This is a genomic window from Betaproteobacteria bacterium, assembly GCA_016194905.1.
In the GTDB taxonomy this organism is placed as follows: Bacteria; Pseudomonadota; Gammaproteobacteria; order Burkholderiales; family JACQAP01; genus JACQAP01.
Genome location: JACQAP010000036.1, coordinates 1 through 97,146, shown reverse-complemented (window position 1 = coordinate 97,146; position 97,146 = coordinate 1). Strand labels below are relative to the sequence as shown.

Sequence of the window (97,146 nt, the reverse complement as noted above, 5' to 3'; positions counted from 1 at the left end):
TGCAATCATTGCCAGGCTTCGATTCGTCCGACTGCGCTCATCGGTAATTCGATTTAGCGCGTCCACCAGTTCGGCAACCTGGGCCACCGAGTAGTGCGCTGTCATCCCTGGGCGAACATGCCAAAGGATGTCGGCAATCGTCTCTTCCCGAACTTCAGCCTCGCGTAACCGCATTCCCACGGTATGGCGTAGATCGTGGATGTGCAGATCGGGAATGCCTATATTCCTGCGCACCCGTTGCCATGCCCTATTGTTTTAAACATGGCGACACAAATAACGCCGCATAAAAGGATTATTCCCCCCAGCGCCGTGACGAGTATGCGGCGTTATTTAAGACGCTGTGTTTAGAACCAAGGGGTCGTGGGTTCGAGACCAACTGCTATGACTGAACGAGCCGCCGTAAGGCGATGCTATAAGTTTTGTCTCGCGGCAAATCAAGAATGTTCTTGTTATCACTTGGCTGTATTGGAGGCGCGAACCAGAATCGACGTACAAGGATTTGCAATCCTCTGCATGACCACGCTGCCATCGCGCCAACTTGTTTCGATGCAGCGTAGTTTTGCAGACCTCCGGATATCGTTCCTGATCAAATCATTACCCGACATTGCCACTCGTTTTGCCACTCGGAAGTGCGTGGCCGTTGTGTACCCACTCCTGCCACGCAAATTTTGACAGCCTCCCTCCCCGCGTCAGACCGGCGGCGGGCGCGCCGTGTGGGTCGCCGGCTTGACCTTCACCTTCACTTCGACGCGCGAGCCAAGGCGATTAATGATTCCCATCAGGCGGTCGAGCGTGAAACGGCCGGGATCCACATTGCGGATACGGGAGAAGTCCGCCGCCGCAATGCTGGCGCGGGTCTGGGTCCGACGCACCGATAGACGTTCGCGATCGAGGGTCTTGATGATCTCGGCGGCGAGCAGCGCCTTGAACTGGCGTTATCCTGACCTAGGTCGCGATAGACGTTGTCGGAGGACGTCGAGTCGCCGAACTTTCGTTGCAACATCCCCGAGGTGGAGACCGTAGTCCTGGTGCAGGCGATCAAGCGCAATCTGGAGCGCTTCCCGTAGGATTTCTTGCCCCAGCTTGCCGCCGAGGAGGTGGAGGCTTTGAGATCACAATTTGTGTCCTCAAAGTATCCGGGCCGCGGTGGCCGGCGCTATGCGCCCTACGCGTTCACCGAGCAAGGCGTGGCCATGCTCTCCTCGGTGCTCAACGCCCGGCGCGCCATCGCGGTTAACGTGAGGATCATGCGTGCCTTCGTGCGCCTCTGGGAGCTGATCGCCTCCAACAAAGAACTCGCCGCCAAGCGCGACCATATCGAGAAGAAGCGCGTACGGATGTCTTCGATTACATCGAACCTATGACCTAATACGATCGGGTGATGTAGTGGTAAGCGATTCGAAGCAAAATCTAGTTGATATGAGATATGTATGAGATATGTAAGTGTCGAAGGCGTACGGTATGAATGAGTAATGGCAATTTATTATTTCGGTGGGCATGGTCAAGTTCAGCGGGAAATGCTGGGTTGAGTGGGACCGAAGTGGATAACGATATCCCTAAAATCCGTCCCAGGGGTTGCAAAGCTTGCCGAGATACGTGTGTTGCGATCTTCTCTCGGTCGAGAGTCGGAAATAGTTCGGCCCGTATTGCCAACTTAATAATGCCGTTTCGTCTCCTTACATCTAATAAAGGAGTTACAAAATGCCTTCTCAACAAAGGTCCATATCGACCCAAATTCCTGTGTCTTCCCTTGTGAAACCAGGCGACTTCACGCCTAATCCTGAAGGCCCGGAACTACCCCCAGGCATCGGGCAACTGCCCTGGCCCTGGCCCTTACCGGGCGGCATTCCGCTTCCGGGCGGCGGCCTCCCGCCCTTCCATCTCTGCCACCTGAGCCTCCCGGAAGGCTGCTATCAGCTGAACATCACGAGCACACCCGCGGTGACACCGCGCCGGTGGTTCGGCAGCAAATATCGGCTCGGTACGCTGCGAGTGGAGAAGAACGGCACGAGCTACGCCGTCAGCGGTGACACGTATCGCTACTCGTGGTTCGATGTGCTGCTCGGCGGCGGAATACCGTCGTTCGGTCCCACGACCATTCCGATCTATGCGCGCAATCGCTACAACTCCTATCTCAAGGTCACCGCCGTGAACATTCCGTTCATCTCAAAGGGTGCCTGCAAGATCCATCTCACGGTCGAGGAGTACGACTACACGCAACCGGCCGCGGGCAGTTTCGACGGCACCTTCCCGGCGAGCGCGAGTCGGGTCATGGACATCTACCTCATGTCCATCGCGCCGCCAGCGGGCTTTGCCGGACCCTATTTCACAGGACAGGTCTACATCGGTGGCGTCCTGCAGGGCAATCTGTCGGTCACGCTGGCGTGGGTTAGCGCGATGTTCCGTAGGGCAACGGTCGAAGTCCACACAATGGCGGGCTCGGTGGCGCCCGCGCCCGTTCCGAGCGGCGGCGGCAGCGAGTACTTCAATACGATCTACGCTAAAGCGCATTGGGATCTGACGGTTCTGACCGATCCCAATCCGGTGCCGGTTCCGACCACCATGCCGCCAACGGTCCCAACCGCCTGCTGGCCGAGCAACGCCCTGCACGCTGTCATGACGTCACTTTCGGACTTTTCCGCCGTCAACCTCGATGCCACTTGGCACATGCATGTTCTGGTCGTGCAGGCGCAACTCGGCTGCGGACGCGGCGTAATGTTCGACACCATCAATGTTCCGCGCGAGGGTGTCGCAAGCTTCTGCGAAGACGGCTATCCGTCCTCGGACAGTGCGTGGTTCGGGTCCGCCGCCAATCAGCAGCAGAAGAACGTGCCGCGCGCCTTCCTGCGCAGTTGCACCCATGAGATCACCCATGGGTTCAACCAGATTCACCAGGAACAGGAGGGCGGCGCCGACAACTCGATCATGACAACGACGCCCAGCGTCGCCAACACCATCCACGCTGCGAGCGGCACGTTCCCGGACGACATCAATCTCGATTTCAACAGCCACGTGCGCCACCATCTCCGGCACCTGCCCGATCCGATCATCAGGCCCGGAGGCATGACGTTCACAGCGGGGCACAACGGCATTCCGGTTCCTTCCGAGGACGAGGCCGATCACACGACCGACGAAGTCGTCCAGCATCCTTCGCTCGAGCTGAGCCTGGAGGCCACGAAGCACCGCGTGAAAATCGGCGAGCCTCTCCATTTGACCTGGACGATGACCAACTCCGGGAGCGACACAATCCAGGCGCCGAACTTCGTCGGGATCGAACACGATTTCGCCGAGCTCAGGGTCGTGAAGTCTGACGGCAGCGCGCTGGACGTGGCGCCGTTCGTGATCGTCTGCGATGCGTCCCAACTGTCGGACCTCAAGCCGGGAGAGACACGCACGGCCGAGCACCACCTGTTCTGGAGTACCCAGGGCTTTTCCTTTGATGCACCGGGCAAGCACACGGTGGAACTCACGGTGTCGTGGAATGCGGGCGACATCAAGGTGGGCGCGACCGACTCATTGGAAGTCCTCGTTGACTACCCGGTGACGGAGCGCGACAACGACGTCATCGCGCACATGATGAACCCCGAAGTAGGCAAATTCATCGCCCTGGGTGGACACGCTTATCACCTCAAAGAGGCTGTATCGCGCGTGGGCAAGGTCGTTCGCGACCACCCGACGCACGACGTGGGCAAGTGCATGGCCGCCTTTTACGACGACAAGCTGGCGACCGCCAAACGCAAGTAAGCGTCCACCGCATGCGCTACGGAGCCTGGCCCCGCGCCTGGCTCTGCGGCGTGTCTCGGGACCTTCACTTCGACATGCGCGTTCGCAGCGCAGCGCCGAGGTCCAGGTCGTTTCTTCGACTCCCCACCCAGGAGGCCGATCATGGCGTCCGACAACCTGCAGTATGCGCCGCAGCCCAAGCTCGTCGACGGCCTGTTCGGCGTGCCCATGGATATCCAGACCATCGACGCGCATGTCGTCTTCGACGGCAGCACCTCGACGGCCACGGGGGACGCGACACTCACCTACCTGATGGGCGGCCAGGATGGCTGCCCGATCTTCGACCTGCGCCAGACCATCACCAGTGCATGGCTCGACGGCGTGCCGATCGCGCCCACGCTGCTCGCGCACCATGACTTCGGCGGCGGGCCGAATGCCGACCTGCGCATCGTCGCGATGGTGCAGACCGCTCACTCCGCGCACACGCTGCGGGTGCAGTATGCAGTTGGCGTGCCGCAAACCGACGTCGCGGGCAACTACACACCCCACGTGGTGTGGGATGCTGGGCCGCGACTGCGCTTCAACTTCGGATTCACGGACCTGCGTCCTTCGCGCTACCTCGAGGCATTCATTCCCGCGAACCTGATCTACGACCAGTTCCAGCTCACGATCGAGATCGACATCCAGAACACCGCAATCGCTCACTCGGTGATCACCAACGGCGCGGTCACGAGCCTCGGCGCCAACCACTGGTCGATCAGTTTTCCCGACCGATTCAGCGCATTGTCCACCCTGCTCGACGTGCGGGCCACCGACACGGTGACGCTGTGGACCGACTTGCTGACCCTGCCCGTCTCCGGCAATGTCGTGACCATAGAAGGGTGGAAGCTGAACACCGACATGGCGACCGACCTGGTCAACTCGGTCAACAACATCAAAGCCTACCTGTCGACCAACGAGAACGACGTGGGTCCATACCTGCACGGTAGTCGGTACGTGGCGTTCCTGTCCGCCGGCGGCATGGAATACGAAGGAGGGACCACATCGGTCCCCGCATCCTTGCGCCACGAGACGTACCACAGCTGGTGGGCGCGGGGCGTCAAGCCCGCCCGCCAGCAAGATGGCTGGTGGGACGAGGGCTGGGACGTCTATCACGATAACGGATCGATGGGGGCCACGCCATTCAACTTCGCAAACCCGCCTATCGAGCTGTGTTCGCAGAACGAATGGCAGCGCGTCACGGCCAGCAACGCCTATGGCGACGGTGAAGCGTTCTGGGAAGGCGTGGCGGCCTTGCTTGGTGTCGCCACGTTGAAGTCACTCATGCGCGAATTCTATAGCCAGTTCAAGGGCCGGGTCGCCGCCACGTACGATTTCGAGGCCTTCCTACTCTGCAAGACGGGCAACGCCCAACTGGTGAATGCGTTCCATCGCTTCGCTTACGGATTCACGACCCCTGTACCGGTGCCGGACCTGTGGCTACGCGACGAGATCGGCGACCCAGGCAACAACGCCTGGGCCGGGCGCTTCTGGGATTCGCCCGACCTGTGGGTGCGCAATGCGGATGACGGCAGCAGCGTTCACCAGAACCCGGAATACGGGCAGGACAATTGGATCTATGCGCGGGTTCGAAATAGGAGCCCCTCGGCCACGGCGCAACATTTTGCGGTTGCCTTCCAGGTCAAGACTTTCGCTGGCACCCAATTTTCCTATCCGGCCGATTTTCTTCCCTGCGCTGCGGCCGTCGTCGGATTCAACCTATCCGCCGGGCAGTCGACTGTTTTGAAGGCGCGATGGCCGACGAGTCTCGTGCCACCGGCGGGAACGCATGCCTGCCTACTCGCGTCGGTCCTGACACCAGGGGACTTCCCCGCCATTGCAGCCCATGCCTGGGAACATAACAATCTGGCTCAGAAGAACCTAACCATCATCGATCTTCGGCCGAACGAATTCATAGTGATCCCATTCGTAGTGCCAAATCTATTTCGCAGGGTCATCGGGGAGTTCGCTCTTCAGCTCATACCGCACCAGAAGTTCATTCCGGAATCGGTCAGCCTTATACGCAGCGACGGAAAACTCGCGGAAAAGCGCAGACGTAGTCGACTTGCGCAAAATGCGAAGAATATGGCCGCCGGACAGCTGAGCGATTGCGGACAGCAACCGCAGTTACCTCTGAAGGACTGGGGGTGGATCACCGCGGATGACAGCCCGCGATTCGCCGAGCTCTTTGCCGATCGAGTCGAAATGCCGTTCACGAAGAATAGTGGTTTCAAGATGCCTATCGACGTCCAACCGACCGAGCAGCACGTCTACGGTTTGAAAGTCATTGTCCCTCCTAACGCCGTCATAGGCGAGGTCATGAAATTTGACCTGGCCCAAGTAGACCGCCGCTCAGGAAAAATTCTAGGCGGAATCGCGGCGGAGATTCGCGTCAGATAGGCTTTGGTGCACAAATATGCACAGGGTGCACTACGACTGCGTTTTTCGTTTCCGCGGCAATTGGCCGGATTTTTATGCCGCGCGGCTTGGCGCGCAATTTTTTGCGGCATTCCCCGGTGTTACTGCACAAAATCACGAAGCGAAGGATAAAGTAGTGAAGGTGATATTTGGGCTTCCCCCATTCTCACGGACACTTTGCTAGCCTGCGAAGCGTCTTTCGAATTCAACCGGGCTGATCTGACCTAGGGTCGAGTGACGGCGCCTGCGGTTGTAGAAGCGCTCGATGTAGTCGAAGATATCCGCACGCACTTCTTCGCACGTTGCATACCACTTGCGGTGGATCCGCTCGAAGGACTTGGCCTATGGGTTCATGGAGAGAGGGTTGGGCGTCATGTGGCCGAAGCGCGACTACTTTCTGGGCAAATTGATAACCTGCGCAGATGCTGGCTCCGAACTCCCAGAGGGCTCGGCCTTTCGCAGCAAAACAGGCGCGACGTTCCATTGCTGCCCGTTCTCGGTGATGACGGTGACGGTCTTGCGGTTGTACTTCGAAATGATGCCGGTAAGCACCGGGTGACCCTCGGGCTGAAAGGACACGCGTTCACCGATGCTGAAATCGAGCATATGCGCGTGCGCGCGCATCTGATGCAGGAACTTCAAACGCGCGACGACGCGATTGTTGAGATCGATGAGTTCGGCCTCGGTCAGTTTATCGATGTCGATCGTCACTGCGATGGACTCCGTTAAGCGATGACGGCGGGTATGCTGCGGGACCGAGCTAAGACGCCCAACGGCACCTTCACCGGCGCGCCGATTTTGCCCGTCCGGTGGAAGGTATAGTTGGACCGGTGGTCACCGGTACATTGCGTCGTTTCGAGAGCATTATCGTTCAACACTTCGCTGAGGCCCAATCGATTCGCAAGCTTTGTTGCGGCCGCGCGAACGGAAGCCCAAGAACGCGGAGAATCTCCCGGTCCGCCGGGTATTCCGCTGGGTTGCCCACGCCCAATGCGCGCGGCAGAACGTCCGGGCGGTAGACGAAAGTGCCAAAAAGGATGTCCCACAACGGCACCACGGCGCTGTAGTTCATCGCTTCCGCCACATCGGCGCTGTGGTGGTAGCGGTGCAACTCGGTACCGACCAGCACGTAATTCAGCCAGCCGACCCGGATATCCACGTTGAAGTGCGACACCAAGCCCTGCAGCCCCAGTATCAGGCTCGCCACGAACATCGCCTCGGTCGAGAATCCGAGGAAGAACAGCGGCGCGGTGAGGATGAGTCGGACGGCGATCGTATTAAGCGGGTGTGCGACGACATGCATCATGACATAGACCTGTTGCGGCAGATGATGCGGGGCGTGTACCCACCACAGCCACCGGCCAAGCCGGCCCTTGCCTTCGTGGCTCAAGCGGTGCAGCCAATACCACAGAAAATCCGGAATGATCAGTGCAAGGATCACCGCCGGCACCAGGAGCAGCGCGGCGTGCGAGTCGCCACGCGCGAGCCTGTAGTGCAGGATCGCCCAACCCCCCGCGTAATTGGCAAGCCCGAGCGTCGTGCTGCCGATAAGTAGGAACGGCAGATCGCGCCGGAAGAAACTGGCCGTGGTCATCTTCCAGTCCCTGCGCAGCGGATGCAGCGCCTCGACGAGCACCATGAGGCCGACCAGCCCGGACAGGTAGTAGCCGTAATATCTCCCCAATTGGCCCGCGGGTTGATTCAGTTCGACCCACGCGTACCAGAGCGTCGTGCCGAGCAATAGCGGATACAGCCCGAACCTGAGGACCGTTTCGATCCATTTCCTCCAATCGATTCTCATCTCTCCACCCTTCTGGGCGGGCGCCCGTGTCCAGTCAGGCTAAGAGGGTGAACCCTGCCTTTAGGGGGGAGAGTCAAGCGCGGTGCGTGCAGGGGATCATGCGAACCGGCGGTTCATCTCGCGTTGCATGGCAACGAGGCGCTTCTCGAGATCGCGGATGGCATCAATCTGCGCAGCCAGCGACGCGCGCTTCCGATCGAAGAGGGCGTTGGCAAGCTTCAGCGGGAATCGCTTATCGCTCACCCTGGCGGAAACCAATTCCTTCATCTCGGACAGCTTGAACCCGAACGACTGCGAGTACTTGAGAACGTGCACCAGAAACACGTCGCGCTCGGAGTACACACGGTACTTCCCGCGCCGTGCGGGCGCCGGCATCAGCCCCATTGCCTCGTAAAGGCGTATGGCTTTGCGCGAGGCACCGGTAATTTGCGCGACCTTGCCGATATATAAGTAAGGGTCTTCCCGGTGGGTCCGGGCAGTGAAGATAGGGTGCATGCTTTCATCCATCGCGATCTGAGGTTCCCTCTGTTTTTCGTCTCCCAAGGGGTCGTGGGTTCAAATCCTGCCAGGCGCGCCATCTTCTCAAGGGCTTGCAGAAATGCAGGCCCTTTTCATTTACATCCTGCCAGCAGCGCGAACCCTTCATGCTGGCTGCTCGACTAGAAAGATCGAGTCGCCTTGAAGGTGCGCATATCCCGCGTGTGGTCCGCAATCACCGACCACTGAATCGATTGCGAAGGCTGCTGAATTCATCAGCCTCCCGATTCTATTCTGATGTGAGAAAAATACGACCGCAGTTGTCTGAATAGGAGATCGTCGATCTGCCTTGCTCTGGGCTGATAAAGGAAAGGACGCCGGGGATAAATGCGATCGTTGATCCAGTGCTCGGACCAGCCGGTTGTCGTGGCGAGGCACGGCTGCGAAAACTCCGCTTCCCATGCCTGATATCTTGATCGCAGCCGAGGACGTCTCGCACGGTAAACCGGAGCCGGACTGTCATCAGCGCGCGGCGCAGCGGCTCGGCGTCGACCCTCGGGCCTGTCTGGTCGTCGAAGATGCGGCCGCTGGTATCGCGGCGGCGGAGGCCGCAGGGGCGACTATCGTGGTGATCAGCGCCACTCACGCCCACGCCATCGAAACGGCGCACACTACTCGCCAGCTATCACCGAGCTACAGTCGTCGCGGATGACCAGGGCTTGGCGCTGATGCAGGCTTGAGCCTTCTTCGGCATGATTGATCAGCCCGGAGCCGTTCCGAGCCCATCGACCACGCCCCTAAATTTTCGAACAACCACCTCCTCTGCGACTTGTCCGATTCCGGTAACAGCCGCCAACCGCGAATCAATTGGCAAGCGGCGACAACCCGTAACCTCGACAGAAAGCGTGCGGCAAGTGACGATTTCGTCCGGGGGCGCCATACTGATCTCCACCGCTGAGGCTAAGGTCTTACGGCCTTGGCTCCGAGTGACGAATCAGAGGCTTGCGTCATGAAATCATCTGATGAATTGCCCTTCCACATACCGCAGTGTAGTTCGCGTGCGTCGCGTTGCGTATTCGTGTGGCGGGGCGCAGGCCAGCACCTCATGCTGTACGCGGCAGTGCTCGCGTCCATGTTGACTACTGCCTGCGGAGGGGGTTCGGGCGGCGCGGCGGCGCCCTCGAATCCGGTAACGATTGCAATCGCGCCCAGTTCGGCGAGCGCCGTCGTCGGCGGCGCTACGGTACCGTTCACAGCGACCGTCAGGAACGCCACCAACACGGTCGTTGCATGGCAGGTGAGCGGCGTAGACGGTGGCAGTTCCACCACCGGGACGATATCGGCGGGCGGCCTCTATACCTCACCCGCGACGCTACCGAGTTCCGCCACCGTCACGATAACCGCCGTGTCCCAGGCTGACGCCACGAAATCCGCATCCGCGCGGGTCACGCTCACGACACCACCCGCGGTCGCCGTCACCGTGACTCCTTCCACGGCGTCGGTCACGGTCTCGACAACGCAGCCACTCTCGGCCACCGTCACCAACGATCCCAGCAGTGCTGGCGTGACCTGGAGTGTCTCCGGAACTGGATGTACAGGATCTGAGTGCGGCACGTTGAGCGCAACGTCTGGCGCTACCATTACCTACACGGCGCCCACCACAGTTCCGGCGCCACCTGGCATCACCGTCGTCGCGACGTCGAAGGCCGACGCGACCGCAAAGGGCGCGGCGGCCCTCACCATCACCGCTGCAGCGCTGCCGGTAACGGTGGCGGTCAATCCGCAGATCGTTGCCGTTACGACGTCCCAGCGCTCAGTGTTCGCGGCGACTGTCTCGGGCACGGGCAACACGGCCGTCAGCTGGAGCGTCGACGGCGTCGACGGCGGCAACGCAACAGCCGGCACGATCGACGGCAGCGGGCACTACACACCCCCTTCGGCCGGCGGTACACACACGATCACCGCCACGAGTCAGGCCGATCCGACCAAGAACGGAACGGCGGTCGTCGCCGTCACGGATCTGACCGGCATCGTTACTCATCACGTGGACGTGGCCCGGACCGGCCACAACCCGAAGGAGTACGCGCTGACGCCGGCCCGCCTCGCGACTCCGGGCGCCTTCGGCAAGATCTTCTCGTGCGCGGTCGATGGGCAGATCTACGCACAGCCGCTCTACGTGGCGAACGTCGCCATCGCCGGTGCCACGCACAATGTCCTGATCGTCGCGACAGAACATGACAGCGTGTACGCATTTGATGCCGATAGCTCAGGTTGCACGCAGTACTGGAAGACGAGCTTCCTCGGTGCGGGCATCACGCCCGTCTCGCCGGCCGACACCGGCGAGACGGGCGACCTCGTGCCGGAGATTGGCGTCACCGGCACGCCGGTCATCGACGTAGGCCGAGGCACCATCTACGTCGTGGCGAAGACGCAGGAGAGCGGGGGCTATTTCCAGCGCCTGCACGCCCTCGATCTCGGCACCGGGTCCGAGAAGTTTGGTGGACCAACGGTCATCCAGGCCACCTCCACGGGCAGCGGTGTTGGCGGCAACACGTTCGATGCCCTGAGGGAGAACCAGCGCTCGGCATTGCTGATGCTCAACAATGTCGTCTACATTGCCTGGGCGTCACACGGCGACAAGCCTCCGTACCACGGCTGGATCGTCGGCTACGATGCCGATACCCTGCAGCGCACGACGATGTTCAATGTAACGCCCAACGGGGAGCAGGGTGGGATCTGGATGGCAGGCGGAGGCCCGGCTGCAGACGCCAGCGGCAACGTCTACGTGATGACCGGGAACGGCACCTTCGACACCAGCGCGACGGTTCCGCCGGTCGCCCCGAACGACGACTTCGGCGAGTCGTTCCTGCGACTCGCCACCGCGGGCGGCCTGCTCGTCGCCGATTTCTTCACACCGGGAAACCAAAGCACGTTGAATATCAACGACTGGGACCTGGGCTCCGGTGCGCCTGTCGTGCTGCCGGACACCATGGGCTCGACCGCTCATCCGCACCTGCTGGTGGGTGGCGACAAGCAGGGCTACCTTTACCTGGTCGATCGCGACAACATGGGTCGGTACGCTGGTTCGGGTGCCGACGCCAATGTCCAGACCGTGCAAGTGCTGGCATCGACGCCGTGCGTCTTGTGCGGATTCTTCGACACGCCGGCGGTATTGGGCGACCGGATCTACGTGGCCGCGATCACGGACACGTTGCGCGCCTACCAGATCACGAACGCGACCATGACGGCAGCCGGGAGCGCCACGGACCTGACGCTCGAAGTGCCGGGTGCGGTTCCTGTGGTGTCTTCGCAGGCCGGTACGAACGGTGTCGTCTGGGTGGTCGACGCCTCGATGAACGGGACGAACGGTGCCGCCCTCGGTCCGGCCGTGCTGCGCGCATATGACGCGTCCAGCCTGGGGACCGCCGTGTACCGCAGCGATGCCAAGTTGGCCGACCAGGCCGGCGACGCCGTGAAGTTCGTGCCGCCGGTAGTCGCGAACGGCAAGGTCTATGTGGCGGGCCGCTCAAGCGTCACGGTGTACGGTTTCGCGCCCTAGCCGGCCCGCGAATGTGGAGACCTGCTAGCGGCGCCACTTCCTCCGGGGATATTCGCCGCGCGCCTCCATTCGATCGAGGGTGATCTTGTGCTTGAAGTTTCCTCTCCCGCCCAGAATTCCTCGTGACGGCGGGAAGCCCGGGCCTTCTCTCGATCAAACGGCTGAACGGCAGCCGATCAGGGCAATATGACCACATCAATCCAGTGCCCAGATTCATCCTGTCCAGTGCGCCAGTACATCAAACGGTTAGATGCGAAAGCGTCTAGCCGTTTTTCATTGGACAGGGCTTGTGATTTCAATCCACCGCGCAAGCCGACACAAGAGGTCGCGACTCCTCCCACTTCCCGGCCTCGTCGCTGCATGATCTCCTCCAAGTGTTAGACTGACTGCGCAAAAAATATCGGACGGGATCCAAGCCAGTTTCATTGTCGCCAACTCCGGCGATCCCGTTCTTTCTCTTTATTCTCGGAGACGGATAATGAAAGTTTTGAAAGGCATCACGGCGCTGGCCCTGTTGACCGGCGCGGCCGTGGCGTTCGCGGGCGGCACCATCGATCAACTGCAGAATGCCACGCAATCCGAGTTTCGACTGCTCTCGGAAGACCTCGGTGCGGCGTTGAGCTACAAGCCACTATCGCCCGCCGAACCGCTCGGCATTACCGGGTTCGATATCGGAGTCTCGGCAAACGCCACCTCGCTGGAACACGGTGCAGTACTGGAAAAAGTCACGTCATCCAGCGCGCCATCCACGGTAGTCGTTCCCAGGATCCAGGCGATCAAGGGCTTGCCGCTCAATATCGATATCGGCGCTTCGTACGCAGCCGTCCCGGGTTCCAACATCAAGCTCATCGGCATCGAGGCGAAGTACGCGATCCTCGCCGGCAGCGTGGCGACACCGGCGCTGGCAATACGCGGCAGCTACACCAGACTTTCGGGTGTGGACCAGCTTGACTTCGATACCCGGGGCATCGACGTCTCGCTGTCCAAGGGATTTACCGTGGTGACGCCCTACGTTGGCGTTGGCACAGTGTGGGTGACCAGCACGCCGAAGAACATACCCTCGTTGACCAAAGAGACCTTCCGCGAGAACAAGATTTTCGGAGGCGTCAATTTGCATTTCGCCCTGTTCAACATGGCTTTCGAAGCTGACAAGACGGGAGACGCGACCTCCTACGGCGCAAAAGTCGGGCTGCGGTTCTGACGAGTCTTAAGCGATCTTGTCCAGCGGCAGCCTGACCTTTCGAGATCGTCCACAAAGCCCTCAAGTGTTGCACTTGGAGGTTGAATCCATCATCGATGCCTACGCGAGAAACGGCCGAACAAAGTTCTGGTAGAGAAGTCCCGTCGCGCCACAGACGAGGATGGTAGGTATGACCCCGGCGCGGAGGCGGAACAGCGCAACGCCGGCGGAAACACCGATCACGAGTAGTGGCCACTCGAATCCACCGCTCAAGCCCGCGGGCCAAAGCACGTGATACGCAAAAAACACCGCCAGGTTGACGATGACACCGACTACGGCAGCTGTGATTGCCGTTAGAGGTGCCGTGATGCGCGGCTGCCGATGGGTGGTCTCGATGATGGGTCCGCCTGCAAGAATAAAGATGAACGAGGGCAGAAACGTAAAGTAGGTCACCACTGTTGCTGCCATCGCACCAGCAAGAAAGTGGCGGTCCGCGCCGAATAGCTCGGCGCCCCATCCGCCCACGAAACCCACAAAAGCCACCACCATGATCAGCGGACCGGGTGTGGTCTCGCCGAGCGCAAGGCCGTCAATCATCTGGGCCGTCGTCAACCAGCCGTGCCCTTCCACCGCGCCCTGGAATACATAGGGCAGCACGGCGTAGGCACCGCCAAAAGTCAGCAACGCAGCCTTGGTGAAGAACCATCCCATCTGGGTAAGAACACCGTCCATGCCGAACGGCGCAATCAGTATTGCTATCAACAAAGCCCATAGTCCAACGCCAATCAGCAGCACGCGCAACAGTCGTGACCAGGTAAAGCGCGCGTGCTCCGGTGTCGGTGTGTGGTCGTCGATGATCGCCGGTCCGAATTCTCCCTTTGCACCCTGATGGCCACCGGAGACGAACAATGTCGGCCACAAGCGACCGCCGACGGCGCCGGCGATCCCGGCGCCGACAACAATCCACGGGAACGGTATCTCGAAAAGAAAGATCGCAACGAATGCGGCCACCGCGATGGCCCACAGCAGTGCGTTTTTCAGCGCACGCGAACCGATGCGGTATGCGGCAAACAACACGATGGCAGTCACAGCAGGCTTGATGCCGTACAGAATGCCGGCCACCAGCGGCAAATTGCCGAACGCTACATAGATCCACGACAGCACGATGAGAATCAGCAGCGATGGCAGCACGAACAGCCCGCCAGCGACGATTCCGCCTGGCGTGCGATGCATCAACCATCCAATGTAAGTGGCAAGTTGCTGCGCCTCGGGGCCTGGGAGCACCATGCAGTAGTTCAGCGCATGCAGAAACCGACGCTCGGAAATCCAGCGCCGCCTTTCCACCAGTTCTTGATGCATGATCGCAATCTGACCAGCCGGCCCACCGAAGCTGATGAAGCCGAGCTTGAGCCAGAAGCGGAACGCCTCGGAGAAGGAGACCGGGGCGGGAGGCGGCGGCGTGGAATCGGCGCCTATCGCTTCAGGTGCTTGCGGTGTAGTGGACATAGAGGAATTCAGCTTTTCGTAGTCTGGCATGCGGTCGAACAACTGCCGGAATTCCATCTCCTGCAACTTGTCTCGCGCCTCAACCTCAAGGATCTGCGCGCTGCCGCCCGAGGTAGTGACCTCCTCGCACTGTGCCTGCAGCGGCTCGAGAAACTCGTCCCAGTTGGGAAGCACATAAACCCCGTCGCGCAATACCGCCGTGCCGAGCGCCTTGAGCGCCCGCCACACGCGCATACGCACGGCGGGCTGCTGGCCTTGGAGTGTCAGGATAAAGAACAGCCAAGCCTGCTTGCCCAATTTGGGTTCAGAGGCCAAAGGAACTTGGTTATTAATCCCATCCGTCGCATCGATCATGCATAACCAACGGACCTTATTCAACTTTTAATCGGACATTACTGATTCAACCTACTGACTCACAATGGAAATGCGTCTTGGAGAGGAAGGAACTTCGGCCTAGGGTAGGGTCAAGGACTGGCGCGCCAATCAACAGCCAGGGTCTCATGGATCCACGTCCGGTCGCAGGGCCCGGATAAACGTCACGATATCGCGGATCTGATCGTCGGTGAACGCGACACCGAAGGCTGCCATGCGACCGGGCTTGCCGTTTTTGATGCGGTTGAAGATCTGATCGTCGGTGAGTTCGGTCCCCATCAGCTGAGGCCCCTTGGCCCCCTTGCGGCCGTAGTTTTCATGACAGAAGCCGCAGATGTTGCGAAACGTGTTCTTGACACTGAAATCCTGCTTTGGTGGTCCGCTGCCGGTTGCCTGTGACGTCGAGCTTTGCGGCTGTGTCGGCGCGGCTGTTTCCGCCGCCTGCGCCCCCACACCATATGGCATGACCAGTGCTGTGCACACGATGAGTAGAAAGGCTCGACCCATCGGCTTCCAGAGGCTCGGGCGGAACTTTCGGGGAAAACACTCGGCGCGGAAACGGTGCGACTCCCCGATGCCGGCAGAGTAGCTCATGCCAGTGTAATGTCCCATGCAGTTCGCTTCGACAGCGTCGGCTTGGGTCCCCGTTTCCGGCTGAACATGAAACTGCCCCTTTCGAATGCGATCAACGAGCTCGATCCCTACGATGGGTCTCGCGGGGCTGACAATCGTTTCAAAACCCAGCATCGCACCCGTTCGCGCATTCAGCGCTCGATGATGCTGTTCGATGAGGTTGTTCAGATACTGACAGGTTCGGACGTTCACGCGATGCCAGATTCGGCTCTCGCGGAACAGCTTGAACAACGCCCGGTGACCTGGACGATGCCTGTCCTGCGTCACCCGCGTCCGCGCGCCAGCGGCATTTCTCGGCTTCATGTTTTCTCCTTTGAGCGCATGTCATACCGCGGTACCCCTACCATAAGGGAGGCGGCGCACTAATAGGTTAAGTGGTTCTGACCATGCATTCTCTTACGCGAGGAATTTGCGCCCCCCATCCACTGCGTAGCGCCCAGGCGATCAGACGTTCTAGTTTGCAGGGAGCCCCTTGATGTAGGTCGCCATGACGTTTACTTGTTCCTCGGTAAGCACTTTTTTGTAACCTGGCATCGCCCCGCCGGATTTTCCATTCAGGATGCGCTGACGTATTTGCTCTTCGGTCATTGTGGTGCTCGCAAGCTTTGGCCCTTTGCCGGCATCCATGCCGTAGCCGTCGTGGCACCAACTACAGTTGGTGGCGAACAGCTTTTTCACGTCTATTGCAGGCTTTGCTTGTTCAGTACCCGAATTCTCTTCGGCGAAGGTTGCCGACGCCGCGCCTGCCAAGTAGAAACTCAGTGCTAACACCGACGGCATCAAGTTCTGTTTGGTCAGCAAATATTTCTCCTGTCAGTCATGGGCAAGGTCGAACGCCGCCTTTACGCCGGTGGCAAGGTCACGACTTGTCCCGATTCCCCAGTAGTGCAAAAACAAAATTCGTGGCGACTCTCCGGTCATATGATTGTGGATCGCTACGACGTCGATGCGGTTCGCGCGAAGCGTTTTCAATACGGACTGCAGTTCGTCCTCGTGCATCGCGATGTCTCCCGCCACGACCGCACGGTCATCGCCACCGGCAAAAGCCGCCCACGAATTGACGCCCATGGACTTGCCCATGTCGTGGCCATTCATGCTCGTGGTTCGCCCTACCGTAACTTTGTAGACACCCTTGGCAAGATCACCCTTTACGCCGAGGATCTCGGCGATGGGGTCAGGATTCAGCGTAGTCTTCGCCGGATCAATCTGAGAGCGGAGCACCTCGCCGCGGCCACCTGCGGTCTCCTTGATCTTTGCGAATACCTTGCCCACCGCCCGTGCGAGGTCCTCTTCGGCCCCCATGCCGCCGATATGCATGAACATGACCCGTGGGGTTTCCCAGAAAAAGTGATTATGCAATGCGGTGACCTGGAGGCCCGACTCCAGCGCTACGCTCATGACCGGATTGACCTGGTCTTCGAGCATCACCATGTCTCCCATCACCGACACGTGGGAACCGGTGCGGGTAAATGCTGCCCAGGCGGTCAAGCCGAACGGAGCGGTGATATGGATACCGCCGGCGTTGACATCGAGGTCGTTGCGCGGATAGCGCACCGTGAACACGCCCTCCTTCGCGTCGTACGAACCCTTCAGGTCGGTGAGTTGCTCGATGCGGGCGGTGTCGAGACCGCCTTCTTCGGCGTAAGAGATTGCCGGGCACACCACGAGACTCGTCACAGAAAAAGAAAATGCGACGACGGAACGTCGCAGATAGGTTGTAAACAGATCGGTTTCGGGATTCATTTGTCCTCCATCGTTTAGTTCTGACAGCGAAGCTCAGTAGGTCCAGCCGTGACGATCGCCCTGAAGCTCGCGGCACCACGCGTAGAGCGCGTCGTAGACGACCATCCCGTGCTTAAGCATTTCGTGATCGTCGGAAAAGCGGCGGGACAGACCAAGCGAAATCGCCAATAACCCCGGTGCCTGCGGTGCGAGGTCCAGACGATCGGTGTCCGCGCCGCGAACAATCACGGCAAGTTTTGCCAGTGCGGGGTCAGATAGCCCGTACTTCTTTAAGAACGCGTCAAAGCTGCATAGCTCCCGCACGTGGCTAAGTTCCACTCCGGGAATGTCATACGGGATCGCACCGGTCTCCTTGGCAATGCCAATTACCTTGTCCGAAGGTACAAAGAGAAATTCCGCGGAGGGATCAATGAATCGGGTGATGAGCCACGGACAGGCAACGCGGTCGATCTTGGGCCTTTCACGGGTTACCCATTTCAATGTGCCTTTCTCCTTCATCAAATCAATCTGCAGCTTTCTTCCGAGAGTAGGCTGCGTGAAGATGGTCCAGGACGACTGAGACCTCGGAGAAAAATGCGTCGTCATCTTTGGAACCGGTGCGGATTCCCTGAAGAATGGTCTCGAAGCCTGCCGCCTCCGCCACTGGAACACCTCCCACGTCGAGGTAGTGCACCAGGTTGCCCAAGCGGTCCAACCCTGGATCGCCCTCGAGGCCAAAGCTCGCCATGAGCACTTGAAAGGTGACGCGTTCTTCCACATGCGTAAAAGCGGCGCCATCAAAGTCGAAGCCAAACGCGTTCTTTGGACAGTCCTGCGGATTCTTAATCCAGAGGAATCGAGCCTTGGGATCTATGAACCGGCGGATCAGCCAGGCACTCGCCACTCGGTCCACCCACAGGTGCTCCCGCGTGGCCCATCGCTTTCCACGATAGTCCTTGCTCTTCAGCCGAGGGATTGCGGCTGCTACCGCCTCTGGTTCTCCAGGCAAGAACTTGCGGTTATACGCGGCTTGCAACACCGCCATCGCACGCTCGGCCTCTGTTTTTGCCGAACCCGGAAAATAATCTATTGCGATTACGCTTTCCAGGCTCTTGCGGAGTTGTCGCAACCCCTTCCGCACATCACCCTCGTCTTCGCTCGACATTTGGTCCATCAGTGAGGCCGCTGTCGCAATAATTTCGGAGAAGTTCTCGCGGCGATCGAACAGTTGGACGAACTCAGCATCCCGATCGTTGCCTTGGCTCGACAGTGCCGTCACTAAAACAAGCGCCGATTCGGCGCCTGCCTCCAACATCTGTGTCTCCAGTGCTTCCTTAAGCTCAGGATGATCGGGAAGCAAGTACACCCCGTCGCGCAGCACGGCCGCGCCCAGAGCCTTCAAGATGCGCCAAACCCGCATGCGCAGCGTGGCCTGCTCGCCAGGGAGACTGATGACAGCGAGCAACCAGGAAATAGCTTGCGGTTCGTGCGCTTTCATCGTTGTGTTATATACACTACATCCTAGTAATTGACAATACATTATCAGAAACATATGCTACGTATTGTGATAACCGTTACGACACCTGAGAGCTTTAAGATCAGACATGTTTTGTCTCTCGCTCCGATGGGACGGTGCAACGACGCCCCATAAGAGCGGGAGGAACCCCCTCGATTCCTTCAACAAATTAATCAACACCCTTCCAGCTAACGGCGAAATCGAGCGCACTGTCGAGTGTTACGGCGTGCCGTTTTCCAGCCGTTCGTGTCTTAGAGAGGTTTTTTTCAGGGAGCACAACAATAAATTCTCAACAACGTATCTGTTTGTTCATCCTTTGAGGAGATTGAAAATGAGAAAGTTGAAAGCACTATTTATCGCCGCCGGAATCCTTGTCTGCGGAATCGCAGCAACGCAGGGAATCTTCGCCGCCGAGGAAGGCTATGCAGATGCCGATACGGCGAAGTTGCTCGCCGTCTTACCCAACGCGAAGCTGAGCCTAGCAGACGGTATCAAACAGGCGGCCAAAGACAAAGAGGTTCCGATCTCGGGCAAGTTCGAGTTGGACGACAACGGCAAGCTGTCGCTCTCGGTTTATACGGCCGAAAAGGGACTGTCGGTCCTACCTGAAAAGAATATCCTCAAGGAACTTGCGGGCAGCCCAGAGCAAGCCGCCTGGGTCCCCGAAAGCGAGGTCTTCAAGGATGTCGAACACGTCGCACGTTCTTCTCAACACCTCATCCTCAACGCCCTGTCGCACCTATCCCTGCTGGCAATCGTCGAAGATGCGTCCAAGCACGCGAGTGGCATCGTCTATTCCATCAATCCCACTTTGCATGGCCGCAAAGCTGCATTCGAGGTACTCGTCGCGAACAAGGACAAGGTTTCAAAACTCACGTACGACATTCCCAGCGGCAAGTTCCTTGGAAGTAAGTAGATGCCTCGTCGCCCCGATGCGTACTCCACAGTAAAGAGGATCCTCAGATGAAAAGAAGTAAAGATTGGCTGCCTACCCTGGTTCTTATCGCAATGTTGAGCGCGTTCGCTTGCCAGGCAGTCCGTGCCGAAGAAGAGGAGGAAAAAGAATACGAGCCTGCCGATCTGGCGGCCTTCCTTGCGCTCTTGCCCAGCAGCAAGCTTAGTTTGGCGGATGGTTTGAAACTGGCTCGCAAAGGCGCCGAGACTCCCATCTCCGCGAAATTCGAGCTGGATGACAGCAAGAAACTTTCGCTTTCGGTGTACACCGCCGAGAAGGGGCTAGTCCTGGAGCCGGAAGACAACGTGCTCAAGGAGTTGAGCGGCAGCCCGGAACAGAACGCGTGGAGCCCCGAGATCGAAGTGTTCAAGGACAAGCGCCACCTGACCCGCGCTTCGGGGCAGCTGGTCCTGGTATCGCTCTCGTCCCGATCCTTGCTTGAAATCGTAAACGATGCCTCCAAACGTCAAGCCGGAACGGTCTACTCCATCACACCGCGGCTGCAGGCGCGCAAGCCGGTTTTCGTTGTGTTGGTCGCAAAGGACGGCAAGGTGACCAGCTTGGCCTACGACGTACTCACCGGCAAACTGCTCTGGCAAAACGAACGGCAGTGACCAAGCGATCGAGTTGAGTACCAAGCTCGCCGGAGATGGAAGTGAGCGCAGAACCATCCAGTGAAATTGGTGGATCACCCGCCTATCGGCTCTCCGAACTGGTCGCCTATGCCGTAAAGCTGGGGGCGACCGGTTTTGGTGGGCCGGTAGCGCTGGTGGGCTACATGCACCGCGATCTGGTCGAGCAGCGCAAATGGATCTCCGAAGACCAATACCGCGAAGGCTTGGCCCTGGCGCAGCTCGCCCCAGGGCCGCTCGCGGCCCAGCTTGCCATTTACCTGGGCTACGTGCACTACCGCATTCTCGGCGCGACGCTGGCGGGGACGGCATTCGTTCTGCCCTCCTTTCTCATGGTCGTTGCGCTCGGTTGGGCGTACGTCCGCTATGGCGGCCTGCCTTGGATGCAAGCGGTCTTTTACGGCGTGGGGGCGGCGGTCATCGGCATCATCGCCAACAGCGCCTACAAACTCACCAAAAAGACGCTTGGCCGGGACAACCTGTTGTGGTTCATCTATCTGCTCAGTGCGGTCGTCACCGTCGTGACCGAGTCGGAAATCGCGTGGATCTTTTTCGGTGCCGGGATACTGACTTGGCTCGTCCGAGCGCCGCCGAAGAACTGGTTTGGCAAGAACATCAGCCTCGCTGTGGGTGGGCTGCCGGTGGACCCCCACACCGCAGTCGCGGTGTTCTCCGTGGTCGATTGGAACCAGCTTTGGCAAATAGGCGTCTTTTTCGCAGAGGCGGGGGCCTTCGTGTTCGGGAGCGGGCTCGCTATCGTTCCTTTTCTCTACGGCGGTGTTGTCAATGAATATCACTGGCTGACCGATAGGCAATTTCTGGATGCCGTCGCCGTCGCTCTGATCACGCCCGGTCCAGTTGTGATCACGGTGGGTTTCATCGGCTACTTGGTAGCGGGTTTGCCGGGCGCCGTCGTGGCGGCGCTCGGTACTTTTCTTCCGTGCTACCTCTTTACCGTTATTCCGGCCCCGTATTTTTCTAAGTACGGAAAGCTCGCGGGGGTAAAGGCCTTTGTCGATGGGGTCACCGCTGCGGCGATCGGCACGATCGCCGGTGCGGTGGTCGTGCTGGGTGAGCGTTCGATTGTCGATATCGCTACAACGGTCATGGCTCTTCTGACCCTGGTCGCACTATTGAAACTCAAAAAACTTCCGGAGCCCGTCCTGGTGGCGATAGCGGCAGTCCTGGGTATCGTGCTCTATCCGGTGATGCACCCCTAGTTGCATCGGGCGAGCCATCTGCATGCGCATGGTCACGCAATTTCCGTTCGATGCCGGCCGGAGCCGTCGGCTTTCTCCGGAGGAGCCTGCGATGAATCGCCGGTATTTGTCACGGCTCGCGGTGGCGCTGGTCTTCCTCGCCATGAGCCACAGCCTCGGAGCCCAGGGCGGTCCACCGCTTCTCACCGACGATCCCGATACTCCGGGAAACCGGCACTGGGAAATCAACACCGCCTACACGGTCGAACGCACACGGAGCGAGGAATCCAAAAATCTGCCGAGGATCGACATCAACTACGGCCTGGGCGACCACATTCAGCTCAAGTACGAAGTGGCGTGGATGTCTCTGGACCAAAATGATCCTTCCGGGTCCCGCAGCGGCCTCAGCAATTCACTGATGGGGGTGAAGTGGCGCTTTCTCGATGAAGAAAAAGCCGGATTCAATCTGTCCTTCTATCCGCAGGTTGAATTCAACAACCCTACCGGGTCCGTCGATCGCGGCCTGGCGGACAGAGGTCCCAATCGGCTGCTGCCCCTCGAGGCCAGCAAATCGTTCGGGGCCTGGCGACTGGTAGGCGAAGTGGGTCACTGGTTCATGCGCGACCAGCCCAATCAATGGATCTACGGCGTGGTTGTCGGCTATCCCTACTCGGAGAAACTGGAATTGCTGGGCGAGCTTCACGCCACGACCGATCACTCGTTTCACCATGGCGATACCGTGCTCAACTTCGGCCTGCGCAAGAAGTTAAGCGAGCGCTTAACGTTGCTCGCCTCTGCCGGTGCCGGGCTGCGCAACTCGGATGAGCGCACTGAACTTGTGGGTTATGCCGGCCTGCAGATGCATTTCCAATAAGACTCCATCAATGAAAAAGTTTTTCCTGCCCCTACTTTTTACCTGTTATTGGGTTTTCCACGGCGCCGCGGTAGCAGAACCCGGGGCCACCTTGCAAGAAACGCAAAGGATCGAGCTGCCAGGTGTGCAGGGACGCATCGATCACATGGCGGTCGATTTGCCGACCCATCGGTTATTCGTCGTTGCGCTTGGAAACAACACCGTCGAAGTGATCGACCTTCAAACAAAACGCTTAATCAAGAGCCTGACGGGCCTGAGGGAGCCACAGGGGTTGCTACTTGTTCCTGAAGTCAAACAACTCATCGTGACCAACGGCGAAAGCGTTTCTGCGCGGGTATACGACAGCGTCTCGCTTGAGCCGCTGAAGGACATCCGTCTAAGGGAAGACAACGACAACATCCGTTACGACCCGGACTCGAAGCGCAGCTACATCGGTTGTGGGGCCGGCGGAGAGGGCGCCCTGGCGGTCGTCGATACGCAGACCGACGCTCTAATCGGAGAGATCGGGCTGAGCGGCCATCCGGAATCCTTCCAACTCGAACGCAGGGGCAAACGCATCTTTGTAAACATTCCCTCGGCGCGCAAGATTGAGGTGGTCGACCGCGAAAAACAACAAGTGATGGAGGCTTGGGCAGTACCCGCGCGCGGCAACTTCCCGATGGCGCTGGACGAGGAGCATGCCCGGCTGTTCGTTGGAACCCGCGGGCCGGCGAGGCTCCTGGTCCTGGATACCGGCTCCAGCCGCGTTGTCGCGGAACTCGACAGCGTCAGAGACGCGGACGACATCTCCTACGACGCCGATACACGCCGGATTTACGTCTCCGGAGGCGAGGGGTTCGTATTCGTCTTCGAACAGATCGATCCCAACCAGTACCGCCTTCTCGATAAGGTGGCCACCAGAAAGGGAGCGCGCACCTCGTTGTTCGTGCCGGAGTGGCAAACCCTTTTTGTGGCGTTACCGCCCGGCGCTGATGGGAACGCGGAAATCCGGGCGTACAAGGTAACGCCTTAGAAAGGCCTACGCGCGAGTTAGATTTAGTGGGAGAAGGAGGTCAGAAATGAAAGTGGATCGATCATGCGCAGCACTCCTGATTGCGCTTTGCACCGCAGGGACACTAACAGCCTGCGAAAAATTGGAGCAAGACGACCGAGAACGCAACGCTCAACAGATCTCGATTGAACAGTTGCCGCTCGCGGTTAAATCAGTCGTAGCCAAGGAGTCTGAAGGAGGATCGGCGAAAGAAGCCGAAACGTTCATCAAAGACGGCAAGACGCTTTATGGCGTGACGATCGCCAGGAACGGCAACGAGGAGGAACTGCTCGTTTCCGAAACAGGTGAGATCGTTGGGCGGAAAGCGCCCGGGAAGAAAGAGGATAACGATTAGGGCCGCGGCGGCTTCCCTGTTCGAACCGGGCCTCGTCTTAATGAAAGAGCAAGATAAATCGTCTGTAACTCTGACCAATTTCGATTGGAGGGGCCGTGAAGATCATCAAAGGAATTCTGCTTGCGTCAATTTTGTGCCTGTCGACTTCTGCCATGGCGGCAGACGGCGCAGCACTAAGTTTCGTGGGCGCCTGGAGGCTTCAGTCGTTTGGCTTTATCAAGTCGAACGGGCAGACCAAATACCCGTTTGGCGAACACCCTGACGGGATGGTCATGTACGACGCGACAGGGCGCATGTCCACCCAGATCACGCGTGGCGATATCCCGCCCTTTTCATCCGAAGAGCGCGATCGAGCCAGCGATGAGGAAGTGCGGACCGCTTATGAGGGGTTTGTCGGGTATTACGGGACCTATGAGGTGAACGACAGCCAGCGGCTAGTCACCTTCCATATTGCGGTCAGTTCGTTTCCTAATTGGGTGGGTAGGACTCTGAAACGTCACTATGAGTTTGAGGAAACCCGCTTGACGCTTACTTCTGAGCTTAAATCGGTCGAAGGCTCGCCAGCGATTTTGATCCAGGTGTGGGAAAAATTGGCGAACTAACTGCCCCGTATCAAACACGGCCCATGGGGGAACCATGTCATACACGATGAAGCCTTTACCCTGGGAGCCAAGCCGGATACGAGGCCTCTCCGAAAAACTTCTCGTAAGCCACTATGAAAACAATTACGGAGGGGCTGTGAAGCGGCTGAACGCCATTTCAGATCGACTCATGGAATTGGATATGGCGCTCGCCCCCGGCTTCGTGATCAATGGCCTCAAACGGGAAGAGCTCATCGCCACCAATTCTATGATCCTGCACGAAGTCTATTTTGAAAGTTTGGGTGGCGAGGGAGGACGCCCGGATGGTGGGCTCTTGGAGGCTTTGGTGCATGATTTCGTGAGCTTCGAGCGCTGGGAAAAAGAGTTCGTTGCGATGGGGAAAGCCCTGGGTGGAGGATCGGGGTGGGTGGTAGTTACGTGCTCCCAACGAGACGGGAAACTGGTCAACCAGTGGGCCGCAGACCATACCCAGTGCGTGGCGGGTTCCATACCGATCCTAGCGCTCGACATGTACGAGCACTCCTACCATCTTGACTACGGTGCCAAAGCATCAGATTACGTGGATGCGTTCATGCGCAACATCGACTGGAATACCGCATCCAAGAAATGGAAACACGTTTTTTAGACCAACTGGAGATGATAATGCGATCTGTCATTGCGACATTGATTACTCTTACGACCATGACCATGGCACATGCTGAAACCATAAATTTTGATCGGGACGAAGTCGGGAAGGTCCCCGCAGGTTGGACAACGGGCGTCACGGGACGCGGTTCGCCCAAATGGGCGGTGGAGGCGGATCCGACCGCGCCCAGCAAACCGAACGTATTGCTGCAGTCAGGCGTGGGAACTTTTCCCTGGTGCGTGAAAAAAGACGTGTCGATTAGCGATGGCTTCGTCGAAGTGAAATTCAAGTCCATTTCAGGCCGCGAGGACGAGGCCGGCGGATTGGTCTGGCGCTGGAAGGACGGCGACAACTATTACGTGGCCCGGGCCAATGCGCTCGAAGATAACGTGTCCTTGTACCACACCACGGGCGGCCGCCGAATTACCATCAAGTATGTGGACGCGCCGGTGCCGGCCAATCAATGGCACACACTGCGGGTGGAATTCAGCGGCAAGAAAATCAGGGTGCTGCTCGACGGCAAGATTTATGTCGATCTGCAAGACAGTCACATTTCGGGACCCGGCGCGGTCGGTGTATGGACCAAAGCAGACAGCGTAACCGCCTTCGATGACTTTGCCTTTGGCGGCAATTGAACAGCCCGGCGTGCGCAGATGAAGAAGAGCACGGTCGTTTCAGGAATAATAGTTGCGCTTGTCGTCGCCATTGGATTGGCGGCCTTCCTCTCCCGACGAAGCATCGACACCGTCGTCGTCTATGTGAGCCACGACCAGGTGTTCTCCGAGCCGATATTGAAAGACTTTGAGAAGGCTACCGGTATCAAGGTGAAGGCTGTCTTCGACACGGAAGAAACGAAAAGCGCAGGGGTGATGAACCGCTTGATTGCCGAGAAGGCGAACCCGCAGGCGGACGTCTACTGGGCCAACGAGCCGATCCGCGCCGAATTGCTCCGCCAGCAGGGTGTGTCCGCCCCCTATCGCTCGCCCAGCGCCGAGGGCATCCCCGAGCAGTTCCGCAACCCCGAAGGGTACTGGACGGGGTTTTCTGCCCGGGCCCGCATCCTGATCGTGGATCAGTTGCTGAAGGACAAACCGGTGTCTATCCAGGCCTACACCGATCCGCGTTTCAACGGCAAGGCGGTGATTGCCAGTCCGTTATTCGGCACCACGACCGCGCACATGGCGGCGCTGTTCACGGTGTGGGGTGACGAGCGCTCCAAGGCGTTCCTCGATGCTGTGCGTAGAAACGGCGTCTTTATCTCTTCCAGCAACGGGGAAAGCGCAGATCAGGTGGCGACCGGCCCCTTTCAATTCGCGCTGGTGGACAGCGATGACGTGCACAGCCGTCGAAAACAGGGACAGCAGATCGAGGGCGTCTACCCCGACCAGGAAGAAGGCGGCCTGGGGTGCTTCATCGTTCCGAACGCCGTGCTGCTGATCAAGGGCAGCCCGCACCCGGATGCGGCCAAGAAGCTCATCGACTACTTGTTGTCGCGCGAGACGGAGAAGAAGCTCGCCTATTCCGACGCCGCGCAGATCCCCCTCCATCCCGGCGTGGAGACCCCGCCCGGTGTGCGTCGGCTGGAAGACCCTGAAGGTGATGAAGGTGGACTACACGGTGGTCGCGGCCAAGATGCAATCGATCCAGCCCCTGCTGAGGGACTGGGTGGGGCATTAACTTGCAGCGGCGACTCACGCTGCTGCTGGTCGTCTTCGCGCTGGTCGTCGTGGGGTTGCTGCCGTTGGCGGCGATGCTGGGCAAGAGCATCTTCGTCGGCGGCAGGTTGACACTCGCCGTCTACGAAAAGCTGTTCGCGACCCCACGGCAATATTGGGCACCGATCGGACATAGCCTGACGCTTGCCACCCTGACCGCCGCTTGTGCCACGCTGATCGGCGTGCCTCTTGGCCTGTTGCTCGGAAAAACCGATCTGCCGTTCAGGCGCATTCTGACGGTGCTGCTCTCGATCCCGCTGCTGCTCCCGCCCTACATCCTCGCGGTTTGCTGGTTCAACCTGCTGGCAAGTCACGGCGTGCTCTCGCGCGTCCTCCCCGCACAATTCCTGGATTTGCTGTCGGGCTGGCTGTTCGGCTTGCCGGGTTGCCTGTGGGTGCTGATGAGCGCGTTCCTGCCGGTGGTAATGATCCTGACTCTGATCTATCTGCGCGCGGTGTATCCACGGCTTGAAGAAGCAGGACGGCTGATCACCCATTGGCCAGCTATCCTGCGCTACGTCACGCTACCGATGATCCTGCCGGGGATCCTGTTCGGCGGGATCCTCGTGTACCTGCTCGCACTGGGCGAGGTTGGCGTGCCGATGTTCCTGCGCTATCCCGTCTTTCCGGTCGAGACGCTCACGCAGTTCTCCGCCTTCTACGACTTTGGCGCCGCCGCCGCCGCTGCCACTCCCCTACTCGCCGTCACCCTGCTGGTGCTGGCCTTGGAGCGTCTCTACCTGCGCGAAAAGACCTACCGCTTGCGACCGACAACGCCCGGCAAGCGGATGCTGCTCGTCCCACTCGGCCGTTGGCGCGTTCCAGCTCTCCTCGCGGTCAGCCTGCTGGCAGCAGTGATTGTCGTGTTGCCGCTACTGGCTCTGGTCGTGTCCTCTCTATCGCCTTTCGCCTATCGCGAGGCCTGGTCCAAGGCAGCCGATAGCTTGGGGCGCAGCCTGGTCTTCGCAGCTGTAGGCGCGACGCTACTCACGGTGTTTGGGTTCTTCTGCGGATACCTCATTCACCATCGCGCGCTTCGCCTCTGGCGCGCAGTGGATACACTAACGCTGCTGATGTTCACACTGCCGGGAACGGTGATCGGCGTGGGACTGATTGCGCTATGGAACCGGCCGGCCACCGGTTTCCTCTATGCATCGGCCGCGATGGTGATCCTTGCCTACCTTGCTCAGTACACTGCACTGACCAGCCGTATCACCCTGGCCACCCTGGCCAACGTGCCGCAATCGCTGGAAGAGGCGGCGCAGATGACGGGTGCGCCGTGGCTGGCGCGCATGGGGTACGTGGTGGTTCCGGCTGCGCTTCCAGGCGTAATCGCCGCGTGGCTGATCGGCTTCATTTTCTGCCTCCGCGATCTCGGCGCCTCGATGTTGGTTTATCCCGCGGGGCAGGACACACTGCCGGTGCGCATCTTCACCCTGATGGCTAATGGCGCCCCCAGCCTTATCTCCGCCTTGTGCGTCATCCTGGTGGCGGTCACCCTGATCTCATTGGCGATCCTGGGTTCGCTGTTCCGAGTCGCCACTGGAAGTCACCGATGAGCGCCATCGAACTGCGTGCCGTCTCGAAGGCTTACAACAGTCACACGGTCGCCGACGCGATCTCGGTATCGGTGGAGCGTGGTGAGCGCGTGGTACTGCTGGGGCCTTCCGGCTGCGGCAAGACCACAGTGCTTCGCTTGGTGGCCGGCCTCGAGGTGCCCGATTCGGGCGCCATCAGTATCAACGGCATCCGAGTCGCTGAAGACGGACGAAATCTCGTTGAACCCGAACAGCGCCACATCGGCATGGTCTTCCAGGACCTCGCTCTGTGGCCACACATGACCGTGTTCCAGCACCTCGAGTTTGCGTTGCGCTACGACAAGCTGAATAAACTCGCGGACACGCCAAACCGGATTTTGGAAGTACTGGAAATGGTGCGACTGGCTGATCGCGCGCACGCAAAACCAGGAGAGTTGTCGGGTGGGCAGCAGCAGCGCATCGCGTTGGCGCGCGCCTTGGCAACCAATCCCGCCATCGTGCTCATGGACGAGCCATTGTCGAGCTTGGATCATGCACTGAACCTGCACTTGCGCGGGGAGATCCTGAGACTGCATGCGGCATTGGGCTTTACTCTGGTTTATGTCACTCACAGCCGTGAGGAAGCGGCCGACATCGCTACGCGCGTGATCGTCATGCAACACGGTAAGGTACATGATACAAGCATACCCACGATGGCGACGACAAACTGAAGGAATATTTATGGCAGATTCTCATAGCAAAAAGACCTTTCTCATCGTTGCGCTGGCGACAAGCCTTGCATCACTACCGGTGTTAGCGCAGGATCCGACCGACGAAGTTGCCGCGAAGATCGATGAAAAGTATGGTGGCAGCATCAAAAAGCTTTTTGCAACGAAATGCAGCTGGTGTCATCAGGGTTATGGCATGAAACAGGCCGACGGGCCCAAGCTTGCCGGCATTTCAAAAACGTTGGAACAGGTCATGAAGCTGATTCGGGAGGGGAAATCACCCATGCCGGGCTTCAAGAGCCAACTAAAGGATGAAGAAGTTCAAGCGCTGGCCGAGTACATCAAGGCGCTTCCGGCCAACTGACCGTTGGCACGGAATAAGAAAGGGCGGCATAGCCGCCCTTTCTTCGTGGGGCCTTCATCGAATCCTTGGACGCGGTCCACGACGCTTGTGGAGTATGACGTTTGACGGGGGCGTCGTAGCGGATAATGCATTCTCTTGTGCGATTGAATTTCCTATTGAGACATTCGCAGTGAGAAGCTATACCGCATCACTCCGGGAGAAACGCAAATGGAGCTTATCGAGCCGGATGAAATGATTGATTTCAAGACTGTCTTAGCTCGATACCATCTCGATACGGACGATTTTGAGCTAAGCGAAATTGATACAACCGATCCTAAAACCGATGAAATATTTGCGCTAACCGGCACACTAACCGTGACGCAAAAATCCACGGGTAGCCAAAAGCAATACCCCATCGGAGACGGTTCAACATGGGTCGCTGAATTTCAGAGAGATGTTATCGAGGGGTATTTTCACTGACGTAGCCGATTTAAAATATAGCAGTCATGGAACACCCACCGAGCTTCGCTGACGGACGGCCGCCCTTCGCCCATCACCTCGCGAAAACGCTCATCGGAAAACACGTCTTAGTGGGCATCACCTATTTGGATGCGAAAGAGGAGTAGACTCACTGACGTTTCACGAGGGGATAACGATAAGGAACCAGCGATCCGGTCCGTCTGGTTAATCCCAAGCCTCACCTTCGGGCCGCAGGGCCCGCTCTTTCGGTACATCCTGTACCACTCTGCAAGGTAGCCAAGGACGCGTGCGTCGTGCGCAATAGGCGCAATCGCGTGGGCACATATAGCTCTCATGCCTCATGTCGAACGACGCTCAGCCTTGGCGTGTCGAACCGTGCACCGACCAGCGCAAGCTCTTGGACCGTCCGTTGGAGGGATCCATCTGCTGCGCGCGGTTGAATCTCTTTGGAGGAGTGTTATCCATGAAACGATCCATTGCTACGCTCTGCGCGCTGATACTGGTAGTTCTTGCTGCCGAGATATGGGCGGGGCCCGCCGAAGATGTCGCCCAGATCGCGGGACCGCGACTTAAGGCCTTACAAGAGGGAGACGTCGACGCCTACACAGCAGCGTTCGCCGATAATGCCGTGGTCAATTCCTCGTTGTCAGCATTCCGAATCGAGGGCAAAGAGGCGATCCGGGCGTATTTTATCGAGCTGTTCCAAATGTATCCCCGGCGCCGCGTCTTCGTACGGCAGCAGGCCATGCGTGCTTACAACGACGACTTGGTGATTTCGAACAGCTACGCTGTATTCAACGTAACAGACCAGCAGGGTAAGGTCACCGCACTTCAAGTCCGGTCAAGCGTAGCTTGGGCGAAGCTGGGTGGACGGTGGCAGATCGTGGATCAGCACACTTCGCGCTTACCGGTCGCGCCGTAGGCGGCACACCACGGATCGTAGATGTTCAAGGGCTGGATGAAGCCTGACCTCGCGCCCAGCTGCCAAAGTCCCCGCCGGGGTGACCGGACTTGTACTGCCACTTGTCAGTCCAATCCGTCCCGCGCTCACTGCGGAATCTGCGGCGCGAGTCGAGGTTCCAGCCGTAAACTGCCGTTCGCGCGGAGATCACGCAGGCGCTCGCGAATTTCCTTGAGAGAGAGGTTTTCGTGTGCTCGCGCGGAGGGCGTCAGGAATGATTCCAGCTTGATGGCAATGCGCCGTGGATTCGGTTCGCTCCGCATGATGATCACACCGTCCGTAATGAGCTTCTGAATAAGAAGCTCTTTCTGGGTCTTGGCGTGGATGCTTTCCGCGACTGGAAAGAACACGGTATTGGCGAGCACGATGCCATAGAGCGGAGAGACCAGGGCGACGGGTATCGTCTGCAGGATCATGTCCGGGTTGGTGATACCCGTGAGCATGTCGATCAGTCCGACCACGCTCCCTGCCACCCCGAACGCCGGTGCGAACAGCGCAGCCTGGCGAAACATGCGCTCGATGAACGCGCGCCGCTGCTTGAAATGCAACATCTCGGCGTGCAGGAGGTCGCTCAACTCTTCGTCTGGAAGGCCGTCGATCAGCAGCCCAAGCGCGCGCTTGAGGAAAGTGATCGTGGAATGTTCGCCCATGTTCTCCAGGGCCAGAATCCCCTTGCCGCGCGATTGCACCGCCATGTCCAGCATGGTATTGATGACTTCCTTCGAGGTCGGCGGAGGATTCCGGTGCAGATTGCGGGTCACCTGCAGGGCGGCGCGCATGTCTCCGATCGGATAGCTCAAAAGCATCGCGCCCAGCGTGCCGCACGTCACGATGAGAAGCGCGGTGCCGTTCAGGAACAGGGCGGCATGGCCTTGAATGAAGATGCTCGAAATAAATATCGCGGTGAAGAAGATCACCCCGATCCAGCTGTGCTTGTTCATTGGCGATAGGCTCCTTCGGTCCCGCTGATCTTGCGGGTGATGATGATCTCGACCCGCCGATTGAGCGCCCGCTTCTGACCGTCGGCATTCGTGGCCGCGGGCTCGTATTGGCCCCGACCCATGACGACAAAGCGCGACGGCTCGATATCCCCGGCCGCTATGAGATAGCGCGCCACGTGACTGGCGCGGACCAGCGACAACTCCCAGTTGCTCGGGAAATAGTTGGTATTGATCGGCCTGTCGTCGGTGTGCCCGATGACATGGATGTCATAAGGCGTCTGCTTGATGATCTGTGCCAGACGATCGAGAAAATTCGTCACCTCCGGGCGCAGATCGGCTTTTCCCAACGGGAAGAACATCGGCCCCTGGACGCTGACCTTGACCGATTGATCGTCGAGCAGGACGATCTCCGCGTTCTGCAGATTGGTCTCCCGCACCGCTTCCTCGCTGCGCGCGAGAACGTTGATCCGCATGAGCGGCTCGAAGCCCGGCTTGCGCGAGAGCACCTCATCCTTGACGATATTGTCGCCCGGCCCCTCCACCTGCTGCTGCCCCACCGCTGTCTGTCGTTGTGTCTGTTGCTTTTTCGCGTGCCCTTGAATACCCTGCACCGCGAGCAGTGCGGCGAACAGCACGAACATGGTCATCATGAGGTCCGACCAGGGCAAGGCCCAGTTGGACCGCATGATCCCGTCATCGAGCAACGTGTCGCCGCCGTCGAAAAGCTGTTCGCCGGGACCGCCGCGCGGACTTGCCCTGGACGTGACGGGTTCCGGGTGCGGCGGCTCGGCAGCCGGGGCCGCCGGAGGAACTCGCGCGGATTCGTTGATCGTGAGGATCGTCATGTTTGCCAACAACTTTGAAGGCCCATTCAGGGATTGGCGCCAAGAGTTGAGCATAGCCATTGTTGGTGCGGGTAAAGGGTCGATAAGGCGAGCAAATAGGGCTCAATTCGGGAAATTGGGCGTTGTCGACCCGGCCTTCGCCCAGTTCGACCGACACTGCCGGTGCGGACGTGTATGAACCCTGCGCCGGTGATGCCTGGCCTCTGAATGCGGCAGGCGCACCAGACAATCAAAGGCCTGGGTTCGCCGATCTCGTCAGGGGCCGATTGCGGAGGTTTCGCGGGTATACAGCGCAGACCAGAATGCCAGCACGGCGACAATAATCCCGACCCAGAAAACCCACCAGAACATGACCAGTGGGTGCACCGGGGTCAGGGCGCGCGCGATGCCGAGCAGCACCAGCGCCGCACCGAGAACGACGTTGACCAGATTGAACCATTTCAGCTTGTCATTGCGCCGAGCCCACAACCCCAGCGCAATAATACCGATGCCCGCCGCCATCAGCGGCCAGGCGCTATCGTGCAGCGGGCCGGCAACGAGGATCGCGCAGTAGACCAGCGCGATGCCGAGTGCCGTATTCAGGAGGTTCGGGATCATGAGTGCTGCTCCTCGGGTTCGTGCAGATTTTCGAGAAAGCGCCAGGTCAGCGGTGGAATCGGAAAATACGCAACGAAACTCGCCAGCAGCAAAGCCTTCCACCAGAAATCGAGCGTAGTCAAAGCCAGCATGCCGGTCGTGATTCCCTGCAGCAGATAAGCAACGACGGCGGCGCGCCCGAGCCCGCCGTTCGCGCGCAAGCGGCCGAGGCAGTAAAGCACGCCATAGCAGCCCGCTAGCAATACGAACAGGCCCAACAACAACGAGGTGACGAGCATCTGCGCAGCGCTCATGCCGGGCCTCCCGCTACGCGCGCCTTCAGGTTTTCGGCCGCGCCACGTTTCTTGCCGATGGTGAGCAGGTCCACCATCACGATCACGTAACCGGCCGCGAAGACGAAGCCGAATATCAGGCGCATGACTATGCCCTGTACGAACCACACGTTGGTCTGCCCTTCCATGAAGGCCTGCAGGGTGGAGCCGCCCATGGCCCGCTCATAGAAAGCCTGCGAGATGCCCGAAACCAGCAGTGCCCCCACCATGCCGACGATGCCGATATTGAGCAGAGCAAACGACCATTTCCACGCCGTGCCGTCCAACTGCTGCGCGGCCCGCGCCTTCTGCAATGCGAGGTAGATCACGGCGATGATGCCGCACCCGTAGGCGCCCCAGAAAGCGAAATGGCCGTGTGACACGGTCCATTGCGTGCCATGGGTAAAGAGGTTGATCTGCGGCAGGGTCATCATGAACCCGAAGACGCCGCCACCGATGAAGTTGCCGAATGCTTCGGCCATGACCCAGAAGAACGCAGGCTTGTTGGTCGTCTTCATGCGGTGCGCGCCGGCGTCGTACACCGCGTGCACGACCATGCCCAGCAGCGGCAGCGGCTCGAGCGCGGAGAAAAAGCCGCCGATGCTGAGCCAGTACGAAGGTGTCCCGATCCAGAAGTAATGGTGCCCAAGGCCGAGGATGCCGGTGCCCAGAACCAGCGCGACTTCAATGTAAAGCCAGGTCTCGACGATGCGCCGCGCGGTGCCGAGGAGTTGCATCAGCGCCAGCGCCATGATGCAGCCGATCAGGATTTCCCAGGTGGCCTCGACCCAAAGATGCACCAACCACCACCACCAATACTGGTCCTCCGACATGTTGGTAATCGCAGGAAACGCGATGAGGTACAGGCCAAACAGCGGAATCAGATCCACCATCAGCACGCCCATGACGCCGGTGATCTTTTTGGCCTTGAGTGCGGTCGCGACCACGTTGTAGATGAACACCAACACCACCAGCGTGATGCCGATCGCGGCCCAGCGCGGCGCCTCGACGTACTTGCGTCCCTGGTTGATGAACCAGAGCGACATCTCGGTCGCCGGCCCGTACTGGACGAAAATGAAAACCGCGGCGACCACGGCGACCGCCGCACAAAAGATCCAGAACATGACTTCGGCGAGCTTGACACCCTCGACCTCGCGCTCAAGCTCGATCGGCAGGAACCAGTACACCGCGCCGATGAAGCCCATCAGCAGCCAGATGATCATGGTATCGATGTGCAGCGTCTTGGTGATGCTGAAGTCGAGTTTGTTCAGCAGGAATCCGTCCTGAACGTAGTGGGTGGATGCGAGCAACCCGGCCACGATCATGATGCCGAACAGCGTCATCGCCGCTGCAAAGTACTTGAGCGCCAATTGCTGGGATCGGAACATGTCGTTCTCCTACCTGTTGGTCTGGATGTGGCCGAAATGAATCGGAAAGCCGTTGGTCTCCACCGCCGACATCCATTTGAGATACGCGACGACCGCTTCGGCTTCTTTGCGCGTGATCGCGAGGTTGGGCATCTGCCGGCTCCATGTGGGGAATTTTTCGGGGTTCATCAGGAAAACCGCCATGGCTTCCTCGCGGGTGGCCGATTGTGTCATCGGCATCCACATCTGCTGCCAGGCGGGATCCAGCCAGGCTTTGGTCAGATCCGGCGCGTAATAGGCGCCGTTGCCGAAGAACGTATGGCAGTTCATGCAGTTCCGGCTCTGGATCACGAGCTTGCCCAGGTGCATCGCCTCGTCGGCTTCCGGCGCAGAGTAGCTGCGCCCGAACAGCAGTTGGTCCGCACCGATCACCGGCCGATAGCGGTTGGTCTGGACGTCGAACTCATAACGGATTTCCTTGTTGATGACGGTGTAGGCAGGGACGTTGACGCCACCCGGGCGGATGGTGGCGAGAGTGTCCACTGTGAGGAAGACCAGCACGATCAGCATGACGAGAGTGGAACTGATGGCACCGGCGCGCCAGAAGGCGGGATCTTCAGCGACCATTTATCCTCCCGATTCTTAATTAGTGGTGGGCAAATGAAGCAGGCGAACCGACTCTTGCTGGCCTTTGCGCAATAGTCGGACGAAGCGCGCGAATGGCATTGATCCAGATCAAGGGAACGCGATTCAAGCCACGGCAAACGCCGGGAATCGCGTTCATCCTATGCAGAGCAATCCGCTCCTGATTTGCGTGCCCAGCGAGACGGCGTGGGCGACGCCGTATACGCCGAACGCCATCACTGTCGCTCCGGAGAACATGCGTGCTGTCCTGTTTGCGAGCAGCGAGCGCGATCTCTGCAGCAGGACCGCGGCTGCCATCAGATTGGGCAAGGTGCCTAGACCGAAGGCCAGCATCTGGATCGCTCCATTGAGCGCGCTGCCGCTCAACAGGGCCGTGAACAGAGCCGTATACACCAGCCCGCACGGCAACCAACCCCAGAGCATTCCGAGCGCAAACGCTTTCGATACGGAATCCGCCGGCAGGAAACGACGAGTGAAAGGTTGGATGCGCCGCCACAGGCCGGCGCCCAAATGTTCGAGGCGCGTAATCGGACTGCGAATTCCGGCCAGATACAAACCCAGTGCGATCAGGAGCAGATTCGCCGCGACATAGAGGACGATCTGAACTGGCAACCATTTGTCGAGCATCAGCCCAAGGCTGCCCACGGCTCCGGCGGCGGCGCCAGCGAGCGCATAACTGGCGATGCGTCCCGCGTTGTAGGCAAGATGCATGAGCCAGGACCTGACGTTGCCGGCCGGCTGCCCGGCTACCGCGGCGACGATGCCGCCGCACATGCCGGCGCAATGCACCCCTCCCAGGAATCCGGTCAGCACCGCCGCGCCCAAAATCATCCATGTGACGGTCATGTCAATTCAAGTGCGATGCACCCTTTCAGGGTTTCGTTGACCTGTCGCCCGGCTGTGCGCGTGCCGGCCGCCGTTCGACCGCTTAATATCCGCCCCGGCACGGGCTTCAGATGTATTTTTGGCCATACCCGGGCGCCAGCTTTTGATGCAAATCAAACGCCACTGAATGGCTGCCTTTCGCTGAATCGCCGACGCTCTGTGCCGCCTGGTGCGACTAACGCGATCCGGAACGGCCGGCCGCGCCCTGTGGGCGGTTGAGAGCAGTTGATCCGCATCAACAAGCCGCCTCCGGTTGCCCGCAAAATATTCGCTTGAATCCGGAAAACGCCGACAAACCAAACGACCGGGAACCAAGCAATGCTGTGGGAGACACTGAGCGCTACGCGTGACATCGGGCGGTTGTACGATATCGCTTCCGTTCTACTTCATTACGGCTTCGGCGACGTAGCACGTCGGCTGGGCATAACCGGCGCGCTCGAACGTGTCGGCAGAACCCTGCGCGGTGGTCGCCACCATGCGATAGAGCACATGACGTCGGCTGAGCGGGTGCGGCGCGCCCTGGAGGACATGGGCCCTACCTTCGTCAAGCTCGGCCAGATCCTCTCCACCCGCGTCGACCTGTTTGCACCGGATTGGATCGCAGAGTTTGAGAAGCTGCAGGATCATGCGGCGCCGGTTCCCTTCGACCAGATCCGCGCACAGCTCGCCACGGACCTCGCAGCCGAACCCGATAGCGTGTTCGTCGACCTGGACCCGCTGCCCCTCGCGGCAGGATCAATCGCCCAGGTACATCGCGCCCGATTGCAGGACGGCACGGCCGTGGTCCTGAAAGTCCGGCGTCCTGGAATCGAGTCCGTAGTCGATGCCGACCTGCGCCTGTTGCAGCACCTTGCGGAGCTGGTCGAAAGCGAATGGCCGGCGCTGCAACGCTATCAACCGCGTGCCCTGGTACGCCAGTTCGCCAAATCACTGCGCCGGGAGCTCGACCTCAGGACGGAATGCCGCAACGCCGAGCGCATCGCGGCTAATCTCTCTGCAAACGAAAACATCGTCGTCCCGACGATCTACTGGCAATGGGCCACACAACGGCTGAATGTCCAAATCTATGTGGATGGAATTCCGGGCCGGGAACTGGCCGCCGTCGACGAATCCGGGCTGGACCGGCGTATCCTGGCGCGGCGCGGGGCCAACGCCGTGTTTCAAATGGTGCTCGAAGACGGTTTTTTTCACGCCGATCCGCATCCTGGCAATGTCTTCTACCTGCCGGAAAACCGCCTTGCCTTCATCGATTTCGGCATGGTGGGCCGGCTCTCCCAGGAAAGGCGCGACCAGCTCGCTGACTTGCTCTACAGCTTCGCGCTACGCGACCCGGAGCACGCCGCCGAATTGCTGGTGGACTGGGCGGACAAGGCCGAGGTAGACATGCAAGGCTTGCGCATGGATATCGATAGCTTCATCGATGAATTCCACGGCCTTCCGCTCGAGCAGATCGAAGTGGGCCGCCTGCTCGGGGATCTGACCGCATTGATGCGCGAGCACAGGCTGACCCTCCCGCCCGACCTCGCGCTGTTGTTCAAGGCCGCAATTTCCCTGGAGGGCCTGGGTCGCATGCTCGATCCGGGGTTCGACATGGTCAGCGAAGCGCGGCCGTTCCTGGTGCGAATCGGTCGCCAGCGCCGGTCGCCCCGTGCGCTCGCAAGGCTGGGCGCAAAAAGCCTGCGCGAGGCCGCCGCACTGGCCGCGAGTCTGCCCGGCGAACTGCGCCGGCTGTTGAAAGCGGTGGACAGAGGCTCGGTCACTGTGCACGTCGACGTCTCGCGTCTCGATCGCGTATTCGAGCGCATGGACCGGGCCGTGAGCCGCTTGACGATGGGAATAGTGACTGCGGCGCTGATCATCGGCTCTTCCATCGTCATGACGGTGAAAACGGAATCGACCTGGCTGGGGCTACCCTTGTTCGGGCTGCTGGGATTTCTCGGCGCGGTCGTCTCCGGTATCTGGCTGCTGCTCTCGATCGCACACAGCGGACGCCACGAGTAAACGCCGCCGGCGAGCCGGTCTCCGTATGCCGTCGTGTTCCCACTGAAAAAAATGCCCGGCGCTTGCGCAACCGGGCAATGAGTACCACTCTTTGTAAGAATCTACCCCGCCGTCATGGGCAAGCGGTGATCATGGCAACAGCGGTCACTGCACGACGATCTTGCTCTGGCGGGAGCCGGCCTTCTTCGGCAGCGTAAGTTCCAGCACTCCGTCGGTGTATTTCGCGTCCGCGGCCTTCTCGTCGACGTCCTGCCCGAGGCTGAAACTGCGGGACATGTTGCCGTAGTAGCACTCGCTTCTGATCACGCGATCGCCTTCCTTCTGCTTCTTCTCCTCTTTGACCTCGGCGGAGATGGAAACCACGTCGCCGTCGATATCCACCTTGATGTCTTCCTTTTTCACGCCCGGAATTTCGGCCCGAACGACATACGTACCGTTATTTTCCTTGACGTCCATCTTGATCTGCGGCACCTGCTGCTCGAAGCGTACCGACCGCAGCATGAAGCCTTTGAATAGATCGTCCAGATCCCCGAATGGGTCGTATCGCGTCAGATTTGCCATGCTCATTCTCCTGTCGTCTCAATATTGGTGGCATCTCCACCGGAAGTTGAAACCGTTTCGATGTGGCTGTCGGCCTTGCTGAAACGTTCCCGCAGTTCGGCCTCCGCCTCATACCAGTCGTCCTCGGCCGAACCGCCGTCGAATCCGCGCGCTTCGGCGCGGTAGTAAGCGGCGGTCGCGACCATGTCGTTCCATTCCTCGCCGCTAAACTCGTTGCGCGGATCCTCCGTTGTCCCATGCTTCGAACTGGTGGGAACAGACAAACGTTTTACCGGGCGCTTCGCATGCAGCGTACCTGAGTGCCTCTTTTTTTCTGCGGTTCGTCCTACAGTTCTCATAAGCCATTCTCCGGTCCCTGAGCCGCCCCGAAACAGGTTGACTTAAATGCATCTTAGGCAAACGCCTAGTGCGCTTGTTGACGCAGATCAAGCCAATGCGCCGGAAGCACCGTTTTTCGGCCCTGTTTTGAACATCCCTCCGTGCGAATACGGTTGGCGAAGAGTTGATCTATGCCAAAGCACTTCGGCCGACTCTAGAGCCGGGTGAACGTTGCGGACGATGACGATGAGGGCCTTGTTCGAATGGTGAACGAAAAGGACCGGGACAAGGTCTAGAGTAAAAGACGATGAGGTCGCTGCACGTCGGGGTGTTGAGCCATATCAAAGGCGACGTTGCCTGATATGGTTAGTCTTGCATCTGCCTTTTTGACGTTGAATCCCGGACCTGAGGAAATGACATCGAAATCGACCCGGGCGCAGGCCGGATCCTCCGTGCTGACGATCAACGGCGGCTCGTCGAGCATCAAGTTCGCGCTATATCGGCGGTGCAACCCACCCAGGCGGGAACTGCAGGGCAAGATTGACCGCATCGGTCTGCCAGGAACGTCTCTGACGTTCCATGAGCCGGCCGGCAATCAGCAGGAAACCCGGGGCATCGCCGGTCGGGATCATGCGGCAGCGTCGCAGTTCCTTTACGAGTGGCTGGCGGCGCGAATCGGTTTCGCTTCGATCGGTGCGGTAGGGCATCGCATCGTGAATGGCGGCGCCCGCTACTATGAGCCGCAATCCATCACCGAACTGCTGCTCGATGAACTGCGCCGCATCAGTGCTTACGCTCCGGAGCATTTGCCAGCGGAAATTGCGATGATCGATCTGTTCAGCGAGCGCGTGTCGGACCTGCCGCAGATCGCATGTTTCGACACGGCGTTTCATCGCAACATGCCGCGCGTGGCCAGGATTCTTCCCATTCCGCGGCGTTTCCAGGCGAAGGGCGTCGAGCGCTATGGCTTTCACGGCCTGTCCTATACGTTTCTCATGGAAGAACTCGCGCGCGTGGCCGGTGCCGAGGCAGCACTCGGCAGGGTGGTGCTGGCCCATCTCGGCAACGGCGCAAGCCTCGCCGCGATTCGCGACGGCAAGAGCATCGACACCAGCATGGGGTTCACACCGGCGGCGGGTGTGCCGATGAGCACACGCTCCGGCGATCTGGACCCCGGACTGGTGTCGTACTTCGCGCAAACCGAAAACATGACGGCGCAGCAGTTTCACAGCATGATCAATCACGAATCCGGATTGCTCGGCGTGTCCGAAACGAGTTCGGACCTGCGCGATCTGCTTCGGAGTGAAGACGCCGACATCCGGGCCGCCGAAGCGGTGGCAATGTTCTGCTACCACGTCAAAAAGACAATCGGCGCTTTCGCGGCCGCCCTCGGCGGACTCGACACACTCGTGTTTTCGGGCGGCATCGGCGAGAACTCACCCGAGATCCGCTTGCGTATCTGTGGAGGCCTGGATTTCCTCGGCATTCAGTTCGACGAAATGCTCAACGCCGCTGGCGAGCCGGTCATCTCCGCCGATACCAGCCGCGTGAAAGTTCGAATAATCCGTACCGACGAAGACGTCGTCATCGCCAAGGCAGTCTTCCGGATCCTCGATGCAACTGAAACCGTGCGAACAACCCCACGCTCATGACGCAACCACTCTCCCCGCAGCTTTTACAAGAAATGAATGCCTGGTGGCGGGCGGCAAACTATCTTTCGGTCGGACAGATTTACCTGATGGATAACCCCCTGCTCAGGCAGCCGCTGAAGCTGGAGCACGTGAAGCCGCGACTGCTCGGCCACTGGGGCACCAGCCCTGGACTGAACTTCATCTACGTCCACCTGAATCGCATCATTAAGGAGCACGACCTCGACATTATCTATGTGACCGGCCCTGGGCATGGCGGTCCGGCGCTGGTGGCCAACACTTATCTTGAAGGCACTTACAGCGAGTTCTACCCGGGCATCTCGCAAGACGAGGCCGGGCTGAAGCGCCTGTTCACCCAGTTCTCGTTTCCCGGCGGCATTCCCAGCCATGTGGCGGCGGAGACACCGGGTTCGATCAACGAAGGCGGGGAACTTGGCTATTGCCTTGCGCATGCCTATGGCGCCGCCTTCGATAACCCCGACCTGCTGGTCGCTTGCGTTGTCGGCGACGGCGAAGCGGAAACCGGCGCGCTTGCGGCAAGCTGGCACTCCAACAAATTTCTGAATCCGGTGCGCGATGGTGCGGTGTTGCCGATCCTGCATCTGAACGGCTACAAGATCGCGAGCGCTTCGCTGCTGTCCAGAATCAGCCGGATGGAACTGGAGCAGCTTTTCTGCGGCTACGGTTACAAGCCTTATTTCGTGGAAGGCGACGAGCCGGAAGCAGTCCATCAACTGATGGCCAGGACGCTGGACCGTATCGTCGCGGACATCCGGCAAATCCAGGCCGATGCGCGCAACGGCGGATTTAAGCAACGTCCCGCGTGGCCCATGATTATTTTCCGCACGCCCAAGGGCTGGACCGGGCCCCGGGAAGTCGATGGCCTAAAGACCGAAGGCTCCTGGCGCTCGCACCAGGTTCCGCTCGCCAACCTGCAGAAAGAGCCGAAGCACCTGCAGATGCTGGAACAATGGCTGAAGAGCTACCGTCCGCAGGAGTTGTTCGACGAGACCGGCCAGCTTATCGCCGCAGTGGCCGAGCTGGCACCGAAGGGCAAGCGGCGCATGGGAGCGAACCCACACGCCAACGGTGGCCTGCTGCTGCAGGATCTCGAACTGCCCGATTTCCGCGATTACGCAATTAAGCTTCCAACGCCGGGCAGCGTGACGGCGGAAACTACTCGCCCGCTGGGCGTGTTCCTGCGGGACGTGCTCAAAGCCAACGCGGCACGTGCCAACTTCCGCGTGTTCGGACCGGACGAGACGGCATCGAATCGCCTGGCGGCGGTATTCGAAGCCTCCGATCGGACCTTCACCGGGGAAGTTCTTGAAAGCGACGATCATCTGTCACCGGACGGACGGGTGATGGAAGTGTTGAGCGAGCATCTGTGCCAGGGCTGGCTCGAGGGCTATCTCCTGACCGGGCGGCACGGATTCTTTTCCTGCTACGAGGCCTTCATTCACATAGTCGATTCTATGTTCAACCAGCACGCCAAGTGGTTGAAGGTCTCGCGCGAGATCCCGTGGCGGCGGCCAATTGCCTCGTTGACCTATCTGCTCACTTCGCATGTGTGGCGCCAGGATCACAATGGCTTCAGCCATCAGGATCCGGGTTTCATCGATCATGTGGCGAATAAGAAGTCAGACATCATCCGCATCTATTTGCCGCCGGATGCCAATACGCTACTGTCGGTCGCCGATCATTGCCTGCGCAGCCGCAACTACGTCAATGTCATCGTCGCCGGCAAGCAGCCGGAGCCGCAATGGCTGGACATGGATGCCGCGATCAAACACTGCACGGCCGGACTAAGCATCTGGCGATGGGCCGGCAGCGACTATGATGGCGAACCCGATATCGTCATGGCGTGCGCCGGCGATGTTCCGACGCTTGAGATACTGGCTGCCGTGGAAATATTAAGGGATCACGTCCCCGAGCTTAAGGTGCGCGTGATCAATGTGATCGACCTGATGGCGCTGCAACCGCAAAGCGAGCATCCTCATGGTTTGAACGACGCGGAATTCGACGCGCTGTTTACCAAGGACAAACCAATCGTGTTTGCCTATCACGGCTATCCCACCCTGATCCACAGGCTGACCTATCGCCGAACTAATCACGGCAACATGCATGTCCGCGGCTACAGAGAAGAAGGGACCACCACTACGCCGTTCGACATGACTGTGATCAACGATATCGATCGCTTCCATCTGGTGATGGACGTCATAGCCCGCGTGCCCGGCCTGAGTGCCCGCGCGGGGCATGTGACACAACTCATGCGCGCCAAACTGGCGGAACATCACGAATATATCCGGCGTCACGGCGACGACCTGCCCGGGATCCGCGATTGGAAGTGGGGCGGGCGCTGACCAACAGAGATCCCGGCCACCGCGTGCGAGCTGCAGCCATGATGTCGCTCCTGACAGTGTCACACGCCCGTTTGCCGTTCCCGAGCCGAACCCTCCCGCGGTCAGCACGACCGCGCGCCTGCGGTGATGTGTTTGGCTGTAGTGGGGACAACCAAAGCGGATTGCTGCGATATTCGAGGGGCGACATGGCACCCGGAAAGGAACGACAAGGCCGCACCCAAAACCGCACGACGCTCCTGCACGCCGCACATGGCTGCCACAAGGCAAAGATCTAAGGTGTAGCAGAAGGCTTTGCTGGACCGGGGATTCAACCCCGGCAATGACGGTGGTGTTTTCGGCACGACTACTCAGTCGGCCGTGTTGGCGTTTCAGCGCAGCGAAGGGCTTCTTGCAGACGGCGTTGCCAGGTCACGCACGCTGGCCGCAATGAAACGAATCGCTGCGCCGCAACTTCCCAGCATCCTGGGCGCGAAATTCTGTGGCCGTGGCTATGTGCAACTGACCGGACCTGCAACCCGCGCAACGGGATCGATTACGTGGGATCCAGCTTGAATATTCAACGTTACAAAAAAACACGGGACCGGAGCTTGATCCAGCTGCTTCGATGCAAGTCGCTCTGATTAATCGAACAACGATAAAACCAGTGATGGCTTGACCCAGGTCAAACAGTGTTTCCACCTCCCTGGTTAGATTGCCTTATTGATTAGCAAGCCGGAGATCACGCGCCATGTCCGCCAAGCGACTGCTCTTTCATCATGCCGCGCATGAGAAAGTCAGTATCGGAGTCAACGCCCTAGCCGATGCCGTCAAGGTAACGCTGGGACCCAAGGGCCGCAACGTCCTCCTGCAGCAAAGCTACGGTCCGCCGGTTATCGCGAACTCCGGCGTCGTGGTGGCAAAGGCGATTGAGCTACCCGACCCTTTCGAGAACATGGGCGCGCAGCTGGTGCGCGAAGTCGCTTCCAAGACCTCGGAAGTGGCCGGCGACGGGACCACGACCGCCACGGTGCTGGCACAGGCGATCGTCAACGAAGGCATGAAGTTCGTCGACGCGGGAATGAACCCCATGGACCTTCGCCGCGGCATCGACCAGGCTGTGGCCGCGGCGATCGCCGAATTGAAACGGATTTCCCGTCCCTGCTCGACCGCCACCGAGATCGCACAAGTGGGCAGCATCTCGGCGAACAACGAGCGATCCGTCGGCGACATCGTTTCGCAGGCGATGGACAAGGTGGGCAAGCAGGGCGTAATCACGGTAGAGGACGGATCGGGGCTTGCCAACGAGCTGGAAGTGGTTGAGGGCATGCAGTTCGATCGCGGCTATCTTTCGCCTTACTTCATCAACAGCCCCGAACGACAGGCGGCCATCCTGGAAGACGCTTACGTGCTAATCCACGACAAGAAAATTTCCGCCGTCAAGGAATTGCTCCCCGTCCTCGAAGAAATCACACGCGCTGGCAAACCGCTGCTGATCGTGGCCGAAGACGTGGAAGGCGAAGCACTGGCGACGCTGGTGGTCAACACCATGCGCGGTGTCATCAAGACGTGCGCGGTGAAAGCTCCAGGCTTCGGCGAACGCCGCAAAGCTATGCTCGAGGATATCGCCACCCTGACCGGCGGCACGGTCGTCGCCGAGGAACTCGGTGTGAAGCTCGAGAACGCGAAGCTTGCCGATCTCGGCCGGGTCAAGCGCATCGAGGTGGACAAGGAGAACACCACGCTGATCCACGGAGCCGGCGATCCGAAGGCCATCGACGAGCGCATCTCGCGCATCCGCGCCGAGGCTGAAAAGGCGACCAGCGATTATGATCGGGAAAAACTCGAGGAACGCGCTGCCAAGCTCGCCGGCGGGGTGGCGCTCATCAAGGTGGGCGGCGCCACCGAGACCGAGATGAAGGAACGCAAGGTGCGGGTCGAAGATGCATTGCATGCTACCCGCGCCGCCGTCGAGGAAGGCATCGTCCCCGGAGGCGGTGTTGCGCTGATCCGGGTACGCGCCGCGCTGGCCGGCCTCAAGGGCGAAACCGACGACCAGACCGCAGGCATCCAGATCGTGCTGCGTTCGCTGGAAGAATCGCTGCGGCAGATCGTCGCCAATACTGTGGCGGAGCCTTCGGTGGTACTCGACAAAGTCGCGGAAGGCAGCGGGAGTTACGGCTACAACGCGGCCACAGAACAGTACGGCAACCTGGTGGAAATGGGCGTGATCGATCCTACCAAAGTTACTCGTATTGCGCTGCAGAATGCCGCGTCCGTAGCCGGGCTGATCCTGACCACGGATTGCATGGCGGCCGAGATCCCGCAGAAAGCCGCGGCCGCCCGGCCGGAAGACTTGCAGATGTAGATGGCCGCCGGGCAGGGGTCTGGCGTCCAGGGCATGGCGCTAGCGCGTCCAGCTCACCCGGACCAGATATTCGTCCGGGCTGTATTTAATGACGAGTCCCCCGTTGAAGGCGCGATGCAACGCGTCGCCGATTCGGCGCGCCAGATGCACGTCGGTGGTGGTAACGGTGACTACGCCTTCCTTGTTCTCGATGCCCATGATGCGCTGGAGGGGATGGCCTTGCGCCTCGCGAGCTTCCTCGTTCCGGATCAGCCGCAGTATGTCTTCGCCATGCGCGTCCACGTACGGACCGGCCAGCGTGACGTAACCCGCAGGATTCCGGTCGTTGATCCGGTGGCATGCCGGGCACAAATGCTCGTTGGCCTTCTCCGGGCGGGCGGCCCGTTGCCAGCGTCCCTTGTGATAGATCACGCCGCATTGCGGACAGTAGGCCGGCTCGGCCGGTTTGCTGCGTGCATGATACGGATCATGCGCGACCTCTTCGATCTGTCGGTCGCGACGGGATTTGTCGTGGGCCCGCGGTTCGCGCCCCTTCATTGCTGTTCTCCTGCCTGTTTGCTCGACGCCGGCTGCCCGTTGGCGTGATGCTTCACTTCGCGGCGCATCTTCTGCGCGTGCTCCTCGATCTGTCGGCGCGCCGCATCGAACGCATCGCGCAATGCTACGTAGACATCCTCGTGCTCGCCGCGGTTAATGACCAGTTCGTCGCCCGGCACCTGCAATGCGATGCGCACGTTGAAGAGCCTGCCCTGCTGCTGGTGACGATGCGGTTGCTCGATGCTGACGTGGCAGCGGATCAGCCTCGGAAAAATGGTACCGAGTTTTCCCGCCTTTTCGCGGATCAGGCTCTCGAGCGCCGGTGAATGGGCCACTTCATGAAATATGATCTGCACGGGTGTCTGCATCTTGATCCCGGCTCAGACGAGAACTTTGCGCAATGCGGCCTCGCGTTTGCGTTCCCCGCCGACCATGGACGCCAGTTCGGTCATCTCCTCGGCCAGCAGGGACAGCACGTCATCGGCCGCGACGATGCCGAAGAGATATCCGCCAGCATCCGTGACCACTATGCGTCTCAAGCTGCGGATTTGCATCAACTCCACGACCTCCGCGATTTCCCAGTCCTCCCGTACGGTAACCAGGTCACCGGCCGTGATATCCCCTATCTAGATGACTTCGGGATCGAGGCCCAGCGCCACCACCGCGACGGCAATGTCGCGATCGGTGACGATTCCGGTCGGAATGCGTTTTCCGACCATTTCCTCAACCACCACCACGCTGCCCACGTGATACTCGCGCATTAACTGCGCTGCCGCTTTCACCGTGGCGTCCCGCCTCGCGCAAGCGACATTCCGACTGTAGATTTCACCGATTGGCATGACCATCTCCACCGATTGATAACGATCGTATTCTGCTTCATGCATGCGGTCCCGCCTTGACGCAGATCAAGCGGCGCCAGGGTCGCTGAGCGTCGGAATCAGTCAATGAGGGAGCGACAGGCGCTGCAACAATGGAGTCCAGGTCTGCGGACGCCGCGCATCATCGGCAGGTCGGGAGGCGTCGTAAGCGAACACGAACGCAAGCTCCCCGGCTTGCAGCGGCTCGTGCGTCGCGAGTTGATGTTCGAGCACGGCCAGGTCCGCATCCGATGCATCCTGACCCAGTTGCAGTCGAGCGGCGATGCGCTCGCGCAGAATCTGTTCGCCGACGGTGAAATCCACGATTGAGAACGGGACGCGCGCATTTGCCGCCAAGGCACGGAACATATCCCGATGCCGGCGCTTGAGGAAGGTGGCGTCGACGATCACGCCATGTCCGGATTCGAGGATGGTTCCCGCCAGTTCCAGCAGCCGCTGGTAGGTCGTATCGGTGACGTCGGCGGAGTAAAGGCTGCTCGCAACGGCTGACGTCGGCCGGTCCGTCAACGACCTGCCGTGCATGCGCTTTCTTTCGATGTCAGATCGGATCCGGATCGCGCCGGTCAGTTCAACGAGAGATTGGGACAGCGTGGTCTTGCCGCTCCCTGAAAAGCCGTGCGTAATCGCGATGAAACCAGGACCCGGGCGTGCGCAGCTCCTTGCGAGTTCAAGATGGCGACAGCAGCTTTCCTGCAGGGGTCCAGCGCCTTCACTCCCTGGCTCAAGCTGGCGGGCACGTATGAGACCGATCTTCCCCCGCACCATCGCCCGGTACGCGAAATAATAGGGCAGCACGCGCAAACCGCCATAGTCGCCGGAGAATTCGAGATAAGTGTTCAGAAATCGCCTGGCGAGGTCCGGTCGATTGGCCGCGTGGAGGTCCATGACCAGGAATGCGACTTCATTCATCACGTCGATCCAGCGCAAGTCCGGGTTGAACTCGATGCAATCGAAGGCCCGCGGCTCACCGTCCAGGAACACGATGTTTCCCAAATGAAGATCGCCATGGCATTCGCGCACCCGGCCTTCGCGTTTGCGATCTGCAAATACCTGGCGCAGGTGCACATGCTGCTGCCGCGTCCAGGTTTCGATGTCGTCCAGAGCCTGCAGATGTACCGTGTGGTCCGGAACAGCACGGATCTGGCTGAAGTTCTGCGCGACGGAGGACAGTATCGCCTCCGGCGTCCCATAACCATCGCCCTCCCGGGAGCGGTGCGAGCAGGCGTGAAACTGCGCCACCAGTACGGCCAGCAAGTCCATGTGGCGCGACGTCAACTCGCCCCGGGCAAGCACCCTGTCGGCCAGTGCCTCCTGCGGGAACTCGAGCATCTTGACCGCATACTCGATGGCCCGCGCGTCGTCGCCCACTCTGGGAGCTTCGCGCGTTCCACCGATGGGCACGACATCGAGGTAGATCCGTGGTGCGAGCCGCGCGTTGAGCCTGAGCTCTTCCCGGCAGAAGAACCGTCTCTTTTCCAGAGTCGTAAAATCAAGAAACCCGAGGTCAACCGACTTCTTGATCTTGTAGGCGAAGGTCCTGGTCAGGACGACGAACGAGATGTGGGTCTCGATGATCGATATGCTCCCGACGCGGTGCGGATAGCAGGCGGGATCGCGCAGCGCCTGAACCAACCTCCTCTGGGCCTCAGAGCCCTGATCAACCGCGCCCTGTCGAGAGTCGAACAGGATTGTCATAAGCATCATCATCCGCCCGCCTCAGCGGCCGAATTTGCGCCAAGTCAAATCTCAACGCTTCGCGCGCGAGGCAGATGCGCCAATGGACATCATCAGGCTCGTGCCGATGTCGATGCCGCCAATGTGATTCCGTCATCACGTGGTGAGGACGGCGGCGCCGGTCAGCGTTCCGGCGCGCAACGAATTCAGTGCGCTATTCGCCTCCGCCAGCGGATACGGTACCGCCGTGGTGCGTACCGGCACGGTCGGCGCAATCGCCAGAAACGCCTCGCCGTCGGCGCGGGTCAGGTTGGCGACCGAAACGATGCGGCGCTCGCCCCATAGCAGCGAATAGGGAAATGCCGGGATATCGCTCATATGGATTCCCGCGCATACGACGATTCCGCCCTTGCCGACGGCTTGCAAGGCCCTCGGAACTAGGTTGCCGACCGGGGCAAAAAGAATTGCCGCATCGAGAAGACCTGCCGGTTGCTCTTCACTGGATCCGGCCCATACGGCCCCCAGGCTCCTGGCAAACTCTTGTGCCGTGGCATCGCCCCCGCGTGTAAACGCAAGGATTTCACGTCCCTCGTGGCACGCGACCTGGGTGATGATGTGCGCGGCCGCACCGAATCCGTAAATTCCCACCCGGCGGGCGGTACCAGTCGCTTGCAACGCTCTGTAGCCGATGAGCCCCGCACACAGCAGCGGAGCGGCTTCCGTATCCGAATACAGGGCAGGCAGCCGGAAGCAAAACCGGACGTCGGCAAGCGTGTACTCGGCAAAGCCTCCGTCAAGCGTATAGCCGGTAAATTGGGCGCGATCGCACAGATTCTCGCGGCCGCTCCGACAATGGCTGCAATCGCCGCATGTCCAACCTAACCAGGGAACGCCTACCCGCTCACCGAGGGTCAACGTGGTGACACGTGGACCAAGCGCCGCCACGGTGCCAACGACTTCATGGCCGGGAACGACGTGCTGTTTGGGATTGGGCAGATCGCCGTCGACGACGTGAAGGTCTGTCCGACACACCCCGCACGCGGACACCTTGATCAGGACCTGATGATCGCCCGGAACGGGGATATCCAGCGTGCGTAGCACCAGAGGGCGGCTCGCCGCATCGAATTGCATCGCACGCATCGTCGCTTGCATATCGGTTGTCTCTCCTGAAGGTCAGGATACTGATCGGCATGCTGGTCAGCCGCCGATCGGTACGACGATGCGCGCCGCTTTACGACTGGCGTAACTCGGATCGATTGTTCGGCCCGGCGGAGGCTTCGGCGTCCGGGACTTTTCCTACCGCCGACGCATGCTCAGTTCGTACGACCAGGCGCTCGACTTCGCAACCCATGACGCTCACCGCCGTTTCAAACTGGTGCGGGGACGCTTTGAAGGCATCGTATGTGACGGTGACGTTGCGCTCGTTCGGCACCATCCTGACTTGCGCGACGCCGCGAATGCAGTTCAGTGCGCTATGCACGCCTCTTGACGCCAAGCCGGAGTCCAGTCCGCTGATTTCCATCTCCACTGCTTGCATCGAGGTATGCATGGCGACCATACCTGTGCCCTTACCGAACCACCAGTACCGGCAGCTTGCTGTGCGTGAGAACCTTGTTCGTCTCGCTCCCCAGCACGATGCCTAGCTTGTATCCGTCGGTGGCGACAAGTATGTGCTTGATGTGCTTGAACATGATTTTTCCTTCCCGTTGGGCTGGCTGGTCGGATGCCGGGAACCGGCCCCTTTTCCTGGAACCGCCATCCGCCACTGCTGCCTGCTTGCCGGATCTAGACGGCACTCAGACGATCCCTGAATTCAGGCGCCACGGTTTTTTTGACTAGCGTGACCGGAACCTTGGTCATATGCAGCACTTTTGCAGAATCCGAGAACAATGGCGCACCGGTGACCCGACCGCGGTCCCGCGTGCTCATGACGATTGAATCGCATTCTAGTTCGCGCTGTTGTTCGAGGATCGTCTCGGCGACGGGCCCGACCGCGTGATGCGAAACGAACGGAAGACCGGCGTCGCGTAGCAGCTTTTCGGCCGGCGCAAGCGCCATGTGACTGCGCTCGTAGTAGTAAGTATCGATGTTTTCCACCGGCGTGTAAACGAGCGTCTCCTCCGGGAAGATCCGCGGCTGGATATTCAACAGATGAACCTCCGCACGCCCCGGGGGATAAGCCTGACGGATCGCCTCCTTCACGGCTTCTAGCGAGTCATCCGAACCATTGACGGGCACCAAAATTCTCTTCATCACAACCTCCTTTTCGACAGCAAACACGGTGCGCCCGATCCGAATCGGCGCCGCACGTTGCATGGTCCATTAAATCGGGATCGGAGATAGCGCAGCTTGATCCACGTCAACTTTTGTTGCAGGCGCTGCAGAACGCGCCTTGAGACGCGGGCTGGCGTTTCTAGGCCCGCACCGCAGCCGCTGGATCGCGCGCGGCGTTCATGCGGCGATAGAACAGGCGCTTGACCATTTCGACGACGAGCAGATAAACCACCACCAGGACGGCAAGGACGACACAGAACCACGGCGCGGGCGTTTCGAATCCGAAATCGCGCGCCCACGGCAGGAAGGGAAAGGCGAACGCGAGCATCACGACTGCGAGAGAGGTCGCGGTCAGCGTGCGGCTGGGCGCGCTGGCGAACGGACTGCCGCGTGTGCGGATGACGAATATCACCAGTACCTGGCTAACCAGGGATTCGATGAACCAGCCGGTATGGAACAACGCCTCGCCGGCATGCATGAGCGCGAACAGGACGTAGAACGTGAGGAAGTCGAACAACGAGCTGACCAGACCGATCACCAGCATGAAGTTGCGGATGAACCGCATATCCCAGACCTGGGGCCTGCAGATCGAATCCTCATCCACGCGGTCCAGCGGTATCGGCACTTCCGAGATGTCGTATAGGATGTTGTTGAGCAGGATCTGCACCGGCAGCATGGGCAGGAAAGGAAGAAAGACCGACGCGGCCGCCATGCTGAACATGTTTCCGAAGTTCGAACTGGTGCCCATCATGATGTACTTGCGCACGTTGGCAAATGTGCGGCGGCCTTCCAGCACGCCGTCGTGCAGGACGCGTAGGTCGTGCCGGGTGAGAATCATGTCGGCCGCTTCCCTGGCCACGTCGGCCGCGCCCTCCACCGACAGGCCGACGTCCGCAGAATGCAGGGCCGGCGCGTCGTTGATCCCGTCGCCGAGATAACCTACCACGTGCCGTCGCGACTTCAGGGCAAGAATGATGCGGTTTTTCTGCGCCGGGGAAACCCGGCAGAAAAGGTTGGCCTGTTCCGCGCGTGCGGCGAGGCCATCGTCGTTTATGCGCTCGATCTCGGCGCCGGTCAGGGTTCCTACAACCGCGATGCCGAGCGTTGCGCAAAGATGCTCAGTGACCAGTTCGCTGTCGCCGGTCAGAATCTTGACCTGCACGCCGCTCGCGGCCAGCGCAGAAAGCGCCGCCACAGCGCTCGGTTTCGGCGGATCGAGAAACACCGCGAAGCCGCCGAATACGAGTTCGGCCTCATCGCCCACCGCGGCGTGCTCATGCGACTTCGGCAGTTCCCGGTAAGCCACGCCGAGCACCCGCTGGCCCTGGTTCTCCAGCGCAGCGAGCTGTCGGCGGGCCAGAACCCGCACCTCTCCATCACATGTGCGCACGCCTCCGGACTCGTCCGCGCGATAATGCGAGCACAGGCGCAACAATTCCTCGGGTGCGCCCTTCACGATCAGAACGCGCACATCGCCTTCGTCCAGCAGCACCGAGACCCGCCTGCGCTCGAAATCGAAGGGGACTTCGTCGACCTTGCGCCACGCGCCGATCGGCGGCGCGGGCCGTTCCAGAATCGCGGCGTCGAGCGGACTTTTGATTCCGGTTTCGAAATGGCTGTTGAGATAAGCGAGCTCGAATACCTTCGGGCTTTGCATGCCCGCGAAGTTCACGTGTCCCTCCAGATGAATCCGTGCTTCGGTCAGCGTGCCGGTCTTGTCCGTGCAGAGCACGTCCATGGCGCCGAGGTTCTGTACTGCGGCCAGGCGCTTGACCACCACGCCCTTGCCCGCGAGGCTCAGCGCGCCCCTGGACAGGGTCACTGAAACCACCATCGGCAGCAGTTCCGGCGTGAGACCGACGGCAAGCGCCAGCGCGAACAGGAAGGATTCGAACAGAGGTCTGTGCAAAGCCGTGTTCACCAGCAGCACGAACAGCACCATCATCAGTGTAAGCCGCATGATGAGCATGCCGAACCGGCGCGTGCCGATCTCGAAGGCGGTCGGAGGTGGCGTGACGTCAAGAGAATGAGCGATCTTCCCCAGAGCCGTACTGCTACCGGTTCGGCAAACAAGCATTCTTCCCGTGCCGCTGATCAAGGAACTGCCCATGAAGAGGGCGTTGCTGTCGCGCATATTTTCCCCGTCTGAGGCGGCGAGGTTTCGCGCGCGCTTTTCCACTGGAAAGGATTCACCGGTCAGGATGGACTGGTTCACGAACAGGTCGCGCCCCTCGACCAGCATTCCGTCCGCCGGTATCAGACTGCCGGCAGCCAGGAGCACAAGATCGCCGGGGACGACGCCGCTCACCCTAATGCGGTGAACCACTCCGCCGCGGACCACGGCGGCGTGCAGTTGCACGGACTTGCGCAGGCGCTCCGATGCGCGGTGCGCCCGGTACTCCTGCGTGAAATCCAGGGTGACGCTCGCCACCACCATGACGACGATGATCACGAAGCTGGCGAGCTGCCCGGTCAGCCCCGCAATCAGGCTCGCTGCAATCAGGATGACGATCAGGGGATTGCCGAAGCGCTTGAGGAATTCCACCGTGAGCGAATGCGCCTCCGTGTCCCGGAACGTATTCGGACCGTAGCGTTTCAGCCGGACGCGTGCCTGTGCAGAACTGAGACCTTCCGGCCCGGTGTCCATACCGTCTTCCGGAGCGGACGGTCCCAGGCACGACCGGTGAACGGAGTCCGGGTTGCTCTTGGCTTTCATGGCGGACCTGAATAAATATGAATTGTCGGCAACGCACCCGCCGCAGCTCCCGCCTCACATCACTTTCGAGTAACTCGCCTGCTGCCGGCCCTCTCGTAGGTAGCGATCGAACACCATGCACACGATCCGCACCAGCAGCCTGCCCTTTGGCGTCACCACGATCGAATCGGACCGCCGTTCCACGAGCCCGTCCTGCTCGATCCGCTTCAAATCCTGCAGTTCCGGCGCGAAGTAACTGCGGAAGTCCAGCAGGTAATCGGACTCAATCGATTCGAAGGACAGCCGGAACTGGCACGCAAGCGCCTGGATGACGGCACGCCGCACCAGATCGTCACTGGTCAGTACGATGCCGCCCGCCACCGGCAAACGTCCGCCATCGAGTGCGGCGTAATAACCATCGAGATCCTTCAGGTTCTGGCTATAAGTGGGTCCGACGCGCCCGATGGCGGAAACGCCGAAGCCCAGCATGTCGCATTCGGGACGCGTCGAGTAGCCCTGGAAGTTGCGCTGCAGACGTCCTTGGCGTTGCGCCACCGCCAAGTCGTCCGCGGGTTTGGCGAAATGATCCATGCCGATGTAGAGATATCCGGCGCCGGTGAGGCGGCCGATCGCCAGCGTCAGAATCTGCAGTTTGGTCTCGGCCGAAGGCAACTCGGCTGCGGCTATGCGCCGCTGCGGCTTGAACCTGGTCGGCAGATGCGCATAGCTGTAAAGTGCGATGCGGTCGGGGTCGAGCGCGAGCACCTGGTCGATTGTCGTATTGAAAGTGTCGAGAGTCTGTTTCGGCAGACCGTAGATCAGGTCCAGGCTCACCGATCTGAAGCCGGCCGCGCGTGCTTCTTCGATCACGCGCTGCGTCACGCTTTCGGGCTGGATGCGATGCACCGCCTTCTGCACCGCCGTGTCGAAATCCTGTATCCCGACGGAAACCCGGTTAAAATCGAGTTCGGCGAGATACGCCATCATGCCCGGCTCAACGCTGCGCGGATCCACTTCGATCGAGCACTCGCAATCGGCGCTGCGATCGAACGGCACATTGATCGCATTGCACAAGGCGCGCATTTCTTCGCGCGCCAGGAAGGTGGGCGTGCCGCCGCCCCAGTGCATCTGGCTGATGCGATGGTCGCCTTCGAGCACACTCCCCACCAGTCCGATTTCCTTCTCGAGGTACTCGACATACTTCGCCGACCTTCCGCGGTCGCGCGTCACCACCTTGCTGCATGCGCAGTAGTAGCAGACGGTACTGCAGAACGGGAGATGGACGTACACCGAGAGCGGTTGGCTTATGGCCCCGTTGTTGCGCCTGGCCAGCCAGTACTTGTACCTGCCTTCGCCGAATGCCTCGACAAAACGGTCCGCGGTGGGGTAAGACGTGTATCTCGGTCCGCTCACATCGTATTTGCGGATCAGCACCGGATCGATCACCAGCTCGGAAGAAGGATGGTTCATCGTTTATATGTTCATCAGTGACATCCCTGCCGCGGCAATTGGATTGAGACTATGCCGAACTCCAGTGTGACGCCTTGATCTGGATCAATCCGGCAGCCCGAAAGGAGGGCAAACTGACAGCGAGCCTGGGCACGGCGGCCGACCCGGACTAACGAAAACCCCTTTATCGAAGGAGGCCCACCGTGGCTTTGAGCAGGCAGCAGTTGGACGAATTGAAACGTATCGTGGCAAGCCGTTGCGTGGCGCTGGCCGCTGAAATTCGTGCGGACGCGTCGCGCGCACGCGACGACTCGGCCGACATGCTCGCGGGAGGGCACCTGGACAGCGGGGATGCACCCGTGGCCGATCAGATCGTCGATCTCGACAATGCGGAACTCTCGCGCGATTTGCGCGAACTTCGGGAGCTCGAAGCCGCCCAGGCCCGGCTCGATACCGGCAGCTACGGAAAATGCGTCGATTGCCACGAGGAGATCGAGTACCGTCGGTTGCGCGCTCAACCTGCGGTTTCGCGCTGCGTCGACTGCCAGCGCATTCATGAAAACACTCACGCCCATCCGGCGATGCCAAAACTCTGAATGAATCGCGCCGCCACCGTTCACCGATGCATACGCGGACGCCTCGTAGTGAGAATTCCCGGGAGCCGGTCGAGCAGGAGCTGCTGGCGAAAGCCTTGGCCACGGCCGCCGATCCCATATTCATTACAGACCATACCGGCCGTATCGTCTGGGTCAATGAAGCGTTCAGCGAACGCAGCGGATACTCCCCACAGGAAGCAGTTGGGCAGACACCGAGCTTCCTGAAATCGGGAAGTCACGATGCATCGTTCTATCGTGAACTCTGGCAAACCATTCTTGCGGGCCGGGTCTGGCGCGGCGAAGTCGTCGAACGGCGCAAGGACGGCAACCTCTACACCGCGGACGAAGTCATTACGCCGCTGCGGGACGACATGGGCACCGTTACCCACTTCGTTGCCATCCAACACGACATTACGTTGCGCAAACAGGAGGCTCAGCGGGAACACTTTCTCGCATACCACGACGCTCTCACCGGCCTGTACAACCGTGTGCTTTTTCTGGATCTCCTGCAGCAGGCCATAGCGCGATCCAAGCACAGCTTGGACCCACTCGCGTTGCTGTTCCTGGATATGGACAACTTCAAGCTGATCAATGACACCTTCGGCCACGAAACAGGCGATCGGCTGCTCATAGCGGTCGCGGAGCGGCTGGGTGCTGCCGTGCGCAAGACCACCGACGCGGTCGCACGGCTGAGCGGGGACGAATTCGCGATACTTCAGACCGGCCTCAACGATCCGCAAGCGGCCCTGTCCCTCGCGCGCAAACTGCTTCACTCCATTTCGCAGCCGTTTCTGCTGGAAGGCCGGAAAGTTCAAACCAGCGTCAGCATCGGCATTGCGATTTATCCCACTGACGGCGAAGGTCCCGACGACCTGTTGAGAAATGCAGACAAAGCCATGTACCTGGCGAAGAGCCGGGGACGCGGCAACTACCAGCTCTACGACCCTACTCTTTGCCATAGCTGACCGTCGCGCACAGTCCTTGATCGATGTCAATGACCGCATCGACCGGACGGGGAAAATCGGCGTGGTATCGCGCACCGAATCCTGTTGTTCACTCACCCCTTTATTTGAAGGAGCACCACCATGGCGAGACGTATCGCGATCATCCTGGGCCACCCTGATGCTCAAGCCAATCATTTCGGACGTGCCCTCGCCGATGCCTACGCGACAGGCGCCGCGCAGGTCGGACATGAGGTCAAGACGTTGACTGTGGCGACGCTCGATTTTTCCCTATTGCGTCGCAAGGAGGACTGGGAAAACGGAACGCCGTCGGAGTCGATTCGACAAGCGCAAGGCATGATCGGGTGGGCCGATCATCTGCTGATCGTCTATCCGCTATGGCTGGGCTCTATGCCCGCGATTCTGAAAGCGTTTCTCGAGCAGGTTTTCCGGCCAGGATTCGCCATCTCGAAATCCGACACAGGCAAGTCCTGGAGGAAATTGCTGTCCGGAAAAACCGCCCGCATTGTCGTGACGATGGGCATGCCGGCATTTCTGTATCGCTGGTATTTTGGCGCGCACAGCCTCAAAAGCCTGAAACGCAACATACTCGGCTTCTGCGGCATCGGCCCCATTAGCGAGAATCTCATCGGCCTGGTCGAAAGCCCGAACGGCGCGAAGCGGGAGAAATGGCTCGGCAAAATGCGCGCGCTGGGCGGCGCGGGCAGATGATTCCCAACTGTTAGTTCAGATCGACCAGTTCCCGGTAGTCGGGCACCTCGCAACGCCAACCTTTGCGCTCTTCAATCCGGTGACGCAATGCGTCCGCCGCCACCGGTTCGCCGTGCGTAACATACGTCTGTCTGGGCCCTGCTTCAAAGTGATCCAGCCATTCGAGTATTTCAGCATAATCCGCATGGGCTGAAACGTTCGACAGGATCTGTACCTCCGCTCGCACCGGCACGTACTGTCCGTGGATCTTCACGCTATCCGCGCCGCTCAGTATGGTTGCGCCGCGCGTGCCCGCCGCCTGGAAACCGGCGAAGAGTATGGTGTTCTTCGGATCCGGCGCAAACGCCTTGAGGTGATGGACGACGCGTCCGCCGGTTGCCATGCCGCTGGCAGCGAGAATGATCATGGGCCCTGATTTGTTATTGAGCTGCTTCGACTCCTCGACGCTGTTGACGATCTTGGCCGTATGGCACATATCTTCGCATTGCTGCGGCGTGAGACGATGCTCCCCCGGATGGTTATGGAAAATGCGTGTGGCATCCGCTGCCATCGGACTATTCAGATAGACGGGGACGTCTGGAATTGCATGGGATGCCTTGAGCAGATGAATGTAGTACAATAGCTCCTGCGCGCGCCCGACTGCAAAGGTCGGGATAACGACCACGCCACGGTTTTTAACAGTCCGGTTGATGATGTCCGCCATTTGCGTTTCGGGGTTTTGCACGCCATGGAGCCGATCGCCATAAGTGGATTCCAGCACGAGGTAATCTGCTTTCACGACGTGCACCGGCGGTTTCATCACGATGTCGTTTGAGCGGCCGAGGTCTCCGGTGAAGACGATCGACTTGCCTTGGTGCGTGAGCCGAACGAAGCAGGAGCCGACGATATGTCCGGAATGCGAGAAACGCAGGCTGATCCCGTCGCCGAGATCGATGTCACGCTCGAGTTCGAACGGTGCAAGCAGTTTCAGACAGCGCTCGGCGTCCTCCTGTGTGTACAAAGGCAGCGCGGCGGAATGCTTGGAGAATCCCTTGCGGTTGGCGTATTCCGCCTCTTCTTCCTGAAGATGTCCCGCGTCGGGCAGCAGGATCTCGCACAAGTCGCGGGTGGCTGTACTGCAATACACCTTGCCCGAGAATCCTTTCTTTGAAAGCAGCGGCAGATAGCCACTGTGGTCGATATGCGCATGCGTGAGAATGACCGCGTCGATCTCTTTTGGATCGATGGGAAGTTTCTCCCAATTTCTCAGGCGGAGCTGCTTCAGGCCCTGGAATAAGCCACAGTCCACGAGAACCCGCTTGGCGTCGGTGGCGATCAGGTACTTGGACCCAGTCACCGTTCCGGTCGCACCAAGAAATGTAAGCTGCATGTTCACTGATCTTGCCGTTTGAAACGGTAGATGGAATCGGTACGTTCCTACGCAACGCGGCGAGAGCGATGTCCTGAGGCTGGTTCCATCGACTTCGAAGCACTAGCGCAACGGCTGAATGTGTTCTTTGCAGCCGACACGAGGAAGGAAAGCCGGCGTGTGTTCTGCATAGCGTGTGTACTCCTCGCCGAAGCGAGCCCTGGCATCGCGTTCCTCGTTGAAAGACAGGCGCGCATACATCATCAACAGGATCGGAAACATGATGAACGTGAGCAGCGTGGGCCATTGCAGCAGAAAGCCGAACATGATGAGCACAAACGCAACGTACTGCGGGTGACGGATGGTGGCATAGGGGCCGCTGGTCGCTAATGTTCCGGCGCATTGTGCCTTGTACAGCACGTCCCATGCGGCGGCGAGCAGCATGAATCCGCCGCCAATGAAGACAAAGCTCAGCAGGTGGAACGGGCCGAAATGCGGATTGGCGCGCCAACCAAACAAGGTTTCGAGGAGATGACCGGCTTCATGGGTCATGAAGTCGACGCCGGGATAGCGACTGCCGAGCCAGCCCGACAGAAGATAGATGGTGAGCGGGAACCCGTACATTTCGGTGAACAATGCAACGATGAAAGCGGAAAACGCCCCGAAGGAGCGCCAGTCGCGCGCGCTTTGCGGCTTCGTAAAGCTGAAAGCGAAGATAATAAACACGAGCGAGTTAATGATTACCAACGGCCAGAGTCCGTAGGCGGGGATTGAATTTGAGTGTTCCATGCTATCTCCGTTTCGACTAATGGGGATGTTCTGCCGGTTCGGCATTCTTTTCGCCCGGCTGCCGCTCGGGCTTGGTATCGCTCCCGCCGTGTCCGCCATGCCGGTGTCCGAACATGTGCAGCAGAGGACACGCGAGCAGGAGCAGATAAGGCAGGACGCCGAAGACATGCGCGCGATGCTCAAGTAGCAGGAAAAAAGCTGCGATTGCAATAAATGCAACGAAAACGTAAGTCATGGGCGATCTGTTCTGCAGGTTGTCATGGTCGTGATTCAAGGTTTTCCCTCCGTGGGGTGCGGTCTCATGCGGGTCCTGGGCGATGGGTGGGAAGGGCTCTGCGCCCTGTGGATGCTGCGTTTCCAGGTGATATGCTCGTATACGCCTCCAATACAGGCCGAACGCAACGAAAGGGGCAAGGAGCGCAATGCGATGAAAGCGATCCAGATCAGCCATACGTAGTGGTATTCGCGCATCACAGTTTCGCGCGCCGCAACCGAAGCGCGTTGGTGACTACGGAGACCGAGCTCATCGCCATGGCGGCGCCGGCAAAGATCGGCGACAGGAGCAAACCGAATAAAGGATAAAGCACGCCTGCTGCGATCGGGATGCCTAGCGCGTTGTAGACGAAGGCGAAGAACAGATTCTGCTTCACGTTGCGCATGGTGGCGCGCGACAGGCGAATCGCCTTGACGATGCCGCGCAGGTCGCCCTTGACGAGCGTCACGCTTCCACTCTCGATCGCCACGTCCGTCCCGGTGCCCATCGCGATGCCCACGTTCGCCTGGGCAAGCGCCGGCGCGTCGTTGATGCCGTCGCCCGCCATTGCGACCGTGCGGCCTTGCGCCTGCAGCGCCTTGACGGCGTCGACCTTCTGCTCGGGCAACACCTCGGCGATCACTTCATCGATGCCAAGCTGTCGGCCGACTGCTTCCGCGGTCTTGCGCGAGTCGCCCGACAGCATCACGACGCGCACGCCTTCGGATTTCAGCGCCCTGATTGCTTCCGGGGTCGTTATCTTGATTGGATCGGCGACAGCGACCACCGCGATTGTGCGTCCGTCCACCGCGGCATAGAGCGCGGTCTTGCCTTGGGTCCTCAGCGCATCGGCCCTGTCGGCGAGCGAAGCAGCTACGGTGCCCTGTGATTCCATGAATCGGCGGCTGCCCACCGCGACCTTCCGGCCGCCGACCTCTCCTCGCACGCCCTGACCGGTGACAGACTCGAATTTCTCAACGGTAGACAAACGCAGGCCGCGGTCTTCCGCGCCTTGGACAATGGCCTGAGCAAGCGGATGTTCACTCGCGCGCTCCAGACTTACGATCAGTGTAAGCGCCTCGCTCTCTGTGATCCCCGGCTCGACGACGAGGTCCACGAGCCGCGGACTGCCGAGCGTAAGCGTGCCTGTTTTGTCCACGACGAGGGTGTCGATCTCGCGCAGCTTCTCCACGGCTTCGGCGTTCCGGAACAGGATTCCGTTGATTGCCCCCTGCCCCATCGCGACCGTGATGGAGATTGGCGTCGCAAGGCCCACCGCACAAGGACAGGCGATGATGAGCACCGCCACCGCATTGACCACCGCATACGCAAGTCTGGGTTCGGGACCGAAGAACCACCAGACCAGCGCGGTCAGGATTGCGATCGCGATAACCGTTTCCACGAAGTACGCGGCTGCGAGATCGGCGAGGCGCTGCACGGGCGCGCGCGTTCGCTGGGCTTGGGCGACCATGTGGACGATCTGCGCGAGCAGCGTGTCGGCACCAACGCGCTCTGCGCGGATGATCAGCGTACCTTTGCCGTTGATCGTCGCGCCGGTCATCCTGTCGCCCGGTTTCTTTGGCACGGCAACCGGTTCGCCCGTAATCATGGATTCGTCCACGTTGGACGACCCATCCACGCAAGTTCCATCGACGGGCACCTTTTCCCCTGGGCGCACACGCAGCTTGTCGCCGACCTGCACGTCGGACAGCGGCACTTCTATCTCCCGTCCGTCAGATTCGACGCGCAACGCCGTGTTGGGCGCGAGCGCCAGGAGCTCGCGGATCGCGCGGCTCGTCTGGCCGATCGCGCGCAACTGCATGACCTCGCCCAGCAGCACCAGCGTGACGATGACCGCGGCTGCCTCGAAGTAGGCACCGACCTGCCCGCTGTCTTCCTGAAATTCCTGCGGGAAAAGTCCGGGCGCAAACACCGCCGCGAGACTGAACAGGTAGGCGAGCGCCACGCCCAGCCCGATCAGCGTGTACATGTTCGGGCTACGGTTCTTGATCGAGAGCGCGAACTTCCGGAAAAACGGCCAGCCTCCCCACAGCGCGACCGGCGTGCCGAGCACGAGCTCGAGGTACATCCGCACGTGCGCGGTCACTCCGAACGGTTCCTTGATCCCGAAATACGGCGCCATCGCGATGACGGCGAGCGGCGCCGTCAGCACGGCGCTGACCCAAAAGCGGCGCGTCATGTTGCGCAGCTCCGCGTCGTCTTCCTTTGCTCCCTCGACGGGCACGAGCGCCATGCCGCACTTGGGGCAGTTGCCTGGTTTGGGGCTGCGGACCTCCGGATGCATCGGGCAGGTGTATTCGGCTGCCGCCGGTGTGGCAGGAACGAGGGGGACGAGCGTCATGCCGCATTTCGGGCAGCCCCCCGGACCGGCCCGCTGGATCTCGGGATGCATGGGGCAGGTGTAGATCGCGCCAGGCTTCACCGCAGTTCCGGAAAGAGCGGCTGCACTACCATGTCCGGGCTGTCCGTGATCGTGACGCGAATGTTCGTGGCGCGGCATATCCATCGACGTACTCTCCGATACTTATGTTCGATTGACCATTCCGTTCAGTGATTCGCGCCGCCGTGGAGAAGATTGTGCAACCACGCGTAGAGCGCGCCAACCAGGAATCCCCACACGACGAAAACGAACAGTGGGTAGACAAACATCAAGAATGTGAAAGGCTCGGCCGTTACGAGCTTGCGAAAATCCAGACCGTGAGACAGAGCGTTCATGAAATCGATCCCGCGTTCCGGCGCAAGCGCGTAGGCGATTGCGCATACGGTGTAGGCGATCGCAAGCGTCACCGCGAGCGTGACGCCGGTTTTCCAGGGATTCATGTTAGCCATAGCATCTCTTTTCCAAGGGTTGAGTTACGATAGTCCTGCCGACAACTTCATCAACCTTGTCCGGCGGTGCGGAAATGCTCTTCGGCATCGCCGGTCATGCGCTGCGTGCACCACCGTGCGTAGTAGCCGCCGAACATTCGACCGAGCCAACGCGGAAGCCCTGCTTCAGGTAGAGCCCAGTCGATAAAGACTCGAAGCAGAGAAGAATTGCCCTGCGGCGTCAGGTCGTAGCCCATCCCGTAATGGCCTATCACGAGGAGTTTTGGCGTGCCCGTGGTCTCCCATACTTTTCGCCGCGGCGGATTTCGTTCCGTGACGATTTCCTCCAGCGAAAGCGCAATCCCGAGCACTCGGCCGCCCATGCGGATCGATGCGCCTACGGCGCGGCCTTGAGAAGCATCCAGCTCGAGCGCCATTCGCGAGCCGGCCATCATCCACGAGGAACGGCTCATGTGGGCCGACAAGAGTTTGGGATCGTCCAAGCGCGAGAAAACGGCCTCGGCCGGAGCGTTCACCACAACGCTGCACTCGAAGTGAAAAGGTAGGACGAGGGACACCGGGTCATTCTTTGAAGCGTCGGCTACAAGCATGTCGCCCCCGACGCCTTATGCGCATGAGTGCGATGCCAGGCACGCACGATCAAGAGTGTCGCGACCGGAACGACGAGCCACTGAAGCAGCGGTGCAAGGCCGATCCCGAAGACAAGCGGCATCCGCGCCGAGTAAGCCCAAGCACCGGCCTGGTAAACGTTGTACCACTCGCTGTACGCCGTGTAGGCGAGCCCAAACATTGTCGCGACTGCCCCGCCCGACCATGGGTGGGAAGAAGGCCAGTCGGCATCTTGGAGAACGAATCCGGCGAGTACGAAAGCCGCCGCGGCAATGATCGCGTCTCCCAGCGTGCAGTGCAGAACCGCATATGCAATGCGCGCCATGCTAGGATCCCTAGCAATCGTGTAAAGGGGCAGTTGCGCGACTTCCCACACGAGATTCAACGCAAGCGATAATCCCGCCCATAGCAATGCGTGCCCGAGCAAGGCTTTTGCTATGCATCTGTTTGCCGTATTCCGCATTGGATACTCGCGGACGGCCTATATGAACAAGAGCCTTCGGAATCACACGCAGGTCATTTTCCGCGTTCCATGTTCTGCTCGGCAGCCTCGTGCTCCATCATCTGCTCCATCATCTTCTGCATCATGTCCATGCGGTCTGCCATCATCTGGTGTTTCTTCATCATCATGCCTCCCATCATGCCGCCCTTATCGGTGCCGTCTCCCGTGGGATTTTCGCCTTTCTCCTTCTTGCCCATCATGTCCTTGCCCATGCCGCGCATCATCTTCATACCTTCACGCATGGATTGCATGTGCTCTTCCATGAGCTTCTGGCGCTCCCTGGGGTCCTCGGTCGACTGGATCTTCGACATCAGATCTTGCATCTTTTTCATTCTTTCCTGAATCTTGTCCATCTTCATTCCGGCAGCCTTGTCGTCCGGCGCGGAGGCAGCTTGCTCCTGGCCGGCGCCCGGATGGTAAGCCGAGTGATCCTCTTCGTCTGCGGCCTGCGCGATGGGTACGGCAAGCATGGAAGCCAGGAAGATCGAAAGCGTGAACGTATTCATTTGAACTCTCCTTTGGATAATCTTGTCAGCGACCGGCCAGGTCGTCGCGCTTATTCAAGTATTCGACCCTCGACAGCTCGCCCTGCGCATAGGCTCGATCCAGCAGTTCGCGCGCGGAAGGCGAACGGTCCTTGAAGCGCTCCGCCAGGGCGAAGTACAAAGAAATGTAACGCCGGTCCGGCCCCGAAGGATTGACCTAAGTCAAGGCTATATCAATGGCGTCCCTATACCGGGCGGCCGATAAGGCTTTGTCTCGGATGCCGGCCGCCACTCTTAGTCCCGCATCAGCCATGCGTAGAGCGGACACCAGCCGACAAGTCCGGTGGCAAGCGGCACCAGGCCGATCAGCCCCGCCCAACGCCAGTTTCCGGAAACAAAAAACACCGTGCCGAGCAGCGCGATTCCAACTGCGATGCGGATGAGGCGATCTGGCGTCTGTACATTGATTGGCATCGGTCGAACCTCGCTGTAAAAAAATTATGTGGAAAATTGGTTTGCATCCCAGGCCGCCTGCGGCTCGCCGCAACGCGATTATCCGCAGCCGCCTTCCTCCCGTTTCGGGCAGCCGGCAGATCGCTGCGTCGGTTCAAGCGGGCATTGGTTGACTTCTGCCGATGTTCTCCGCAAGAAACCGCTCATCGCATTGCTCGCTGCAGTCACCGCCCAGAAGGCGAAAAAACCGATCGAATAAATGGCGGTACGGCTGCCAGCGATCGGTTCGCCGAAAGCGATCAGTTCCTGTGGATCGAACACGGTGAAGAACACCGCATTGGCGAGCGCGGCGACGATGAAGGACGGCCACAGGATCCAGATAAATGTGAGACTTTTCATCCTGCGCTCCTCTGCCGCGCAGAGACGTCATGCGAGATTGCCGTCGAACCCGTGCATAGTCCGCGTCGCATTGTCAGCCCCGCCTCAGCCTCGCGGCTCCAGCACGAACCTGTCATCGGCCGGATTCCAACCCCCGGTCAGGCGCCACTGCCGTTGCACGTCTTCGAGTTCGACGTTCCATCGCACCGCCTTCGCCAGCTGCACGGAGCCCTGATACAGTCCGGGTTGGATCTGTTGTGCGGAAAATTCCCGATCGAGCCCGGATTTCGTGGGATGGATGTAATGCAGGTGCAGTTCTGCCGGCAGCATTTCCCCAGCCATCCGCACGCGCACGAGCGTGCGTTCTTCGTTCAGGACGATCGTTGCGCGATAGCCGCGCAGCGATGCGATGCGATCGCGTTCCAGCACGCGGTTGATCGCCAGGCCTTCCTTGTAGTACTGGTCGACCACCAGCGGGTCCGCATTCCTGAAGGCGATATACAGGGTGGCGAAACCGGCGACGACCGCGATGGCCGGCCCTGTCATCAGGAGCCACGGCCACGGCTCCCGGTACCACGGCATGACTGGATGGATGATCGCGTTCTGGTTCATGACCGGTTCTTTCTTCAGTGGATGACGAAGCTCGCCTTTTCTTCCACTTTGAGCGGCGCGCTGTCGGGATGGGCCGGATCGGTCGCTTCCACGGTAAACAGGATGCGGTTCGAGCCCTTGTTGCCGGATGCGCGCGGCGCTTCCACCCGTACCGGCACCATCAGCGAGGACGCGGGCGCAACGCGAATCGGCCTTGATACACCCTCGATCTCGATGCCGTCGAGCCCGCTTACGCTGATGCGCATATCGCGCTCTATTTCCTGCGTGTTCATGATCTGTAGGCGATAAACGTTCTGGACATCGGCGTCTTCCGCGTCGCGCATGACGTTTCCCCGATCGCGGATGACGTCAACTTTGAGCGGCACGCGCCGGTACAGCGTCACCAGTGTCGAGATGATGATCGCCCACAGGATGGCGCTGTAGATCAGTACACGCGGGCGGAATATGCGCTTCAGCGTCCCCTGCGTCGGCAGATGGTTCTTGAGCGCGTTCTCCGTGGAGTAACGGATCAACCCCTTCGGGTAGCCCATCTTGTCCATCACCTGGTCGCATCCGTCTATGCAAGCGGCGCAGCCGATGCATTCGTATTGCAGGCCGTTACGGATATCGATGCCGGTGGGACAGACCTGCACGCAGATGCCGCAGTCCACGCAGTCGCCCAGACCCTTTGATTTGTGGTCTGCGCTCCTGGCGCGCGTGCCTCTCGGCTCGCCGCGTTCGCGGTCGTAGGTGATGATCAGCGTGTCGGGATCGAACATTACGCTCTGGAAGCGCGCATACGGGCACATGTATTTGCACACCTGCTCGCGCATCCAGCCGGCGTTGCCATAAGTGGCGAAGCCGTAGAACAACATCCAGAACGACTCCCATGGGCCGGTGCTCAGGTTCAGCACTTCATTGCCGAGAGTATGAATCGGCGTGAAGAAACCCACGAACGTGAAGCCGGTCCACAGCGCCAGGGCGATCCACAGGCCGTGCTTGACGCCTTTCAGGCTGAACTTGCGCGCGGACAGCGGCTGCTTGTCGAGTTTCATGCGCGCGAGGCGGTCGCCCTCCACCTTACGCTCGATCCACATGAAGATTTCGGTATAAACCGTCTGCGGGCACGCATAGCCGCACCACAGCCGTCCGGCGACTGCAGTGAACAGGAACAGCGAGTAGGCGCAGATGACCAGCAGAACGGTGAGGTAGACGATGTCCTGCGGCCAGAACACCAGGCCGAAGATATAGAACTTGCGGGCCGCGAGATCGAACAACACCGCCTGCCGCGCGTTCCAGGTCAGCCATGGGCCGCCATAGAACACCAGTTGCGTGAGCAGCACGAAGATCCAGCGCCAGGCGGCGAATGCGCCGTGCACCGCCCGCGGATAGATCTTCTTGCGGACTTCATAAAGCGCCTGCTCCATGGCCTCGGGTGCTGGAACCGGTGTCAGCTTGACGTGCGCCTGCATCTTCACCATCGAAGCTCGCCGAAGGAGGTCACTGGCCGCCGGCCGGATGCGACAAGCCGTACACGTAGGCCGCAACGATATGCACCTTGTCGGGCCCGAGGAATTCGCCCCAGGCCGGCATCACGCCGTTGCGGCCCTTGCCGATGGTTTCGACGAGCGCAGTACTGCTGCCGCCGTAGAGCCAGATCTTGTCGGTCAGATTCGCGGCACCGAGAACCGGGTTGCCCTTGCCCTCGGGCCCATGGCAGGCGACGCAGTTGGCGGCGAATAGCTCCTTGCCGTACGCCGCGCGCAACTCGTCGTGCGCGCCACCCGAAAGCGATATCACGTAGTGCGCGAGATTCCGGGTGCCTTCGTCGCCGACGATCTTGCCCCAGGCCGGCATCATTGCTTTGCGGCCGTTGGTGATGGTGGCCACGATCGTTTCCGGATCCCCGCCGTAGAGCCAGTCCTGGTCCGTCAGATCGGGAAATCCCTTGCCGCCGCGCGCATCCGATGCGTGGCACTGCGCGCAATAGTTTAGGAACAGCCGCTGACCCATTTCGCGCGCCTGCGAATCACGGGCGACATCGGGAATGGACATCGCCGCATATCGGGCGTAGAGCGGCTGGTACGTCTCCCTGGCCTTGGCCTGTTCGGCTTCGTATTCGCCGCGCGAACTCCATTTGAGCAGCCCCGGGAAGCTGCCCAGTCCGGGGTACAGTACGAGGTAAGCCACGCCGAACGCGATCGTGAGGTAGAACAGCCAGATCCACCACCGCGGCAGCGGATTGTTGTACTCCTCGAGGTCTTCGTCCCATACGTGTCCCGTCACGTCGGCCGTGCGCCCCGCTGTAACGCGCTTCGTGGAAAGCGTCCACAGCAGCACGGTACAGGCCAGAACGCTGGCCACGGTGATAACCGAGATGTAGACAGTCCAGAATTCGCCGTTGAAGTCGCTCACTTTTCTCTCCCGTCGCCACGCAGCGAAACCGGCGCATCGTCGTCCTGCAGCACGCTGTGCGCGGCAACGTCGAACCGCGCGCCGCGCCTGCCGCCATAAGCCCACCACACGATGCCCGCAAAAATCAGCAACATCAGGAGGGTCGAGCCGACTCGAAATCCAGTCACCGGGTCCATGATCACTTCACTCCTTTCAGTGCGGTACCGAGGCCTTGCAGATAGGCGATGAGCGCGTCGGCCTCGGTCTTGTCCTTGAGATCATCGCGCGACCTGGCGATGTCCTCTTCCGAGTACGGAACACCGACGCTGCGCAACACTTTCATTTTCGTCTCGATCAGCTCAGCGTCTGCGGTGGCTTGCGCCAGCCAGGGATAGGCGGGCATGTTCGACTCGGGCACCAGATCGCGCGGCTGATTCAGATGCTGGCGGTGCCATTCGTCGCTGTAACGGCCGCCCACCCGCGCGAGATCAGGACCGGTACGCTTGCTGCCCCACAGGAACGGATGGTCATAGACGGACTCTCCCGCCACCGAGTAGTGGCCATAGCGCTCCGTCTCGGCGCGCAGCGGCCGGATCATCTGGCTGTGGCAGTTGTTGCAACCTTCGCGGATATAGATGTCACGCCCCGTCAGTTGCAACGCCGTGTAGGGTTTCATGCCGGCCACCGGCTCAGTGGTGGAACGCTGGAAGAAAAGCGGTACGATTTCTACCAGGCCACCGACGCTCACCACCAGGATGACCAGAACGATCAGCCAGGTCATATTCTTCTCGATGAACTCGTGGCCGGATGCGGATTGCGTAGCCATGATTGGTTTTCCCCTGTAAGAATCAGGCGTGGGCGCCGACGGAAGCCAGTACCGGCGCGTCCACCGCCCTGGCACCATGCACCGTCTTCCACGTGTTGTAGGCCATGACGAACATGCCGCCCAGGAACATCACGCCACCCAGCAGGCGGATGGCGTAGAACGGATAGGTCGCCTTGACGCTTTCCACGAAGGTGTAGGTCAGCGTGCCGTCGACGTTCACCGCGCGCCACATCAGACCCTGCATTACGCCCGCAATCCACATCGCCGCGATGTACAACACCACGCCGGTGGTCGCGATCCAGAAGTGCAGCGTGACCAGCCGCATGCTGTACATCTCGATGCGTCCGTACAAACGCGGGATCATGTAGTACAGGCTGCCCACCGAGATCATCGCTACCCAGCCCAGCGCGCCGGAGTGCACGTGCCCGATGGTCCAGTCGGTATAGTGGGACAGGGAGTTGACCGTCTTGATCGACATCATCGGCCCCTCGAAAGTGGACATGCCGTAGAAAGAGAGCGAGGTGATCAGGAACTTGAGGATCGGATCGGTGCGCAGTTTGTGCCACGCGCCCGACAGCGTCATGATGCCGTTGATCATGCCGCCCCAGGAGGGCGCCAGCAGGATCAGCGAAAAGATCATGCCGATCGACTGCGCCCAGTCCGGCAATGCCGTGTAGTGCAGGTGATGCGGGCCCGCCCACATGTAGGTGAATATCAGCGCCCAGAAATGCACGACCGACAGCCGGTAACTGTAAATCGGGCGTCCAGCCTGCTTCGGCACGAAGTAGTACATCATTCCCAGGAAGCCGGCCGTGAGGAAAAATCCCACGGCGTTGTGCCCGTACCACCATTGGACCATTGCATCCTGTGCGCCCGCGTACACGTAGTACGACTTCCACAGGCTCACCGGCACTTCGGCGCTGTTGACGATGTGCAGCAGCGCAACCGTGAGAATGAAAGCACCGAAGAACCAGTTGGCCACATAGATGTGGGGCACCTTGCGCCTGGCGATCGTGCCGAAGAACACCACCGCATACGCCACCCACACCAGCGTGATGAGAATATCGATCGGCCATTCCAGCTCCGCATATTCGTGCGAGGTGGTGATGCCCAGCGGCAGCGTGATTGCGGCCGCCACGATCACCGCCTGCCAGCCCCAGAAAGAAAAGGCGGCCAGCCTGTCGCAGAACAGGCGCGCGTGACAGGTGCGCTGCACGACGTAATAGCTGGTCGCGAAAAGCGCCGAGCCGCCGAAGGCAAACACCACGGCGTTGGTGTGCAATGGACGCAAGCGACCGTACGACAGCCAGGGGATGCCGTAAGTCAGGTCGGGGAACATGAGTTGCGCGGCGAGCAGCACGCCCACGGTCATCCCGACGATCCCCCACACCACCGTCATGATGGCGAACTGCCGGACGACTTTGTAGTTGTAAGTCGTTTGCTCCTGCATACGTGCTCCCTCGAGTTAAGACGAAACCCCAACAGCCGCAATGCAGGCAGGATCAACGCCGATTCAATCCTTTGTTACCTGCCAACGGCAGCGACGCCATGCTAGCCGCGGCAATCCGGACCGGAATTGACATAGATCAAACAGCGACTGCGCCGAATCGATTTTCATGGGCCCATGCCGCCGGGCCCGACCGCGCCGCGGCGTCCGAAGCCCGGAGACGACAGATCATTTCCGCAATTGACTGGACTCGATGGAGCGCTCGGCGCGTCAGGTTGGCGGCGGCGATCCTGATCGTGACGGCCTTTCCCGTTTCGTCAGAAGACCAAAGCCTCGCGCCCGATGTGCTAGTCAGGAATGTTGTCACCGATGTGCTCGCCGCCATCAGAAACACCCCGTCCGGCGACCGCGAGAGCCGCGAAAAGGCCCTCGCGTTCGCGAAGCAGAAGATCCTTCCCCATATCGACTTCGAGCGCATGACGCGGCTCGCAGTGGGCAGGGCCTGGCGTAGTGCGGACGCGCGGCAGCGCGAAGCGCTCGTCGCGCAATTCGGCACCCTGATCACGCGTGTCTACTCGGCCGCGATCGACGCCTACGACGGCCACGAGACGCAGGTCGATTCCCTGCAACTATCCGCCGGGGACAACGACGTCATCGTCCGATCCCGCTTCAAAAAGACGGGGGCGCAGCCGGTCGAGGTGAACTATGCCATGTGGAAGTCCGCGGAAGGCTGGAAGGTGTATGACATCAGCGTGGAGAACGTGAGCCTGGTGATCACCTACCGCTCGCAGTTCGGCGAGGAGATCGCGCGCGGCGGCATCAACGGACTCATCGGGTCCCTGGCGGAAAAGAACCGCGCCGCAACGGCCCCCTCTCCCCGGCCCTCTCCCGCGAGGGGAGAGGGTGTTTTGAGGCCAGAACAGCAATAGACGAGAATTTCCCGTCCATTTTTCTAACATTCATCCACTACTCACGACACGAGCGCTGATTTCGATTTTGACATTACTCCCTCTCCCCTTGCGGGAGAGGGCCGGGGAGAGGGGGGCCGGTGCCGATGGCGCCGTCGGAGCGGGCTTTCAGGTACGCGTAGAGATCGAGGACATGCGGTTTCATGCCGGGATCGGCCAGCCATACCGGCATCTCGACCCGGCCTCGTTCGCTACGCCGCTGCTGCAACACTTCATTGATGACCGATTCGCGCGCAGCATCGTCGGGAGGCCCATCCGGAGATGGGCCCAGAATCCGGTATCGTGCCAGCACCTTGTTCGCGAATTCTGCCTGCGTCATCGTTTTCAGGCTCTGCCTCAGGTCCGGCGCCACGTCGGTACCCGATGCATCCTGCCCATGGCACATGTGGCAGGACAGGTGATAGGTGAACCAGCCGGCGTAAGTACCCCAATCGACTTTCCCGTCGACGACCCGGTACGTGCCGGGCGCCGGACCGGCGTCGCCGGCCCCGAGATTGCCGGCCGGACTCAGGAACAGCGTGCCGGTAATCAGGAGCAAGCTGATCCGAGGGCTGCATATCGACATGATGATCTCCTCCGATTGCCGCGGTGATGCCTGCAGGCTACGCGGACTGTCCAGCATGACTTTGACGGAGATCAATCGAATCGGCGTCAGATGCCCAACAGAAACGGAGCGCGCGCGCAAACGTCGTGGGCTCAGACAGGGAGGATCTGACGCGGGTGTGGATGACGTTCGTTTTCAACTGCATAAGTGCATGCGTGAAGGAGTGAAGGGTGAAGGGCAAAAAACTTGTCGCATCACGGCAATCCACCCCGCGTCCCTTACGGTCGAATACCCAGGCGAAGCCGGGAGTACCCTTTTAGGCCGGTTATGGTCGAAGGACCGGTACCCCCGGAACCCCGCGGGCTCTCCTCGCCTCTCGTTCCTTATCGCCCACCTCTTGTGGGTAATGCCGTCAGTGGGCGTGGCACGGCGATCGAGAAATTGTCCCTGAGCGCCGTGGCGCGCTATTGACTTAGATCAAAATGCGCTCAATTGACCGCGGCATTGCGCTCCTTTGCCCTCAGCATCAGGACAGCTGACCGGGCGCGCCTTCAAGCAGCTCCCGGATGTTTGCCTCGATGACGCGATAGCCGACGTTACCGCTCAGCCGCTGGCGGCCCTCATTGAACAACAGAGTGGGGCTGGCCTGAATGCCGTGAGTGCGGGCCAGATCTAAGTCGCCGCACAGCGCGGCGTGCGCGGATCCGGTGTCTATGATGTTCTGGATCTCGGCGACTGGCAGCTGGATCTTTTCGGCGATCCCGAGCAAGGTCTCGCACTGCGCAACATCAGCGCCTTCCTTGAAGAAGGCTTCGCGTACCGCCCAGGCTGCGGTGGAGAGCGCACCCCGGGGCGCTCTGCCGTCGGATTCAAGCAGCCTGACCGCACACAGGAATAGGTGACTTGGCATCGAGGACTGCGGTGTGGTGCGAACCCAGACCCGGGGATCGAGTGCTACATGCCCGAACTTACCGCACACGGTCCTGACATGCTCGTTGTAGCCCTGCACGCCGCCGCGATCCTTCCAAGACGCCTCCATTTTCTTGGGCACATCCCCGAAGACATGCAGGTAGCGGTACTCCAGCTCCACCGACCCGGCAAAATTTTTTATCAACTCGTCAATACGAATTTGCGAGACGTACGCCCAGACGCAGAGCGTATCCGAAAAATGCATGACTCGAATGGGTTCCATTTTGGAAATCCCAGAGGGCGACACACCAGTGACCGGTTTTGGCCGTTTGCGGATATTGATATTCAGGCAATGCTGGTCAGCTCAAGGCCGAAGCCGAAAAACCCGATCACTTGGCCACCCAATCGCTCAATCACTGCTCTTCCCGCCTCGGCACCAGCTTCACGATCTCGGACCACACTATTCCGGCCGATGCGGCCAGCATGCACAGCAACAGGTCGGCCAAGGCCAGAGCTTCGAATTTGAAGATCCTCTGCATCGGCGGGAGATAGAGCGCGACCGCCAGCCCGCCGAGGGCGCCGCCGACGATCCACCAGAGTGCCCGGTTCGGCATCCGCAGCGTCGCAACGATGCTGCGGCTCTGCGAACGGTTGGAGAGTATCAGTGTGGCGTTGCCCAGCACCAGCGCGGTGAACGCCATCGCCCGCGCACGCTCTTCCGCGAATCCATGCTCCAGCACAAGATAATAGAGCGCCGCGACGGCAATCAGCACGACCATCCCCTGCAGAAACGAATACCAGAGCAAGCGCCCGCCCAGCAAAGGTTCCTGCGGATTTCGCGGCGGACGTCGCATGGTTGCCGGATGGGCAGGCTCGGCTTCGAAGGCGATCGAGCACGCCGGATCGATCACGAACTCCAGAAACACGATGTGCACCGGAGCAAACACCAACGGCCAGCCGAAAAGCAGTGGCAGCAACGCCATGCCCGCGGTCGGCACGTGCACCGCGATCAGATAGCTCATCGCATGGCGGATGTTGTCGTAGATGCGCCGCCCGAGCCGCACGGTCTCGACGATGGACTTGAAGTCGTCTTCCAGCAGCACCAGCGATGCGGCCTCGCGCGCTACGTCGGTGCCGCGTCCGCCCATGGCCACGCCGATGTGCGCCGCTTTGAGCGCCGGGGCGTCGTTCACGCCGTCGCCGGTCATGGCGACGATCTCCCCGTTGGCTTTGAGTACCTCGACAAGTGCCAACTTCTGTTCCGGAACCACCCGTGCGAAGACGCTGACTTCCGCTACGCGTATGCGCAACTGCGCAGCACTCAAGCGCTCGAGCTGCGCACCGGTCAGCACCCCGCCGGGGGACTTCAAGCCGATTTCGTCGGCAATCGACTGTGCCGTTCCCGGGTAGTCCCCGGTGATCATCACCACGCGGATGCCGGCGTCGTAGCACTCCTTGATTGCCTGCGGCACCGTCGGCCTTACCGGGTCCGCGAGTGCGATGAGTCCGAGAAACTTGAACGAGAATTCCGTGGGGCGGGCGGGAAACTCGCCGCCGTGAAAACGCGCCTCCGCCACACCGAGCACCCTGCGTCCACGCGATGCGATATGCGCGGTCTGGTGCAGTATGCCGGCCTGCAGCGCCGTGTCCGCCTTGCATAGCTTCGCGATTGCCTCGGGCGCCCCCTTGGCAGCGACGACGACCTCGCCACCATCCACCCTCTGCCAGCAGTGCGTGACCGCCAGCAAGTCGCGCGTGAGGTCGTACTCCTTCACCAGCCGCCAATGCTCGCGCATGCGCACGGTTTCGGCGTCGTGCTCGATCGCGTAGCCAACGATCGCCCGTTCCATCGGATCAAACGGACTGAGCTCGCACGCCAGCGCAGCGTAATGCGCCACCGGCCGCACGTTCGCCGGCAAAGCACCGCGCGCGGCATCGTGATGGTGGCCCGCGACCGCGAGTTCCGCCACCGCCATGCGGTTTTCGGTGAGCGTGCCGGTCTTGTCCACGCACAGCACGGTCGCCGAGCCAAGCGTCTCGATCGCCGGCATGCGCCGGGTCAGAACCTTGTTCTGAGAGATGCGCCAGGCGCCTAGTGCGAGGAAAACCGTAAGCACCACCGGGAACTCCTCCGGCAGCACCGCCATCGCCAGCGTAATGCCGGCCAGCAATCCCGCCAGCCAGTCGCCGCGCAACGTCCCATAGAGCACCACTACGGCAAAACACAGCAGCAGCCCGATCGCGGCGAAAATCCGCACGATGCGCGCCGTCTGGATCTGCAGCGGTGTGTCCTGAACTTCCAGCGTCTCGAGCGCCTTGCCGATGCGGCCGATCTGCGTCTGCCCACCGGTCGCCAGAATGCGCGCCTTTCCGTACCCCTGGACCACCAGCGCGCCGGAGAACACGAACGGCTGCGCATCGCCGCCCGGATTCGCCATCTCGCGTACTTCCGAAGCCGCTGTCCGTTTGGAGACCGGCAAGGATTCCCCGGTGAGAAGGGATTCGTCGGCGCTGAACTCATTGCAGTCGACCAACACGCCGTCGGCCGGCACGCGATCGCCTTCGTGCAGCAGCACCAGATCACCGGGCACGACCTCGCGCCCGGCGATGCGCTTTTCCTCGCCTCCGCGCACCACCAGGGCGCGCGGACTGGACAGATCGCGCAGCGCCTCCAGAGCGCGCTCGGTCTTGCGTTCCTGGTAGATGGTGATGCCCATCACCACGAACACGGACACCAGCAGGATCAGCGCTTCGTGAAGATCGCCGAGGGCAAGGTAAATGGTGCCGCCAGCAACCAGTAGCAGCAGCATCGGTTCACGCACGACTTCCAGTGCAATGCGCAGCACGTCCCGGCGCTTCGCCGAAGGCAATTCGTTGGGGCCGTGTCGGGCCAGGCGACGCGCGGCCTCTGCTTCGCTCAAGCCGGTTTCGCTCAGACCGGTTGCAACAGGCTGCGGGGATACCGTCGCCGCGTTCACTTCACCAGAGTGACGGGGAGTTCCGACCGATGCATGACCTGCAACGCAGTGGAGCCCACGATGACATTTGCCAGGGCACCCAGGCCGCGCGTTCCCATCACGATCCGCGTGCATCCCCGGTGCAACGCCTCCCTAACAATGATCTCCCCCGCGTGCCCGATCTGAATGTCCTCGTTGAAGACCAAGCCCGCCGCCTGCAACGCTTTTTTCGCGGCGCCCAGCGCGTCCTGGCCTTCTGCGCGACAGTATGCGTCGATCGTCTCCTGGGAAACGAAGCGCCGTACATTTCCCGAGGCGATCGGAATCTGGACATTGAGCAGCCGCACCTCGACGGGAATGCGCGCATCCCGCAGCGCGCACACGTACTCGACCGCTCTGGCGGCTGGTTGCGAGCCGTCGACCGGCAGCAGGACTCGATGGATCCCTTCTCCGTCGCCAAGTTGGAGTTCGGACGTGGCGAAGGGATTGGGAACGACCGTGATCGGCACAGGAGACAGATGCACGATATTGGAGGCCACGGATCCGAGCGCAAGACTGTCCAGCGCGCTCATGCCGCGGCTGCCCACCACCACCTCGTCGCAGGCCAGGGACCGGATCAAGTCGACTATGCTGGCTGCCGGATTGCCCAGTTCACTATGGAACCGGTAGGCGATGCCGGCCGCATCGAGCACCCGGCGCGCCCCGGCGGTCTCCGCGCCTGCCTGGAGCAGCAGATCCTGTTGCGGGGACGTGAGCAAGGCCGCGATGCGCGGTGTCAGCACATAGACAAGATGGACTTCGCACGGTCTCAGGCCTGCGGCGCGCCGCGCCAGATATTCGACGGCGCGATTCGCGTGGGTGGAACCGTCGACTGCCAGCAGAAATTTATATGGGGTTGCGCCCGCCATCGTAGGGCCCTCAGGATTGCACGATCTTGTGCGTGCAATTCTACGCGACGCGACGCGGCGGCCGTTGATTTGCGTCAAACCGCCGGTTCGGATTCCCGAAGACCGGCTTCGTTACCGTGGATCGTCGTCATCCTGCAAAATGCAGTGGGCCGGCCCTTCGAGGTCGTCGAACTGCCCACTGCCGAGCGACCACCAGAATACCCAACCGATGAGGAACACCAGCACAACCGAGAGCGGGATCAGGAGGTAGAGAATGTCCATGTTAGAGGTGAGTGGTGAGGGGTGAGGAGTGAGGAGCGAGTAAACGCACCGAAGATTCCTTACCCGCTCGCCTCCCGCCTCCCGCCTCCCGCCTCTCGCCTCACTTCGCGAACGCGCAAGGCATTGAGCACCACGATCAGTGAGCTGGCCCCCATGCCGATGCCCGCCAGCCACGGCGTGAACAGGCCGGCGGCGGCGAAGGACAACGCGACGACGTTGTAGGCCGTCGCCCAGACCAGGTTCTGCCGTACGATGCGCCGGGCTTGCGCGGCAATGCCAATCGCCTCGATCAGGCCTTGCAGACGTCCCGACAGCAGCACGATGTCCGCGTGCGCCTGGGTAAGCAACGCGCCGCTGCCCATCGCTATCGACAACTGCGCCTGCGCGAGCACCGGCGCGTCGTTCACTCCGTCGCCCACCATCCCTACCACCGCGCCCTGCTGCTGCATGGCCAGCATGCGCGCCTGCTTGTCCAGAGGCAGCAACCCGGCCTCGTAAGCATCGACGCCGAGTTGGCGGGCCACGGTGCCGACTGCGGGAGTGGCATCTCCGCTCCAGATCAGCACATGCTTGCCGTCGGCTTGCAGCCGTTGCACGACGGACTCCGCCTCCGGCCGCAGTTGGTCCATCAGGTCGAAGCAGGCAAGCCATCGATCGTCGCAACCCAGCCACACACGCGTGGCGCCCGCGCAGTCCGGCTCGGTGGAGTGCAGCGCGCCGGCGATCTCGGCAACGAACGGCAAACTACCCAAGCGATGGCGCAGGCCATCGACGCTGCCCTCGATGCCCGAGCCGGGGACATTTCGAATCGCAGAGGCCACCACCGCGCTGGCACTCGTTGCGGCCGCCGCAAGCGCTGTCGCGATGGGATGCTCGGAATCGCGCTCCAGCGCTGCCGCAATGGCCAGCGCCCTGTCCAATTCGACGCCACGCCGAGACATTGCAGCCACAAGGCTGAAGCGGCCTTCGGTCAATGTGCCGGTCTTGTCGAATACCACATGCGTCACGCCGGCCAGCGCCTCGATCGCATTCGCGCGCACGATCACCACACCGCGACGCGCAAGACGCCCTACCGCCACGGTCATCACCGTCGGCGTGGCTAGCGACAGCGCACAGGGGCAACTCACCACCAGCACGGCCACCGCGACCCATAGTGCGCGGGATGCGTCGACCCAGAGCCAAAGCATTGCGGCTGCGGTGGCGAAGATCAGCACGCCGACCACGAAGCGGCTCGCCACTCGCTCGGTGAGTTCTGCGATCCTCGGCCGCTGCGTGCTGGCGCGCTCTGCCAGCCGGCGCACACCCGACACGCACGTATCCTCGCCCACGTGAGTGATGCGCACAACCACCGGACTCAGCCGGTTGAACGATCCGGCACTGATCCTTTCGCCGCTGCGCTTGCGCACCGGGGTACTCTCCCCGGTGAGCAACGACTCGTCGCATTCCGTGTCGCCCTGGACGACGTTGCCATCCCCCGGAAAATTCTCCCCGGCGCGCACCAGGACCAGATCGCAGGCGCGTAGCGATATCGCGGAAATTTCCTCCGTCTCCATGCCGCGCGCAAAGTCGCGCAGGCGATGCGCCGCGAGCGGCAGCGCCTTGTCGAGGTATTCGAGATTCGCGGCCGCCTTCTGCCGCGCCCGCATCTCGAACCAGCGTGCGCACAGCAGGAAGAAGACGAACATGGTGATGGAGTCGTAATACACTTCCGTCCCGCGCGTGAACGTGGCGTACAGGCTGGCGCCGAAGGCGACGCCGATGCCGAGTGCGACGGGTACGTCCATTCCCGGTTTGCGCCGCCGCAGATCGCGCCAGGCGCCACGAAAAAACGGCGCGGCGGAGAAAAACACCACCGGCACGGTCAGCAACAGACTGGCCAGCCGCATCAGCAGCCGGACGTCTTCGCTCATGCTGCCTTCGTCCGCGAGATAGGCGGGCAAGGCGTACATCATCACTTGCATCATGCCGAAACCGGCAACGAAGAGTTGCCACAAGGCCGCGCGCGTTTCGCGACGTCGGGCTTGCTCGGCGTTCGCTGAAGTCGCCGGCCAGGCGCGATAACCGATCGATTCGACCTGTCCGAGGATTGCGGACAAACGGATGCGCGAATCGTCCCAGCGCACGTGCGCGCGTCGCGTCGCGTAGTTGATTTCGGCAGATAGCACGCCGGGCAGTCCTGCTAGATGGCGCTCGTTGAGCCACACGCAGGCGGCGCAGGTGATTCCTTCGAGGATCAATGTCGTCTCGCGCTCGTGACCGCCGAGCGAGCGCGCAAAGCCGGACTGCACTTCCGGCCGGTCGTATATCCGTAAAGCGGCTTGCGCCGCCCGCTGCTCCGCGCGCAGAGCATAGGCCGTGCGCGAACCGTAGTACGAGGACAGTCCGCCCTGCACGATCGCTTCCGCCACCGCTTTGCAACCGGGGCAGCACATGATCCGCCGCTGCCCATCGACCAGCGCGACACAGGTGCCTCCCGCGGCAACTGGCAATCCGCAATGAAAACACGAAGCCTCGGCTGTCATCTCATGGTTTCGGTATCTTGAATACCGCTTCGCCTGGACGGATACGGCAAGCGGCGGAGCGTCGTCAGCGCACCACCAGCACCGGTATATGCGAGCGCAGGAGTACGTGATTGGTCTCACTTCCGAGCAACAGGCGCACAAGGCCACGGCGACCGCGCGAAGCCATGACGATCAGTTCGCATTTCTCCTTTTTTGCCACTCGGATGATCGAATCGGCAGGATACGGATCGACGACATCGATGCCCTTGAACGTGACACCCGCCTTTATCGCGATCGTCTCGATCTTCGCCAGATATCTTTTCGCGGCGGCGATGCCCGGCTTTTCGATCAGCTCATTGGTTTTCTTGGGAAGCACGATCGGCGGTTTGTAGGGCAGCATTACCGGCGCACGCGCATGGAATCCGACCACCGACGCGCCGAGAGATCGTGCCAGCGCGACACCTTCTTCGATTGCCTTGCCGGAAAGTCGCGAGCCATCCGTCGCGATAAGAATTCGTCGATACATGTCTATCTCCTCCCGACAAAAGCATGAGGTTCAATTGGCAAAAGTGCTTTCATAGTCCTGCAATGCGGGTTTACGCGGCCATCTGCGACAGCGACACGGCCCGCGGCGCAACCCGCGGAGACAACGGATCCTTTCTATCGAACTCTCGGACAGACTCAGTTCCGGCAGCCGGTTATCAGCGCACCACCAGTACCGGCATGCGCGAGCGCGTGAGGACGTGATTGGTTTCGCTTCCCAGCAACAGGCGCGAAATGCCGCGGCGACCATGCGAAGCCATGACGATCAGTTCGCATTTCTCCTTTTTCGCAACCCTGACGATCGAATCGGCGGGAGACGGATCGACGATTTGGACGCCCTTGAACGCGACCCCCGCCTTTTTCGCGATCGCTTCGATCCTCGTCAGATATCTCTTGGCGGCGTCGATGCCCTGCTTCTCCATCAACTTTTCGGTTTTCTCGGGAAGCACGATCGCCGGCTCGGCGTAGTAGGGCAGCATCACCGGCGGACGCGCATGGAACCCGACTATCGACGCGCCGACCGAACGTGCCAGCGCGACACCTTCTTCGATCGCCTTGCGGGACAGGCGCGAGCCATCCGTCGCGATGAGAATACGTCGATACATGGTTGTCTCCTCCTGACTAGAGATGAGTGAACTTCAATCGGTAAAAGCGACTGCCGTCGTTTGGCAGCGCCGGTTCAGGCGGCCATCGGCGACCAGGACACCGCCCGCGACGCAACCCGCGCAGACGAAGACATCGAGCCGACCGCCCCCTCATGGCGGGTGCGGCGCGCAAGATCCTTGGCGGCCGGCGATTCAAGCTTGCGCCGCAGCCCTTCCACGTCGTTCAACACCATCTCGCGGCGACTGACATCCATCACGCCCGAAGCGGCGAACGCCGACAGCGCCCGGCTGACCGTCTCGAGTTTTATGCCGAGATAGCTGCCCAGTTCCTGGCGCGTCATGCGCAGGACGAAAGAGGACTTCGAGCAACCCAGGCGTCCGAAGCGCTCCGACAGGTCGAGCAGGAAGGCGGCGACGCGTGCTTCCGCGTTGAGCATCCCCAGCAGCCGGACCATGTTCTGCCTGTGCACCAGCTCGCGGTTGAAGATGGAGTAGATGAGGCGCTCGATACCGGGGATACGGTGTGCAAGCCCGGCAATGCGCGCGAAGGGCACGATGATGACGTGACAGGACTCCAGCGCGATTGCATCCGCTGTGTAGTGCCCCTGGTCGAAGCCGTCGAGACCGATGGCGTCTCCGCGCATCGGGAAGGCCAGCACCTGCTCGTTGCCGGTCCCGTCGAAACTGACTGTCTTGAGGAACCCGGATCGCACGACATACAAGGCGTCGAATTCGTCCCCGGCCCGGCAAAGCGTCTCGCCCGGCTGAAGACGCCGGACTGGGAATTCGACGTCGGTCATGCCTGTGGGAACGTCGATCGGGACGCCGAGCATGGCCGCCACTTCCGAGAGGCTGACCATCGACCGGTTGTGAGGCACGGCCGCGTGCGGGGAAACAAGCGGGGTTGCGGTCCCGTTGGTCGATTCGGTGCTAACAAATTCCGAGTCGTACATCGCTCTCTCCTTTATGAGTGGTATGCAGTCGGGCCTTCGTTCAAGCGACCGGTCGATCTCCGGCCGCATCGAGCCACCTGCGCAGGATTCCGGGAACAAGGCCGAATTCCTGGGATTTGTCGAGACAGAATTCCGCACCGGCCGAAAGGCTTGCTTGGCGGTATTGCGGGGTAGCGAAGTTGGTGAGCACGATCACGCGCAGTTGCGGGCGGGACTGTTTCAGGCGAGCCAGGCCATCGAGATCGACACCCGCGATGGGCCGCAGACCTAGCAGCAGCGTGTCCGCGGGGCCGCGCAGTATGTCGTCGATTGCTTCGCTCACCGCATCCGCCTCCCCGATCACGTTGATGCCGGCAACCCTCCGAACCATCGAAACGAGCCGCTTTCTGATTTCGGGTGAGCCTTCCACCACGAAGATATTCATTGGGTTGCCGCCAGCTTTATGCATGTCTCGCAGTTTGGAGAGACGAGCACAGCCGCACCATCGGCGGACGCTGATTCTGTCAGCTGGGAAAATCCGGTCTGACATCGGAATATTCCTATCGGGGAGGCGCCGGCAGGCGTCCTCCCCCTCAACACTGGACGAAACACGACCGCAGAAGCCGTACGGCCGCTTTTAGGAAAACTCCTACTCGGAAAGGGAAGGGGCGGGAACCCGCTTGCTTCTAGGTCTGGGAATCCAGAAGGCTGTGCTCGAGCGCGTAGCGGACCAGCTCGGCGATCGAACCGAGCTTCATCTTTTCCAGAATATGGGTCTTGTGCGTACTCGCCGTCTTGACGCTCAGGCTGAGGCGCTCCGCGATACCGGTCACGGATTCTCCCTTGGCCAGCATCAGGAAAATTTCGAACTCGCGATCGGTGAGCCGCTTGTGGGGCAACCCGCCGTCTGGTGACTGCAGCCCACGAGCCAGCGCTTCCGCGACCGCGGGCGTAATGAACAGTCCCCCGGAGGCGACCTTGCGAATGGCGGCGGTCAGCTGGGTCGCCGCGGTGTCCTTGGTAAGATATCCAGACGCGCCGGCGCGAATCGCCCGTACCGCGTACTGCTGTTCGGCGTGCATCGAAAGCACAAGCACGCTCAACTCAGGACGTTCCTCCTTCACCCGCTTCAGCAACTCTATTCCGCTGCGACCCGGCATCGAGAGATCGAGCAGCAGCACTTCGAAACCGCCGGCCCGCACCGCGGCCATCACCTCGTTGCCGTCACTCGCCTCTCCCATGACGACGAATGTCGGGTCGGCCGCGAGGATGCGGCGCAGTCCCTCGCGCACGATTGCGTGGTCATCGGCGACAAGAATTCGCGTGGTCATGCATTCTCCCGGCTGGCCGTGATCGGCATCGGCAGGCGGGCCGACACGGTGGTACCCCCGGAGGGTTCGCTAACGATGCTCAACACCCCGCCGAGAAGCAATATGCGCTCTCGTATGCCCCGCAAACCGAACGAACCGGGTTTCGCGCGTGCATCGGATTTCATTCCGACGCCATTGTCGGCGATGGTGAGCACCGCATCGCCGCCTGCGCGCATCAGCCGCACTGCGACGCGGGTCGCCCGCGCATGGCGCGCGACGTTGGTCAGCGATTCCTGCATGACCCGAAACAGCGTCGACGCATGCGGTTCGCCGAGATCGGCGCAGGACGGATCGATTTTCAGTTCGAAGGCAATGCCCGCGCGCTGGGCCAGGCTTTCGATCAACCACTCCGCCGCCGCGCCAAGACCCAGATCGTCGAGCACGAGCGGGCGCAAATCGCTCGAAATCCTACGCGTGGTGGCAACCGTCGAATCGAGCAGCCTATTCATGGAAGCCACATGTTCCGCGAGATCGGCACGGTCTTGGGGGATTTTTCCGCTGAACAGCTCCACGTCCATCTTGAGCGCGGTCAGGACCTGTCCGAGTTCATCGTGCAGTTCGCGGGCGATCCGGGTACGCTCGGTTTCGCGTACCTCGATCATTGCCAGCGAGAGTTCGTGGAGTTCGTCGTTTGCACGCCGGATTTCCTCCTCCGCCCGGGTGCGCTCCGTAATGTCGTGCAGGATCACCGTGAGCAGCTTCTGGTCGCCGACGACCGCCTGGGAGATCGATGCCTCGATCGGAAATTCCGTCCCATCGGCCCGCAATGCCAGCAGTATCGACCGGACGCCCATGCGCCTGGATGTTTCTCCGGTGCGGGAGAAGTGATCGACGTGCGCACGGTGACTTGCACGCATGCGTTGCGGAATGAATCGATCGAGCGACCCCCCCGTTGCCTCGGCAACGCCGCAACCGAACATCTTCTCGGCCGCAGCGTTGAACAGCACGATATGCTGATCGGAATCGACGGTAATGATCGCATCCATCGCCGACTGCACGATTGCATTGAGTCGCAGCTCGCCCGCCCTTACCTGCTCGCGCGCCCGTTCAAGTTCGTGCGCGGCGGTCATGCGTTCGGTAATGTCGCGGATGATCACCGTGAGCAGCTTCTGGCCGCCGGCCTTGGCCAGCGAAATCGATGCTTCGATTGGAAACTCGGCGCCGTCGGCACGCAGTGCCCACAATGCGGACTGCAGGCCCATGCGCCGTGACGTATTGCCGGTGCGCGCGAAGCGCTCGACGTGGGCGCTGTGCGCGGCGCGGAACCGCTCGGGAATGAAACGGTCGAGCGGCTCGCCGATGGCTTCGGATCTGCTGCAGCCGAACATTTGTTCCGCGGCATCGTTGAACAGGACGATGCGCTTCCCGGAATCGACGGTAATGATTGCGTCCATCGCCGACTGGACAATGGCCTCGAACCGGGCCTTGTCGTCGAGCAAACGCGCAGAGCGCGCCGCAACGACCAACGCTACGCCGAGCGCGACGATCGCGCAGCCAAACCACCAGATCGGTGCATTCCCCGGGATGGCCGCCGAAGCCGATGCCTGCTGGGCCCAGGCGAACCCGGTCATGCCCCCGCAACCGACGCAGAAAGCAGCTACAGAAGAACAGCGTCTGCGCATAAACGCGACAAGAAAGAGGAAACCGCTATTTTCCGGCTTTGTTCCCCGGGCGCAAATTTTTCCAGGATCATGTCCCGGGAATACCGTCGTCGCGTCTGCTGCGCCGCGTCCGGCCAGGCCCCGATCGGGGAAACCAACCCATGTCCAACAAGACGCGACCATCCCCTCATCATCTTGATCCAGATCAAACTCCTTCGATGCGGAAATCGTAGACTGGCCTGCATGGGAACGTGGGATGACCTTTGCGGTATCGGAACCCGTTCCAGTCTAAGAGAGAGCCACATATGTTCAATTCGCCATTGGGATGGTGCGCCGTCGTTGGAAAATGGGTAGCCTTGGACGAAGGTATATCGGCGTGCATGCGCCTGCAACGCTGCAACATGGCCGTCTGTCCGATGGCTCATGTCTTCTCGCCCGATCATCCGAAGCCCGCATGGGGCGGCGAACAAACTGCCAGACCCGACGTCTCGTGAGCCTGGTGCGGGCGACGTCAAGGCGCTGGCCAGTTTCTGCAAAAGGGTACTGAATCGGCAGCGAACAGCACCGCGTGGGTTGCGGCCTCAGATTTGGCGACCGAGTTCCAACTCTATCCTGATCGTTCTCCCGGCATCGGGCAGATTGCGGAATCCAAGCGCTGCCGCCACATCGAGCATGCGTTGATTGCCTGGCAATACGTCGCCGAAAAGCTGCACCGTGCCGCGCTGGCGGCAGTAGGCAATGAGCCGGAGAAGCAGCACACGGTCCAGCCCCGTTTCCGACCAATCCGGACGCACCAGGACGGAGAATTCCGCACGCAGGTTGCCGGGTTCGGTCAAAGCCCGCACTTCCGCCACCAACTCGCCTTGGCAAACAGCGATGAGTGCCATCTCGCGGTCGTAGTCGATCTGCGTAAATCGCGCGAGCTGCGAATGCGGTAACTCGCGCGCCAGGTGAAAGAAGCGGAAGTAGGGGTCCTCGGCTGCCGATCTGGAGATGAACGCCTTGAAGTCGGCCTCATCCTCCGGGCGGATGGGCCTGACCAACACCTGCCGCCCCGCCACCTCCACCCGCTCTTCCAGGTGATTCGGATAAGGCCGGATCGCGAAGCGATCGGATCCTTCCTTGATTGCGGGAGCGATCCGCATGCGCGCGTCGAGGGCGACAACACCGTGCTCGTCGGCGAGCAAAGGATTGATGTCCAGCTCAGCCACTTCCGCAATATCGGTGAGCAGTTGCGCGATCCGCAGGAGAACGCATTCGATCGCCTTGCGATCCGCCGCAGGGCGATCCCGGTAACCGGCGAGTTGCTTCGCCACGCGAGTGCGGGAAATGAGGTCGCGGACCAGATAAGCATTGAGCGGAGGCAATGCGATGGCCGTGTCCGCGATCTGTTCGGTTCCGGTGCCGCCCTGTCCGAACAGGATAATGGGGCCGAATACCGGGTCGGTCGCTGCGCCGACAATCAGCTCGAAAGCGCGCGGGCGCCTGATCATGTTTTGAACCGCAAATCCTCGCAGCGCGGCCTGCGGGCACAATGCCCGCACGCGCTCGAGCATTTTCGTCGCCGCGTCGAACAGCATGTCGGGTGTCTGTATGTCGAGGGCGACGCCCCCGACGTCGGATTTGTGCGAAATGTCCGGCGAAAAAATCTTCAGGACCACCGGAAAACCGAGCTCCCTCGCCGCGCTGATTGCCGAATCGACGTCGGGTGCGATGCGCGTCTCCACCACCGGAATCCCGTAAGCACGCAGAATCGCTTTCGCTTCCGGCTCGCCGAGCAGCGACCTGTTTTCGCGCAGTGCATTGTCTACGATCGACCGTGCGGCGGCCGTTTCCGGGGTAAAGGCGTCCGGCACCGCAGGGGGCGTTTCGAACAGCATCTCCTGGTTGCGTCGATATTGCATACCCTGCAGGAAGGCCGTCGCAGCCTGCTCCGGCGTCTCATAGGTGGGAATGCCCGCATCGACGAATACCTGCCGCGCCCGCGCGACCGCGTTTCCGCCGAGCCAGCACGAAAATACCGGCGCAGCCCAATCGCGCAACAGCGGTGCGCAAGCGAGCGCGATCGAAGTACTGTCCACGATGGCAGTGGGTGCGTGGATGAACAGCAGCGCATCGATTTGCGGATCCGCGGCGAGGATCTTGAGGGATTCCACGTAGCGCGCTGTGGATGCATCGCCGATGATGTCGACCGGATTGGCATGCGACCAGGTCGCCGGCAACATGCCATCGAGCCCGGCAATCGTCGCGTCGGACAGTGTGGCCAGTTGGGCGCCGCCCAGGCTGACTGCATCGGCCGCGAGCACGCCCGGGCCGCCACCGTTGGTAAGGATCGCGAGGCGCTCGCCGGACAGGGGTCTGGCGCACGCCAGGGTTTCGGCGGCAACAAACAGATCGCTCGTGGTGGCAACCCGCAACGCGCCGGCGCGTCGGAACGCAGCGTCATACACATCGTCCGATCCTGCGAGGGCACCGGTGTGCGAAGCGGCGGCTCTTGCGCCTTCCGGCGCACGGCCCGCCTTGACCACGATAATCGGTTTGTTGCGCGCCGCCGCGCGCGCCGCCGACATGAATTTGCGGGCATGCTTGATGGCTTCCACATACATCAGGACCGCCTTCGTTTCCGGATCCGTGGCGAGATAGTCGAGCACGTCGCCGAAGTCGACATCGGCGGATTCGCCGAGCGACACGAAATGGGAGAAACCGATCCGACGGGCACGCGCCCAATCGAGCAACGCGGTGGTGAGCGCGCCGGATTGGGACAAGAATGCGAGATTCCCCGGCAAAGCGGGCTCATGCGCAAAACTTGCATTGAGTCCAATATGGGGTGACAGCAATCCGACGCAGTTCGGGCCGAGGATGCGCAGCAGATGCGGGTTCGCCGCGTCCAGCATGGCTTGCGAAAGGGTGCGTCCGGAACCATCGGAGGCATGGCCGAGGCCCGCCGTCAGGACGATGGCGGCTTTTGTGCCTTTGGCACCCAGTTCGGCGATGAGTCCCGGTACCGAATCAGGTGGCGTGCAGATCACCGCAAGCTGCGGGGCGATGTCGAGGCTGCTCACACCCGGGTAGCAAGGATGATCTCCCACGCGATCATGCTTCGGATTGACGAGACGCAGCGTCCCCCGGAATCCGCCGTCGAGCAGGTTTCGGGTGACCGCCGCCCCCACACTGCCGTTTCGCCCGGTCGCGCCGATGACCGCGATCGATTGGGGAGCGAACAAATGCTGGAGATTCCGGGTAGTCAAAGTCGGACGTATTGCAACGGCGCAGATTTATTTATGGTACCGACCCGGATGAACCGGTGGGAATCCGAATCCGCACAGGCCATGTCCAGGAGCTCGCTCAACAAACCGGGCAGGGTACCTTGTAGAAGGACCGGGCGAGGTAAGTTGTCACGGCATCGATGTCGCCGGCGCTCCAGTGCAGGGAAACATTGGTCTCCCAGCGCACGACTTGCGTGCGTATCTCCTCGTAGTTCGTCGCGACCTTGCTGTCGCGTTTGTAGACTTGCGTGCCATGGCAGGAAATGCAATGCGTGTCGTGCAGCATACGGCCGCGCTCCGGTTCAGCACCCAGCGTGTCCAAGGATATCGCGGCCAGCGACCCCGCCAGCACGACAACTCCAGACAAGGACGATTTATTCGTTCTCCAGTTAATCACCTTACCTCCGTGTATGCGTGCCAAAGCTCAAACCGCGGCGAGAACACGCTCGAGACGCTTGCGCACTTCGCCGGCGATCTCGCCAATCTCGGGGCGCTCGACGAGTTGCAATACCGCCCTAGGGTCCATGATCTCCACTATCGTCTTCCCAACGGCGTCCTTACGTACCACGACATTGCAGGGAAGAAGGGCGCCTATCTGCGGCTCGGCAGCCAGGGCGCGATGCGCGAAATGCGGATTGCACGCGCCAAGAATCTTATACGGAGGCATCTTCAAGCCGATCTTCTTCTTGAGCGTTGCTGCGACGTCGATCTTCGTGAGAACGCCAAAGCCTTCCTTTGCCAATTCCCGAGTCACTCGTTCGAGCGCCTGATCAAAACCCATTTTGACCGTCTTGCCGAAAGTGTACTTAGCCGACATTGTTGCTCCTTCCCCTTTCAATCGAAGAGCGCCGCGATTGCGGGTGACCGCGTTCTCCCCATATCCGAAGATGCGTCAAAACGCGTGATGGAAATCCGTCGGCAAGATCAAGTAGTACTGTCTGCCGGTTATTTCCACTCGGTCTCCTCATGTTCCATCATCTCTCTGGGTATGCGCCAAAAATACGCTGCTGCGCGACGTGCAGGTTGACCTACATCAAGCTCCGGGCACATCGGCCAGCCGGCTGGCGTGGCGGTCAGCGACCGGATACCTTAACCTTGGCCACCATTCCTGCGGCGACCGTCGCGGTTAGCGGGTCGAACTGCGACTGTGCTGCAGACTCTCTCTATTCAGTTGATGGGAGAGCATTCTTGGCAAACTGAGGCGAAAGGAGCGAATCCGATCAGAGCAGTAAGAAAGCGTTTTGGCGCTGAGCAGATGGTGAGCGGCATTGTGGCCAATCGGCAATGCCAGACCAACTTCCCCGCCCGCGTCCAGTCACCGCGTCGAACTTCACGTTCTCACACCGGGATCGCTGGCGGGCTGCGCACGCACGCGATCTCCGACTGCGACGCAAGCCGCCAAATCATCAAGTTTCGACAGCTCTATGCCTGCAGCAGGTTTCGCCCCGGGTACACGTGTTCTCCGACTACCATCGTTGGGTCCACTCTATTCAACATGAAACGGCAAGTGGAGCAGTTGCGGTCTCAACAAATTCTTCGTACGCGTGCACCGCTTCCGCCGCATACATCAGAGACGGTCCGCCATCCATATACACCGCCACGGCAAGAGCCTCCATCACGTGCTCGCGCGTTGCGCCCAAGCGAACCAGCGATCTGGCGTGAAACCCAATGCAGCCTTCGCAATGGACTGCCACTCCGATCGCGAGCGCGATGAGCTCCTTATGTAGCTCGGACAGCACTCCCGCCTTGAGCGCTCCCTTTGACATTGCGCTGAATGCAGCCATCGCATCTGGAATCCCTTGCCGCAGCTTGACGATCCCACTGTTGATCTGAGCAGTGATATCCGCATAAGACTTCTCCATGTGTCCTCCAATACTTGTCAATTGTCGCTTCCGCTGCGGCGGCTAGCATGCGAGTTATGTCACCCTATCAACCTGAGGTATTCGCCTCCCATTGCAATACTCACGGCGCGCAGACTCACCGATGGAATCTACGCTGCCGGGACGAGCATGCATTTGATCCGAGTCAAGGTCCGCCCACCCATTGGGACCTGTTCTGGCAGGCGTCGAGTGCATAAGCGAGGCTAATGCTATCGATACAGATTCGATCAAACAGAAGCTGAAGGATGTGTACCTCGCGTTCGCTTCAATGCCGGAGCGTACGCTGAATGAAGAGCGTGCATGGACGGCGACAGTCGAAAATTACCTAAATGACCTGGGTTGCTGACTTCGACAGCCAGCGCCTGGTCTTTAAACGCTACCAAGACCAGCCAATGTGTGGCGACTGCGCACCGGACACTTTTCCTTCATCATCGAAAAACACGGTTCCACGGCCGAAACCCGGGTGTACGTAGTACCACACAAGATCGCCGTTGATGCGCATCACTCGTTCCGGCTTGCCGAGCAGCGCGTCCACCTGTTCTTTCGACGTACCTGACTTGATTTCGGACCAATTGCGCTGCAATAGAAAAAGCGGGGAGACCGACTGCCTGTTCGGCGAATTCACCGCAGCGGTGTTCGGCATCGGCTGAGTGAGCGTGGATTCCGGAGGTGGCACTACGGATCGGTCGCTTTCGCTTGGGGCACGCGCATCCGAATTTCCATTTTCCAGTGCCCGAATTCTTGCGTCGAGGACGTCAAGGGACTGTCTCATCCGTGCTGCTTCCTGTCGGAGCCGCGCAAGTTCATCCGTGGGGTCGGCATGGGCCGGAAGCACCATCAGCGCCGTGACGATCACGCACACCAGAAAGCGTCCGCTCCGTTCAGAAATTAGCGTGGGCCCGCTCGACACGTGCTCTTATCTTCCCTAGCGTGACATCAGGTAAGCGCTGACCGCTTCCATCTGCTCGAAGGACATGCCCGCGCTGATGTTATGCATGATGGGTGCGTTGCTACCCGCCCGCAGCAAGCTCTTAAACAGGACGAGCTGCTTGACCAGGTACTCGGCGTGCTGGCCGGCGAGCCTGGGAAAGCTCGCGTTGCCTTCCGCATTTTTCCCGTGACAGGTGACGCAGGCCTGCACGTTCGCTCCGGGGACGCCTGCCTCATAAATGACCTTGCCTTGCTGCACCAGTTTGGCGTCCACGGTCTTACCCGGAAGCGGCTTCTGCGCTGAATAATATGCGGAGAGCCTTTTGATCGTATCGTCGTTGAGCTGCGACGTCATTCCCCACATGTAGGCCTGGGCCATCGGGTCAGCGCGCGTCCTGTCGCGGAAAGCCTTTAGTTGACCTTCCAGGTACTCCGCCGGCTGGCCCGCCAGCCGCGGGAACGCGGGCGAGATACTTTCGCCTCGGGGCCCGTGGCACGAAGCGCAAGCCTCGGTTGCGAGCTTGCGCGCCTCCGACTCTTGCGCAGACGCCGGAGCGATACAGGAAATCGCGAGCAGCGCGAACGGGATCAAGAGATTTCTATGCATGTCGATATCTCCCACTTCCCACACTAGAAACTCAGCCAGCCGAGCAGATAGAGCGTGTTGTTGTCGCCGGCGTTCCTGCCGCTGCCGTCGTAGTTCGAGCTCGCGCCGTTGAACTTCTGGTAGGCAACGTACTGCAAGAGCAACTTGACGTTCTGCCAAGGGATGTAGCCCAGCTCACCGATCCAGCCGTTGCTGTTGGGGCTGTTATTGGCGAAGCCGAACGTCGGGTTTGCCGTGTATAACAGCGCGTCGGAGCTGCCCGTGGTCGAGAAATATCCCAGGGCACCACCGAAAGTGCGCCGATAGTAATAGCTGCCGCCCAGCCTGAACGTTTTCAGGTCGTTGGTCGCATTTTCCGATCCGCCGAGCGCAAAAGTGCCGTCGAGATGCTGGCGCTCGCGGATGTAAGTCGTCTGCGTCGAGAAGATGTGCTCGTCGTCAATGTATTGATACTGGCCGTCGAGCGCGATATCGCTGAACCGGTCGTTGGAGGCGGCGATCGGTTGCCCTGTGGGGCTGATCTTCGCCTCCATGCCATACATGCCCACCGACAACGAATTGCGATTCCACTGGTGCTCATAGGCGAGCCGCCAGTACGGCGCGTTGTTCGTGAGCGTGCCGCCGGCCGTGCTGTCGAGCGGCCCTGACAATCCATTGACGCTAAAGGCCTGCGGCGAAGAACGGTAGAACCCGATCTCACCGTAAACAGAGTTCCCCCACCACAGGTAACCGGTCAAGCCCGCAACGCCATGGCCGGTAAGCAGCCCGTCGATTTGCGTGATGGCTCCAGGCACCGGAGCCGCGCTGGATTTCTGGTCGAAGGGCGTTTGCCATGCGGGCGTGCTGTTCCACACGTCCTGCACCGTGGGGTTGTTGTTCATGGTGATGCCCCAGGTCAGACCGTTCGCCGCTCCTGTGACTTGTTTTGCATAACGTATTTCGGAGTTGTCCCAATGCACATTTCCGGACGCGCTGTCATAGGTGATCTGGATAAAAGCTCCCAGCTCCGGCGCGACCCGCCCGGCATAAAACAGACTGGCCTGTTGCGGGAACAGCAGTTGGCCGTCCTGCGCATTGGCGCCCGGCACCGCGGAGTCCGGTAACGCCTTGCCAGTCTTGGTGTACGAAGTCTGGAACATCACCGACAGCGGCGGCACCTGGTTCAGCAGCAGCTCATACTCCTTCGATGACGTAATGCCTTGGACCTGGGGGAGGTTGTCGATCTGATAGCCGTTTAGCTTGAACGAGCGGCCGAATGGCGTAAGCTCGGGATACACGGTGTGGCAGGCTTGGCACGCCATGCCGGTTTGCCGCGCGAAGGAGGGAACTGCGTGGGACTGTCCGGGAAACCCCAACCCGAAAGCGACAACAAGAAATGCAATCGCTACAACGAAGTTCACTTTCCGAGTCTGTACGGTCGTCTCATTCAGCTCCATTTTCTTCTCCCCTGTCCCCAAAGAGCACTAACGGCTCCTGAACCGGTGTACGGAAAAGCTAAAGACCCTGGGTAGATTGGGCTCCCTGAAACTCGACCTGCTGTTGATCTGGATCAAACAAATGCATTGTGGCGATCAATGTGCCCAAATTGACGTTCGGGATGTTCGCTATCGCGCATATCGCGTTGTTTGCGCTGGGCGGAAACCGACGATGGCAGTTATCCAGCGACCCATAACGCACGATCGGCACTTGATCAAAGGCGGAGTGCCGACCTTGTCTCTTTTCCGTGGCGCTTTGCCCGGTGAACCTATTATTGTTGCCAAGCAATACAGCCGATACTGGACGCTGGAACCGCGCCGCGGCGACACGATTGCCACACACGACGCGCGGCTGGCCGAAGTCGCGGACCGCTAGTCCCCGGACTTCGCTTCGCGCGCGATCTGCCGGCGCAATTCCTTGTAGCGCGCTTCGGGGCGGTCTCCGAACAGGGGATCGCGGCCTGCCGGCACCGCGCTCCTCACTGCCTCCCAATCCTCCGGCGTGAGAGCCTGTGCCGCGCGGCTGAGGATGTCCTCCTCCTCCTTGGCAATATGGTTGCCGTAGTACACGAGATAGGTGGCGGCGGCGACTTCGACCTCGGCGCGCTGCACGATGGCGCCGCCGAGAATCTCGTTCAGCAGTTTGAGAAGCATCTCCCCTGCGTGCGCGATGACGCGGTGTTCCTGAACGAGACGGGCGAGCACCAAATCTATGTCAGGGCGGCGCTTCGCCAGGCGGGCGAACGCGACGTCTTCGCGGGGATGATGAAACCGGTCCGTATAGTCCCTCAGGTACGAGATGATGTCGATCATCAGCTTGTAGTTCGGCTGCTTTCCGGTGTGGAACATATCGACCTGCTTGTGCAGCAGGTTCAGAAGCTGTTTGAAATAAACGTGCTCGGCGTGCCATGCAGCGATCGGATTGGCCATTTCAGGGTCCTCGTGGAACACGGGCGTCGCGCGCAGGGGAACATAGGCCCACCAGGATGTCTCGATAGTAGCCCGGCATGGCGACCCAGAAATTGTTCCAGAGTGCCGCGGCGCGCTATTGACTCAGATCAAAATATAATCAGTTGACCCTGTTATTCATTTCTGACAGGCCCACTCAAGCATGCGTACTCCGATGTGTAGCCAAGCGATTGGGGGGCCTCTAATGTAGGTGACTTGCCGACAAAAATACGGGTCAGCTCAGCGTGGAAATCAACACGTCACAGCTTCACCTCGGCTGTTCCAGGTCGAAGGTCTTGTGCAGCACCTTCACCGCCAGTTCCATGTACTTTTCGTCGATCACGACGGTGATCTTGATTTCCGAGGTGGAGATCATCTGGATGTTGATGCCCTCCTCCGCCAGCGCGCGGAACATCTTGCTGGCCACCCCGACATGCGAACGCATGCCCACGCCCACGAGCCCGACCTTGCAGATCCTGTCGTCGCCGATGACTTCGCGTGCGCCGATGTGCTGGCACACCTTTTTTAGAATGTCCAGCGTCTTCTTCAGGTCGTTGCGATGGGTCGTGAAAGAGAAGTCGGTCAACCCGTCCCTGCCGATGTTCTGCACGATCACATCGACTTCGATGTTCGCCTCGGCGATCGGATCGAGAATCTGATACGCAATGCCGGGTGTGTCGGGCACACCGAGGACCGTGACTTTCGCTTCATCCCGGTTGAACGCGATACCGGAAACCAGTGCCTGTTCCATGTCTGCATCTTCCTCAAAAGTGATCAGCGTCCCCGAAACGGCTTCTTCCGCGATCGGGATTTCGGGCGGCGTCAGGCTCGAGAGCACGCGCAGCCGCACCTTGTACTTACCGGCGAATTCAACCGAACGGAGCTGCAACACCTTGGATCCGAGGCTGGCCATCTCCAGCATTTCCTCGAAAGTGATGGTCTTCAGCCGTTGCGCCTCGGGCACGATGCGCGGATCGGTCGTATAGACGCCATCCACGTCGGTGTAGATCTGGCACTCGTCGGCCTTCAGCGCCGCTGCGAACGCCACGCCCGAAGTATCCGAACCGCCGCGGCCCAGCGTCGTGACGTTGCCGTCGCGATCCACGCCCTGGAAACCGGCGACGACGGCGACATGGCCCTCTTTCAGATCGCGGCGGATGTTGCTTTCATCGATCTCCAGGATGCGCGCCTTGTTGAAGGCGTCGTCGGTCAGCACGCGCACCTGGCCGCCGGTATAACTGCGCGCCTTGAGCCCGAGTTCCATCAGCGCCATCGCCAGCAGGCCGGCGGTGACCTGCTCGCCGGTCGCGGCGACGACATCGAGTTCGCGCGGATCGGGGTGCGGCTGGATTTCCCTGGCGAGCGCGATCAAGCGGTTGGTTTCGCCGGATATGGCGGACACCACCACGACCACATCGTAACCGGCGGTTTTCCACTTGGCGACGCGCTTCGCGACGTTCTTGATGCGCTCGGTGGAGCCCACCGATGTGCCGCCGTATTTCTGGACGATCAAAGGCATTGGCGAAGCCGTGTAGATGTGTAGAAAAGTGCGCGATTTTAGCGGATTTTACGGGCAATGACGAAGCGGATGGATCCAAAAGCAAGGCTGAGTGCTGAGGACTGAGGACTGAGTAAAGGCGAGGAAAAGAGCCGCCGTGTCATGATGGCTTTATACTTTGCTCTTACTCAGTCCTCAGCACTCAGTCCTCAGCACTCAGTCCTGCTTTTCCTTTCCTCGCTATCGCTCGACCCACCCCTTCGCCCTCCCCAGCGCTCGCTGCCAACTGGCCAACAACTCCCCGCGGAGGCCTTCATCGATCGACGGTTCGAATACCCGATCGACTTTCCACAGAGCGCGGATTTCCGCTTCGTCCTGCCAATAGCCCACGGCGAGGCCGGCAAGATAAGCGGCGCCCTGCGCCGTGGATTCGAGCTGGCGCGGGCGCACGACCGGCACGCCGAGCAGATCGGCTTGAAACTGCATCAGCAAGTTGTTGGCGGCGGCTCCGCCGTCTACACGCAACTCGGTAACAGGGATGGCTGCGTCCGCCTGCATGGCGGTAAGCACGTCGGCAACTTGGTATGCGATGCCCTCGAGCGCTGCGCGGGCGACGTGGGCGCGGGTCGTGCCGCGCGTGAGGCCGAGTAATGTTCCGCGCGCATAGGGATCCCAGTGCGGGGCGCCGAGGCCGGTGAACGCCGGGACAAAATAAACGCCGTCACTGTCGGGAACGCTCGCGGCGAGCGGCTCGACTTCCGCGGAAGACCGGAAAAGCCCGAGGCCATCGCGCAGCCACTGCACCACGGCCCCGCCAACGAACACACTGCCTTCCAGCGCAAAAGTGGCGGCACGCCCGCGCGTCCACGCTGCCGTCGTCAGCAGTCTGTTGCGCGACACCTTTGCCTGGCTGCCGGTGTGCATCAGCATGAAGCAGCCGGTGCCGTACGTGTTCTTGACCATGCCCGGTGTAAAGCAGCACTGGCCGAACAAGGCCGCCTGCTGATCGCCTGCCACGCCGGTAATGGGAATGTGGGCGGCGAACAGATCGCCCGCCGTTTCCGCAATGGCTCCGCTCGATGGCCCCACCTCGGGCAACAGGGATCGGGGAATGTCGAGAATGTCGAGCAACTCCTCGTCCCAGCAACCCTCGTGGAGGTTGTAGAGCAGCGTGCGCGACGCGTTGCTCGCGTCGGTGGTGTGGGATCTGCCGCCGGACAGATGCCAGATGAGCCAGGTGTCGATGGTGCCGAATGCAAGCCTGCCGGCCCGCGCCTTTTCGCGGGCACCCGGAACGTTGGCCAGGATCCAGTGCAGTTTTGTGCCGGAAAAATAGGCGTCGAGAACCAGGCCGGTCTTGCGCGTGAACAGCGGTTCACTGCCCGCTGCCTTGAGCTGGTCGCAATGCGCGGCGGTGCGCCGGTCCTGCCAGACAATCGCGTTGTAGACCGGTGCGCCGGTCGCGCGATCCCACACCACCGTTGTCTCGCGCTGATTGGTGATGCCGATGGCGGCGACGTCCCTGGCCGACAATCCCGCATGGATCAGCGCCTCCGCCGCCACCCCGGTCTGCGACGCCAGAATTTCGCGCGGGTCGTGCTCGATCCAGCCGGCGTTCGGATAGATCTGGCGGAACTCCTTCTGCGCGCTGCCGCGCACGTTGCCGGCATGGTCGAAAACCAGTGCGCGCGAACTGGTCGTTCCCTGATCGAGAGCGAGGATGTAGGACACGGTCCGCCCCTCTGTTATGTGTGAAGATCGGCACCCGATCTTACAGAAATTGTCGGATCAAATCGCGACAGGACAACGCCAACCGCAGAGCAACTGCGTTAGAAGTCAAGCATTGTGAGGGGCCTTCCAAGGTTGATTGAACTTGAGCATGGCGTTGAGGATGACGAGCATTTTGCGCATGCAGGCAGTGATGGCCACATAGTGATGTTTACCGGCTTGGAC

At 60.6% G+C, this 97,146-nt stretch carries 97 protein-coding genes, 1 tRNA gene and 5 pseudogenes; 31 read left to right on the top strand and 72 right to left on the bottom strand.

Annotated elements, in window-relative coordinates; genetic code table 11:
- The 3 genes and pseudogenes from HY067_23260 to HY067_23250 form a co-directional block, all read right to left on the bottom strand.
- Nucleotides 1-234, bottom strand: a 234-nt coding sequence (locus HY067_23260; protein ID MBI3530871.1) for a site-specific integrase, incomplete at its 3' end; no start/stop codon positions are given.
- A 232-nt stretch (nucleotides 235-466) separates the two neighbouring features.
- Nucleotides 467-535, bottom strand: a tRNA-Cys gene (locus HY067_23255).
- A 154-nt stretch (nucleotides 536-689) separates the two neighbouring features.
- Nucleotides 690-1,003: pseudogene (locus HY067_23250) on the bottom strand (XRE family transcriptional regulator).
- Here HY067_23250 and HY067_23245 point away from each other — a divergent pair.
- The 3 genes and pseudogenes from HY067_23245 (at nucleotide 963) to HY067_23235 (ending at nucleotide 6,162) form a co-directional block, all read left to right on the top strand.
- Nucleotides 963-1,364: pseudogene (locus HY067_23245) on the top strand (ORF6N domain-containing protein). The pseudogenes HY067_23250 and HY067_23245 sit on opposite strands and share 41 nt — an antisense overlap.
- Before the next feature lie 577 nt (nucleotides 1,365-1,941).
- Entirely contained in the window at nucleotides 1,942-3,744 is a 1,803-nt protein-coding gene (locus tag HY067_23240) for a hypothetical protein (protein MBI3530870.1), read from the top strand.
- Nucleotides 3,745-3,885: 141 nt separating this feature from the next.
- Nucleotides 3,886-6,162, top strand: a complete 2,277-nt coding sequence (locus HY067_23235; GenBank protein MBI3530869.1) for a hypothetical protein — start codon at nucleotides 3,886-3,888, stop codon at nucleotides 6,160-6,162.
- Between the two features lie 198 nt (nucleotides 6,163-6,360).
- Here HY067_23235 and HY067_23230 read toward each other — a convergent pair.
- From HY067_23230 to HY067_23215, 4 genes and pseudogenes are all read right to left on the bottom strand, one after another.
- Nucleotides 6,361-6,477, bottom strand: a pseudogene (locus HY067_23230) (IS3 family transposase).
- 93 nt (nucleotides 6,478-6,570) lie between these two features.
- Nucleotides 6,571-6,891, bottom strand: coding sequence for a hypothetical protein (locus tag HY067_23225; GenBank protein ID MBI3530868.1), 321 nt, complete (start codon nucleotides 6,889-6,891; stop codon nucleotides 6,571-6,573).
- A gap of 160 nt (nucleotides 6,892-7,051) precedes the next feature.
- Entirely contained in the window at nucleotides 7,052-7,981 is a 930-nt protein-coding gene (locus HY067_23220; protein ID MBI3530867.1) for a sterol desaturase family protein, read from the bottom strand.
- A 96-nt stretch (nucleotides 7,982-8,077) separates the two neighbouring features.
- Nucleotides 8,078-8,476: a MerR family transcriptional regulator gene (locus tag HY067_23215; GenBank protein ID MBI3530866.1), complete on the bottom strand. Its 399-nt coding sequence runs from the start codon at nucleotides 8,474-8,476 to the stop codon at nucleotides 8,078-8,080.
- Between the two features lie 442 nt (nucleotides 8,477-8,918).
- Here HY067_23215 and HY067_23210 point away from each other — a divergent pair, with 442 nt between their 5' ends.
- The gene (locus tag HY067_23210; GenBank protein MBI3530865.1) at nucleotides 8,919-9,170 is read left to right on the top strand and encodes an HAD-IA family hydrolase; all 252 of its coding nucleotides are present in this window, start codon (nucleotides 8,919-8,921) and stop codon (nucleotides 9,168-9,170) included.
- A gap of 248 nt (nucleotides 9,171-9,418) precedes the next feature.
- Here the strand turns inward: HY067_23210 and HY067_23205 are convergent, their stop codons facing one another.
- The gene (locus HY067_23205; protein ID MBI3530864.1) at nucleotides 9,419-9,787 is read right to left on the bottom strand and encodes a hypothetical protein; all 369 of its coding nucleotides are present in this window, start codon (nucleotides 9,785-9,787) and stop codon (nucleotides 9,419-9,421) included.
- Between the two features lie 24 nt (nucleotides 9,788-9,811).
- Nucleotides 9,812-10,072, bottom strand: coding sequence for a hypothetical protein (locus tag HY067_23200; protein ID MBI3530863.1), 261 nt, complete (start codon nucleotides 10,070-10,072; stop codon nucleotides 9,812-9,814).
- 1 nt (nucleotide 10,073) lies between these two features.
- Between HY067_23200 and HY067_23195 the strand changes: the two genes are divergently transcribed.
- Complete coding sequence (locus HY067_23195; protein MBI3530862.1) at nucleotides 10,074-12,017, top strand: pyrrolo-quinoline quinone; 1,944 nt, start codon at nucleotides 10,074-10,076, stop codon at nucleotides 12,015-12,017.
- A gap of 478 nt (nucleotides 12,018-12,495) precedes the next feature.
- Complete coding sequence (locus tag HY067_23190) at nucleotides 12,496-13,218, top strand: hypothetical protein (protein ID MBI3530861.1); 723 nt, start codon at nucleotides 12,496-12,498, stop codon at nucleotides 13,216-13,218.
- A gap of 99 nt (nucleotides 13,219-13,317) precedes the next feature.
- Here the strand turns inward: HY067_23190 and chrA are convergent, their stop codons facing one another.
- The 6 genes from chrA to HY067_23160 form a co-directional block, all read right to left on the bottom strand.
- On the bottom strand, nucleotides 13,318-14,703 hold the full coding sequence (chrA, locus tag HY067_23185) for a chromate efflux transporter (protein MBI3530860.1): 1,386 nt from the start codon (nucleotides 14,701-14,703) through the stop codon (nucleotides 13,318-13,320).
- Between the two features lie 498 nt (nucleotides 14,704-15,201).
- Nucleotides 15,202-16,011: a c-type cytochrome gene (locus HY067_23180; protein ID MBI3530859.1), complete on the bottom strand. Its 810-nt coding sequence runs from the start codon at nucleotides 16,009-16,011 to the stop codon at nucleotides 15,202-15,204.
- 150 nt (nucleotides 16,012-16,161) lie between these two features.
- Complete coding sequence (locus HY067_23175) at nucleotides 16,162-16,509, bottom strand: cytochrome c (GenBank protein ID MBI3530858.1); 348 nt, start codon at nucleotides 16,507-16,509, stop codon at nucleotides 16,162-16,164.
- A 12-nt stretch (nucleotides 16,510-16,521) separates the two neighbouring features.
- Nucleotides 16,522-17,451 carry a DUF1259 domain-containing protein gene (locus HY067_23170; GenBank protein MBI3530857.1) on the bottom strand — a complete coding sequence of 310 codons (930 nt, stop codon included), beginning with the start codon at nucleotides 17,449-17,451 and terminating at the stop codon, nucleotides 16,522-16,524.
- 33 nt (nucleotides 17,452-17,484) lie between these two features.
- Nucleotides 17,485-17,931 (bottom strand): chromate resistance protein, encoded by a 447-nt coding sequence (locus tag HY067_23165; GenBank protein MBI3530856.1) that lies wholly within the window; start codon nucleotides 17,929-17,931, stop codon nucleotides 17,485-17,487.
- A gap of 22 nt (nucleotides 17,932-17,953) precedes the next feature.
- Entirely contained in the window at nucleotides 17,954-18,928 is a 975-nt protein-coding gene (locus tag HY067_23160; GenBank protein MBI3530855.1) for a chromate resistance protein, read from the bottom strand.
- A 349-nt stretch (nucleotides 18,929-19,277) separates the two neighbouring features.
- Here HY067_23160 and HY067_23155 point away from each other — a divergent pair, with 349 nt between their 5' ends.
- The 15 genes and pseudogenes from HY067_23155 (at nucleotide 19,278) to HY067_23085 (ending at nucleotide 30,923) form a co-directional block, all read left to right on the top strand.
- Nucleotides 19,278-19,862, top strand: coding sequence for a hypothetical protein (locus HY067_23155; protein MBI3530854.1), 585 nt, complete (start codon nucleotides 19,278-19,280; stop codon nucleotides 19,860-19,862).
- A 47-nt stretch (nucleotides 19,863-19,909) separates the two neighbouring features.
- A complete protein-coding gene (locus HY067_23150; GenBank protein ID MBI3530853.1) occupies nucleotides 19,910-20,515 on the top strand; it encodes a hypothetical protein in 606 nt (201 codons plus the stop codon).
- Nucleotides 20,516-20,550: 35 nt separating this feature from the next.
- Entirely contained in the window at nucleotides 20,551-21,753 is a 1,203-nt protein-coding gene (locus HY067_23145; GenBank protein MBI3530852.1) for a chromate transporter, read from the top strand.
- A gap of 91 nt (nucleotides 21,754-21,844) precedes the next feature.
- Nucleotides 21,845-22,606, top strand: a complete 762-nt coding sequence (locus HY067_23140; protein MBI3530851.1) for a transporter — start codon at nucleotides 21,845-21,847, stop codon at nucleotides 22,604-22,606.
- Nucleotides 22,607-22,616: 10 nt separating this feature from the next.
- Nucleotides 22,617-23,618, top strand: a complete 1,002-nt coding sequence (locus HY067_23135; GenBank protein MBI3530850.1) for a YncE family protein — start codon at nucleotides 22,617-22,619, stop codon at nucleotides 23,616-23,618.
- 46 nt (nucleotides 23,619-23,664) lie between these two features.
- Nucleotides 23,665-23,991 carry a hypothetical protein gene (locus HY067_23130; GenBank protein MBI3530849.1) on the top strand — a complete coding sequence of 109 codons (327 nt, stop codon included), beginning with the start codon at nucleotides 23,665-23,667 and terminating at the stop codon, nucleotides 23,989-23,991.
- 95 nt (nucleotides 23,992-24,086) lie between these two features.
- A complete protein-coding gene (locus HY067_23125) occupies nucleotides 24,087-24,593 on the top strand; it encodes a lipocalin-like domain-containing protein (protein ID MBI3530848.1) in 507 nt (168 codons plus the stop codon).
- Between the two features lie 34 nt (nucleotides 24,594-24,627).
- A complete protein-coding gene (locus tag HY067_23120) occupies nucleotides 24,628-25,218 on the top strand; it encodes a Fe-Mn family superoxide dismutase (protein ID MBI3530847.1) in 591 nt (196 codons plus the stop codon).
- 17 nt (nucleotides 25,219-25,235) lie between these two features.
- Nucleotides 25,236-25,853, top strand: a complete 618-nt coding sequence (locus tag HY067_23115) for a hypothetical protein (protein MBI3530846.1) — start codon at nucleotides 25,236-25,238, stop codon at nucleotides 25,851-25,853.
- An 18-nt stretch (nucleotides 25,854-25,871) separates the two neighbouring features.
- Nucleotides 25,872-26,895: pseudogene (locus tag HY067_23110) on the top strand (extracellular solute-binding protein).
- A 1-nt stretch (nucleotide 26,896) separates the two neighbouring features.
- Complete coding sequence (locus HY067_23105; GenBank protein ID MBI3530845.1) at nucleotides 26,897-28,492, top strand: iron ABC transporter permease; 1,596 nt, start codon at nucleotides 26,897-26,899, stop codon at nucleotides 28,490-28,492.
- Nucleotides 28,489-29,181, top strand: a complete 693-nt coding sequence (locus HY067_23100) for an ABC transporter ATP-binding protein (GenBank protein MBI3530844.1) — start codon at nucleotides 28,489-28,491, stop codon at nucleotides 29,179-29,181. Before HY067_23105 ends, HY067_23100 begins: the two co-directional genes overlap by 4 nt.
- Nucleotides 29,182-29,191: 10 nt before the next feature.
- Nucleotides 29,192-29,542, top strand: a complete 351-nt coding sequence (locus HY067_23095) for a cytochrome c (GenBank protein ID MBI3530843.1) — start codon at nucleotides 29,192-29,194, stop codon at nucleotides 29,540-29,542.
- A 207-nt stretch (nucleotides 29,543-29,749) separates the two neighbouring features.
- Nucleotides 29,750-30,001 (top strand): transcriptional regulator, encoded by a 252-nt coding sequence (locus tag HY067_23090; protein ID MBI3530842.1) that lies wholly within the window; start codon nucleotides 29,750-29,752, stop codon nucleotides 29,999-30,001.
- Between the two features lie 463 nt (nucleotides 30,002-30,464).
- Nucleotides 30,465-30,923 carry an SgcJ/EcaC family oxidoreductase gene (locus HY067_23085; protein ID MBI3530841.1) on the top strand — a complete coding sequence of 153 codons (459 nt, stop codon included), beginning with the start codon at nucleotides 30,465-30,467 and terminating at the stop codon, nucleotides 30,921-30,923.
- Nucleotides 30,924-31,048: 125 nt separating this feature from the next.
- Here the strand turns inward: HY067_23085 and HY067_23080 are convergent, their stop codons facing one another.
- The 7 genes from HY067_23080 to HY067_23050 all read right to left on the bottom strand — a co-directional run bounded on the left by HY067_23080 (nucleotide 31,049) and on the right by HY067_23050 (nucleotide 36,499).
- Complete coding sequence (locus HY067_23080; protein MBI3530840.1) at nucleotides 31,049-31,903, bottom strand: MotA/TolQ/ExbB proton channel family protein; 855 nt, start codon at nucleotides 31,901-31,903, stop codon at nucleotides 31,049-31,051.
- Nucleotides 31,900-32,748 (bottom strand): flagellar motor protein MotB, encoded by an 849-nt coding sequence (locus tag HY067_23075; GenBank protein ID MBI3530839.1) that lies wholly within the window; start codon nucleotides 32,746-32,748, stop codon nucleotides 31,900-31,902. The genes HY067_23080 and HY067_23075 overlap by 4 nt, the downstream gene beginning before the upstream one ends.
- A 255-nt stretch (nucleotides 32,749-33,003) precedes the next feature.
- Complete coding sequence (locus tag HY067_23070) at nucleotides 33,004-33,345, bottom strand: hypothetical protein (GenBank protein MBI3530838.1); 342 nt, start codon at nucleotides 33,343-33,345, stop codon at nucleotides 33,004-33,006.
- Nucleotides 33,342-33,638, bottom strand: coding sequence for a hypothetical protein (locus HY067_23065; GenBank protein MBI3530837.1), 297 nt, complete (start codon nucleotides 33,636-33,638; stop codon nucleotides 33,342-33,344). The genes HY067_23070 and HY067_23065 overlap by 4 nt, the downstream gene beginning before the upstream one ends.
- Nucleotides 33,635-35,044: a cbb3-type cytochrome c oxidase subunit I gene (locus HY067_23060; GenBank protein ID MBI3530836.1), complete on the bottom strand. Its 1,410-nt coding sequence runs from the start codon at nucleotides 35,042-35,044 to the stop codon at nucleotides 33,635-33,637. The genes HY067_23065 and HY067_23060 overlap by 4 nt, the downstream gene beginning before the upstream one ends.
- A 9-nt stretch (nucleotides 35,045-35,053) precedes the next feature.
- Nucleotides 35,054-35,650, bottom strand: a complete 597-nt coding sequence (locus HY067_23055; GenBank protein MBI3530835.1) for a cytochrome c — start codon at nucleotides 35,648-35,650, stop codon at nucleotides 35,054-35,056.
- A 153-nt stretch (nucleotides 35,651-35,803) separates the two neighbouring features.
- The gene (locus HY067_23050) at nucleotides 35,804-36,499 is read right to left on the bottom strand and encodes a sulfite exporter TauE/SafE family protein (GenBank protein ID MBI3530834.1); all 696 of its coding nucleotides are present in this window, start codon (nucleotides 36,497-36,499) and stop codon (nucleotides 35,804-35,806) included.
- A 372-nt stretch (nucleotides 36,500-36,871) separates the two neighbouring features.
- Between HY067_23050 and HY067_23045 the strand changes: the two genes are divergently transcribed.
- Nucleotides 36,872-38,554: a ubiquinone biosynthesis protein UbiB gene (locus tag HY067_23045; protein MBI3530833.1), complete on the top strand. Its 1,683-nt coding sequence runs from the start codon at nucleotides 36,872-36,874 to the stop codon at nucleotides 38,552-38,554.
- Nucleotides 38,555-38,698: 144 nt separating this feature from the next.
- On the opposite strand, the gene HY067_23040 is transcribed toward HY067_23045, so the two are convergent.
- Together HY067_23040 and HY067_23035 are read right to left on the bottom strand one after the other, a co-directional pair.
- Nucleotides 38,699-39,115, bottom strand: a complete 417-nt coding sequence (locus HY067_23040; protein MBI3530832.1) for an Hsp20 family protein — start codon at nucleotides 39,113-39,115, stop codon at nucleotides 38,699-38,701.
- A gap of 2 nt (nucleotides 39,116-39,117) precedes the next feature.
- A complete protein-coding gene (locus tag HY067_23035; GenBank protein ID MBI3530831.1) occupies nucleotides 39,118-39,453 on the bottom strand; it encodes a DUF2934 domain-containing protein in 336 nt (111 codons plus the stop codon).
- 393 nt (nucleotides 39,454-39,846) lie between these two features.
- Here HY067_23035 and HY067_23030 point away from each other — a divergent pair, with 393 nt between their 5' ends.
- From HY067_23030 to groL, 4 genes are all read left to right on the top strand, one after another.
- Complete coding sequence (locus HY067_23030; protein ID MBI3530830.1) at nucleotides 39,847-41,085, top strand: acetate/propionate family kinase; 1,239 nt, start codon at nucleotides 39,847-39,849, stop codon at nucleotides 41,083-41,085.
- The gene (locus tag HY067_23025) at nucleotides 41,082-43,445 is read left to right on the top strand and encodes a phosphoketolase family protein (protein ID MBI3530829.1); all 2,364 of its coding nucleotides are present in this window, start codon (nucleotides 41,082-41,084) and stop codon (nucleotides 43,443-43,445) included. Before HY067_23030 ends, HY067_23025 begins: the two co-directional genes overlap by 4 nt.
- 291 nt (nucleotides 43,446-43,736) lie before the next feature.
- Complete coding sequence (locus HY067_23020) at nucleotides 43,737-43,997, top strand: peptidoglycan-binding protein (protein ID MBI3530828.1); 261 nt, start codon at nucleotides 43,737-43,739, stop codon at nucleotides 43,995-43,997.
- A 175-nt stretch (nucleotides 43,998-44,172) separates the two neighbouring features.
- Complete coding sequence (gene groL / locus HY067_23015; protein ID MBI3530827.1) at nucleotides 44,173-45,789, top strand: chaperonin GroEL; 1,617 nt, start codon at nucleotides 44,173-44,175, stop codon at nucleotides 45,787-45,789.
- A gap of 39 nt (nucleotides 45,790-45,828) precedes the next feature.
- Here groL and HY067_23010 read toward each other — a convergent pair whose 3' ends face one another.
- From HY067_23010 to hemN, 9 genes and pseudogenes are all read right to left on the bottom strand, one after another.
- On the bottom strand, nucleotides 45,829-46,326 hold the full coding sequence (locus tag HY067_23010) for an ATPase (GenBank protein MBI3530826.1): 498 nt from the start codon (nucleotides 46,324-46,326) through the stop codon (nucleotides 45,829-45,831).
- Nucleotides 46,323-46,694, bottom strand: a complete 372-nt coding sequence (locus HY067_23005; protein ID MBI3530825.1) for a ribosome-associated translation inhibitor RaiA — start codon at nucleotides 46,692-46,694, stop codon at nucleotides 46,323-46,325. The genes HY067_23010 and HY067_23005 overlap by 4 nt, the downstream gene beginning before the upstream one ends.
- Nucleotides 46,695-46,706: 12 nt before the next feature.
- A pseudogene (locus tag HY067_23000) lies at nucleotides 46,707-47,165 on the bottom strand (CBS domain-containing protein).
- Nucleotides 47,166-47,267: 102 nt separating this feature from the next.
- Complete coding sequence (locus HY067_22995; protein MBI3530824.1) at nucleotides 47,268-48,899, bottom strand: AAA family ATPase; 1,632 nt, start codon at nucleotides 48,897-48,899, stop codon at nucleotides 47,268-47,270.
- A gap of 135 nt (nucleotides 48,900-49,034) precedes the next feature.
- Nucleotides 49,035-50,018 (bottom strand): zinc-dependent alcohol dehydrogenase family protein, encoded by a 984-nt coding sequence (locus HY067_22990; GenBank protein MBI3530823.1) that lies wholly within the window; start codon nucleotides 50,016-50,018, stop codon nucleotides 49,035-49,037.
- A 91-nt stretch (nucleotides 50,019-50,109) separates the two neighbouring features.
- Entirely contained in the window at nucleotides 50,110-50,436 is a 327-nt protein-coding gene (locus HY067_22985; protein ID MBI3530822.1) for a hypothetical protein, read from the bottom strand.
- A gap of 227 nt (nucleotides 50,437-50,663) precedes the next feature.
- The gene (locus HY067_22980; GenBank protein MBI3530821.1) at nucleotides 50,664-51,194 is read right to left on the bottom strand and encodes a universal stress protein; all 531 of its coding nucleotides are present in this window, start codon (nucleotides 51,192-51,194) and stop codon (nucleotides 50,664-50,666) included.
- Nucleotides 51,195-51,291: 97 nt separating this feature from the next.
- Nucleotides 51,292-53,868, bottom strand: a complete 2,577-nt coding sequence (mgtA, locus tag HY067_22975) for a magnesium-translocating P-type ATPase (GenBank protein MBI3530820.1) — start codon at nucleotides 53,866-53,868, stop codon at nucleotides 51,292-51,294.
- Nucleotides 53,869-53,922: 54 nt separating this feature from the next.
- On the bottom strand, nucleotides 53,923-55,317 hold the full coding sequence (gene hemN, locus HY067_22970; protein MBI3530819.1) for an oxygen-independent coproporphyrinogen III oxidase: 1,395 nt from the start codon (nucleotides 55,315-55,317) through the stop codon (nucleotides 53,923-53,925).
- A 182-nt stretch (nucleotides 55,318-55,499) separates the two neighbouring features.
- On the opposite strand from hemN, the gene HY067_22965 reads away from it, so the two are divergent.
- From HY067_22965 to HY067_22955, 3 genes are all read left to right on the top strand, one after another.
- Nucleotides 55,500-55,892 carry a TraR/DksA family transcriptional regulator gene (locus HY067_22965; protein ID MBI3530818.1) on the top strand — a complete coding sequence of 131 codons (393 nt, stop codon included), beginning with the start codon at nucleotides 55,500-55,502 and terminating at the stop codon, nucleotides 55,890-55,892.
- A 26-nt stretch (nucleotides 55,893-55,918) separates the two neighbouring features.
- Nucleotides 55,919-56,857, top strand: coding sequence for a diguanylate cyclase (locus tag HY067_22960; GenBank protein ID MBI3530817.1), 939 nt, complete (start codon nucleotides 55,919-55,921; stop codon nucleotides 56,855-56,857).
- Nucleotides 56,858-56,977: 120 nt separating this feature from the next.
- On the top strand, nucleotides 56,978-57,565 hold the full coding sequence (locus tag HY067_22955) for an NAD(P)H-dependent oxidoreductase (GenBank protein ID MBI3530816.1): 588 nt from the start codon (nucleotides 56,978-56,980) through the stop codon (nucleotides 57,563-57,565).
- Between the two features lie 10 nt (nucleotides 57,566-57,575).
- Here HY067_22955 and HY067_22950 read toward each other — a convergent pair whose 3' ends face one another.
- From HY067_22950 to ccoN, 16 genes are all read right to left on the bottom strand, one after another.
- Nucleotides 57,576-58,934, bottom strand: a complete 1,359-nt coding sequence (locus HY067_22950; GenBank protein MBI3530815.1) for an MBL fold metallo-hydrolase — start codon at nucleotides 58,932-58,934, stop codon at nucleotides 57,576-57,578.
- 102 nt (nucleotides 58,935-59,036) lie between these two features.
- On the bottom strand, nucleotides 59,037-59,702 hold the full coding sequence (locus HY067_22945) for an isoprenylcysteine carboxylmethyltransferase family protein (GenBank protein ID MBI3530814.1): 666 nt from the start codon (nucleotides 59,700-59,702) through the stop codon (nucleotides 59,037-59,039).
- Nucleotides 59,703-59,718: 16 nt separating this feature from the next.
- On the bottom strand, nucleotides 59,719-59,937 hold the full coding sequence (locus HY067_22940) for a DUF2933 domain-containing protein (protein MBI3530813.1): 219 nt from the start codon (nucleotides 59,935-59,937) through the stop codon (nucleotides 59,719-59,721).
- A gap of 235 nt (nucleotides 59,938-60,172) precedes the next feature.
- Nucleotides 60,173-62,368: a copper-translocating P-type ATPase gene (locus HY067_22935; protein MBI3530812.1), complete on the bottom strand. Its 2,196-nt coding sequence runs from the start codon at nucleotides 62,366-62,368 to the stop codon at nucleotides 60,173-60,175.
- 155 nt (nucleotides 62,369-62,523) lie between these two features.
- Nucleotides 62,524-62,796: a hypothetical protein gene (locus HY067_22930; protein ID MBI3530811.1), complete on the bottom strand. Its 273-nt coding sequence runs from the start codon at nucleotides 62,794-62,796 to the stop codon at nucleotides 62,524-62,526.
- 59 nt (nucleotides 62,797-62,855) lie between these two features.
- On the bottom strand, nucleotides 62,856-63,395 hold the full coding sequence (locus HY067_22925; protein MBI3530810.1) for an SRPBCC family protein: 540 nt from the start codon (nucleotides 63,393-63,395) through the stop codon (nucleotides 62,856-62,858).
- Nucleotides 63,386-63,739, bottom strand: coding sequence for a hypothetical protein (locus HY067_22920; GenBank protein ID MBI3530809.1), 354 nt, complete (start codon nucleotides 63,737-63,739; stop codon nucleotides 63,386-63,388). Before HY067_22920 ends, HY067_22925 begins: the two co-directional genes overlap by 10 nt.
- A gap of 191 nt (nucleotides 63,740-63,930) precedes the next feature.
- A complete protein-coding gene (locus HY067_22915) occupies nucleotides 63,931-64,422 on the bottom strand; it encodes a hypothetical protein (GenBank protein MBI3530808.1) in 492 nt (163 codons plus the stop codon).
- A gap of 273 nt (nucleotides 64,423-64,695) precedes the next feature.
- Nucleotides 64,696-64,875, bottom strand: coding sequence for a DUF2892 domain-containing protein (locus tag HY067_22910; protein MBI3530807.1), 180 nt, complete (start codon nucleotides 64,873-64,875; stop codon nucleotides 64,696-64,698).
- A gap of 78 nt (nucleotides 64,876-64,953) precedes the next feature.
- Complete coding sequence (locus HY067_22905; GenBank protein ID MBI3530806.1) at nucleotides 64,954-65,253, bottom strand: hypothetical protein; 300 nt, start codon at nucleotides 65,251-65,253, stop codon at nucleotides 64,954-64,956.
- A gap of 84 nt (nucleotides 65,254-65,337) precedes the next feature.
- A complete protein-coding gene (locus tag HY067_22900) occupies nucleotides 65,338-65,844 on the bottom strand; it encodes a FixH family protein (protein ID MBI3530805.1) in 507 nt (168 codons plus the stop codon).
- Nucleotides 65,845-65,858: 14 nt separating this feature from the next.
- Nucleotides 65,859-67,304 (bottom strand): cytochrome c oxidase accessory protein CcoG, encoded by a 1,446-nt coding sequence (gene ccoG, locus HY067_22895; protein MBI3530804.1) that lies wholly within the window; start codon nucleotides 67,302-67,304, stop codon nucleotides 65,859-65,861.
- Nucleotides 67,305-67,323: 19 nt separating this feature from the next.
- Entirely contained in the window at nucleotides 67,324-68,238 is a 915-nt protein-coding gene (gene ccoP / locus HY067_22890; GenBank protein MBI3530803.1) for a cytochrome-c oxidase, cbb3-type subunit III, read from the bottom strand.
- Complete coding sequence (locus tag HY067_22885; GenBank protein ID MBI3530802.1) at nucleotides 68,235-68,414, bottom strand: cbb3-type cytochrome c oxidase subunit 3; 180 nt, start codon at nucleotides 68,412-68,414, stop codon at nucleotides 68,235-68,237. Before HY067_22885 ends, ccoP begins: the two co-directional genes overlap by 4 nt.
- 2 nt (nucleotides 68,415-68,416) lie before the next feature.
- Nucleotides 68,417-69,043 carry a cytochrome-c oxidase, cbb3-type subunit II gene (ccoO, locus tag HY067_22880; protein ID MBI3530801.1) on the bottom strand — a complete coding sequence of 209 codons (627 nt, stop codon included), beginning with the start codon at nucleotides 69,041-69,043 and terminating at the stop codon, nucleotides 68,417-68,419.
- A 22-nt stretch (nucleotides 69,044-69,065) separates the two neighbouring features.
- Nucleotides 69,066-70,493, bottom strand: coding sequence for a cytochrome-c oxidase, cbb3-type subunit I (gene ccoN / locus HY067_22875; protein ID MBI3530800.1), 1,428 nt, complete (start codon nucleotides 70,491-70,493; stop codon nucleotides 69,066-69,068).
- 272 nt (nucleotides 70,494-70,765) lie between these two features.
- On the opposite strand from ccoN, the gene HY067_22870 reads away from it, so the two are divergent.
- Nucleotides 70,766-71,419, top strand: a complete 654-nt coding sequence (locus tag HY067_22870) for an ABC transporter substrate-binding protein (protein MBI3530799.1) — start codon at nucleotides 70,766-70,768, stop codon at nucleotides 71,417-71,419.
- 73 nt (nucleotides 71,420-71,492) lie between these two features.
- On the opposite strand, the gene HY067_22865 is transcribed toward HY067_22870, so the two are convergent.
- The 19 genes from HY067_22865 to HY067_22775 all read right to left on the bottom strand — a co-directional run bounded on the left by HY067_22865 (nucleotide 71,493) and on the right by HY067_22775 (nucleotide 92,573).
- Nucleotides 71,493-72,023 (bottom strand): hypothetical protein, encoded by a 531-nt coding sequence (locus HY067_22865; GenBank protein ID MBI3530798.1) that lies wholly within the window; start codon nucleotides 72,021-72,023, stop codon nucleotides 71,493-71,495.
- A gap of 505 nt (nucleotides 72,024-72,528) precedes the next feature.
- The gene (locus HY067_22860) at nucleotides 72,529-73,194 is read right to left on the bottom strand and encodes a DsbA family protein (protein ID MBI3530797.1); all 666 of its coding nucleotides are present in this window, start codon (nucleotides 73,192-73,194) and stop codon (nucleotides 72,529-72,531) included.
- 130 nt (nucleotides 73,195-73,324) lie between these two features.
- Entirely contained in the window at nucleotides 73,325-76,003 is a 2,679-nt protein-coding gene (locus tag HY067_22855; GenBank protein ID MBI3530796.1) for a cation-translocating P-type ATPase, read from the bottom strand.
- Nucleotides 75,886-76,776 (bottom strand): universal stress protein, encoded by an 891-nt coding sequence (locus HY067_22850; protein MBI3530795.1) that lies wholly within the window; start codon nucleotides 76,774-76,776, stop codon nucleotides 75,886-75,888. Before HY067_22850 ends, HY067_22855 begins: the two co-directional genes overlap by 118 nt.
- A gap of 111 nt (nucleotides 76,777-76,887) precedes the next feature.
- The gene (gene ccoS, locus HY067_22845) at nucleotides 76,888-77,037 is read right to left on the bottom strand and encodes a cbb3-type cytochrome oxidase assembly protein CcoS (protein ID MBI3530794.1); all 150 of its coding nucleotides are present in this window, start codon (nucleotides 77,035-77,037) and stop codon (nucleotides 76,888-76,890) included.
- 59 nt (nucleotides 77,038-77,096) lie between these two features.
- Nucleotides 77,097-79,559 carry a cadmium-translocating P-type ATPase gene (cadA, locus tag HY067_22840; protein MBI3530793.1) on the bottom strand — a complete coding sequence of 821 codons (2,463 nt, stop codon included), beginning with the start codon at nucleotides 79,557-79,559 and terminating at the stop codon, nucleotides 77,097-77,099.
- A gap of 64 nt (nucleotides 79,560-79,623) precedes the next feature.
- Nucleotides 79,624-80,064 (bottom strand): universal stress protein, encoded by a 441-nt coding sequence (locus tag HY067_22835; GenBank protein ID MBI3530792.1) that lies wholly within the window; start codon nucleotides 80,062-80,064, stop codon nucleotides 79,624-79,626.
- Nucleotides 80,065-80,239: 175 nt separating this feature from the next.
- Complete coding sequence (locus HY067_22830; GenBank protein ID MBI3530791.1) at nucleotides 80,240-80,686, bottom strand: universal stress protein; 447 nt, start codon at nucleotides 80,684-80,686, stop codon at nucleotides 80,240-80,242.
- 74 nt (nucleotides 80,687-80,760) lie between these two features.
- A complete protein-coding gene (locus HY067_22825; protein MBI3530790.1) occupies nucleotides 80,761-81,639 on the bottom strand; it encodes a helix-turn-helix domain-containing protein in 879 nt (292 codons plus the stop codon).
- A gap of 40 nt (nucleotides 81,640-81,679) precedes the next feature.
- On the bottom strand, nucleotides 81,680-82,063 hold the full coding sequence (locus HY067_22820) for a response regulator (protein ID MBI3530789.1): 384 nt from the start codon (nucleotides 82,061-82,063) through the stop codon (nucleotides 81,680-81,682).
- A 241-nt stretch (nucleotides 82,064-82,304) separates the two neighbouring features.
- Entirely contained in the window at nucleotides 82,305-82,949 is a 645-nt protein-coding gene (locus tag HY067_22815) for a response regulator transcription factor (protein MBI3530788.1), read from the bottom strand.
- Nucleotides 82,946-84,559 carry a PAS domain S-box protein gene (locus tag HY067_22810; protein MBI3530787.1) on the bottom strand — a complete coding sequence of 538 codons (1,614 nt, stop codon included), beginning with the start codon at nucleotides 84,557-84,559 and terminating at the stop codon, nucleotides 82,946-82,948. The genes HY067_22815 and HY067_22810 overlap by 4 nt, the downstream gene beginning before the upstream one ends.
- 611 nt (nucleotides 84,560-85,170) lie before the next feature.
- A complete protein-coding gene (locus HY067_22805) occupies nucleotides 85,171-87,837 on the bottom strand; it encodes a bifunctional acetate--CoA ligase family protein/GNAT family N-acetyltransferase (protein MBI3530786.1) in 2,667 nt (888 codons plus the stop codon).
- A 97-nt stretch (nucleotides 87,838-87,934) separates the two neighbouring features.
- Complete coding sequence (locus tag HY067_22800) at nucleotides 87,935-88,222, bottom strand: hypothetical protein (GenBank protein ID MBI3530785.1); 288 nt, start codon at nucleotides 88,220-88,222, stop codon at nucleotides 87,935-87,937.
- 57 nt (nucleotides 88,223-88,279) lie between these two features.
- On the bottom strand, nucleotides 88,280-88,672 hold the full coding sequence (locus tag HY067_22795; protein MBI3530784.1) for a DUF302 domain-containing protein: 393 nt from the start codon (nucleotides 88,670-88,672) through the stop codon (nucleotides 88,280-88,282).
- Between the two features lie 673 nt (nucleotides 88,673-89,345).
- On the bottom strand, nucleotides 89,346-89,717 hold the full coding sequence (locus HY067_22790) for a carboxymuconolactone decarboxylase family protein (GenBank protein ID MBI3530783.1): 372 nt from the start codon (nucleotides 89,715-89,717) through the stop codon (nucleotides 89,346-89,348).
- Between the two features lie 394 nt (nucleotides 89,718-90,111).
- The gene (bamE, locus tag HY067_22785; GenBank protein MBI3530782.1) at nucleotides 90,112-90,591 is read right to left on the bottom strand and encodes an outer membrane protein assembly factor BamE; all 480 of its coding nucleotides are present in this window, start codon (nucleotides 90,589-90,591) and stop codon (nucleotides 90,112-90,114) included.
- A 69-nt stretch (nucleotides 90,592-90,660) separates the two neighbouring features.
- On the bottom strand, nucleotides 90,661-91,272 hold the full coding sequence (locus tag HY067_22780) for a cytochrome c4 (GenBank protein MBI3530781.1): 612 nt from the start codon (nucleotides 91,270-91,272) through the stop codon (nucleotides 90,661-90,663).
- 23 nt (nucleotides 91,273-91,295) lie between these two features.
- The gene (locus tag HY067_22775; GenBank protein MBI3530780.1) at nucleotides 91,296-92,573 is read right to left on the bottom strand and encodes a cytochrome C; all 1,278 of its coding nucleotides are present in this window, start codon (nucleotides 92,571-92,573) and stop codon (nucleotides 91,296-91,298) included.
- A gap of 346 nt (nucleotides 92,574-92,919) precedes the next feature.
- Here HY067_22775 and HY067_22770 point away from each other — a divergent pair, with 346 nt between their 5' ends.
- Nucleotides 92,920-93,123, top strand: coding sequence for a hypothetical protein (locus HY067_22770; GenBank protein MBI3530779.1), 204 nt, complete (start codon nucleotides 92,920-92,922; stop codon nucleotides 93,121-93,123).
- Here the strand turns inward: HY067_22770 and HY067_22765 are convergent.
- The 4 genes from HY067_22765 to HY067_22750 all read right to left on the bottom strand — a co-directional run.
- The gene (locus tag HY067_22765) at nucleotides 93,120-93,677 is read right to left on the bottom strand and encodes a hemerythrin domain-containing protein (protein MBI3530778.1); all 558 of its coding nucleotides are present in this window, start codon (nucleotides 93,675-93,677) and stop codon (nucleotides 93,120-93,122) included. The two genes, HY067_22770 and HY067_22765, sit on opposite strands and share 4 nt — an antisense overlap.
- 286 nt (nucleotides 93,678-93,963) lie before the next feature.
- Nucleotides 93,964-95,214, bottom strand: a complete 1,251-nt coding sequence (locus HY067_22760) for an aspartate kinase (GenBank protein ID MBI3530777.1) — start codon at nucleotides 95,212-95,214, stop codon at nucleotides 93,964-93,966.
- Nucleotides 95,215-95,433: 219 nt separating this feature from the next.
- Nucleotides 95,434-96,924, bottom strand: a complete 1,491-nt coding sequence (glpK, locus tag HY067_22755) for a glycerol kinase GlpK (protein ID MBI3530776.1) — start codon at nucleotides 96,922-96,924, stop codon at nucleotides 95,434-95,436.
- Nucleotides 96,925-97,029: 105 nt separating this feature from the next.
- A partial coding sequence (locus HY067_22750; GenBank protein MBI3530775.1) for an IS110 family transposase occupies nucleotides 97,030-97,146 on the bottom strand: 117 nt, incomplete at its 5' end.

Excerpts from the sequence above, each read along its gene's own strand:
- HY067_22835 (MBI3530792.1), bottom strand. The coding sequence starts at position 80,064 with ATGTATCGACGAATTCTTATCGCGACGGATGGCTCGCGACTTTCCGGC.
- HY067_23150 (MBI3530853.1), top strand. The coding sequence starts at position 19,910 with ATGAAAAGAAGTAAAGATTGGCTGCCTACCCTGGTTCTTATCGCAATG.
- HY067_22990 (MBI3530823.1), bottom strand. The coding sequence starts at position 50,018 with ATGCGTGCGATGCAATTCGATGCGGCGAGCCGCCCTCTGGTGCTACGC.
- ccoS (MBI3530794.1), bottom strand. The coding sequence starts at position 77,037 with ATGGACATTCTCTACCTCCTGATCCCGCTCTCGGTTGTGCTGGTGTTC.
- cadA (MBI3530793.1), bottom strand. The coding sequence starts at position 79,559 with ATGACAGCCGAGGCTTCGTGTTTTCATTGCGGATTGCCAGTTGCCGCG.
- HY067_23210 (MBI3530865.1), top strand. The coding sequence starts at position 8,919 with ATGCCTGATATCTTGATCGCAGCCGAGGACGTCTCGCACGGTAAACCG.
- ccoG (MBI3530804.1), bottom strand. The coding sequence starts at position 67,304 with ATGGTGAAGATGCAGGCGCACGTCAAGCTGACACCGGTTCCAGCACCC.
- HY067_23140 (MBI3530851.1), top strand. The coding sequence starts at position 21,845 with ATGAATCGCCGGTATTTGTCACGGCTCGCGGTGGCGCTGGTCTTCCTC.
- HY067_22790 (MBI3530783.1), bottom strand. The coding sequence starts at position 89,717 with ATGGAGAAGTCTTATGCGGATATCACTGCTCAGATCAACAGTGGGATC.
- HY067_22760 (MBI3530777.1), bottom strand. The coding sequence starts at position 95,214 with ATGCCTTTGATCGTCCAGAAATACGGCGGCACATCGGTGGGCTCCACC.
- HY067_22830 (MBI3530791.1), bottom strand. The coding sequence starts at position 80,686 with ATGTATCGACGTATTCTCATCGCGACGGATGGCTCGCGCCTGTCCCGC.
- HY067_23155 (MBI3530854.1), top strand. The coding sequence starts at position 19,278 with ATGAGAAAGTTGAAAGCACTATTTATCGCCGCCGGAATCCTTGTCTGC.
- HY067_22765 (MBI3530778.1), bottom strand. The coding sequence starts at position 93,677 with ATGGCCAATCCGATCGCTGCATGGCACGCCGAGCACGTTTATTTCAAA.
- HY067_22775 (MBI3530780.1), bottom strand. The coding sequence starts at position 92,573 with ATGGCGTGCCAAGCCTGCCACACCGTGTATCCCGAGCTTACGCCATTC.
- HY067_23235 (MBI3530869.1), top strand. The coding sequence starts at position 3,886 with ATGGCGTCCGACAACCTGCAGTATGCGCCGCAGCCCAAGCTCGTCGAC.
- HY067_23190 (MBI3530861.1), top strand. The coding sequence starts at position 12,496 with ATGAAAGTTTTGAAAGGCATCACGGCGCTGGCCCTGTTGACCGGCGCG.
- HY067_23065 (MBI3530837.1), bottom strand. The coding sequence starts at position 33,638 with ATGAGCGCTGCGCAGATGCTCGTCACCTCGTTGTTGTTGGGCCTGTTC.
- HY067_22955 (MBI3530816.1), top strand. The coding sequence starts at position 56,978 with ATGGCGAGACGTATCGCGATCATCCTGGGCCACCCTGATGCTCAAGCC.
- HY067_23025 (MBI3530829.1), top strand. The coding sequence starts at position 41,082 with ATGACGCAACCACTCTCCCCGCAGCTTTTACAAGAAATGAATGCCTGG.
- HY067_22925 (MBI3530810.1), bottom strand. The coding sequence starts at position 63,395 with ATGCTTGTAGCCGACGCTTCAAAGAATGACCCGGTGTCCCTCGTCCTA.
- HY067_22985 (MBI3530822.1), bottom strand. The coding sequence starts at position 50,436 with ATGGTCGCCATGCATACCTCGATGCAAGCAGTGGAGATGGAAATCAGC.
- HY067_23130 (MBI3530849.1), top strand. The coding sequence starts at position 23,665 with ATGAAAGTGGATCGATCATGCGCAGCACTCCTGATTGCGCTTTGCACC.
- chrA (MBI3530860.1), bottom strand. The coding sequence starts at position 14,703 with ATGTCCACTACACCGCAAGCACCTGAAGCGATAGGCGCCGATTCCACG.
- HY067_23160 (MBI3530855.1), bottom strand. The coding sequence starts at position 18,928 with ATGAAAGCGCACGAACCGCAAGCTATTTCCTGGTTGCTCGCTGTCATC.
- HY067_22825 (MBI3530790.1), bottom strand. The coding sequence starts at position 81,639 with ATGTACGACTCGGAATTTGTTAGCACCGAATCGACCAACGGGACCGCA.
- HY067_22780 (MBI3530781.1), bottom strand. The coding sequence starts at position 91,272 with ATGCATAGAAATCTCTTGATCCCGTTCGCGCTGCTCGCGATTTCCTGT.
- HY067_22920 (MBI3530809.1), bottom strand. The coding sequence starts at position 63,739 with ATGGCGCGCATTGCATATGCGGTTCTGCACTGCACGCTGGGAGACGCG.
- HY067_22770 (MBI3530779.1), top strand. The coding sequence starts at position 92,920 with ATGGCAGTTATCCAGCGACCCATAACGCACGATCGGCACTTGATCAAA.
- HY067_22995 (MBI3530824.1), bottom strand. The coding sequence starts at position 48,899 with ATGACAATCCTGTTCGACTCTCGACAGGGCGCGGTTGATCAGGGCTCT.
- ccoN (MBI3530800.1), bottom strand. The coding sequence starts at position 70,493 with ATGCAGGAGCAAACGACTTACAACTACAAAGTCGTCCGGCAGTTCGCC.
- HY067_22940 (MBI3530813.1), bottom strand. The coding sequence starts at position 59,937 with ATGACTTACGTTTTCGTTGCATTTATTGCAATCGCAGCTTTTTTCCTG.
- HY067_22815 (MBI3530788.1), bottom strand. The coding sequence starts at position 82,949 with ATGACCACGCGAATTCTTGTCGCCGATGACCACGCAATCGTGCGCGAG.
- HY067_23170 (MBI3530857.1), bottom strand. The coding sequence starts at position 17,451 with ATGAATCCCGAAACCGATCTGTTTACAACCTATCTGCGACGTTCCGTC.
- HY067_23115 (MBI3530846.1), top strand. The coding sequence starts at position 25,236 with ATGCGATCTGTCATTGCGACATTGATTACTCTTACGACCATGACCATG.
- HY067_22900 (MBI3530805.1), bottom strand. The coding sequence starts at position 65,844 with ATGAACCAGAACGCGATCATCCATCCAGTCATGCCGTGGTACCGGGAG.
- HY067_22820 (MBI3530789.1), bottom strand. The coding sequence starts at position 82,063 with ATGAATATCTTCGTGGTGGAAGGCTCACCCGAAATCAGAAAGCGGCTC.
- HY067_23100 (MBI3530844.1), top strand. The coding sequence starts at position 28,489 with ATGAGCGCCATCGAACTGCGTGCCGTCTCGAAGGCTTACAACAGTCAC.
- HY067_23180 (MBI3530859.1), bottom strand. The coding sequence starts at position 16,011 with ATGAAGCCGAGAAATGCCGCTGGCGCGCGGACGCGGGTGACGCAGGAC.
- HY067_22905 (MBI3530806.1), bottom strand. The coding sequence starts at position 65,253 with ATGAAAAGTCTCACATTTATCTGGATCCTGTGGCCGTCCTTCATCGTC.
- HY067_23220 (MBI3530867.1), bottom strand. The coding sequence starts at position 7,981 with ATGAGAATCGATTGGAGGAAATGGATCGAAACGGTCCTCAGGTTCGGG.
- HY067_22930 (MBI3530811.1), bottom strand. The coding sequence starts at position 62,796 with ATGAATCCCTGGAAAACCGGCGTCACGCTCGCGGTGACGCTTGCGATC.
- HY067_23045 (MBI3530833.1), top strand. The coding sequence starts at position 36,872 with ATGCTGTGGGAGACACTGAGCGCTACGCGTGACATCGGGCGGTTGTAC.
- HY067_22860 (MBI3530797.1), bottom strand. The coding sequence starts at position 73,194 with ATGGAACCCATTCGAGTCATGCATTTTTCGGATACGCTCTGCGTCTGG.
- ccoO (MBI3530801.1), bottom strand. The coding sequence starts at position 69,043 with ATGGCTACGCAATCCGCATCCGGCCACGAGTTCATCGAGAAGAATATG.
- HY067_22810 (MBI3530787.1), bottom strand. The coding sequence starts at position 84,559 with ATGACCGGGTTCGCCTGGGCCCAGCAGGCATCGGCTTCGGCGGCCATC.
- HY067_23060 (MBI3530836.1), bottom strand. The coding sequence starts at position 35,044 with ATGTTCCGATCCCAGCAATTGGCGCTCAAGTACTTTGCAGCGGCGATG.
- HY067_23035 (MBI3530831.1), bottom strand. The coding sequence starts at position 39,453 with ATGAGAACTGTAGGACGAACCGCAGAAAAAAAGAGGCACTCAGGTACG.
- HY067_23030 (MBI3530830.1), top strand. The coding sequence starts at position 39,847 with ATGACATCGAAATCGACCCGGGCGCAGGCCGGATCCTCCGTGCTGACG.
- HY067_23080 (MBI3530840.1), bottom strand. The coding sequence starts at position 31,903 with ATGAACAAGCACAGCTGGATCGGGGTGATCTTCTTCACCGCGATATTT.
- HY067_22935 (MBI3530812.1), bottom strand. The coding sequence starts at position 62,368 with ATGCATCCCGAGATCCAGCGGGCCGGTCCGGGGGGCTGCCCGAAATGC.
- HY067_23120 (MBI3530847.1), top strand. The coding sequence starts at position 24,628 with ATGTCATACACGATGAAGCCTTTACCCTGGGAGCCAAGCCGGATACGA.
- HY067_22980 (MBI3530821.1), bottom strand. The coding sequence starts at position 51,194 with ATGCAACGTGCGGCGCCGATTCGGATCGGGCGCACCGTGTTTGCTGTC.
- HY067_22855 (MBI3530796.1), bottom strand. The coding sequence starts at position 76,003 with ATGCACGCGGATCGTGATGGGAACGCGCGGCCTGGGTGCCCTGGCAAA.
- HY067_23085 (MBI3530841.1), top strand. The coding sequence starts at position 30,465 with ATGAAACGATCCATTGCTACGCTCTGCGCGCTGATACTGGTAGTTCTT.
- HY067_23010 (MBI3530826.1), bottom strand. The coding sequence starts at position 46,326 with ATGAAGGGGCGCGAACCGCGGGCCCACGACAAATCCCGTCGCGACCGA.
- HY067_22795 (MBI3530784.1), bottom strand. The coding sequence starts at position 88,672 with ATGTCGGCTAAGTACACTTTCGGCAAGACGGTCAAAATGGGTTTTGAT.
- mgtA (MBI3530820.1), bottom strand. The coding sequence starts at position 53,868 with ATGAAAGCCAAGAGCAACCCGGACTCCGTTCACCGGTCGTGCCTGGGA.
- HY067_23070 (MBI3530838.1), bottom strand. The coding sequence starts at position 33,345 with ATGATCCCGAACCTCCTGAATACGGCACTCGGCATCGCGCTGGTCTAC.
- HY067_23135 (MBI3530850.1), top strand. The coding sequence starts at position 22,617 with ATGAAAAAGTTTTTCCTGCCCCTACTTTTTACCTGTTATTGGGTTTTC.
- HY067_23095 (MBI3530843.1), top strand. The coding sequence starts at position 29,192 with ATGGCAGATTCTCATAGCAAAAAGACCTTTCTCATCGTTGCGCTGGCG.
- HY067_23050 (MBI3530834.1), bottom strand. The coding sequence starts at position 36,499 with ATGATTTTGGGCGCGGCGGTGCTGACCGGATTCCTGGGAGGGGTGCAT.
- HY067_22850 (MBI3530795.1), bottom strand. The coding sequence starts at position 76,776 with ATGGCGGGCGCAACCCCATATAAATTTCTGCTGGCAGTCGACGGTTCC.
- HY067_23005 (MBI3530825.1), bottom strand. The coding sequence starts at position 46,694 with ATGCAGACACCCGTGCAGATCATATTTCATGAAGTGGCCCATTCACCG.
- HY067_22885 (MBI3530802.1), bottom strand. The coding sequence starts at position 68,414 with ATGGACCCGGTGACTGGATTTCGAGTCGGCTCGACCCTCCTGATGTTG.
- hemN (MBI3530819.1), bottom strand. The coding sequence starts at position 55,317 with ATGAACCATCCTTCTTCCGAGCTGGTGATCGATCCGGTGCTGATCCGC.
- HY067_22865 (MBI3530798.1), bottom strand. The coding sequence starts at position 72,023 with ATGTCGATATGCAGCCCTCGGATCAGCTTGCTCCTGATTACCGGCACG.
- HY067_23090 (MBI3530842.1), top strand. The coding sequence starts at position 29,750 with ATGGAGCTTATCGAGCCGGATGAAATGATTGATTTCAAGACTGTCTTA.
- groL (MBI3530827.1), top strand. The coding sequence starts at position 44,173 with ATGTCCGCCAAGCGACTGCTCTTTCATCATGCCGCGCATGAGAAAGTC.
- HY067_23215 (MBI3530866.1), bottom strand. The coding sequence starts at position 8,476 with ATGCACCCTATCTTCACTGCCCGGACCCACCGGGAAGACCCTTACTTA.
- HY067_22910 (MBI3530807.1), bottom strand. The coding sequence starts at position 64,875 with ATGCCAATCAATGTACAGACGCCAGATCGCCTCATCCGCATCGCAGTT.
- HY067_22915 (MBI3530808.1), bottom strand. The coding sequence starts at position 64,422 with ATGAATACGTTCACGCTTTCGATCTTCCTGGCTTCCATGCTTGCCGTA.
- HY067_22945 (MBI3530814.1), bottom strand. The coding sequence starts at position 59,702 with ATGGAACACTCAAATTCAATCCCCGCCTACGGACTCTGGCCGTTGGTA.
- HY067_23075 (MBI3530839.1), bottom strand. The coding sequence starts at position 32,748 with ATGACGATCCTCACGATCAACGAATCCGCGCGAGTTCCTCCGGCGGCC.
- HY067_23145 (MBI3530852.1), top strand. The coding sequence starts at position 20,551 with ATGGAAGTGAGCGCAGAACCATCCAGTGAAATTGGTGGATCACCCGCC.
- HY067_23040 (MBI3530832.1), bottom strand. The coding sequence starts at position 39,115 with ATGGCAAATCTGACGCGATACGACCCATTCGGGGATCTGGACGATCTA.
- HY067_23055 (MBI3530835.1), bottom strand. The coding sequence starts at position 35,650 with ATGGTCGCTGAAGATCCCGCCTTCTGGCGCGCCGGTGCCATCAGTTCC.
- HY067_22960 (MBI3530817.1), top strand. The coding sequence starts at position 55,919 with ATGCATACGCGGACGCCTCGTAGTGAGAATTCCCGGGAGCCGGTCGAG.
- HY067_22950 (MBI3530815.1), bottom strand. The coding sequence starts at position 58,934 with ATGCAGCTTACATTTCTTGGTGCGACCGGAACGGTGACTGGGTCCAAG.